This is a genomic window from Streptomyces sp. NBC_00986, assembly GCF_045162565.1.
Taxonomy (GTDB): Bacteria; Actinomycetota; Actinomycetes; order Streptomycetales; family Streptomycetaceae; genus Streptomyces.
In genome coordinates this window covers 6,541,014-6,655,710 of sequence record NZ_CP108733.1, presented here as the reverse complement: position 1 = coordinate 6,655,710, position 114,697 = coordinate 6,541,014, and the positions used below count along the sequence as shown (strand labels likewise).

General features: G+C 69.0%; 104 protein-coding genes, 2 tRNA genes, 5 pseudogenes and 1 riboswitch (2 of these 112 only partly in view). Of the genes and pseudogenes, 47 read left to right on the top strand and 64 right to left on the bottom strand.

Annotated features, from left to right (window positions below; genetic code table 11):
- From groL to thrC, 4 genes are all read right to left on the bottom strand, one after another.
- Positions 1-1,534: the 5' portion of a chaperonin GroEL gene (groL, locus tag OG504_RS29805; protein WP_033281228.1), read on the bottom strand. The gene continues 95 nt to the left of window position 1, outside the view; the window shows 1,534 of its 1,629 coding nt (coding positions 1-1,534); the start codon lies at positions 1,532-1,534; its stop codon lies off the left edge, out of view.
- A 340-nt stretch (positions 1,535-1,874) separates the two neighbouring features.
- Positions 1,875-2,081 carry a cold-shock protein gene (locus OG504_RS29800; RefSeq protein ID WP_007493268.1) on the bottom strand — a complete coding sequence of 69 codons (207 nt, stop codon included), beginning with the start codon at positions 2,079-2,081 and terminating at the stop codon, positions 1,875-1,877.
- A 431-nt stretch (positions 2,082-2,512) separates the two neighbouring features.
- Complete coding sequence (locus OG504_RS29795) at positions 2,513-2,788, bottom strand: MoaD/ThiS family protein (protein WP_328682262.1); 276 nt, start codon at positions 2,786-2,788, stop codon at positions 2,513-2,515.
- Between the two features lie 93 nt (positions 2,789-2,881).
- The gene (thrC, locus tag OG504_RS29790) at positions 2,882-4,186 is read right to left on the bottom strand and encodes a threonine synthase (protein WP_405992551.1); all 1,305 of its coding nucleotides are present in this window, start codon (positions 4,184-4,186) and stop codon (positions 2,882-2,884) included.
- Between the two features lie 15 nt (positions 4,187-4,201).
- Positions 4,202-4,348: riboswitch (SAM riboswitch) on the bottom strand.
- 190 nt (positions 4,349-4,538) lie between these two features.
- Here thrC and OG504_RS29785 point away from each other — a divergent pair.
- Both OG504_RS29785 and OG504_RS29780 read left to right on the top strand, forming a co-directional pair.
- On the top strand, positions 4,539-5,483 hold the full coding sequence (locus OG504_RS29785) for a glucosyl-3-phosphoglycerate synthase (RefSeq protein WP_033281231.1): 945 nt from the start codon (positions 4,539-4,541) through the stop codon (positions 5,481-5,483).
- A 105-nt stretch (positions 5,484-5,588) separates the two neighbouring features.
- Positions 5,589-6,995, top strand: coding sequence for a trehalose-6-phosphate synthase (locus tag OG504_RS29780; protein ID WP_405992550.1), 1,407 nt, complete (start codon positions 5,589-5,591; stop codon positions 6,993-6,995).
- Positions 6,996-7,074: 79 nt separating this feature from the next.
- Here OG504_RS29780 and otsB read toward each other — a convergent pair whose 3' ends face one another.
- From otsB to OG504_RS29765, 3 genes are read right to left on the bottom strand one after another with little or no spacing between them, the layout of a single operon-like run.
- Entirely contained in the window at positions 7,075-7,938 is an 864-nt protein-coding gene (gene otsB / locus OG504_RS29775) for a trehalose-phosphatase (protein WP_405992549.1), read from the bottom strand.
- Between the two features lie 43 nt (positions 7,939-7,981).
- Positions 7,982-8,233, bottom strand: a complete 252-nt coding sequence (locus OG504_RS29770; RefSeq protein ID WP_405992548.1) for a DUF3263 domain-containing protein — start codon at positions 8,231-8,233, stop codon at positions 7,982-7,984.
- Positions 8,234-8,286: 53 nt separating this feature from the next.
- Entirely contained in the window at positions 8,287-9,531 is a 1,245-nt protein-coding gene (locus OG504_RS29765; protein ID WP_405992547.1) for an ABC transporter substrate-binding protein, read from the bottom strand.
- Between the two features lie 131 nt (positions 9,532-9,662).
- Between OG504_RS29765 and OG504_RS29760 the strand changes: the two genes are divergently transcribed.
- From OG504_RS29760 to OG504_RS29750, 3 genes are all read left to right on the top strand, one after another.
- On the top strand, positions 9,663-10,607 hold the full coding sequence (locus OG504_RS29760; RefSeq protein WP_405992546.1) for an ROK family protein: 945 nt from the start codon (positions 9,663-9,665) through the stop codon (positions 10,605-10,607).
- A complete protein-coding gene (gene nagA / locus OG504_RS29755) occupies positions 10,607-11,818 on the top strand; it encodes an N-acetylglucosamine-6-phosphate deacetylase (protein ID WP_405992545.1) in 1,212 nt (403 codons plus the stop codon). Before OG504_RS29760 ends, nagA begins: the two co-directional genes overlap by 1 nt.
- 117 nt (positions 11,819-11,935) lie before the next feature.
- The gene (locus OG504_RS29750; protein ID WP_405992544.1) at positions 11,936-12,868 is read left to right on the top strand and encodes a 1-phosphofructokinase family hexose kinase; all 933 of its coding nucleotides are present in this window, start codon (positions 11,936-11,938) and stop codon (positions 12,866-12,868) included.
- Between the two features lies 1 nt (position 12,869).
- On the opposite strand, the gene OG504_RS29745 is transcribed toward OG504_RS29750, so the two are convergent.
- Positions 12,870-13,832 (bottom strand): carbohydrate-binding protein, encoded by a 963-nt coding sequence (locus OG504_RS29745; protein ID WP_405992543.1) that lies wholly within the window; start codon positions 13,830-13,832, stop codon positions 12,870-12,872.
- A 141-nt stretch (positions 13,833-13,973) separates the two neighbouring features.
- On the bottom strand, positions 13,974-15,632 hold the full coding sequence (gene cdgB / locus OG504_RS29740) for a diguanylate cyclase CdgB (protein ID WP_033281238.1): 1,659 nt from the start codon (positions 15,630-15,632) through the stop codon (positions 13,974-13,976).
- Between the two features lie 305 nt (positions 15,633-15,937).
- Between cdgB and OG504_RS29735 the strand changes: the two genes are divergently transcribed.
- Complete coding sequence (locus OG504_RS29735; RefSeq protein ID WP_366496747.1) at positions 15,938-16,510, top strand: flavin reductase family protein; 573 nt, start codon at positions 15,938-15,940, stop codon at positions 16,508-16,510.
- A gap of 683 nt (positions 16,511-17,193) precedes the next feature.
- Here the strand turns inward: OG504_RS29735 and arfB are convergent.
- Positions 17,194-17,622: an alternative ribosome rescue aminoacyl-tRNA hydrolase ArfB gene (gene arfB, locus OG504_RS29730; protein ID WP_405992542.1), complete on the bottom strand. Its 429-nt coding sequence runs from the start codon at positions 17,620-17,622 to the stop codon at positions 17,194-17,196.
- Between the two features lie 175 nt (positions 17,623-17,797).
- Between arfB and OG504_RS29725 the strand changes: the two genes are divergently transcribed.
- Both OG504_RS29725 and OG504_RS29720 read left to right on the top strand, forming a co-directional pair.
- Complete coding sequence (locus OG504_RS29725) at positions 17,798-18,373, top strand: TerD family protein (protein WP_019057183.1); 576 nt, start codon at positions 17,798-17,800, stop codon at positions 18,371-18,373.
- Positions 18,374-18,606: 233 nt separating this feature from the next.
- Positions 18,607-19,860: a DUF1266 domain-containing protein gene (locus tag OG504_RS29720; protein WP_405992541.1), complete on the top strand. Its 1,254-nt coding sequence runs from the start codon at positions 18,607-18,609 to the stop codon at positions 19,858-19,860.
- Between the two features lie 38 nt (positions 19,861-19,898).
- Here OG504_RS29720 and OG504_RS29715 read toward each other — a convergent pair whose 3' ends face one another.
- Positions 19,899-21,347 carry a sensor histidine kinase gene (locus tag OG504_RS29715; RefSeq protein WP_405992540.1) on the bottom strand — a complete coding sequence of 483 codons (1,449 nt, stop codon included), beginning with the start codon at positions 21,345-21,347 and terminating at the stop codon, positions 19,899-19,901.
- Positions 21,344-22,030, bottom strand: coding sequence for a response regulator transcription factor (locus OG504_RS29710; protein WP_405992539.1), 687 nt, complete (start codon positions 22,028-22,030; stop codon positions 21,344-21,346). Before OG504_RS29710 ends, OG504_RS29715 begins: the two co-directional genes overlap by 4 nt.
- A gap of 296 nt (positions 22,031-22,326) precedes the next feature.
- Between OG504_RS29710 and OG504_RS29705 the strand changes: the two genes are divergently transcribed.
- The 4 genes from OG504_RS29705 (at position 22,327) to OG504_RS29690 (ending at position 24,804) form a co-directional block, all read left to right on the top strand.
- Positions 22,327-23,280, top strand: coding sequence for a GNAT family N-acetyltransferase (locus OG504_RS29705; RefSeq protein WP_405992538.1), 954 nt, complete (start codon positions 22,327-22,329; stop codon positions 23,278-23,280).
- Positions 23,281-23,421: 141 nt separating this feature from the next.
- On the top strand, positions 23,422-23,709 hold the full coding sequence (locus tag OG504_RS29700) for a hypothetical protein (protein WP_405992537.1): 288 nt from the start codon (positions 23,422-23,424) through the stop codon (positions 23,707-23,709).
- Positions 23,706-23,930 (top strand): hypothetical protein, encoded by a 225-nt coding sequence (locus OG504_RS29695; RefSeq protein WP_405992536.1) that lies wholly within the window; start codon positions 23,706-23,708, stop codon positions 23,928-23,930. Before OG504_RS29700 ends, OG504_RS29695 begins: the two co-directional genes overlap by 4 nt.
- Positions 23,931-24,084: 154 nt before the next feature.
- On the top strand, positions 24,085-24,804 hold the full coding sequence (locus OG504_RS29690) for a hypothetical protein (protein ID WP_405992535.1): 720 nt from the start codon (positions 24,085-24,087) through the stop codon (positions 24,802-24,804).
- A gap of 37 nt (positions 24,805-24,841) precedes the next feature.
- On the opposite strand, the gene OG504_RS29685 is transcribed toward OG504_RS29690, so the two are convergent.
- Positions 24,842-26,236 (bottom strand): M1 family metallopeptidase, encoded by a 1,395-nt coding sequence (locus OG504_RS29685; RefSeq protein WP_405996460.1) that lies wholly within the window; start codon positions 26,234-26,236, stop codon positions 24,842-24,844.
- Between the two features lie 168 nt (positions 26,237-26,404).
- Here OG504_RS29685 and OG504_RS29680 point away from each other — a divergent pair, with 168 nt between their 5' ends.
- Both OG504_RS29680 and OG504_RS29675 read left to right on the top strand, forming a co-directional pair.
- Entirely contained in the window at positions 26,405-26,827 is a 423-nt protein-coding gene (locus tag OG504_RS29680) for a hypothetical protein (protein WP_405992534.1), read from the top strand.
- Between the two features lie 149 nt (positions 26,828-26,976).
- Entirely contained in the window at positions 26,977-27,477 is a 501-nt protein-coding gene (locus tag OG504_RS29675; RefSeq protein WP_405996459.1) for a hypothetical protein, read from the top strand.
- Positions 27,478-27,652: 175 nt separating this feature from the next.
- Here the strand turns inward: OG504_RS29675 and OG504_RS29670 are convergent, their stop codons facing one another.
- Entirely contained in the window at positions 27,653-28,324 is a 672-nt protein-coding gene (locus tag OG504_RS29670) for a pentapeptide repeat-containing protein (protein ID WP_405992533.1), read from the bottom strand.
- An 82-nt stretch (positions 28,325-28,406) separates the two neighbouring features.
- Here OG504_RS29670 and OG504_RS29665 point away from each other — a divergent pair, with 82 nt between their 5' ends.
- Together OG504_RS29665 and OG504_RS29660 are read left to right on the top strand one after the other, a co-directional pair.
- On the top strand, positions 28,407-29,372 hold the full coding sequence (locus OG504_RS29665) for a zinc-binding dehydrogenase (RefSeq protein ID WP_405992532.1): 966 nt from the start codon (positions 28,407-28,409) through the stop codon (positions 29,370-29,372).
- Between the two features lie 77 nt (positions 29,373-29,449).
- Complete coding sequence (locus OG504_RS29660; RefSeq protein ID WP_405992531.1) at positions 29,450-30,976, top strand: MFS transporter; 1,527 nt, start codon at positions 29,450-29,452, stop codon at positions 30,974-30,976.
- A gap of 288 nt (positions 30,977-31,264) precedes the next feature.
- Here OG504_RS29660 and OG504_RS29655 read toward each other — a convergent pair whose 3' ends face one another.
- Both OG504_RS29655 and OG504_RS29650 read right to left on the bottom strand, forming a co-directional pair.
- Complete coding sequence (locus OG504_RS29655; RefSeq protein WP_405992530.1) at positions 31,265-32,683, bottom strand: NAD(P)/FAD-dependent oxidoreductase; 1,419 nt, start codon at positions 32,681-32,683, stop codon at positions 31,265-31,267.
- Between the two features lie 9 nt (positions 32,684-32,692).
- Entirely contained in the window at positions 32,693-33,346 is a 654-nt protein-coding gene (locus OG504_RS29650) for a rhomboid-like protein (protein WP_405992529.1), read from the bottom strand.
- On the opposite strand from OG504_RS29650, the gene OG504_RS29645 reads away from it, so the two are divergent.
- Positions 33,345-34,271 carry an aminoglycoside phosphotransferase family protein gene (locus OG504_RS29645; RefSeq protein ID WP_405992528.1) on the top strand — a complete coding sequence of 309 codons (927 nt, stop codon included), beginning with the start codon at positions 33,345-33,347 and terminating at the stop codon, positions 34,269-34,271. The genes OG504_RS29650 and OG504_RS29645 overlap by 2 nt on opposite strands.
- 10 nt (positions 34,272-34,281) lie before the next feature.
- On the opposite strand, the gene OG504_RS29640 is transcribed toward OG504_RS29645, so the two are convergent.
- Positions 34,282-35,211 carry a LysR family transcriptional regulator gene (locus tag OG504_RS29640; protein ID WP_405992527.1) on the bottom strand — a complete coding sequence of 310 codons (930 nt, stop codon included), beginning with the start codon at positions 35,209-35,211 and terminating at the stop codon, positions 34,282-34,284.
- A 219-nt stretch (positions 35,212-35,430) separates the two neighbouring features.
- Between OG504_RS29640 and OG504_RS29635 the strand changes: the two genes are divergently transcribed.
- From OG504_RS29635 to OG504_RS29625, 3 genes are all read left to right on the top strand, one after another.
- Complete coding sequence (locus OG504_RS29635) at positions 35,431-36,690, top strand: MFS transporter (protein ID WP_405992526.1); 1,260 nt, start codon at positions 35,431-35,433, stop codon at positions 36,688-36,690.
- Positions 36,687-37,166 carry a GNAT family N-acetyltransferase gene (locus OG504_RS29630; RefSeq protein WP_405992525.1) on the top strand — a complete coding sequence of 160 codons (480 nt, stop codon included), beginning with the start codon at positions 36,687-36,689 and terminating at the stop codon, positions 37,164-37,166. Before OG504_RS29635 ends, OG504_RS29630 begins: the two co-directional genes overlap by 4 nt.
- Before the next feature lie 117 nt (positions 37,167-37,283).
- The gene (locus OG504_RS29625; RefSeq protein ID WP_405996458.1) at positions 37,284-38,303 is read left to right on the top strand and encodes a DUF4037 domain-containing protein; all 1,020 of its coding nucleotides are present in this window, start codon (positions 37,284-37,286) and stop codon (positions 38,301-38,303) included.
- Positions 38,304-38,316: 13 nt separating this feature from the next.
- Here OG504_RS29625 and OG504_RS29620 read toward each other — a convergent pair whose 3' ends face one another.
- The 7 genes from OG504_RS29620 to OG504_RS29590 form a co-directional block, all read right to left on the bottom strand.
- Positions 38,317-38,577 (bottom strand): helix-turn-helix domain-containing protein, encoded by a 261-nt coding sequence (locus tag OG504_RS29620; RefSeq protein ID WP_405992524.1) that lies wholly within the window; start codon positions 38,575-38,577, stop codon positions 38,317-38,319.
- A complete protein-coding gene (locus tag OG504_RS29615; protein WP_405992523.1) occupies positions 38,577-39,191 on the bottom strand; it encodes a hypothetical protein in 615 nt (204 codons plus the stop codon). The genes OG504_RS29620 and OG504_RS29615 overlap by 1 nt, the downstream gene beginning before the upstream one ends.
- Positions 39,192-39,357: 166 nt before the next feature.
- On the bottom strand, positions 39,358-39,504 hold the full coding sequence (locus OG504_RS29610; RefSeq protein WP_405992522.1) for a hypothetical protein: 147 nt from the start codon (positions 39,502-39,504) through the stop codon (positions 39,358-39,360).
- A gap of 244 nt (positions 39,505-39,748) precedes the next feature.
- A complete protein-coding gene (locus tag OG504_RS29605; RefSeq protein WP_405992521.1) occupies positions 39,749-41,425 on the bottom strand; it encodes a hypothetical protein in 1,677 nt (558 codons plus the stop codon).
- Positions 41,426-41,694: 269 nt separating this feature from the next.
- Positions 41,695-42,588: a class I adenylate-forming enzyme family protein gene (locus OG504_RS29600; RefSeq protein ID WP_405996457.1), complete on the bottom strand. Its 894-nt coding sequence runs from the start codon at positions 42,586-42,588 to the stop codon at positions 41,695-41,697.
- Between the two features lie 93 nt (positions 42,589-42,681).
- Positions 42,682-43,224: a hypothetical protein gene (locus tag OG504_RS29595; protein ID WP_405992520.1), complete on the bottom strand. Its 543-nt coding sequence runs from the start codon at positions 43,222-43,224 to the stop codon at positions 42,682-42,684.
- A gap of 77 nt (positions 43,225-43,301) precedes the next feature.
- Positions 43,302-44,123 carry an SDR family oxidoreductase gene (locus OG504_RS29590; protein WP_405992519.1) on the bottom strand — a complete coding sequence of 274 codons (822 nt, stop codon included), beginning with the start codon at positions 44,121-44,123 and terminating at the stop codon, positions 43,302-43,304.
- A gap of 78 nt (positions 44,124-44,201) precedes the next feature.
- On the opposite strand from OG504_RS29590, the gene OG504_RS29585 reads away from it, so the two are divergent.
- Positions 44,202-44,831, top strand: a complete 630-nt coding sequence (locus OG504_RS29585) for a TetR/AcrR family transcriptional regulator (RefSeq protein WP_405992518.1) — start codon at positions 44,202-44,204, stop codon at positions 44,829-44,831.
- Here the strand turns inward: OG504_RS29585 and OG504_RS29580 are convergent.
- Together OG504_RS29580 and OG504_RS29575 are read right to left on the bottom strand one after the other, a co-directional pair.
- Positions 44,815-45,831 carry a sugar phosphate isomerase/epimerase family protein gene (locus OG504_RS29580; protein WP_405992517.1) on the bottom strand — a complete coding sequence of 339 codons (1,017 nt, stop codon included), beginning with the start codon at positions 45,829-45,831 and terminating at the stop codon, positions 44,815-44,817. The genes OG504_RS29585 and OG504_RS29580 overlap by 17 nt on opposite strands.
- Positions 45,828-46,124, bottom strand: a complete 297-nt coding sequence (locus OG504_RS29575) for a hypothetical protein (protein WP_405996649.1) — start codon at positions 46,122-46,124, stop codon at positions 45,828-45,830. Before OG504_RS29575 ends, OG504_RS29580 begins: the two co-directional genes overlap by 4 nt.
- Here OG504_RS29575 and OG504_RS29570 point away from each other — a divergent pair.
- A pseudogene (locus tag OG504_RS29570) lies at positions 46,059-46,802 on the top strand (PP2C family protein-serine/threonine phosphatase); the annotation flags it as partial. The gene OG504_RS29575 and the pseudogene OG504_RS29570 overlap by 66 nt on opposite strands.
- Positions 46,803-46,879: 77 nt before the next feature.
- On the opposite strand, the gene OG504_RS29565 reads toward OG504_RS29570, so the two are convergent.
- The 3 genes from OG504_RS29565 to OG504_RS29555 all read right to left on the bottom strand — a co-directional run bounded on the left by OG504_RS29565 (position 46,880) and on the right by OG504_RS29555 (position 48,275).
- Complete coding sequence (locus OG504_RS29565; RefSeq protein ID WP_369189476.1) at positions 46,880-47,047, bottom strand: hypothetical protein; 168 nt, start codon at positions 47,045-47,047, stop codon at positions 46,880-46,882.
- 37 nt (positions 47,048-47,084) lie between these two features.
- Entirely contained in the window at positions 47,085-47,441 is a 357-nt protein-coding gene (locus tag OG504_RS29560; protein WP_405992516.1) for a PRC-barrel domain-containing protein, read from the bottom strand.
- A gap of 222 nt (positions 47,442-47,663) precedes the next feature.
- Positions 47,664-48,275: a hemolysin III family protein gene (locus OG504_RS29555; protein ID WP_405996456.1), complete on the bottom strand. Its 612-nt coding sequence runs from the start codon at positions 48,273-48,275 to the stop codon at positions 47,664-47,666.
- On the opposite strand from OG504_RS29555, the gene OG504_RS29550 reads away from it, so the two are divergent.
- Positions 48,258-48,407, top strand: a complete 150-nt coding sequence (locus OG504_RS29550; RefSeq protein ID WP_405996648.1) for a hypothetical protein — start codon at positions 48,258-48,260, stop codon at positions 48,405-48,407. The genes OG504_RS29555 and OG504_RS29550 overlap by 18 nt on opposite strands.
- 599 nt (positions 48,408-49,006) lie before the next feature.
- Here OG504_RS29550 and OG504_RS29545 read toward each other — a convergent pair.
- Both OG504_RS29545 and OG504_RS29540 read right to left on the bottom strand, forming a co-directional pair.
- A complete protein-coding gene (locus tag OG504_RS29545; protein ID WP_008734837.1) occupies positions 49,007-49,210 on the bottom strand; it encodes a cold-shock protein in 204 nt (67 codons plus the stop codon).
- Positions 49,211-49,456: 246 nt separating this feature from the next.
- Entirely contained in the window at positions 49,457-49,795 is a 339-nt protein-coding gene (locus OG504_RS29540; protein ID WP_365987840.1) for a MerR family transcriptional regulator, read from the bottom strand.
- Positions 49,796-50,710: 915 nt separating this feature from the next.
- Between OG504_RS29540 and OG504_RS29535 the strand changes: the two are divergent.
- Together OG504_RS29535 and OG504_RS29530 are read left to right on the top strand one after the other, a co-directional pair.
- Positions 50,711-51,136 (top strand): annotated as a pseudogene (locus OG504_RS29535) (ATP-binding protein).
- Positions 51,137-51,203: 67 nt separating this feature from the next.
- Positions 51,204-51,563 (top strand): hypothetical protein, encoded by a 360-nt coding sequence (locus OG504_RS29530; protein WP_200677240.1) that lies wholly within the window; start codon positions 51,204-51,206, stop codon positions 51,561-51,563.
- A 128-nt stretch (positions 51,564-51,691) separates the two neighbouring features.
- Here the strand turns inward: OG504_RS29530 and OG504_RS29525 are convergent, their stop codons facing one another.
- From OG504_RS29525 to OG504_RS29515, 3 genes are read right to left on the bottom strand one after another with little or no spacing between them, the layout of a single operon-like run.
- The gene (locus tag OG504_RS29525; RefSeq protein ID WP_405992515.1) at positions 51,692-52,000 is read right to left on the bottom strand and encodes an SCO5918 family protein; all 309 of its coding nucleotides are present in this window, start codon (positions 51,998-52,000) and stop codon (positions 51,692-51,694) included.
- Between the two features lie 49 nt (positions 52,001-52,049).
- Entirely contained in the window at positions 52,050-52,457 is a 408-nt protein-coding gene (locus tag OG504_RS29520) for a CBS domain-containing protein (protein ID WP_405992514.1), read from the bottom strand.
- A 46-nt stretch (positions 52,458-52,503) separates the two neighbouring features.
- Complete coding sequence (locus OG504_RS29515; protein WP_405992513.1) at positions 52,504-54,000, bottom strand: DEAD/DEAH box helicase; 1,497 nt, start codon at positions 53,998-54,000, stop codon at positions 52,504-52,506.
- A gap of 46 nt (positions 54,001-54,046) precedes the next feature.
- Between OG504_RS29515 and OG504_RS29510 the strand changes: the two genes are divergently transcribed.
- Positions 54,047-54,304 carry a hypothetical protein gene (locus OG504_RS29510; protein WP_405992512.1) on the top strand — a complete coding sequence of 86 codons (258 nt, stop codon included), beginning with the start codon at positions 54,047-54,049 and terminating at the stop codon, positions 54,302-54,304.
- A 54-nt stretch (positions 54,305-54,358) separates the two neighbouring features.
- Here the strand turns inward: OG504_RS29510 and OG504_RS29505 are convergent, their stop codons facing one another.
- The 9 genes and pseudogenes from OG504_RS29505 to OG504_RS29465 form a co-directional block, all read right to left on the bottom strand.
- Positions 54,359-54,562 carry a cold-shock protein gene (locus tag OG504_RS29505; RefSeq protein ID WP_004986771.1) on the bottom strand — a complete coding sequence of 68 codons (204 nt, stop codon included), beginning with the start codon at positions 54,560-54,562 and terminating at the stop codon, positions 54,359-54,361.
- Positions 54,563-55,664: 1,102 nt separating this feature from the next.
- Entirely contained in the window at positions 55,665-56,153 is a 489-nt protein-coding gene (locus OG504_RS29500) for a hypothetical protein (protein ID WP_405992511.1), read from the bottom strand.
- Between the two features lie 56 nt (positions 56,154-56,209).
- Positions 56,210-56,887, bottom strand: coding sequence for a hypothetical protein (locus tag OG504_RS29495; RefSeq protein ID WP_405992510.1), 678 nt, complete (start codon positions 56,885-56,887; stop codon positions 56,210-56,212).
- A gap of 4 nt (positions 56,888-56,891) precedes the next feature.
- On the bottom strand, positions 56,892-57,290 hold the full coding sequence (locus OG504_RS29490; RefSeq protein ID WP_405992509.1) for a toxin-antitoxin system YwqK family antitoxin: 399 nt from the start codon (positions 57,288-57,290) through the stop codon (positions 56,892-56,894).
- Positions 57,283-57,756: a YwqJ-related putative deaminase gene (locus tag OG504_RS29485; protein ID WP_405992508.1), complete on the bottom strand. Its 474-nt coding sequence runs from the start codon at positions 57,754-57,756 to the stop codon at positions 57,283-57,285. The genes OG504_RS29490 and OG504_RS29485 overlap by 8 nt, the downstream gene beginning before the upstream one ends.
- A pseudogene (locus OG504_RS29480) lies at positions 57,645-58,283 on the bottom strand (IS5 family transposase); the annotation flags it as partial. The gene OG504_RS29485 and the pseudogene OG504_RS29480, both read right to left, overlap by 112 nt.
- A gap of 175 nt (positions 58,284-58,458) precedes the next feature.
- Positions 58,459-58,851, bottom strand: a complete 393-nt coding sequence (locus OG504_RS29475; RefSeq protein WP_405992507.1) for a transposase — start codon at positions 58,849-58,851, stop codon at positions 58,459-58,461.
- Between the two features lie 250 nt (positions 58,852-59,101).
- Positions 59,102-59,596 carry a hypothetical protein gene (locus OG504_RS29470; protein ID WP_405992506.1) on the bottom strand — a complete coding sequence of 165 codons (495 nt, stop codon included), beginning with the start codon at positions 59,594-59,596 and terminating at the stop codon, positions 59,102-59,104.
- A 79-nt stretch (positions 59,597-59,675) separates the two neighbouring features.
- On the bottom strand, positions 59,676-67,517 hold the full coding sequence (locus OG504_RS29465) for a ricin-type beta-trefoil lectin domain protein (RefSeq protein WP_405992505.1): 7,842 nt from the start codon (positions 67,515-67,517) through the stop codon (positions 59,676-59,678).
- Positions 67,518-67,819: 302 nt separating this feature from the next.
- Here OG504_RS29465 and OG504_RS29460 point away from each other — a divergent pair, with 302 nt between their 5' ends.
- Positions 67,820-72,253 carry a ricin-type beta-trefoil lectin domain protein gene (locus tag OG504_RS29460; RefSeq protein ID WP_405992504.1) on the top strand — a complete coding sequence of 1,478 codons (4,434 nt, stop codon included), beginning with the start codon at positions 67,820-67,822 and terminating at the stop codon, positions 72,251-72,253.
- Between the two features lie 534 nt (positions 72,254-72,787).
- Here the strand turns inward: OG504_RS29460 and OG504_RS29455 are convergent.
- Positions 72,788-72,866 (bottom strand) — tRNA-OTHER (locus OG504_RS29455).
- A 1,291-nt stretch (positions 72,867-74,157) separates the two neighbouring features.
- Here OG504_RS29455 and OG504_RS29450 point away from each other — a divergent pair.
- The 8 genes from OG504_RS29450 to OG504_RS29415 all read left to right on the top strand — a co-directional run bounded on the left by OG504_RS29450 (position 74,158) and on the right by OG504_RS29415 (position 83,472).
- Complete coding sequence (locus tag OG504_RS29450) at positions 74,158-74,718, top strand: hypothetical protein (protein ID WP_405992503.1); 561 nt, start codon at positions 74,158-74,160, stop codon at positions 74,716-74,718.
- 60 nt (positions 74,719-74,778) lie between these two features.
- On the top strand, positions 74,779-76,461 hold the full coding sequence (locus tag OG504_RS29445; protein ID WP_405992502.1) for a hypothetical protein: 1,683 nt from the start codon (positions 74,779-74,781) through the stop codon (positions 76,459-76,461).
- A gap of 54 nt (positions 76,462-76,515) precedes the next feature.
- Positions 76,516-77,877 (top strand): type VII secretion-associated serine protease mycosin, encoded by a 1,362-nt coding sequence (mycP, locus tag OG504_RS29440; RefSeq protein WP_405992501.1) that lies wholly within the window; start codon positions 76,516-76,518, stop codon positions 77,875-77,877.
- A 225-nt stretch (positions 77,878-78,102) separates the two neighbouring features.
- Positions 78,103-78,570 carry a hypothetical protein gene (locus tag OG504_RS29435; protein WP_405992500.1) on the top strand — a complete coding sequence of 156 codons (468 nt, stop codon included), beginning with the start codon at positions 78,103-78,105 and terminating at the stop codon, positions 78,568-78,570.
- A gap of 9 nt (positions 78,571-78,579) precedes the next feature.
- Complete coding sequence (locus tag OG504_RS29430; RefSeq protein ID WP_405992499.1) at positions 78,580-80,403, top strand: alpha/beta hydrolase; 1,824 nt, start codon at positions 78,580-78,582, stop codon at positions 80,401-80,403.
- A gap of 95 nt (positions 80,404-80,498) precedes the next feature.
- Entirely contained in the window at positions 80,499-80,954 is a 456-nt protein-coding gene (locus OG504_RS29425) for a hypothetical protein (protein ID WP_366496714.1), read from the top strand.
- Positions 80,955-81,240: 286 nt separating this feature from the next.
- Positions 81,241-81,609, top strand: coding sequence for a class I SAM-dependent methyltransferase (locus OG504_RS29420; protein ID WP_405992498.1), 369 nt, complete (start codon positions 81,241-81,243; stop codon positions 81,607-81,609).
- 189 nt (positions 81,610-81,798) lie between these two features.
- On the top strand, positions 81,799-83,472 hold the full coding sequence (locus OG504_RS29415) for a DUF262 domain-containing protein (RefSeq protein ID WP_405992497.1): 1,674 nt from the start codon (positions 81,799-81,801) through the stop codon (positions 83,470-83,472).
- A 155-nt stretch (positions 83,473-83,627) separates the two neighbouring features.
- On the opposite strand, the pseudogene OG504_RS29410 reads toward OG504_RS29415, so the two are convergent.
- The 4 genes and pseudogenes from OG504_RS29410 to OG504_RS29395 all read right to left on the bottom strand — a co-directional run bounded on the left by OG504_RS29410 (position 83,628) and on the right by OG504_RS29395 (position 87,553).
- Positions 83,628-85,213 (bottom strand): annotated as a pseudogene (locus tag OG504_RS29410) (protein kinase domain-containing protein).
- A 242-nt stretch (positions 85,214-85,455) separates the two neighbouring features.
- Positions 85,456-86,763 (bottom strand): hypothetical protein, encoded by a 1,308-nt coding sequence (locus tag OG504_RS29405; protein ID WP_405992496.1) that lies wholly within the window; start codon positions 86,761-86,763, stop codon positions 85,456-85,458.
- A 210-nt stretch (positions 86,764-86,973) separates the two neighbouring features.
- Positions 86,974-87,282, bottom strand: a pseudogene (locus OG504_RS29400) (hypothetical protein); the annotation flags it as partial.
- A gap of 194 nt (positions 87,283-87,476) precedes the next feature.
- Positions 87,477-87,553, bottom strand: a tRNA-Thr gene (locus tag OG504_RS29395).
- 224 nt (positions 87,554-87,777) lie between these two features.
- On the opposite strand from OG504_RS29395, the gene OG504_RS29390 reads away from it, so the two are divergent.
- The 3 genes from OG504_RS29390 (at position 87,778) to OG504_RS29380 (ending at position 90,422) form a co-directional block, all read left to right on the top strand.
- Positions 87,778-88,914 carry an ABC transporter ATP-binding protein gene (locus tag OG504_RS29390; RefSeq protein ID WP_033281254.1) on the top strand — a complete coding sequence of 379 codons (1,137 nt, stop codon included), beginning with the start codon at positions 87,778-87,780 and terminating at the stop codon, positions 88,912-88,914.
- A gap of 224 nt (positions 88,915-89,138) precedes the next feature.
- Positions 89,139-89,594: a hypothetical protein gene (locus OG504_RS29385; protein WP_327403119.1), complete on the top strand. Its 456-nt coding sequence runs from the start codon at positions 89,139-89,141 to the stop codon at positions 89,592-89,594.
- Between the two features lie 96 nt (positions 89,595-89,690).
- A complete protein-coding gene (locus tag OG504_RS29380) occupies positions 89,691-90,422 on the top strand; it encodes an NDP-sugar synthase (RefSeq protein WP_405992495.1) in 732 nt (243 codons plus the stop codon).
- Positions 90,423-90,588: 166 nt separating this feature from the next.
- Here the strand turns inward: OG504_RS29380 and OG504_RS29375 are convergent, their stop codons facing one another.
- From OG504_RS29375 to OG504_RS29350, 6 genes are all read right to left on the bottom strand, one after another.
- Positions 90,589-92,196 carry a DoxX family membrane protein gene (locus tag OG504_RS29375; protein ID WP_405992494.1) on the bottom strand — a complete coding sequence of 536 codons (1,608 nt, stop codon included), beginning with the start codon at positions 92,194-92,196 and terminating at the stop codon, positions 90,589-90,591.
- A gap of 118 nt (positions 92,197-92,314) precedes the next feature.
- Complete coding sequence (gene rlmB / locus OG504_RS29370) at positions 92,315-93,256, bottom strand: 23S rRNA (guanosine(2251)-2'-O)-methyltransferase RlmB (protein ID WP_405992493.1); 942 nt, start codon at positions 93,254-93,256, stop codon at positions 92,315-92,317.
- 144 nt (positions 93,257-93,400) lie between these two features.
- Positions 93,401-94,804: a cysteine--tRNA ligase gene (gene cysS / locus OG504_RS29365; RefSeq protein ID WP_405992492.1), complete on the bottom strand. Its 1,404-nt coding sequence runs from the start codon at positions 94,802-94,804 to the stop codon at positions 93,401-93,403.
- Positions 94,805-94,918: 114 nt separating this feature from the next.
- Entirely contained in the window at positions 94,919-95,413 is a 495-nt protein-coding gene (ispF, locus tag OG504_RS29360; RefSeq protein ID WP_405992491.1) for a 2-C-methyl-D-erythritol 2,4-cyclodiphosphate synthase, read from the bottom strand.
- Positions 95,403-96,155: a 2-C-methyl-D-erythritol 4-phosphate cytidylyltransferase gene (gene ispD, locus OG504_RS29355; RefSeq protein WP_405992490.1), complete on the bottom strand. Its 753-nt coding sequence runs from the start codon at positions 96,153-96,155 to the stop codon at positions 95,403-95,405. Before ispD ends, ispF begins: the two co-directional genes overlap by 11 nt.
- A 312-nt stretch (positions 96,156-96,467) precedes the next feature.
- On the bottom strand, positions 96,468-96,950 hold the full coding sequence (locus OG504_RS29350) for a CarD family transcriptional regulator (protein ID WP_003953493.1): 483 nt from the start codon (positions 96,948-96,950) through the stop codon (positions 96,468-96,470).
- Positions 96,951-97,538: 588 nt separating this feature from the next.
- Here OG504_RS29350 and OG504_RS29345 point away from each other — a divergent pair.
- Positions 97,539-98,198 carry a copper chaperone PCu(A)C gene (locus OG504_RS29345; protein ID WP_405992489.1) on the top strand — a complete coding sequence of 220 codons (660 nt, stop codon included), beginning with the start codon at positions 97,539-97,541 and terminating at the stop codon, positions 98,196-98,198.
- Positions 98,199-98,291: 93 nt separating this feature from the next.
- Here the strand turns inward: OG504_RS29345 and OG504_RS29340 are convergent, their stop codons facing one another.
- Together OG504_RS29340 and OG504_RS29335 are read right to left on the bottom strand one after the other, a co-directional pair.
- Positions 98,292-98,972, bottom strand: coding sequence for a response regulator transcription factor (locus tag OG504_RS29340; protein ID WP_009340348.1), 681 nt, complete (start codon positions 98,970-98,972; stop codon positions 98,292-98,294).
- On the bottom strand, positions 98,969-100,222 hold the full coding sequence (locus OG504_RS29335) for a sensor histidine kinase (RefSeq protein ID WP_405992488.1): 1,254 nt from the start codon (positions 100,220-100,222) through the stop codon (positions 98,969-98,971). Before OG504_RS29335 ends, OG504_RS29340 begins: the two co-directional genes overlap by 4 nt.
- A 229-nt stretch (positions 100,223-100,451) precedes the next feature.
- Between OG504_RS29335 and phoU the strand changes: the two genes are divergently transcribed.
- From phoU to OG504_RS29315, 4 genes are all read left to right on the top strand, one after another.
- Positions 100,452-101,141: a phosphate signaling complex protein PhoU gene (gene phoU, locus OG504_RS29330; RefSeq protein ID WP_327403110.1), complete on the top strand. Its 690-nt coding sequence runs from the start codon at positions 100,452-100,454 to the stop codon at positions 101,139-101,141.
- A 196-nt stretch (positions 101,142-101,337) separates the two neighbouring features.
- On the top strand, positions 101,338-101,493 hold the full coding sequence (locus OG504_RS29325) for a hypothetical protein (protein WP_019062518.1): 156 nt from the start codon (positions 101,338-101,340) through the stop codon (positions 101,491-101,493).
- A 111-nt stretch (positions 101,494-101,604) separates the two neighbouring features.
- A complete protein-coding gene (locus OG504_RS29320; RefSeq protein WP_327403109.1) occupies positions 101,605-101,853 on the top strand; it encodes an SCO4226 family nickel-binding protein in 249 nt (82 codons plus the stop codon).
- 198 nt (positions 101,854-102,051) lie between these two features.
- Positions 102,052-103,428 (top strand): S8 family serine peptidase, encoded by a 1,377-nt coding sequence (locus OG504_RS29315; protein WP_405992487.1) that lies wholly within the window; start codon positions 102,052-102,054, stop codon positions 103,426-103,428.
- A 99-nt stretch (positions 103,429-103,527) separates the two neighbouring features.
- Here OG504_RS29315 and OG504_RS29310 read toward each other — a convergent pair whose 3' ends face one another.
- Together OG504_RS29310 and OG504_RS29305 are read right to left on the bottom strand one after the other, a co-directional pair.
- Entirely contained in the window at positions 103,528-104,073 is a 546-nt protein-coding gene (locus tag OG504_RS29310) for a hypothetical protein (protein ID WP_405992486.1), read from the bottom strand.
- Positions 104,074-104,378: 305 nt separating this feature from the next.
- Complete coding sequence (locus tag OG504_RS29305; protein ID WP_405992485.1) at positions 104,379-105,764, bottom strand: macro domain-containing protein; 1,386 nt, start codon at positions 105,762-105,764, stop codon at positions 104,379-104,381.
- A gap of 104 nt (positions 105,765-105,868) precedes the next feature.
- Between OG504_RS29305 and OG504_RS29300 the strand changes: the two genes are divergently transcribed.
- Positions 105,869-106,753, top strand: a complete 885-nt coding sequence (locus OG504_RS29300) for a macro domain-containing protein (RefSeq protein ID WP_405992484.1) — start codon at positions 105,869-105,871, stop codon at positions 106,751-106,753.
- Positions 106,754-106,834: 81 nt separating this feature from the next.
- Here the strand turns inward: OG504_RS29300 and OG504_RS29295 are convergent, their stop codons facing one another.
- From OG504_RS29295 to OG504_RS29280, 4 genes are all read right to left on the bottom strand, one after another.
- Positions 106,835-107,542 carry a TIR domain-containing protein gene (locus tag OG504_RS29295; protein ID WP_405992483.1) on the bottom strand — a complete coding sequence of 236 codons (708 nt, stop codon included), beginning with the start codon at positions 107,540-107,542 and terminating at the stop codon, positions 106,835-106,837.
- A gap of 5 nt (positions 107,543-107,547) precedes the next feature.
- Positions 107,548-109,149 (bottom strand): hypothetical protein, encoded by a 1,602-nt coding sequence (locus tag OG504_RS29290; protein ID WP_405992482.1) that lies wholly within the window; start codon positions 109,147-109,149, stop codon positions 107,548-107,550.
- 31 nt (positions 109,150-109,180) lie between these two features.
- Positions 109,181-109,885, bottom strand: a complete 705-nt coding sequence (locus OG504_RS29285) for a hypothetical protein (RefSeq protein ID WP_405992481.1) — start codon at positions 109,883-109,885, stop codon at positions 109,181-109,183.
- A gap of 270 nt (positions 109,886-110,155) precedes the next feature.
- Positions 110,156-110,917 (bottom strand): phosphoglyceromutase, encoded by a 762-nt coding sequence (locus tag OG504_RS29280; protein ID WP_033281273.1) that lies wholly within the window; start codon positions 110,915-110,917, stop codon positions 110,156-110,158.
- Positions 110,918-111,086: 169 nt separating this feature from the next.
- Here OG504_RS29280 and OG504_RS29275 point away from each other — a divergent pair, with 169 nt between their 5' ends.
- The gene (locus OG504_RS29275) at positions 111,087-112,445 is read left to right on the top strand and encodes an MDR family MFS transporter (protein WP_405992480.1); all 1,359 of its coding nucleotides are present in this window, start codon (positions 111,087-111,089) and stop codon (positions 112,443-112,445) included.
- 70 nt (positions 112,446-112,515) lie between these two features.
- Here OG504_RS29275 and OG504_RS29270 read toward each other — a convergent pair whose 3' ends face one another.
- Together OG504_RS29270 and OG504_RS29265 are read right to left on the bottom strand one after the other, a co-directional pair.
- Positions 112,516-113,085, bottom strand: coding sequence for a DinB family protein (locus OG504_RS29270; protein ID WP_405992479.1), 570 nt, complete (start codon positions 113,083-113,085; stop codon positions 112,516-112,518).
- Between the two features lie 66 nt (positions 113,086-113,151).
- On the bottom strand, positions 113,152-113,622 hold the full coding sequence (locus tag OG504_RS29265) for a DUF2000 family protein (protein ID WP_405992478.1): 471 nt from the start codon (positions 113,620-113,622) through the stop codon (positions 113,152-113,154).
- Between the two features lie 49 nt (positions 113,623-113,671).
- On the opposite strand from OG504_RS29265, the gene OG504_RS29260 reads away from it, so the two are divergent.
- Together OG504_RS29260 and OG504_RS29255 are read left to right on the top strand one after the other, a co-directional pair.
- Positions 113,672-114,499 (top strand): AraC family transcriptional regulator, encoded by an 828-nt coding sequence (locus OG504_RS29260; protein ID WP_405992477.1) that lies wholly within the window; start codon positions 113,672-113,674, stop codon positions 114,497-114,499.
- A gap of 21 nt (positions 114,500-114,520) precedes the next feature.
- Positions 114,521-114,697 carry the 5' portion of a methyltransferase domain-containing protein gene (locus tag OG504_RS29255; RefSeq protein ID WP_405992476.1) on the top strand. Its footprint extends 471 nt past the window's final position, so 177 of the gene's 648 nt are visible here — the first part of the coding sequence; the start codon lies at positions 114,521-114,523; the stop codon falls past the right edge of the window.

Sequence of the window (114,697 nt, the reverse complement as noted above, 5' to 3'; positions counted from 1 at the left end):
GGAACAGCGCGGCGATGGACGCGGCGTTCTGCAGGGCAGAGCGCGTGACCTTCGCCGGGTCGATGATGCCCTCGGCGATCATGTCCACGTACTCACCGGACGCGGCGTTGAGGCCGTGACCGATGGGCAGGTTGCGGACCTTCTCGACGACGACTCCGCCTTCGAGACCACCGTTGACGGCGATCTGCTTCAGCGGGGCCTCGAGCGCCAGCTTGACGATCGCGGCACCGGTGGCCTCGTCACCCTCGAGCTCGAGCTTCTCGAAGACGTGGCCCGCCTGGATGAGCGCGACGCCGCCACCGGCGACGATGCCCTCCTCGACGGCCGCCTTCGCGTTGCGAACGGCGTCCTCGATGCGGTGCTTGCGCTCCTTGAGCTCGACCTCGGTGGCCGCGCCCGCCTTGATGACGGCGACGCCGCCGGCGAGCTTGGCGAGGCGCTCCTGGAGCTTCTCGCGGTCGTAGTCCGAGTCGCTGTTCTCGATCTCGGCGCGGATCTGGTTGACGCGACCGGCAACCTGGTCCGCCGAGCCCGAGCCGTCGACGATCGTCGTCTCGTCCTTGGTGATGACGACCTTGCGGGCGCGGCCGAGGAGATCCACGGTCGCGTTCTCCAGCTTGAGGCCGACCTCCTCGGAGATGACCTCGCCGCCCGTGAGGATGGCGATGTCGCCGAGCATGGCCTTTCGACGGTCACCGAAGCCCGGAGCCTTGACGGCGACGGACTTGAAGGTGCCGCGGATCTTGTTGACGACCAGCGTGGACAGGGCCTCGCCCTCGACGTCCTCGGCGATGATCAGCAGCGGCTTGCCCGACTGCATGACCTTCTCCAGGAGCGGGAGCAGGTCCTTGACGTTGGCGATCTTCGAGTTGGCGATCAGGATGTACGGGTCGTCGAGGACGGCCTCCATACGCTCCATGTCGGTGGCGAAGTACGCCGAGATGTAGCCCTTGTCGAAGCGCATACCCTCGGTGAGCTCGAGCTCGAGCCCGAAGGTCTGGGACTCCTCGACGGTGATGACGCCTTCCTTGCCGACCTTGTCCATCGCCTCGGCGATGAGCTCGCCGATCTGGGTGTCGGCGGCGGAGATGGAGGCCGTGGAAGCGATCTGCTCCTTGGTCTCCACGTCCTTGGCCTGCTCCAGCAGGGCACCGGAGACGGCCTCGACGGCCTTCTCGATACCGCGCTTGAGGGCCATCGGGTTGGCGCCCGCGGCTACGTTGCGCAGACCCTCCTTGACGAGGGCCTGGGCGAGGACGGTCGCGGTGGTCGTACCGTCACCGGCGACGTCGTCCGTCTTCTTGGCGACTTCCTTGACCAGCTCTGCGCCGATCTTCTCGTACGGGTCCTCGAGCTCGATCTCCTTGGCGATGGAAACACCATCGTTGGTGATCGTGGGGGCGCCCCACTTCTTCTCGAGGACGACGTTGCGGCCCTTGGGGCCAAGGGTGACCTTGACGGCGTCGGCGAGCTGGTTCATCCCGCGCTCGAGACCGCGCCGTGCCTCCTCGTCGAACGCGATGATCTTGGCCATGTGAAGTGGTCCTCCCGGACTGGGGTGGATTGCTCCGGACCGCGCTGGCGCCCGCGACGGACGGCCTGCCTGCCCCGTGGTTCCTTGCACCACCTGGCCTGCGGGCCTCACCGACCCGGTCCTTCGTTATCACTCTCACCTTCAGAGTGCTAACGCCAATGATTAGCACTCGGCATGGTCGAGTGCAAGCGGCTCCCAGGTTCTGGGCCCCTCCTTCGCGGGGCGCGCGAGGTGCGCACGGGGCATGCCGAAGGGCCCGTACCCCAGGAGGTGACCCCCCAGGAGTACGAGCCCTTCGGTGAGGAACGAAGAACGTCGCTGCTGTTCGTCGGCGCGTGCTTCAGCCGGTCGCGAGCCGGACCATGTCCGCCTGCGGCCCCTTCTGACCCTGCGAGATCTCGAAATCGACCCGCTGACCCTCTTCCAGGGTGCGGTAGCCGTCCATCTGAATCGCGCTGTAGTGGACGAAAACATCCGCACCACCGTCGACCGCGATGAAGCCGTACCCCTTCTCCGCGTTGAACCATTTGACGGTGCCCTGAGCCATGCCTAACTCCCCTATTACTGGCCCTTGCACGGACCCGCACTTCGCGGATCCGGGTCAGACCTCACCCCCCACAGGATTGGGGGCGTGCGCCGGAACGCGTCGACCGCGGCCGAATGTATCCGTCCAACTGCCGTCTGCAACAGGTCAATCCGACGAGAATTCCGGGCAGGACCGGTCGGGAATATACGGAGAATTCGTCCGACTTCAGGGCAAGTCGGGCCCGATAAAGGGAACATAACGCGCAAAAGGAATGCACACTTTGGCTACTTCTCATCGCACGCGGAGCGGGTACTCATATGCGTCCGGCATGCGGAGTGGAGCGGGTTCCCCAACTGTACCCCGCTCAACCCTACAGAATTGCCCCCTCCGCTTCTCTCACGGAGGGGGCAATTCGATGAACTCTTGGTAATCGGCGTTACCGAGGGTAATTATCAGCCGCCGGCGACGGCCGGAATGATCGAGACGCCGGCCCCGTCCGGAGTGGCCGTCTCCAGCCCCTGCTCGAACCGCACATCGTCATCATTCACGTACACGTTGACGAACCGCCGCAACTTGCCCTGATCGTCCAGGACCCGGGCGGAGATCCCGGTGTGGTTCTTCTCCAGGTCGCTGATGACCTCGGCGAGGGTCGCACCCTCAGCGGTGACTTCGGCCTGCCCGCCGGTGTACGTGCGCAGGATGGTGGGGATACGGACGGAAACGCTCATGCTCAGGACCTCCGGTCAGGTACGGCTTTTGTCTTTTAGGGGCGCGGGGAACTGCGCGACCAGCCCCCACGGGCCCGCAGACGAAGAACGACGCTAGGACGCAAGCCCAGCTTCCCTGAACGACTCAAGACTCGGCCGGATCGTCGCGGTGAGCCCCGTACCGGCAACCGCATCCAACGTCTTGAGACCGTCGCCCGTGTTGAGGACCACCGTCGTCAGGGTCGGATCCAACAGCCCGTTCTCGATCAGCTTCTTCGCCACACCCACGGTCACCCCACCCGCGGTCTCCGCAAAGATCCCCTCGGTCCGCGCAAGCAACTTGATCGCGTCGACGACCTGCTCATCGTTGACGTCCTCGACAGCCCCACCGGTCCGCCGAGCGATGTCGAGCACGTAGGGCCCGTCCGCCGGGTTCCCGATCGCCAGCGACTTCGCGATCGTGTTCGGCTTCTGCGGCCGTACGACGTCGTGCCCGGCCTTGTAGGCGACGGAGACCGGCGAACACCCTTCCGCCTGCGCCCCGAAGATCTTGTACGGCTTGTCCTCGACGAGCCCGAGCTTGATCAGCTCCTGGAGCCCCTTGTCGATCTTCGTGAGCTGCGACCCGGAGGCGATCGGCACGACGAGCTGGTCCGGAAGCCTCCACCCCAGCTGCTCGCAGATCTCGTAGGCGAGGGTCTTGGAGCCCTCCGCGTAGTACGGCCGGAGGTTGACGTTGACGAACCCCCAGCCCTCGCCCGCCGGGTCACCGATCAGCTCGGAGCAGAAGCGGTTCACGTCGTCGTAGTTGCCCTCGATGCCGACGAGCTCGCCGCCGTAGATCGCGGCCATGACGACCTTGCCCTGCTCCAGGTCGTGCGGGATGAACACGCAGGAGCGGAAGCCGGCCCGCGCGGCGGCGGCACCGACCGCGCCCGCGAGGTTGCCGGTGGAGGAGCAGGAGAGGGTGGTGAAGTTGAACGCGCGGGCGGCCTCGATGGCCTGGGCCACGACGCGGTCCTTGAAGGAGTGCGTCGGGTTGCCGGAGTCGTCCTTGACGAACAACTTGCCCGCGTCGACGCCCAGTTCGCGGGCGAGGTTGTCGGCCTGGACGAGCTTGGTCCAGCCGGGGTTGATGTTCGGCTTGTCGGCCACGTCGGCGGGGACGGGCAGCAGGGGCGCGTACCGCCAGATGTTCGCGGGGCCCGCTTCGATCTGCTTGCGGAGCTCTTCGGTGTCGTAGGCCGAGAAGTCGTAGGCGATCTCCAGCGGGCCGAAACACTCCTCGCAGGCGAAGACCGGACCGAGCGGGACGCGGTGGCCGCACTCGCGGCAGGACAGCGCGGCGGCGGGGCCGAGATCGACGGAGTCGGCGGAGTTCGCGGAGTTCGTGGTGCTTGCAACAGTCTGCGCAGCCATGGAGGCGAGGCCCTTTCCTCATCTTCCTCACGACGCATTTCGCCATGAGACGGATTTGGCACCTTCCCGAGCCGGGAGCCTCGCCACATCAACGTGACAAGACCGGCTGGAGGGTTGCCGGGGCTTCAACGGGCCGTATCCCTCTGCCCCTCTGGATGAGCGGTGTTCAGTTGTGTATGCGGTTGTGTCACTTGCGTGAGCGTTGACGGCCCCCGACATGCGATGGTCATCAGCGTTGTTCAAGACTGTAACCGAAGGCCAGGACAGTTGAGTGAGCCGTCCGAACCGCGAGACGGATCACCTACACAGGGTGATCGCCTCTCGCCGAGAGAACGCAGAGGAGCCGCGCAACGTGCTGAAGGAAGTCGAGCACTGGCTGAGCACCCGCTCCTGGTCCATGACCGACCGGCCGCTCCACAAGATCCTGGCCGCGAAGCACCGCACGGGCCAGTCGGTCTCCGTCGTGCTGCCCGCGCTGAACGAGGAAGCGACGGTCGGCGAGATCGTCGCGATCATCCGTCACGACCTCATGCAGCAGGTCCCGCTCGTCGACGAGATCGTCGTCGTCGACTCCGGGTCCACCGACCGCACCTCCGAGGTGGCCGCCGCGGCGGGCGCCCGGGTCGTGCACCGTGACGACATCCTGCCCCGCATCCCCGCCGTGCCCGGCAAGGGCGAGGTGCTGTGGCGCTCGCTGCTGGTGACGAGCGGCGACATCGTCGCGTTCATCGACGCGGACCTGAAGGAGTTCTCCTCGGACTTCGTCACCGGGATCGTGGGCCCGCTGCTCACCGACCCCGGGGTCGACCTCGTCAAGGCGATGTACGACCGCCCGCTCGGCGGCGCGGCCGGACAGGGCGGACGCGTCACCGAGCTGATGGCCCGCCCGCTGCTGAACATGCACTGGCCGCAGCTGGCCGGTTTCGTGCAGCCGCTCGGCGGCGAGTACGCGGCCCGCCGCTCGCTGCTGGAGCAGTTGCCGTTCCCGGTCGGCTACGGCGTCGAACTGGGCATGCTGGTCGACGCGCTGCACCTGGTGGGCCTCGACGCCCTCGCCCAGGTCGACGTCGGGGTGCGCAAGCACCGCCACCAGGACGGGCAGGCCCTGGGCCGGATGGCCGCGCAGATCTACCGCACGGCTCAGCTGCGGCTGGCCCGAGGGCATCTGATCCGGCCGTCGCTCACCCAGTTCGAGCGAGGTCCGGACGGCTTCGAGCCGCGCACGTACTCCGTGGACACGGAGGAACGCCCGCCGATGGCGGACATCACCGAGTACCAGTCACGCAAGGTCGCATAACCGCACGGTTACAGACGCTCACGGACGGTCGTATACGGACTCGTACAGTCCGCCGACGGCCGTCCGTACGTTTGAGCGTTTCCGGGCCGGGCTAGGTTGTGCCGTATGGCTTCTACGTCGTCCCCCTCGCCCGCGTCCGGTGCCGCTCAGGTGCTCGTCGCGTCCAATCGCGGCCCGGTTTCGTACGAGGTGGGCGACGACGGTTCGCTGCGCGCCAAGCGAGGTGGCGGCGGGCTGGTGTCCGGACTGTCGGCGATCGGCCCGGACGCGGGTGCGCTGTGGGTGTGCTCGGCACTGTCCGACGGCGACCGCGAGGCCGTGCGGCGCGGGGTCGGCGAGGACGGCGTGCGGATGCTGGACATCCCGGCGGACGTGCACGCCGACGCGTACAACGGCATCGCCAACTCCGTGCTGTGGTTCGTCCACCACATGCTGTACCAGACCCCGCTGGAGCCGGTCTTCGACGCGGAGTTCCGGCGCCAGTGGGCGTCGTACGAGGCCTACAACCGGGCGTTCGCCCAGGCCCTGGCGGAGGAGGCGGCCGAGGGTGCCGTCGCGATCGTGCAGGACTACCACCTGTGCCTGGTGCCGGGGATGCTGCGGGAGTTGCGGCCGGACCTGCGGATCGGCCACTTCTCGCACACGCCGTGGGCGCCGGTGGACTACTTCCGGATGCTGCCGGACGACATCCGCGAGCAACTGCTCACCGGCATGCTCGGCGCGGACCGCCTCGGCTTCCTCACCCACCGCTGGGCGGACGCGTTCACGGCCTGCTGTACGGAGTTCACGGGCGGCCCGGGTGACACCCGGATCGGCGTCCACGGCCTGGGCGCCGACGCCGACTTCCTCCGCGCCCGCTCCCACGAGCCGGACGTGGAGGAGCGGATCGTGGCTCTCCGGGAGGAGATCGGCCAGGGCCGCAGGACCATCGTCCGCGTCGACCGCACCGAACTCTCCAAGAACATCGTGCGCGGGCTGCTGGCGTACCGCCAACTCCTCGACGACCACCCGGAGTTGCTGGAACAGGTCGTCCATGTGGCGTTCGCCTACCCGTCCCGGCAGGACCTGGCCGTCTACCGCGACTACACGGCCGAGGTGCAGCGGGTGGCCGACGAGATCAACTCCCAGTACGGGACGCCCGGTTGGACCCCGGTCGTGCTGCACGTCAAGGACGACTTCGCCCGCTCCCTGGCCGCATACCGCCTCGCCGACGTCGCCCTCGTGAACCCCATCCGCGACGGCATGAACCTCGTCGCCAAGGAGGTCCCGGTCGTCTCCGACGAGGGCTGCGTCCTGGTCCTGTCCCGGGAGGCGGGCGCCTACGAGGAGTTGGGCGAGGACACGATCCCGGTCAACCCGTACGACGTGATCGGCACGGCCGCGGCCCTGCACGAGGCGTTGACCATGCCGGCCGGGGAACGGGCCGAGCGCACGAAGCGACTCACCGCCGCGGCCACGGCTCTCCCGCCGGCCCAGTGGTTCCTGGAACAACTGAACGCGCTCCAGAGCTGAGCGCCGAGGGACCTTCTCTGAAAAAGTGTGACACTTTTCGAGAAAGTGTCACACTTTTTCAGAACAGCCCCGGTCCCCCTCAGCCCAGCTGAGCCGCGAGCGCCGACAGCAGTTCTACGACCCCTGCCGCGCCGTCCACCACCAGGTCCGCGCGTTCCCGCAGCTCCGTGACCTCGTCGCTGCCGCTGCACACGAGCAGCCCGGGGACGCCGTCCGAGCGGAGTTTCTCGACGGCGGCGAACGCGGGGAGGTCGCCGAGGTCGTCGCCGGCGTAGAGGACGGACTCGGCGCCGGTCTCGCGGAGGTACTCGGTGAGCGCGACGCCCTTGTCCATGCCGGGCGGCCTCAACTCCAGGACCATGCGGCCGGGTTCGACGATCAGGCCGTTGCGGGTGGCGAGGTCGGTGAGGGGGGCGCGGAGGGCTTCGAAGGCCGCCTGGGGGTCGGTCGCCCGGCGGGTGTGGACCGCGAGGGCTCGGCCCTTCTCCTCGATCCAGGTGCCCTGCCAGGCGCCGATCCGGTCGAGGAAGCCCGGGAGTTCGGCGCGGACCGCCGCGACCCCGGGGTGCGGGGCGGGGGCGCTGACCGTACTGCTCACCGCGTCCCAGCGTTCCGTGCCGTAGTGGCCGAGCACGACCAGGTGTTCCAGGCCGGGGACGCCCGCGAAGCCGCCGTTGCGGACCGCGACGCCGGCCGGGCGGCCGGTGATCACGGCGACGGACGCGACCTTCGGGGCGAGGGCGGCGAGCGCCGGTACCGCGCCGGGGTGGGCGCGGGCCTGCTCGGGGTCCGGGACGATCGGGGCGAGTGTGCCGTCGAAGTCGAGGCCGATCACCGCGGAGGCCGGTTTGGCGAGGATGGCCTCCAGAGCCTCGCGTCCGGCGCGGGTGACGGGGGTCGGCAGTGCGTGCAGGGGATCGGTGGAGTCCTGAGGGCTGCCCATGCCGACGACCCTATCCGGGCGGGGCCGGGACCCACACCTGCTGCTACCTCTCCGTACGCCTCGTTTCGCGGACCCGTCTCAGCCTGTTCACCGTCACCGGGTCGTGGGCCAGCGCCCGCTCGTCGTCCAGCAGGGCGTTGAGCAGCTGGTAGTAGCGCACGGGGGCCAGGCCCAGCTCCTCGCGGATCGCGCGCTCCTTCACGCCGGGGCCGGGGAAGCCGCGGCGCTCCAGCGCGAGGATGTCCTGTTCCCTCCGGTTCAGCGAAGGGAGCCGCGAGGGCCGGTCGTCGTCCATGCCCTGAACCGTAGACCCCGTCACTGACAACGCCCCCGGACGCTGCTCGGCCCCTACTTCCCGCTCTCCGCCAGCGACGCCGCCGCCTGCAGCTGCCCCAGCACCGACCCCGGGCTGCCGTTCGCGGCCACCGCCTGCCCTATCCGCTTCTTGATGTCCGCGCTGACCGTGGCCCAGGAGGTGTTGCCGACCGGGTAGAGCGTGGAGAGCGGGAGTTCCTCCAGGAAGGGGCGCAGGTCCTTGTCCTGCTGGGACTCCTGCATCGCCTCGGAGGCGGAGTTGGTCACCGGGAGGAGGTCGTACTCGCGGGAGAAGGCGAGGACGTTCTTCTCGCTGTAGACGAAGTCGAGGAAGTCGCCGATCTGCTCGCGGTGGCCGTTCTGCTTGAAGGCGGCCATCCAGTCGGCGACGCCCATCGTGGTCTTGGCCTTGCCGTTGCGGCCGGGCATCGCGACCGTGCCGAACTTGACGCCCTTCTTGGCGGCCTGCTGCATGAGGGTGGGGTGCCCGTTGAGCATGCCGACGTCACCGTTCGCGAAGGCGGCGAACGCGTCCGCGCGGTTGAGCTTGGCCGGTGCCACGGGCCCGGTCAGGCCCTTGGCGACCAGGTTGTCGCGCAGCCAGGTGAAGGTGGAGATGTTCGCCGTGGAGTCGAGGGTGTACGTGCCGATGTCGTCGGTGTAGCCACCGCCCCCGCCGAGCAGCCACTGCATAGTCTCGGCCTGCGCCTCCTCGGACCCGAGCGGCAGCGCGAACGGGTACTTCACGCCCTTCTCCTTCAGCGCCTCCGCGTCGGCGGCCAGCTCGCTCCAGTCCTTCGGCGGGGTGAGCCCGGCCTCGGTGAAGAGGGTCTTGTTGTAGAAGAGGACGCGCGTGGACGCGGCGAACGGCATGCCGTACTGGATGTGGTTCACCTGCCCCGCGTCCAGCAGCGGCTCCATGAAATCGGCCTCTACGGGGATGGAGAGCAGGTCGGCGGTGGAGTACAGCCTGCCCGCGTCGGCGTAGTCCGCGTACGCGCCGATCTGCGCCATGTCGGGCGCCCTGCCGGCCGCGACCATCTCCTTGACCTTGCGGTCGACGTCGTTCCAGGAGTAGACGCTGACCTCGACCTTGACGTTCGCGTGCTTCGCCTCGTACGCCTTGACGATTCCGTCCCAGTATTTCTGCGAACTGTTGGACGCGGAGTCGCCGTAGTCCGCCGCGACCAGTCTCAGGGTGACCTCACCCGAGTCATCGCCGAGGCCACAGCCACCGAGGACCGCCGTCATGCCCAGTGCGGACACCACCGCGATCATTCCTGTCCTACGCCGCTGCACCGCTGAATCCCCAACCTTTGCTGTCGTGACGTTCGCTCTGCGAACCCATAAGGTCTACACCACGTGAGTGGACTAGACCTCTCGCGGGTGTACGGGCCACACTGTCCCCCGTGAGACATGTCATCGCCCTCGACGTGGGCGGCACCGGGATGAAGGCCGCCCTGGTAGGGGCGGAGGGCGAGCTGCTGCACCGGGCCCGCCGGGCGACCGGCCGCGAGCGCGGTCCGGACGCGGTCGTCGAGCACATCCTCGGCTTCGCCGCCGAGCTGCGCGCGTACGGCGAGGAGCACTACGGCGAGCCCGCGGCGGCGGCCGGCGTCGCCGTCCCCGGCATCGTCGACGCCGAGCGCGGCATCGCCGCCTACTCGGCCAACCTCGGCTGGCGCGACGTACCCCTGCGCGACCTGCTGGCGGCCCGGCTCGGCGACGTCCCGGTAGCCCTGGGCCACGACGTCCGCACCGGCGGCCTCGCGGAAGGCCGCATCGGCGCGGGCAAGGGCGCCGACCGGTTTCTCTTCGTCCCCCTGGGCACCGGCATAGCGGGCGCGATCGGCATCGACGGCCGGGTGGAGGCGGGCGCGCACGGCTTCGCGGGCGAGATCGGCCACATCGTCGTACGGCCGGGCGGCACGCCGTGTCCCTGCGGCCAGGTCGGCTGCCTGGAGCGCTACGCCTCGGCGGCGGCGGTGACGGAGGCGTGGGCGACCGTCTCCGGCGCTCCGGACGCCGACGCGGCGGACTGCGCGAAGGCGGTCGCCTCCGGGGACCCCCGCGCGGAAAAGGTCTGGCAGGAAGCCGTGGACGCCCTCGCCGACGGCCTCGTCACCGCCCTCACCCTCCTGGACCCCCGCACGATCATCATCGGTGGCGGCCTGGCGGAGGCGGGGGAAGTCTTGTTCACACCCCTACGGGAGGCGGTCCGGACCCGGATCACCTTCCAGAAGCTGCCGTCGATCGTCCCCGCGGCCCTCGGAGACACCGCCGGATGTCTAGGTGCAGGCCTACTGGCCTGGGACCTCCTCAACCACACCGACCGTACGGAGGTAACCACCTGATGGCAGCCGACCCAGGGGCGCGGGGAACTGCGCGACAAGCCACGACGCACCCGCAGCCCGCAACCGGTACAAGGCCCCTCATCCTGTCCGGCGCCACAGTGGTCCTGCCCACCGGAACGGTCAAAGACGGCCGAGTGATCATCGACGGCACCCGCATCACCGGCGCCGCCCCCGAGAACGCCCAGGTACTCGACGTCACCGGCTACACACTGGTCCCGGGATTCGTAGACATCCACAACCACGGAGGCGGGGGCGCCTCGTTCACCTCCGGCACCCCCGAAGACGTCCTCAACGGCATCCACACCCACCGCCAACACGGCACCACCACCCTGGTCGCCTCCACCGTCACCGGCGACATGGACTTCCTCGCCCAACGCGCAGGCCTTCTCTCCGAGTTGGCCGAGCAGGGCGACCTCGCCGGCATCCACTTCGAGGGCCCGTTCATCTCCCCGTGCCGCAAGGGCGCCCACTCCGAGGCGCTGCTCCGCGACCCCGACCCCGCGGACGTCCGCAAGCTGGTCGACGCGGCCCGCGGCCAGGCGAAGATGGTCACCCTCGCGACCGAACTCCCCGGCGGCCTCGACTCCGTACGCCTCCTCACCGAACACGGCGTCATCGCGGCGATCGGCCACACCGACGCGTCGTACGAGCAGACGGTGGAGGCGATCGACGCGGGCGCGACCGTCGCCACGCACCTCTTCAACGCGATGCCGCCGCTCGGTCACCGCGACCCCGGTCCGATCGCGGCGCTGCTGGAAGACGAGCGCATCACGGTCGAGTTGATCAACGACGGTACGCATCTGCACCCGGCGGCACTGGAGTTGGCGTTCCACCATGCCGGTGCCGAGCGGGTGGCGTTCATCACGGACGCGATGGACGCGGCGGGCTTCGGTGACGGCCGTTACATGCTCGGCCCACTGGAGGTCGAGGTCAGCGAGGGCGTGGCACGGCTGGTGGAGGGCGGTTCGATCGCGGGCTCGACCCTCACCCTGGACCGGGCCTTCAAGCGCTCGGTGACGGTCGACCGGCTGCCGGTCGAGGACGTGGTCGCCGCGATCTCGGCCAACCCGGCGCGACTGCTGGGGAGTTACGACGAGATCGGCTCGCTGGAGCCGGGCAAGTACGCGGACCTGGTGCTGCTGGACTCCGCGTTCGACCTCAAGGGCGTGATGCGGCGCGGTACTTGGGTGGTCGATCCCCAACTGGACTGAAATGTACTGCTGTTGAGGCGGCGATCGTCCCGGGACACTGGGCCGGCAGCCGCCTCTTTGGCATGATCGAGCCCGAACCGGACGGCGGATACACACACTTCGGGGGAGGTCGGCCCGGTGATCCTCACGGTGACGCTGAACACCGCTCTCGACATCACCTACCGGGTACGGGAGTTGCGACCGCACGCTTCGCACCGGGTGTCCGAGGTGACGGAACGCCCCGGCGGCAAAGGCCTGAACGTGGCCCGGGTCCTGGCCGCCCTGGGCCACGAGGTGACGGTGACGGGCTTCACGGGCGGCGCGACCGGACGTATCGTCCAGGACCAACTCACGGGCATTCCAGGCGTGTTGGACGCACTCGTCCCGGTCTCCGGCGCGACCCGCCGCACGATAGCGGTGGTGGACGACCGCACCGGCGACACGACTCAACTCAACGAGCCCGGCCCGACGGTCACTTCGGCGGAGTGGACGGCCTTCCAGGAGGCGTACGAGTCCCTGTTGACCGGCGGAATCTCGGCAGTGGCCCTGTGCGGAAGCCTGCCGCCCGGGCTACGGGTGGGCGCATACGCCGGCCTGATCCGCACCGCGCGAACAGCGGGCGTCCCGGTCCTCCTCGACACCAGCGGCGAACCCCTCCGCCGAGGAGTCGCCGCCCGCCCCGACATCCTCAAGCCCAACACCGACGAACTCGCCGAACTCACCGGCTCCCACGACCCGTTGCGCGCGACCCAGGACGCACGCCGCCGGGGCGCCCGCACGGTGGTCGCCTCCCTGGGCGCGAAAGGCCTCCTGGCAGCAACCCCGGAAGGCACCTGGCACGCGACACCCCCGTCCCGCATCCACGGCAACCCGACCGGCGCGGGCGACTCCGCGGTCGCGGGCCTGCTGTCGGGACTCGTGGAGCGGCTGCCCTGGCCGGACCGCCTGGCCCGAGCCGTAGCACTGTCGGCGGCGACCGTACTGGCGCCGGTGGCAGGCGAGTTCGACCGGGCGGCGTACGAGGAGCTGCTGGGGCGGGTCGCGGTGACGGGGGAGGTCAGCGCGGCCTAGGTCAGGCCTTGACCAGGTACAGCTGGTCGAAGTTGACGTCGCACTGGTTGCCCTGCTCGCAGGAGATCTTGACGGTGTTGGAGCCCTTGTTCAGCTGGACGGATGCCCAGGTCTCCGTCCAGCCCTTCTCGTAGTCACCCGCGGAGGCCTTCGCGAAGTTGCCCAGGTTGAGAGGACGGGTCTGGGCCGTGCCGTTGATCGTGAGCGTGGCGGTGGCGTCCTTGCCGGGCACGCCGTAGTTGACGTACAGCCGGTAGTTGCCGCTCTTCGCGAGGCCGCTCATGTTCCATGTCACGGACGCGCCCACCGCGTTGAACCCCGACACATAGACACCGCCGGCGGCCTTGGCGCCGTCGACGTCGGACGCCGTGACGGCGCCGCCGCCCAGCAGAAGGGCCTTGGCGTCGATCTTCGGCAGTTCCGCCTCGTCCCCGGCGCTGCTGCTCGGCGACGGACTCGACGAGGCGCTCGACGAAGCCGACGGCGTGGAGCCCGCCTGGTCGCCGGTCTTGTTGTCGTCGTTGCCGTTCATCATCGCGACGCTGATGCCGATGACGACCGCGGCGACGACCGCGATCGCGCCGATCAGGAGGCCCTTGGTGTTGGGGCCGCGGCCCCGGCCGTTGCCGCCGCCGTTGTTGTAGGACGGGGGCTGCTGGCCGGCCGGGGGGCCGCCGGGGAAGGTCTCCGGGGCCTGGTAGTGGGCGTTGGGCTGGGCGCCGTAGGGCTGCTGTTGCGGGACCGTCTGGCCGTAGGGCTGCTGGTACTGGGCGGTGGGGGCCGCGGGGGCCTGCTGGCCGCCGTACTGGCGCTCGCCCACCGGGCGCACTCGGTTGACCGAACCCGGGTAGCCGTAGCCACCGCCGGACGGCGGCTGGGCTCCGGCTGCCTGGCCGTCCTCGTACAGGTAGCCGAACGGGTCGTCGTCCTCGGGCGTGCTCGCGCCGTTGTTGCCGGGCGTCATCCCTAGGTACTCCTCAACAGGTGCGGGTGCAGATACGTCAGCTTCAGATGCGTCTTCGATACGTCTGGAGAACTGCGAGCCTACCCGCTCCACGTCGTCCAAACGGGTGACTCGGACCGCATCAAACCGCTGACCTGGAGATCATCCCGCGCGTCTGTGCTGTTTGGGACGAGATCGTTTCTCGATGTACATCCGTTCGTCAGCGGACTTCAGGACCTCGTCCGCCGTCATGCCGCAGTGGGCCCACCCGATACCGAAACTGGCCCCGACCCGCATGCCCCGGCCGTCGACCCGGATGGGCTGGATGATCTCGTTCCGCAGGCGTACGGCGAGGTCGGCGGCGTCGGCCTTGCCGAGTCCGTCGGCCAGGACGACGAACTCGTCGCCGCCGAGCCGGGCCACGGTGTCGCCGTCGCGCACGGCCCGCCCGAGCCGCCGGGCGACCTCGATGAGGACCGCGTCGCCCGCGTTGTGCCCGAACCGGTCGTTGATCGACTTGAAGCCGTCGAGGTCGCAGAAGAGCACCGCGAGCCCCTTGGTGCCGTCGTCCCGCTCGCCCTCGGGGGCGATGGTGTGGACGTGGTGGTCGTAGGCGTCGAGGAGGTCGGCGCCGGGGCGGAAGTCGAAGCCGTGGCCGTTCGCGTCGTAGGCCGCGTGTCCGTACGCGGCGTCGATGGACTCGATCTCGCCGGGGTGGGTTGCCTGCGGGCGCTGGCAGAGGCGGGCGGAGAGGCGGGTGCGCAGCTCCGCCGAGTTCGGCAGGCCGGTCAGCGCGTCGTGCGCGGCGCGGTGGGCGAGCTGCAGCTCGCGGCGCTTGCGGTCCTCTATGTCCTCGACGTGGGAGAGGAGGAAGCGCGGCCCGTCGGCGGCGTCCGCGACGACGGAGTTGCGGAGCGAGACCCAGACGTACGTGCCGTCCCGGCGGCCCAGGCGGAGCTCCGCGCGTCCGCCCTCCGCCGAGGTTCTGAGGAGCGTGCCTATGTCCTCGGGGTGGACGAGGTCCGAGAAGGAGTAGCGGCGCATCGCGGACGCGGGGCGGCCCAGCAGGCGGCACAGGGCGTCGTTGCTGCGGAGTATTCGGCCGTGCTGGTCGCCGCCCATCTCGGCTATCGCCATGCCGGAGGGGGCGTACTCGAAGGCCTGCCGGAAGCTCTCCTCGCTGGCGCGCAGGGCCTGTTGCTCGCGCTCGAGGCGGACCAGGGCGCGCTGCATGTTGGCGCGCAGCCGGGCGTTGCTGATCGCTATGGCCGCCTGGAACGCGTACATCTGGAGCGCCTCGCGCCCCCACGCGCCCGGCCGCCGGCCGTTGCGCGGGCGGTCCACGGACAGGACGCCGATCAGCTCGCCGCACGAGCCGCCGGAGACGCCGGGGGTGTACATCGGCGCGAAGAGCCGGTCGGACGGGTGCCACTCGTCCTCGAAGCGGGGTGCGGGGCCGTCGGTGTACCACTGCGGTACGTCGTCCTCGTCGAGGACCCAGCCCTCGGTGTGCGGGATGAACCGCAGGTCGCCCCAGGACTCGCCCATGCCGAGGCGGCGCTCCCAGGAGGTGCGTGAGCCGACGCGGCCGGTGATGAGTGCCTCGGCGGCGGAGTTGCCCGCGAAGGCGGCGACCACGAGGTCGCCGTCGGGGCGTACGAGGTTGACGCATGCCAGCTCGTACCCGAGACCGTTGACGACGCCGTCGGCGACGGTCTGCAGTGTGTCCGCCAGGCTGCGGGCGGTGTTCATGTCCGCCATGACCGTGTGCAGTTGTCGCAGGGTCGCAAGACGGACGTAGGGTTCAGACTCGGTCTCCATACTCGCCCTCCCCCCGAGACCTCGCAGTGAATCAAGGGTCATCTTCCCCGCCACTGAATCACAGCGCGCTGCCCACTCGGTACACAGGGTCAACAATTACTACCCCTTGTGACTCAAGTCACAGCAGAAGATGAACAATTGAGTGGAGTTTCTGCATTTTCCCTGTGCGTTAACTGAACGCAAACTGTGCGGGTGTGTGGACATGATGCACGACGATGTTCCGTCGCGTGGTCCGTTGGTCCTAGGACCCGAGTGGGCCGCAGGTCCGATGTGGTGCGCGGACGTACGAGGCTAGCGTTTCGGGCGTGCTGAACACCGCGTCGATCACCGAGACCCTTCCCTCCGGGCATGCTGTGGGGGTGAGCAACGACGAGTTCCGCGCCGCCCTCGCGCGACTGGCCGCGGGCGTGGTCCTGGTGACCGCGCACGAGGAGCCCTACGACCCGGACGACCCCCAGGCCCCGGTCGGCGAGGACGTGGGCATGACGGCCACCGCCTTCATGTCCGTCTCCCTGGACCCGCCCCTGGTCCTGGTCAGCCTCCGCAACGGCTCCCGCATGGACGACCTCCTCGACGAACAGCCCCTGTGGGCCGTCTCCGTCCTCTCCGAGAGCCAACGCCACATCGCGGGCCGCTTCGCGATGAAGGGCCGCATCAGCGACCGGCTGCTCTTCGACGACATTCCCTACGTCCACGGAGAGGCGTCCGGGGCGCCGTTGGTACGGGGGGCTCTGGCCACGCTGGAGTGCCGGACGGAGCAGCGGGTTCCGGCGGGGGATCACACGCTGGTCATCGGGCGGGTGCTTACGGCGGAGGTGGGCAGTGCGGAGGGGGGTCCGCTGTCTTACTTCCGGGGGAGGTACCGGCAGTTGGGGTAGGCGGCGGGGGTCGGGGGACGCCTTTCCGGGGCCGGTGACGGCAGTTGGAGTAGGTGGCGGGGGTTGAGGTGCCGGCTCTGCGGGGCGGTGACGGCAACTGGGGTGAGATTGGTCATCCCGGCTGAAGGAGCCCGGCTAGTGGGGTGACGGCCCATCTCCGGGGCGGCTACCGGCAGTTGGCACGCCCGGGCCACGACCCGGCGAGGAGCCCGAAGGGCGGGCGGCAGGCCAACTGCGGGGCGGACACGGGCGGTCGGCGCCACGGCGGCCGCCCCCGGACGGGGAACACCACGGACGCCCCGGCGAATCCGGCGTGCGCCTGCCGTCTCCGACCAAGGAACACAACGGGCAGGCCGGCAGGCCGAGTTCCGGAACAGAGGCCGGCAATGGGCGTCGCGCAGACCCCACGGGAGCGGAGCACAAAGACGCGGGCCGCCCTTCCATTTCCGGGACGGTTACGGGCAGTCGACGCGCCCCGGCCACCACCCGGCGAGGAGCCCGAAAGGCGGCCCGGCAGGCCGACGCGGAGGCGGGCGCGGTGGGATTCGAAACGGGCGGCGCGGAATTCACCGTCTATTTGTCGGGGGAATTCGAAGTCGCCCATGGGTAAACGCTCCTCGTCGCGGTCCGTCGTCACTGGTTCGACGAAGCACGGGCCGAGGATGTGACAACCGGTGCCGGAACTACCCCCAGTCCCGCCCGTTCCGCCCCCGCTTCGTGTCGGACCGCTGCTTCTTCTCCCGCAGCCGGCGCTCATTGATACCGCGCGGAATACGGGTCGCCCGGCGCGGCTTCGGCGGCGGCGCGGTGGCCTCCGCGAGCAGCGCCGCGAGGCGTACGGCGGCGGTCTCGCGGTTGCGCCACTGGGACCGGTGCTCGGAGGACCGTACGGTGACGACGCCGTCGACGAGCCGCGAGGCGAGCCGTTCCAGCGCGCGCTGCTTCCACACCGGGGGCAGCGCCTCGGTCTTGGCCAGGTCGAACCGCAGCTCCACCTGGGAGTCGCTGGTGTTGACGTGCTGCCCACCCGGCCCTGACGACCGCGAGAAACGCCACATGAGCTCGGCCTCGGGCAGGGAGACGGAGCCGCGGATGGCATAGGGACCGGACATGTCCCCATGGTCGCGTGTCTGTCCGGTCCACGTCACGCCATTTACTCCGGAGGTTCCGGGTAAAGAAAGTAAAGTCACCTGGAACCTTCGGTACCCCTCTTGGCGTTCATACAGGTACCGGTAGCTTCGTCCTCAGTACGAAGCCCGCACCGCAACGAGGGAAGGACTCCCAACAATGGCTGTAAGCCTGTCCAAGGGTGGCAACGTCTCGCTCACCAAGGAGGCCCCGGGCCTGACCGCCGTCACCGTAGGCCTCGGCTGGGACGTCCGCACGACCACCGGCACGGACTTCGACCTCGACGCCTCGGCGATCGCGGTCAACCCCGAGGGCAAGGTCTACTCGGACGGTCACTTCATCTTCTTCAACAACAAGTCGACCCCGGACCAGACGATCGTCCACACCGGTGACAACCGCACGGGCGAGGGCGCGGGCGACGACGAGGCGATCAACGTCAACCTGGCCGGCCTCCCGGCCGACGTCGAGAAGATCGTCTTCCCGGTCTCGATCTACGACGCGGAGACCCGCTCGCAGAACTTCGGCCAGGTCCGCAACGCGTACATCCGCATCGTGAACCAGGCCGGCGGCGCCGAGATCGCCCGCTACGACCTCTCCGAGGACGCGGCGACGGAGACGGCGATGGTCTTCGGCGAGCTGTACCGCAACGGCGCGGAGTGGAAGTTCCGCGCGGTGGGCCAGGGTTACGCCTCGGGCCTGGTCGGCATCGCGCAGGACTTCGGCGTCAACGTCTGACCGTCTGACGTCCGCCGCACTTGTCTGCAGTGCCGTGTGTGAGGCCCCTGGCCGCGGTTGCGGCCGGGGGCTTCGGCATGTGCGGGAACACGGCGCGGCGGACCGGGAGTTGAGGGAACACGGCGCGGGGGCCGCACAGGGGTGTCTCAGCCGCGTATGAGAATGTGCCGGGATCCCCGGACGAGAATGGCCGGGATCAACAGCCGTTGGCCCCTGGAAGGACAGCGAGCCCTATGTCGTTCGGACCGTCCCCCGCCGGTTTCGGGCCTCCCCCACCTCCCGCCTGGACCCCGCCGACCGAGACGGAACGCGCACTGGCCGAGGCACGGGCGCGCGGCGACCGGCCCGCGTACTACGACGTACTGGCCCGGGTCCGCCTCTACTACGTGATGTCACGCGAGGCCTACGACGCCCAACCCGAGCGTATGCACCGCACGTTCACCCGCGACCCCCGCACCGGCGCGGAACGCTGGGAACTCTTCACCGACGGCATGCTGCCCGCGCCACGCCCCGACCTGGTGTACTCCCGCGCCTCACTGCGCGGAATAGCGGACGCCTGGAACCCGCAGTGCCCGCCCACCCTCCTCGTCAACCCCGGCAGCCCCTGCGAACTGCCTCTCCCCTACGGCCCGTCGGGCACGACGGACTGGTCCCGCGCGGCGGAACACATCGGCACCCCCGACACCTCCATGCGCCTGCGCGCACTCCACGTCGGCGGCGTACTCCACGGCCCCGTGGCCCACGGCCTGGCCTGCGGAGCCCTCCTCTGCGTCAGCAACGGCTCCCTGTGGAACGCGCCGGCCTGGCACGGCAACGGCTACGACGGCGAGCGCCGGCGGCTGCGCGAGTGGTGGGGCATCACCACCCGCGCCGAGTGGCAGCACCACCTGCGCAACCTGCTCGCCTGCGAAGCGTCCAGCTCCGTATGGGAGTTCGCGCTGAGCCTGCGCCGCACGATCGCCCGCGACTTCGGCGGCCACGTGGACACGGGCTACTGGCGCCAGGCGGTGGCCACCGTGATCCGAGCCAGCTCGGAGGGCGCCACGGTGATCACGGAGGACGGCGTGACCAAGACGGACCCGCGCCCGGCGTCGGAGACCGAGGCCCGCATCGAGGGCGTCCAACGCCTGATCGGCCGCATCACCCGCTACGAGGCCCGCATGCGGGCCGACGGCATCCTCGACGAGAACCGCTACGTCACCTCGGTGGAGGCCTGGGACCTCGGCCGAGCCTCGAAAATGGCCCGCTGGGGCCTGGGCGCCCGCTTCGCCACCCTCCCGGAGACAGAGTCGGCCGTCATCCGCACCGGCCGGGCCGCAGCCCTCGCCTACCGCTCCTGGCCCGACTTCTCCGCCGGCTACATCCTGGGCCGCTGCCTGCACTTCGACGAGGAGGAGTTCGGCGACTGGTACCAGGACATGGTCTCGGCGCACCGGATCCTGATGTCGGAGGCGGGGAGTCCTTGGCTGAACATTCCTTTTCGGTAGGGGGAGTCGGGCCGATTCGGGTCGCCTCGGAGCGGGCTTCACATCTCGGTGCCCGGTGGAGTCCACCTCGCCTCGGTGGGGTCGGAGGAAGTCGCCGTGTTCAGCGGGTCCCGCGGCGGAGGAGTTCCGGTAGGGAGGCGCAGGACGAAGTGGGCGCCCTGGAGGCTCGGGACGATGGCGAGTGTGCCGTGATGCGTGGTGGCGATGCGTTCGGCGATGGCGAGCCCCAGCCCGGCGCCCCCGCTGTCGCGGGTGCGGGCGTCGTCGAGGCGGCTGAAGCGTTCGAAGATCCTCTGGTGGTGTTCCGGGGGTATGCCCGGGCCGTCGTCGAGGATCTCGAGGACGGCTTGCCCGTGTTCGGCGTCGCAGGTGAGGCCGACCGTGACGGTGCCGGCGGCGTGGCGTTCGGCGTTGTCGAGAAGGTTGCCGAGCACCCGGGTCAGAAGTGCCTGATGACCGTGTACGGGGATCGGCGCGGGATGGATGAGGGCGGTCAGGGTGAGGTGGGACGGCAGCCTCCTGCGGCCGGTCTCACCACGGACGAGCTCGGTCAGGTCGAAGGGCGGGCCCGGAGGCGGGTCGGCGGCCCCGGCATCGAGCCGGGCGAGGAGCAGCAGGTCGCCGGCGAGGGCCTGCAGGCGCAGGGTGTCGTCGTGGGCGTCGTGGACGACGCGGGGCCAGTCGGCGGTGTCGGGGTGGTTCAGGGCGAGTTCGAGTTCGGTGCGCAGACAGGCCAGGGGTGTGCGCAGTTCGTGGGAGGCGTCCGCGGTGAACTGACGCTGCTGTTCGACAGCTGCTTGCAGGCGGTCGAGCGTGGAGTTCATGGTGACGGCCAGGCGGGCGATCTCGTTGCCGGAGCGCGGAACCGGGACACGTCGGTCGAGGTGGTGTGCGCTCAGGTCGGCGAAATCGGCGCGGATGGTCTCGACCGGGCGCAGTACCCGGCCGGCGGCGAACCATGTCGTGCCCGACACCACCAGCGTCATGCCCGCGATACCGCAGATGAGGAGCCGGACGATCGTGTTCAGCCGGGCCTGTTCGGCCTCGAGGGACTGTGTGACGGCGAGGTCGTCGACACCCGCGTGCACATAGGCGCGGTAGATGATCTGGCGGATGGGTACGGGCCCGCGAACCGGGTCGGTCCACGGAATCAGTGACAGCTTCCCCTGACTTGCACGCGTCTTCTTCGTGGGCCGGCACAGGCTGGTGTCCTTGTACTCGGACCCGGGTGCCGGCTGGAAGGACCGGGTGCAGTCGGGTGGGTTTCCGCCGTGGAGACTGTTGATCATCGTGTCGATGTCCGGGCTCGTCCCGGCCGCCTTGCGGTCGGCGTTCTGCATCTGGGCGGTGCGCTCCGTGCGCGCGATGGGTATCGCGGCCGCGGTGAGCGGGACGAGGGTGATGGCGGCGGCCAGGAGGGCCAGCCGCATCCGGATGGTGGCCGGTCGCAGACGGCGCAGCAGGAGTCGGATACCGGCCGGGGTCATGGTCGGCCCCCGTATGCCGGGTCGAGGCGGTAGCCGGCGCCGCGGACGGTGCGGATGGTCTGCCGGCCGAACGGTGCGTCGATCTTGCGGCGCAGGGAGCTGACGTAGACCTCGACGAGGTTGACGTCGCTGTCGAAGCGGTCGTCCCAGACGTGTTCGAGGATCTCGCCCTTGGAGACGGTCTCGCCGCTGCGCTGGGCCAGATATTCCAGTACGGCGAACTCGCGGGCCGTCAGTGCGATGGGGACCGTTCCACGGTGGCACCCGTGGGAGGCCGGGTCGACCTCGAGGTCGCCGATGTGCAGCACCACGGGCCGCTCGGGCCGACCGCGGCGGATGAGGGCCCGTAATCGGGCGGCCAGCGCGATGAAGGAGAACGGCTTGACGACGTAGTCGTCGGCGCCGGTGTCCAGGCCCTCCGCCTGGTCGTACTCGCCGTCCTTGGCCGTCAGCATCAGCACCGGCACCCACCGCCCCGCTTCCCGCAGCAGCGCACACAGCCGGTAGCCGTTCACGTACGGCAGCATCACGTCCAGCACCACCGCGTCGTAGGGGTTCTCCAGCGCGAGTTCCAGACCCCGGCGCCCGTCGTGCCCGACGTCGACCGCGTACCCCTCACCGACCAGGCCCCGGCGCAGCAGTTCCGCCATCCGCCGGTCGTCCTCCACCACCAGTATCCGCATCACCCCAGCATCGCCGCCGACGGCTGAGGAGAACCTGAAGAGCCTCAGGAACCTTCAGGGTTCCTTCAGCGCCGTCGTGCCATCGTTCTGTCCCACGGGCCCCCGGCGAGATCGGCTTCAGGGGGAAATCCCGCCGGGGGCCCGTGAGTTGCGGGCAGGTGCGGAGGAATCGACGCCTGCTGCCCCGGTCTCTCCGCGTGTGTGGAGCCGGTCGTCCCGGCGCCACCGCACACGGCACCCCCGCCGAACAGATCCGGTTCGAGCCCGGCGCACCCCTCGGCCGCTAGCGTGCCCCCATGTTCCTCGAACCGCTCACGCCGACCGAGGCCGGCGCGCTCCCCGGCGAGCTGCTCACCGAGCTGACCGCCCTCTACGCCTCGAACCACGCGTTCCACGCCCTGAGCGGTGACTTCCCGGACCCGGAGGACATCCGGCCCGAGCAGGTGGCGACCGCGTTGGCCGACGAACTGGCCGACCCGGACGTCGAAGTACTGCTCGCGCGCAGCGCCGGGCGGCTCGTCGGGATCGCGATCACCCTCGGTACGCATCCCGACCCGGACGACGAGGACCCCTGGATCGGACTGCTGATGATCGACGCCGCACAGCAACAGCAGGGACACGGGCGGCAGTTGGCGTCCCTCGTCGAGGACCGTTTCCGCGAGGCCGGCCGAACCGCCGTACGCCTGGCCGTCCTTGACAACAACCCCGACGGCCTCGCCTTCTGGACCACCCTCGGCTACCACGTCATCGACCACCGCGAGGACCGCCAACTCGGCCGCCCCTGCGCCGTGTTGCGCAAGCAGCTGTACAGACTCCGCCGTGCCGCGCGCGTCGCCGTACTCGACCCCGCCGGCTCCGTCCTCCTCTTCCAGCACGACGACTCCGCGAACGGCACCTTCTGGGAGCTGCCCGGCGGCGGCATCGAGGGGGACGAGACCCCGCGCGAGGGCGCCCTGCGGGAGTTGCGGGAGGAGACCGGCTGGACCGACCTGACCATGGGCCCCCTCCTCTGCACCCGGGAACGCGACTTCACCCGCGTGGGCATCCACATCCGGCAGCACGAGCACATCTACGTCACCCACGGCCCCCACCGCGAACCCACCGGCCCCGGCCTCGCCGCCGCCCATGCCGAGGACGGCATCCTCGCCTGGCGGTGGTGGACGCGGGAGGAGCTGCGCGGGGCGACCGAGGGCGTCCGACTGCCCGAACTCGCCGTACTCCTGGACGAGTTGGAGAAGAGGGAGGAATAGAGGGCCGGTCGGGTCCGCCGACGGCACCCCTCGGCGCCGCACCGGTCTTGCTCCACCTTTGCGTTCGGCGCAGTTGCGAATCGCACAGTCTGGACAAGGTCGTACGGCCGATGAGCCGACCACGGGGGAGAGCACGCGTCCATGGGCGACAAGGGCGAGATACTCGACATCAAGATCGCCGACCTCAAAGCGACAGCTCCGCACTTCCAGACCCACAGCACCGATCTCGCCAAGGCGCTCACCAAGCTCAGGACAGCGCTCGGAGCGGCGGGTTCGCCCTGGGGCGACGACGATCAGGGCACCGCCTTCCACAAGGCCTACGGCCCTCACGTCACGCAGTTGGAGAACGCGGCGCAGATCGAGCTGGTCCGTGCCGTGTTCGGCAGGATCAGCGTCGAGGGTGACAAGAGCGAAGGCGACGGCAGGTGAGCGTCGCCGACAAGGCCAAGAAGATCGTCCAGGACGTCACCGGCATGTGGTGGCCGGACGCCGACGAGGACGGGCTGCGGGCGGCGGCCAAGGCGTGGCGGGACTTCGCCGACGACATCGAGGACGTCACCGCCGCCGCGAACAAGTCGGCCCGCTCCATCATCGAGCACAACAAGGGCGAGGCGATCTCCGCCTTCGACGACCCGTTCTGGCGCCGCTAGGCACGGCTGGCCCCAGGACATGACAGACGGCGCCCGGGTCGTGGCCCTGCTCAACACCCGCCGCGACGGCGAGTGGCTGATCGGCGGGACCGTCCCCAAGGAGTACGTCACCGGACCGTTCCCCACCTCCGGATCGTAGGAAAGAGCAGACCCCATGGCCGACACCAAGGACCGCCGGCAGCCCAGCCCCGAGCTGCGGGCCCTGCTCTACACCGACTTCGACGGCAACCCCGCGGACCCCGACGACGTGATAGCCGACGCGCTGGACGACGACGGCTGTCTGGAACGCGCCCCCGGCCTGACCGCGATTCTCCAGGACCGGGCCGCCGACCCCGCCGCCCGTCTCCTCGCCTGCTGCGCCCTCACCAGCTGGGCCGATCCGCTCGGCTACGAGACCGTCCTCCAGGCCGCCGCCGCCCCTGACGACGTGGTGTGGCGCGGCCAGTCCGCCGACCGGTTCTTCAGCCAGGACGACACCTTCGGCCAGCTCGCCGACGCGGTCGGGGCCAGTCGGGACATGGTCGACGAACGGGGCACCGCCGAGCTGCGGATCGTGGCGGCTCGCGCCCTGCTCTCCCTCGCGGACCGGGTCCGGTTCGACCGGCACATCTCCTCGCTGCTGTTCCACGAGATCGTCGAAGCCGCTCGGGACGAGATCGACGCCACGGTCGAACGGGGCATCGACCGCCTCGCCTCCGGCGAACACGTCCCCTACGACCTCGGCCTCCAACTCGCCCTGCTCACCGTCGCGATGAAGACATACGACGCGCCGCGCGCGAACGACGCCATGATCCGCCTCGCCACCGCCCGCCCGGGCGAGCGAGCCCTGCGGGAACTCGCGGACGCCACCGGAAGCTCCCTCTGGCTGATGTAGGGGTCACCGGGTCCCCGCTCGGCCGGGAACAGGCCGGTCAAGGCCGGGCCGGCTTCCCGTCCCCGTACAACCACGCCTTCCAGATCTCGCTGAAGTCCTTCCCCGGTGCCATCTTCTCCACGTACGCCGTGAAGTCCGCGGTGTCCGCGTTGCCGTAGCGGTGTGCGGCTGCCCAGCCCTGGACGATGTCGTAGAAACGCGCGTCGCCGACCGCCTGGCGGATCTTGTGGAGGACCATCGCGCCGCGTTCGTAGACGGGGCTGTCGGAGATGTGGGCGGCGGAGGTGGGGCGGGCCGGCGGGAAGGCCCAGATCGCCTCGTTGTCGGTCGGGTCGTCGTAGTAGGTGCCGTCGTAGAGCGCGTCGAAGGTCTGCTGGGCGGTGTCGCCGTCGTGGTCCTCGCTCCAGAGCCATTCCGCGTAGGTCGCGAAGCCCTCGTTGAGCCACATGTCGCGCCAGGTCCTGGGTGTGACGGAGTCGCCGTACCACTGGTGGGCGAGTTCGTGGACGAGGGTGGCGGTGTCGGGGGCGCCGGGGAAGAACGGGCGGGTCTGGGCCTCCAGGGCGTAGCCCGCGTCGCCGCGGCGGTCGACGATCGCGCCGGTGGAGGAGAAGGGGTACGGGCCGAAGTTGTACTCCTCCCACTCCATGATCTCGGGGATCTTCGCCAGCACCTTGCGGCTCGCCGCGGCCTCCTGCGGGTCGACCGCGACGTACACGGGGAGGCCGTTCTTCGTGGTGGTGCGGGTGATGTCGTAGTGGCCGATCGCGACCGTGGCGAGGTACGTCGCCATGGGGTGTGTGGTGCGCCAGGTGTAGGTCGTACGGCCCGCTCGTGTCGTCGTCTCCGTCCTCAACTCGCCGTTGGAGACCGCCTGGAGGCCCTTCGGGACGGTGATGGTGATGTCGTACGTCGCCTTGTCGGAGGGGTGGTCGTTGCCGGGGAACCAGGCCATCGAGCCGGTCGGTTCGCCCAGCGCGAGCGCGCCGTCCGCCGTGGGCAGCCAGCCCTCCTCCGAGCCGTCGGGGTCGGTGATCGTCCCGGGGGTGCCGGAGTAGTGGACGGTCGTCCTGAATGCCTTGCCCTCGGGGAGAGTTGAGGGTGGGCGGACGGTCAGTTCCTGGCCGGTGCGGGTCCAGGGGGCGTTCCTGCCGTCCACCGTCAGCGCGTCGACCTTCATGCCCTTGAGGTCCAGGTCGTAGGCGGAGAGGTTCTGGGTGGCCCGGGCGGTGATCGTCGCCGTACCGGTCAAGGGAGTTGAGGTGCCCGGGGTGTACGCCAGGGTCAGCGCGTAGTGGGTCACGTCGTAGCCGTCGTTGCCCGCCTCGGGGAAGTACGGGTCGGCCACGCCCGCGCTGCCGGGGGTGCCGTGTGCGCCCGGCGTTCCACTGCACGCGGTCAGGGCGAGGGCCAGCGCGCACGCGGTGACCATGGGAACAAGCGGTACGGATCGGGACACGTGCGCGATCCTACGAGTCCGGGGTTCGTCGCCCCTGGGGCGTCTGCCCGGAGTCCGAAGCCGGAGTTCGAAGCCGGAGTTCGAAGCCGGACCTCAAAAGTCCCTCGCCCTTCGATCCTCGCCCGTCGTACGCTCGGCTCCGTGCCCCGCTCGTCCAAGAAGCCCCGCCGACTTGTCGCCGATGGGCGCGTGTACATGTGGTCGCTGCGTCACAGTCACCGTCCCAGCAGCAGCGACTCCGTGGGCTGTGTCCACACCCTCACCCTGAATCCCCAGCCGGCCGGCACCGGCGGGGCGCTGCGGATCGTCTTCGTCGCGGGGCCGGGGCGGTTCGTCCCGGGCGGGGCCCCTTTCGGTTCCGGGGATGTGGGCTACGTCCGTGGCGCCTCCCTCAACCTCCACGAACCCGGCGCCGTCCGCGCCCTCCTCGACGCGGCGTCGGACCGGGGGTGGGTGCCGGGGCCCGGAGAGACGCGGGCCGTGGAGGTCGACGGCTGGGCCCTGCTGGACGCTGCCGCCGCCGGGCGGGCGGGGGCCGGTGACGAGCACACCGGGGCCCCGTGAAGGGGTAGCTCCGGGCCCCGGTGAAAGGGGTGGCTCCGGCCCCGGTGAAGGGGTGGCTCCGGCCCCGGTGAAGGGGTGGCTCGGGCCCCGGTGAAGGGGTGGCTCCGGCCGCCGCCGGCTCTCTCGCCGGCCGTGACACCATCTCCTACGTGCTCGACATCGGCTACGCCCTCTCCAACCGCTTCCCCGACCCCCCGCAGACCGACTACCGGCGCGCGGACGTCCACGCGCTGCGGCACGACCTGTTCTGCGGTGACGTCTATCTCGCCGACACCAAGGCGGACCGGGAAGTGTCCACGGCCTGGGGATGGGTACCGGTGCTCGACTTCGCGTGGGCGTTGTGCGACATCGTGGAGCGGATCGATCAGGACCCGGCGGGGTCGCGGGCGGCGCGGCCACAGCGGGCCGAACTGGACTTCACGGAGTCGACCGACCGGATGCTGTTCGAGCGGCGGTTCGGGTGGGTGGATGTCGAGGCGGACTGGATGCGGCGGGACGAGGAGGCGTTGACCTTCTCCCACGCCGAACTCCGGCGCGAGGCACGGGACTTCCTGCACGACCTGATCGCCGACCTGGTTGATCTGCACGATGCACTCGGCGAGAACCCGGCGATCTGGACGTTGCAGGCGAGGTTTCCCCGGGTGCCCTGAGCTACCCCGGATGCCCTGAACTCCATCGGTTGCCCTGAGCTTCCCGGTTGCCCTGAACTCGTGGCGCCGCCCCTGGGGGCTGCGCCCCCAGACCCCCATCGGCCCTGAAGGGGCCTCGTCCTCAAACGCCGGACAGGCTGGGTGACGGCACCCCGGGCGAAGCAGTAACCCCCCCTCATCCCTCCACCCGAATCCCCATCTGCACAGCCAACACCGGCGCCAGATCCAGCAGTTGCCCCATGCTGATCACCGCCCCGGACAACCGCTCCACCCCCCGCGCGATCTCCAACTGCACGGCCCCCCGCAGATCCACGTCCGTGAACGTAACCCCCGTGAAGTCCGCCCCTTTCAGCGCGCAGTCCACGAACTCGACGCGCTCCAGCCGGGCATCGAGAAAGTCCGGCTCGACAAGGACGCAGCCCTCGAAGACGACATCCCGGAGCTTCGCCTTGCGCAGGTTCAGGTAGTCGATCTTGCCGCCCCGGACCACCACCCGCTCCAGCACGGCGCCATGCAACTGCACCCCACCCATCCGCGCGTCGATCACCTCGACGTCACGCAGGGTCGACTCGGCGAGATCCGTACCGACACCCCGTATGCCGGTGAGGACGGAGTCGAGCACACGGGCGTGGTGCAGCCGCGTCTCGTCCAGCGCGCAGTCCGTCAGCGCGCAGTCCATGAAACGGGCACCCCCGCCGTCCTGCCCGACGAAGTCCTCCTCCCGGAACTGGAGCCCGTCGTAGTCCCCGTCCGGCTCCAACTCCCCGCCCCCGTAAGCCTCCAGAGCGGGCAACCGCACCTCCGGCCGCCGCGCCCCCTTGACCCCGCCTGCCGCTCTTCTCGCCATACCCCCATCCTGCACCCCAGCACTGACATCGAGGGCGGCCGACCCTTGACCTCAAGCGCGCTCGAGGTCGAAGAGTGACCCCATGCACGCCATACGACTCCACACCTTCGGCCCCGCCGAGAACCTCACCTACGAACGCGTCGACGACCCCTCCCCCGCCCCCGGCCAGGTCCGTATCGCCGTCGCCGCGGCCGGAGTCCACCTCCTGGACACCGTTCTGCGCGCGGGGGAACAGGGCCCGCTCCCCGAACTCCCCGCCCTCCCCACCGTCCCCGGCCGCGAGGTCGCCGGTGTCGTCGAGTCGCTCGGGGACGGGGTTGCCGCGCTCTGGCTCGGGAAGCGGGTGGTCGCGCATCTCGGGTTCGCGCCGGGCGGGTACGCGGAACTGGCCGTGACCGATGTCGACCGGGTGCACGAGATCCCGACGAACCTGGACTTCGCACAGGCCGTCGCGATGATCGGGACGGGGCGTACGGCAATGGGGATCGTGCAGTTCAGCGAGCTGGACGGCGACTCCGTGGTCGTCGTTCCGGCTGCCGCCGGAGGTCTGGGCACCCTGCTCGTGCAGTACGCCAAGCACGCCGGTGCCACGGTCATCGGCCTCGCGGGCGGCCCGGAGAAGGTCGCCCTCACGCAGGCGAACGGCGCCGATCTCGCCGTCGACTACACGGACCCGGAGTGGCCGCGGAAGGTACGGGCCTGGCTGGGCGGGCGGCACGCGACGGTCGTGTTCGACGGGGTGGGCGGGGTCGTGGCTAGGGAGTCCGTCGACCTGCTCGGGCCGAACGGTCGGCACATCGTCTTCGGTTGGTCGAGCGGCGAGCCGTACACCGCGACGGCACTGTCCGAACAGGTGCTCGGCCCCGTGATGATGCGAAAGGCAGGCGGCCCCAGCCCCATCCGAACCCTGGAGTCACGCGCCCTCACCGAGGCCGCCGCAGGCCGGCTCGCACCGGCCGTACAACGCTTCCCCCTGGCCGAGGCGGCAGAAGCACACCGCGCGCTGGAGACGCGCGGGACAACCGGAAAGGTCGTACTGGAGCCATGAGCCCCATAAGCCCCACGAGCCCATCGAAGCGCACACCCGCAGATGCGATACATACCGATTCATGGTCTTCTGAGCAGATGAGCGTCACCCAATCAGGTGAATCAGGTGAACCCGGAACGACGGCCACCGGTCCCGATCCCCGCCGCTGGTGGGGTCTGGTGATCATCGCTCTCGCACAGCTCATGGTCGTCCTCGACGCGACGATCGTGAACATCGCGCTCCCCTCCGCACAGCGCGACCTGGGCATGTCCGACGGCAACCGGCAGTGGGTCATCACCGCGTACACCCTCGCCTTCGGCGGCCTGCTCCTGCTGGGCGGCCGGATCGCGGACCTGGTGGGCCGCAAACGGACGTTCATCATCGGCCTGATCGGCTTCGCGGGCGCCTCCGCACTCGGCGGCGCGGCCACAACCTCGGGCATGCTCTTCGGCGCCCGCGCCCTCCAGGGCGTCTTCGCCGCAGTACTGGCCCCCTCCGCGCTCAGCCTCCTCACCACCACCTTCACCGACCCGAAGGAACGCGGAAAAGCCTTCGGGATCTACGGCGCTCTCGCGGGCAGCGGTTCGGCGATCGGCTTCATCGCGGGCGGCCTGCTCACCGAGTACCTGAACTGGCGCTGGTGCCTGTACGTCAACATCCCCATCGCGATCATCGCGGTCTTCGGCGCCTTCGCCCTCCTCCACGACCGCCCGGGCCACAGCGGCGCCCGCCTCGACGTACCCGGCGTCCTGCTCGGCTGCGGCGGCCTGGTCGCGATCGTCTACGGCTTCAGCGAGGCGGAGCCGCGAGGCTGGACGGACTCTCTGGTCCTGGGCCTGTTCGCGGCAGGAGTCGTCCTCCTCACCACCTTCGTGTGGTGGCAGACGAGGGCCCCCAGCCCCCTCCTCCCCCTCCACATCGTCAAGGACCGCAACCGCGCCGGCTGCTTCCTGACCATGGGCCTCGCCGTCATCGGCATGTTCGGCATGTTCCTGTTCATGACCTACTACCTCCAGGTCATCCTCGACTACTCCCCCGTGAAGACCGGCATGGCCTTCCTGCCCCTCACGGTCGCGATCATCATCGGCTCGACCCAGATCTCGGCCCGCCTGATGCACCACGTCCCACCCCGCACCCTGATGGTCCCGGGCGCGATCCTCGCGGCAGCCGGCATGTCCTTCTTCACCCGCCTGACAGTCCACTCGGACTACACGACCGAACTGCTCCCCGGCCTGATCCTGATGGGCCTCGGCATGGGCCTGATCTTCATGCCGGTCTTCGCCACCGCCACGGCCGGAGTCGCCCCGCAGGACTCGGGCGTGACCTCAGCGACCGTCAACACCGCCCAGCAGGTGGGCGGTTCGATCGGCACGGCCCTCCTCAACACGATCGCCACCACCAGCAGCACGGCCTACATCGCCGCCCACCTCCACAACCCGGCCCAGAAGGCCCTCATCACCAGCAAGGGCATCGTCCACGGCTACACGGTCGCCATCTGGTGGGCCGTAGCCGTCATGCTGATGGCCGGGTTGGTCGCGGGCTTGATGGTGACGGCGCGAGCACCCAAGCACGGGGCGACGGCACAGTCACCGGCCCCGGAGTCGGCGACCGAGTCACTGACCTGAGCCGAACGGGCCCGCCACCCGCGTACGGCGGCAAGGCGACGTGTCGGGGGGTGTCCGCCCGCAGCGGTTGGCGCGTCAACACGGGTGAGTCGGTGATCGACGGTTCGCGCGCCGATCCGAGGACGGATATCCCCCGGCGCGGCGCCGACCCACAACGCACCACGGGCGAACCACCCACGCACGCGCACCTGGACACAAAGCCGCACCCCCAAACCACCTAGGGGCGCGGGGAACGGCGCGACCAGCCACACACAACGCGCACCCGAGGACGACAGACCGCCATGGGCCTCAGTGCCGCCCAGCCACCCGATCCGCCACCCGAGCCAACCGCGACGACTCCACACTGTGCCCGCTCAGTTCACGCCGATCCGCCGCCCGATACGTCGCGTACATCCCCTGCACCCCCAACCACCGAAACGGCTCCGGCTCCCACTTCCGCACCTTGTGCCCAACCCACGGCAGCCCGGTCAGATCAGTCGCCCCCGCCTGCCCCGAGTCCAGCTGAACCAGATCCCGCAACGTCCGCGCCGCGAGGTTCGTCGTAGCAACCCCCGACCCGACGTACCCCCCGGCCCACCCCAGCCCCGTAGAACGATCCAACGTCACCGTCGCACACCAGTCCCGCGGCACCCCCAGAACCCCCGACCACGCATGCGCGACCCGCACCCCCGCGAGCGAGGGAAAGAACCGCACAAGGATCTCCCGCAACGCCTCGACCGTGGCCGCCTGCGTCCGCCCGTCGTTGTCGGTCCTCGACCCGAACCGGTACGGCACCCCACGCCCGCCCAACGCGATCCGCCCGTCGGCGGTGCGCTGCGCGTACATGTACGCGTGCGCCATGTCCCCCAGCGTCTCCAGCCCACTCCACCCCACCGACTCCCACTGCGCATCACTCAGCGGCTCGGTGGCGATCATCGAGGAGTTCATCGGCAACCAGGTCCGCCGCTGCCCCTTGAGACTCGCGGTGAACCCTTCCGTGCACCGCAGAACATAAGGGGCACGAACGGTGCCGTACGGCGTCACCGCATGCTTGGGCCGGATCTCCGTCACCGGCGTCGACTCATGAATGACGACCCCCAGCGCCTCCACCACCGCCGCGAGCCCCTTCACCAGCTTCACCGGATGCAGCCGCGCCCCGTGCGGCGTCCACGTCGACCCGACCGCGTCCGCGACCCGGATCCGCTCACCGGTCTCCCGCGCGCCGTACAGCTCACGGTCGGTCTCGCCGTACGACAACTCATGCTCGTGAAAAGCCTTCAGCCGCGCCAACTGAGCGGGCGTACAAGCGACTTCGAGGACGCCCCCGCGACAGACATCGGCCTCGATCCCCTCCTCCTCCGCAACCCTGACGACCTCACCGACCGTGTCGTTCATCGCCTTCTGCAGACGTACGGCGGCCTCCCGCCCGTGGAGTTTCGCGTACCGGTCGCGCCCCGCGATCCCGTTGTACAGCCACCCGCCGTTGCGCCCCGAGGCGCCGTACCCGCAGAACTTCTGCTCCAGGACGGTGACCCGGAGGAAGGGGGCCGCCTTCTTCAGGTAGTACGCGGTCCACAGTCCCGTGTATCCGCCGCCGACGATCACGACGTCGGCGGAGGCGTCACCCGAGAGGGGCTCCCGTCGCACAGGGAGGCCGTCGTCCGCGTACCAGAAGGAGATGCCACCGTTCACGACACCACTCGCGACACCGCTCACCGAGCTGCTCATGACCGGACGCTAACCCCTGAGGGCGGCGACTGTCTCCTTCGGATTCCATGCTTTTCCACAGCCCCTGACCAGCGGATAACACGCGAGACCGATCACCACGGACGTGAAATGCCCGAGATCGGTGAAGGTCCGGCCGGTGGCCAACGGCACCCCGTACACCGCCACCACAACCACCAGATACGGGTACCGCCACGGCACCGCGATCCGGTACACCAGCACCCCGACCACCCCCGCCAGCGCGTAACTCACCCCGATGTCAAGGGTGTTGACCGCGGACTGCGGCGCCACGCCCCTCCTGATCGCCTCCAGCAGCGCGCCCTCGCTGATCAGTGAGGCCAGCACATGCGCGGCCACGCACACCATCAGCCACCGCGCCGTCCCGAGCCACCGTTCCGCCTGCGCGTGGAACACCGTGTACAGCGCCGCGTACGGCAGCCAGCGCCCCCCGTCCATCCACATCGCGCTCGCGAACAGCACCCGCACCGGGTTGTTCGACAGCTCGTGGATGTTGGTGGACCGCTGCCGCAGGAACTCCTGCTCGAACTCCGGCGACATGTGGTGCATGGCGACCGTGGTGACGAAGAGGATCCCCAGCCAGACGTAGGTGCCGGGGGCGCTGCGGACATACGCCCACACCCTGTGGAGGCCCCGGGTAATTCGCATGAGCCGATTCACGCACGCAAGTATCGTCGGAGGCGTGATCGACATTCCGGCCGGACTGGTCGCCTCCCAGGAGAGATTCAACGGAGCGGCCGGACGTGCCTTCGTGGCGGACCTTCCGCAGCGGGCGGCCGGCTTCCTCGATCAGTGGTCGCTACGGCTCAACGGCCCCTCGATGTACGGCAATTGCGCCCTGGTCCTGCCCGTCCTGCGCACCGACGGCACCCGGGCCGCGCTGAAACTCCAGTACCTCGACGAGGAGACCGCGGGCGAGCCGGTCGCGCTGCGCACCTGGGCGGGCGACGGCGCCGTAGAACTTCTGGAGTACGACGACGGGACCGGCACCCTGCTCCTGGAACACCTCGACGCGTCCCGCGCCCTCACCCACGAGCCGGACTCACGCGCCGCGGCCCTCGTCATCGCCCGCCTGCTCGCGCGTCTGACGGCGGTATCCGCACCGCCGGAGCTGCGCCAGGACCTCGGCACGCTGGCGGCGGCCATGGTGGAACGGGTCCCCGCGGCCCTCCCCCGACTCGCCGACCCGGCCGACCGACGCCTGATCGAGGACTGCGCGGCGGCGGTCCGCGAGGTCGCGGCCGAGCCCGGCGACCGGCTGCTGCACTGGGACCTGCACTACGACAACGTCCTCGGCGCCGACAGCGCGGATCGAGGGCCCTGGCTCGCCATCGACCCCAAGCCGCTGTCGGGCGACCCCGGGTTCGAACTCTTCCCGGCCCTGCACAACCGTTTCGACCCCGACGAAATCCGTTGGCGGTTCGACGCGATGACGGACGTGATGGCCCTCGACCGGGCACGGGCGCGGGCCTGGACGCTCGGCCGGGTGCTGCAGAACGCGCTGTGGGCGATCGAGGACGGGAGCCCGCCCGCGCCGCACCACCTGGAGATCGCACGGCACCTGCGCGACTGACCCGGCGCGCCTACGCCCACGCCGGCGTCCACGTCTCCCCGTCGGAGTGACCGGCCCCGCCGCCCTCGTGGAGGTGATCACGGAGCGCGGCCAACGCCGGATGTCGATTGTCCCGGTGCCGGACCAGCGAGTGCGGGTAGACCGGCGTCGGATCCCGTACGGCGATACGGCGCAGGTCGTGGCCGGCGGGCCAGACCAGGCGGGTCTGCTCTCCGACGAGGGTCGCCAGCGAACCCGAACCGGCGATGGTGTCCAGCAGCGGCTCCACCCCGAAGTCGGGCCCGGTGCTCTCGATGCTGAGCCCGAACGCGGCGGCGAGCGCGTCGTAGTACGCGGCCCACTCGGTACCGGGCACGAGGCCGGGCATCCAGATCCGGTGCCCGACCAGGTCGGCCGGGGTGACCGTGCGGGCGGCGGCGAGTGCGTGGGCCGGGCCGGTGAGGAGCTGGACGGGTTCGTCGAAGGCCCGGCTGACCTCGATGTCGTCGGGGAGCCGGCGCCCGGTCGTCGTGACGGCGCGGAAGGACGCGTCGACCGTGCCGGAGCGGATGGCGTCCATCGCCGCGTCGGCGTCGAAGAGGGTCACGACGTCCAGCTCGACCTCGGGGCGGGCGCGGTGGAAGTCCCGTAGCAGCGCGGCCGGGGCGAGCCCGCGCCCGATCACGTCGACGCGCAGCGCGCGATGGCCGGGCCGGACGGAGGCGAAGGCCCGTGCCTCGGCGCGCAGCAGTTCGCGGGCGTGCGGCAGGAACGCCCGCCCGTCGACGGTCAGTTCGGCCCCGCGCGGGGTCCGCGCGAAGAGCCGTACGCCTACGGCCCGCTCCAGCGCGGCGACCCGCTTGGAGACGGCCTGCTGGGTGATCGACAACTCCGTGGCCGCATGCTGGAAACGGCCCGCGTCCGCGATGGCCACGAAGGTGCGCACAGCGTCGAGATCCACGTCGGCGACGATACTGGCGACCACTGACAATCGCCGCCCATCAGCGGGTACAACCAGGGGTTGTGACTTCCCGGCGAGTCGGTTGTTTGATCTCGGCGTCCGGCATTCGCTTGGATGCCGGTGGCCGAAGTCGTGGCCGTGGTCGGCGGGTGGGTGTCCCGGAAAAGTGTGTCAGTTTCGCGGAAAGTGTCACACTTTTCCGGAGAGGGTGGGGCGGGGATGGCGGGGAGACGGGCGCTGGGGCGCCGTTTCGGGTGGCTGTGGGCGTCGTTCGCGGTCAGCTCGTACGGCACCGGGCTCGGGTTCGGCGCGTTCTCCTTCATGGCGATCCTCGTGCTGCACTCCGGGCCGACCCAGGTCGCGGTGCTGGCCGCGTCGGGGCGGGCGGTGGGCGCGCTGGTCGCCGTACCGCTGGGGCCGTGGGTGGAGTTCCGACGCAAGCGGCCGGTGATGATCGCGATGGACCTGACCCGGTTCGGGGCACTGCTGACGGTCCCCGTGGCGTTCGCGTTCGGCCTGCTCACGTTCGCCCAGCTCCTCGCGGTCTCCGTCATCGTCGCCGCGGCGAACATCGCGTTCAACGCGGCGAGCGGCTCGTACCTGAAGGCGCTGGTGCCACGGGAGGACCTGCTGGTCGCGAACGCCCGCTTCGAGTCGACGACTTGGACCTCGACGATGCTCGGACCGCCGCTCGGCGGGGCGGCGATCGGGCTGTTCGGCCCGGTGACGACGGTGGTGGCCGACGCGGTCAGCTATCTGCTCTCGGCGCTCGGCATCCGTGCCATCGGCGGGACGGAACCGCGCCCCGAGCGGAGCGGTGCGCCGAGGCTGCGCGCGGGCGACCTGTTCGACGGCTGGCGCTACATCCTCGCCCACCCCACCCTGCGCCCGCTGCTCCTCAACGCGATGGTGGTCAACGGCCTGATCATGGCCGCCGAACCGCTGCTCGCCGTACTCCTGCTGGGTCACCTCGGCTTCTCGCCCTGGCAGTACGCACTCGTGCTCGCGGCCTCCTCCGGCGCCGGGGGCTTCGTCGGCTCACGCCTCGCGCGCCCGCTCGCGGCCCGGTTCGGAGCGCACAGGGTGATGCTGGTCTCCGGGGTGCTGCGCGCGTGCTGGCCGATCGGCCTGGCGTTCGTCCGCCCCGGAGTGCCCGGGATGCTCCTCGTCACCGCAGTCCAACTCGGCCTGGTGACCTGCATCGGTGTCTTCAACCCCCTGCTGGCCACCAGCCGGCTCGACCACACGGCCCCCGACCGGGTCGCCCGCACCCTGACCGCCTGGTCCATCAGCACCAGCGCGGCGATCGCGGCGATGACGGCGGCGTGGGGGGTGCTGGCGGCGGCCACGACCCCACGCACGGCGATCGCAATGGCCGGGGCCCTCCTCCTGGCCAGCCCGCTCCTCCTCCCGCGCCGCGAGCACACCGCGCCCGCCGAGCAGGACAGGAACCCGAGCCCCACTAGCCTCACCCCATGATCCGCACCGCGACCCCCACCGACATCCCCGTCATCCACGCCCTGATCCGCGAACTCGCCGCCTACGAAAAGGAACCCCAGGAGGCGAGGGCGACCCCGGAACAGCTCCACGAGGCCCTCTTCGGCCAACACCCGGGCGCCTACGCCCACATCGCCACCGACGACACCACCGGCGAACCGGTCGGCTTCGCCCTCTGGTTCCTCAACTTCTCCACCTGGCGCGGCGTCCACGGCATCTACCTGGAGGACCTGTACGTCCGCCCCACCGCCCGCGGCACCGGCCACGGCAAGGCCCTCCTCACGGAACTCGCCCGCATCTGCGTCGACCGCGGCTACGAACGCCTGGAGTGGTCCGTCCTCGACTGGAACCGCCCCGCGATCGACTTCTACGAGGCGCTGGGCGCCCGGCCGCAGGACGAGTGGACGGTGTACCGGCTGACGGACGGGGCGTTGAGGGAGTTGGGGCAGCACCGGTAATCGGTGGCCCACCGGCCCGACTGGGCGTCCGTGGCCGGGAGTTGAGGGCGGACGGCGAGAATTCGCGCGCACGATCATGTGGAGACTGGGCAGGGTCGGGGCATGAGCTTCACGGATATGCCAACTTTTTTACCGGGCCTCGAACTCTCCCGCCGTTTCTACACAGAAGCCGTCCGCCCCCTCCTCGAGGAAGCGGCCCCCGACATCCCGCACTCCGCCGCCCGCATCGGCGGCGGCTCCGAGGTCCTCGGCTACGACACCCCCCGCTCGACGGACCACGAATGGGGCCCGCGTCTCCAGCTCTTCCTCCGCCCCCGGGACGTCCCCCGCCACGCGGGCCGCATCAGACACCACCTCGCCGAGCACCTCCCGAAAACCTTCCACGGCTACCCGACGAACTTCGCCGCGACGTCGGACGGCGACGTCCGCGTCATGAAGAGCACAACCGGCCCGGTCCACCACAGGGTCGAAGTCACCCACACCACGGCCTGGTTCAAGGCAACCTTGGGCTTCGACCCGACGCACGACATCACCACGGCGGACTGGCTGGCGACCCCCACCCAACTCCTCGCCGAGGTCACGGCGGGCGCGGTCTTCCACGACGGCCTGCACGAACTCGGCCCGGCCCGCCACACGCTCCGCTGGTACCCCCGGGACGTCTGGCTCCACGTCCTGGCCCACCAGTGGAACCACATCTCCCAGGAGGAGGCCTTCGTGGGCCGCTGCGGCGAGGTGGGCGACGAACTCGGCTCGGCGACGGTCGCCGCCCACCTCACCCGCCACCTGATGCGCCTGTGCCTGCTGATGGACCGCCGCTATCCCCCGTACAACAAATGGCTGGGCACAGCCTTCGCCCGCACGACGGCCGGCCACCGTCTGGTCCCGGTCCTGACGGCCGCCCTGTCGGCGACGGACTGGCACACGAGGGAGAAACACCTCGCCTACGCCTACGAAGCGGTGGCCGGCATCCACAACCAACTCGACCTGACCGACCGCGTGGACCCCACCACCCGGCCGTACCACTCCAGACCCTTCCGAGTCCTGCACGCCGAACGCTTCACCAAGGCCCTGACGGCCCGCATCACGGACCCGAGCCTGAGGGAACTCCCGGACGCCGTACGAAAGCCTCCTTCTTGAGCGGTGCGGTGGGTCAGGGTTTCCGAGGGTTCGCGGAGGGGGGTCCGGGGCGGTAGCCGAGCAGGTCACCCGGCTGGCACTGGAGGACTTCGCAGATCCGGGTGAGGGTGGTGAACCGGATCGCCTTGGCGCGTCCGTTCTTGAGGACGGACAGGTTGACGTTCGTCACGCCGACGCGGTGGGCGAGCTCGGTGAGGGTCATGCCGCGCTCGCTGAGGAGTCTGTCGAGGTGCACCTCGATCTCGTGGCCCTCTTGGTCGTCGCCCGCGGCCATCAGACGACCCCTTCGAGGTCCTCGCGCATGGACGCGCCCGCGAGGGTGATCCGGGCGAAGGTGAGCAGGCCGAGGCCGGTCAGTACGGCCAGGTAAGGGGTTGACCACAAGCCCAGCCAGGCGCCGGCCGTGAAGTCCGCGGACTTGGCGAGTTCGGCGAGCAGGGCCGCTCTGGCGTTGGACTCGACGAGCTCGACGACCAGGCTCCCGAGCAGCAGCCACCAACCGAGCAGACGGAACCGGGACGCGGTCCGTACGGTGTGGATGCCGTCCCGCGCCGCTCCCTGCAGCAGCGTGTGCAGCAGGAAAAGGCCGCTGATCAGCAGCAGCGTCGAGGGCAGCGTGCCGAGGGCGTCGAAGAGGCGTAGCTGTGCGTCGGGGTTGTCGGCGCAGTAGCGGGGGACGGAGAGGACCTGCGCACCCTTCTCGGGGAGGAAACCGCCGGGGGCGGTCGAGCTGCTGCCCGAATCGTCGGTGACGCAGACGAAGGAGCCTCCCCAACTGCCTCGGACGACGCTGAAGACCAGCCCTACCGTCAGAAGGGCCAGCACGGCACGCAGGACGAGGGACACGACCGTGGCCATGGGTTCGAGCATCTTCCGGTCTTCGGGCATGTGACGCCACCTCGCTTATCGTTTCTCGATGTTATCGATTTTCGATGTTATCGAGAAACGATAAGCGAGGCGGGTAGGTGACGCAAGCACCACCGGACGTGAGCGCCCCGGGCGCCGGGGCAGACGCGGGGGCGCGCACGTCCGGCGTCGTCGGGGGCTTCGGGGTTCAGAACCTCACGACGAGGTTGTTGGCCGTGCCCGTGTCGCCGGGCTCCTCGGTGTTGGCCTTGAGGGCGTGTGCGGGTAAGGCCGGTGACAGGGCCGGCGGCGGCCGGCGTGCGGACGGTGCCGGCGGGGGCGTAGAACGCGTCACGACCAGATGGTGCCGCCGGCCGCAGGGTGTTGCAGCTGTCGCGGTGGCCGTGGATCGCGGGCAGGGTCATCCGCTCGCCGGGGCCCCGGCTCTTGCCGGCGAGGTTCTGGCCGCTCACGGCGGTGGGGAGGGCGACCTCCGCCAAGCCGACCCTCGCCGCCGGCACCCACCAGGCGACTGTCGCAAGCAGTGCCGCCTTCGCGTGCCCGCCGCGCCGGTTGTGGCAAGCGGCACCGACGGGCGTTCACCGGACGTCGACGTAGTCGGTGACCCGGGCGCTCTTCAGGTACCGGCTTCCGGTCTGGCGGTCGAAGGCGACGGCCCAGGTGCCGTCCTGTTCGGCGGTCACCATGCCGACGATGTGGCCGTGCTTGTCGGTGCCCAGGTCGGCGACGAAGCGGTACGTGGAGGAGCCGCGGGGACGGAAGTAGAGGGCGGGCGATTCGCCGCTGAGCGGCTTCCAGGTGGTGCCGTTCTTGTACTGGAGCGTGCCGTCGAACCGGATCGGCTGATGCTTGCGGACCGGGTCGGGTGAGGCGTGGAAGCCGGTGACGCGGGTGGCGTAGCGGACCAGGTGAACGGGCTTGGTGGTGCTGGTCGCCAGGTCGGGGTTGCCGTTGAACTGGGCACGCCAGTAGGCATTGGTGTTCGTCGTGGTGAGGGTGCGGGCGAAGTCCTCCTCGAACAGGGGCTTGTTGTAGCGGAGTTTGATGGGGATCGTGGTGGCGTTCTTCCAGCCGCTCCTGCCGTCCTTGGAGTACTGCAGGGTGACCGTGGGCTTGGCGGGCCAGTGCGCGCGGGCGTCCTCGTAGTAGACGTAGCCGGAGACGTGCAGGGACGAGTCGTCGTTGAGCTGCGCGCTCGTGTCGATGTGGGTGGTGTACGCGACGTGGAGGCTGAAGGGTTCGGTCGCGAACTGCTGGAAGGGCATGCCGGTGGTGCCGAGCATGAGTTGGGCTGTCGGCGCGGCATTCTCGGAGGAGACGTGCAGCGTGTAGGCGCCCTGGCTGTCGGTGGTGGTCTGACCGGCGACGACATCCGAACCGGTGGGCGTGGTGCCGAGGAGCTCGATGCCGGTGTGCGGCAGTGGTTGCCAGCCCGAGGCGGTCTGGATCTCGGCGCGGCCGGTGACGGTGCCGGTGGTGCCCTGCTTCAGGTTCAGGGCGTGGGTGCTCGCCGTGAAGCGGACCGGTGCCTGGGTGGTGTGCAGGTTCTGCTTGGGCGTCAGCACGTCGATCGCGCCCGGGTAGGCGCTGGAGGCCTCGGGCGCGGCGGTCAGGTCGACGGACGTCCGGGTGGGGACGAAGGCGGCGGTGAAACGGCCGTCGGCCGTGGTGGTCGCGGGCACCCGACCGCGCCCGGTCTCGATGTCGACGGGTACGTCGGCAGCGAGGGCGGGGGCGTCGGGGTGGCGGGGGTCCTCGGCGAGCACGGTGCCGCTGACGGAGACCTGCTGGTGGAGGTAGTCCGGCGTGGTGGGGGTGGCCGTCAGGTCGGGGATCGTGACGATGGTCCGGTACTGCAGGGTGTACGGGGAGAGGGCACCGGTGACCGTGGCGCCGGAGGAGTCCTGGAGGTCGACGGTCACCCGGTAGTCGCCGAGATCGGGCAGGTGGACCGGCGCCCGCCAGGTTCCTGACGTCGCGTCCGGCCCGGAGTACTGGGTGAAGTCCTCGGTCGATCCGACCTCCGGCTCCCCCACCGGTGCGTCCAGCGGATAGAAGTGGGCCGTGATGTGGGTGAGGGGGCTGTCGGAGTGCGCGGTCACAAAGAGCATCCCCGGCTGGCTGTACCAGCCGTCCGCGCCGGACAGGACGGGGCCGGTGGTGGCGTCGTCCGCCCGGGCCGGGGAAAGGCCCGTGAACAGGGTGGCGGACAGGGCGGTCGCCGTGGCCGCCGCCAAGAAGGTGGTGCGTCTCAAGATGGTCCCCCCAGGGAATCAGCCGACTTCGAGCGTGAGTGCGAGTCCGAGGATCGAGCGGAAGCGCTGTGCCAGGTCAAGCAGGTGCGGGATGCGCCGCCCGTTCACGGGTTCGCCGGTCGGGTGATCGAGAACTTTAGTGACATGCTCCGACAACACGGCACTTGGGACCGCCGTACGGACGGCTTGCGACCTGACGACTCCTCAACACCGAGCGCCCGAACGCCCTTTGCGGATCGGTCGAGTCGGCGGACCACAGGGTTGTCGCCTCACGCGGCGGCGGCGTCGGCCGATCCGAACGGGGCCGGTGGCGTTCCAGAAGGCAGTTCCGTCATTCCCCACAGCTCCAACAGGGGTGCGCCGGTCGCCTTCTCCCACGCCTCGACGACCGCGTCGGAGATGGTCTGGCCGCCAACCGTGCAGCGGGTCACCGTCGTGAAGTCGGCGACCGTTGTGGCGAGGGCGTCCAGCGGCATCGCGTACATGGCCGGCACGCCCTCGATCATGGTGACGCCGTGCTCGGTCACGAGTCCCGGCATGCGCGTGGCGTCGAAGCGCGGCTCAAGGACCACCGTCGCTCCGGCCAACAGGGCGGAGTTGACCGCGCAGTTGCCGTAGACGTGTGGCAGGGGCAGCGCGGTCAGTACGACGTCCGCGGTGGAGCGGCCGTGCATCGCGGCGGTGTAGGCCCAGTTCAGCAGGAGCGCCTCGCGGGCCTGCTTGGCGCCCTTCGGGCGGCCGGTCGTGCCGGAGGTGTAGGAGATGCCGCACAGGTCCCGGGGTCGGGCGGAGGCGGAGTCCCAGCCTGCCGGGCCGTCGCCGAGCAGTTCGGCGAACCGTACGACCGCTGCCGGGGAGTCGTCGAACGAGACCCGGAGCCGGACGCCGTCCGGCAGCGTGGAGCCGATCCGCTCGGTGCAGGGCCCCGAGGCGAGGAGCGCCGCCGAGCCGCAGTCCCCGACGATGGCCGCCGGCTCAGGTGCGGTGAGCATCGCGTTGACGGGGTCGACCACGCAGCCGGCCCGCAGGATGCCGTGGTAGGCCGCGACCCACTCCCAACGGTTCTCCGAGAACAGGGTCACCCGCTCGCCGGGCCGGATCCCGTGCCGGGTCAGACCTGCCGCGACCTGGCCCGCGGCGGCGTCGAGTGCGGCGTAGCTCAGGGTCCGGCCCTGGCAGACGAGCGCGCTGCGGTCGCCGTGCCGTGCCGTGCCGCGGCGACTCCGAGCATGTCCGCGGGATCCACGGCGCGCATGTCAGCCCACCGGTCCGGCGGGATAGTCCGCGGGGATCTCCTCGTCGGCGAGCGGGCGGGCGCCGGTGACCACGGAGTAGCTCTCCTCGCCGACGATCAGACCGGCCTCGTCGAACGGCCAGGAGATGATCGTCCGGATCGTCACCTCGTGGACAGCCTCGGGGCGCGGGGTCCGCAGGCCCATGCCCACCACCGTCGTGCCGGGAAAGAGCGACGTCATCACCCCGTCGGTGACGATGATGTCGTCGGCGACCGTGAGCCGGTCGATGTCGAACTGGAAGTACAGCTGCCCCAGCGCCTGTCGCTCGATGCAGAACGCCCGGATCTCCTCGCGCGAGGCCGGCTGCATGTCCTCCGGGGAACCCCCGCTGCGGTACTGCTGGCGCACCGGGGAGATCGTCGCGAGGAGCGCGTCCACGTCCTCGTCGACCTCGCCCATCATGTGCGCGCGCAGCATCTCCAGCAGTGCGAGGTGCCTCGGGTCGTCCGTCTTCGCGATACGGGCATCGACGTGGTCGATCATCGCGGTGCGGTTGATGGGCATGTCGGTCTCCCGTGTCGGGGATGCGGGTCTCCGGTCGGCCGTCTTCCGCGGAAGAACGACCCGCCGCCGAAGTCCGGTCAGCGGGCGAGCGTGCGGGTCGCGGCGACGACACCGCCGTCGACGATCAGGTCGGTACCGGTGATGAAGGTCGCCTCCGGCCCCAGCAGGAAGGCCGTGGCGCCGGCGATGTCGCCGGGGGTGCCGAGTCGCCCGGTCCCGGACATGCCGATCAGCTGACGCATGAACTCGCCGTTCGGACCGGCGAGTTCGGCCTGGCCCATGGCCGTGGAGATGACGCCGGGGCTGACGCTGTTGACCCTCGCTCCGCGCTGCCCCCACGCCGTACTGGCCGCCATGACCCGCAGATGGTTCGCGCGCTTGGCCATGCCGTACGCCACGCCCGCGCCGGAGATCAAGTCCGGCGCGAGGAAGGGCAGTTGGAGGAGTTCCGCGGTGGGTGTGGTGGCCAGCGCGCGCTCCTGCTCCGGGGTGAGGGGGGCGGTCATGTGGCCGGCCATGCTGGCGATGACGACCCCCGCGCCGCCGGGTGCGATCACGGGCGCGAACGCGTCGAGCACGAGCGCGACGCCGAGCAGGTCGACGGCGAGGATCGCCTCGACGGAAGCCTGCACCGGTGACAGGCCAGCCGTGTGCACGACCTGTGTGACCTCTCCCAATTCGCGGGCTGCGGTGGCCAGTTCGCCCACCGAGTCGGCCGAGGTCACATCCACGACGTGCGTCACGACGGTCAGACCCTCACCGCTCAGCACCTGCTCGGCGCGCTTGAGGGTCTGTTCTCCGATGTCGGCGAGCAGGACGGTCCGGCCCTGGCCCAGACGGCGGGCCACGGCCTCGCCCATGCCGCCGGCCCCGACGATGACCAGCACGTGTCCGTCCACGGCACTCACCCGATCCCTAATTCGAGACTTTCTGTCTCGCTTAATATTCACCATACGCGGCCCGCTACGCTCGTCAACATGTCCGACACGCGACGCGGCCGTACCCGCAGCGAAGCCGTACGCCGGGCCATCCTCGAAGCGACCCGCGACGAGCTCGCGGCCCACGGCTACGACAAGTTGTCGATCGACCGCGTGGCGGCCGCCGCCGGCGCGGGCAAGCAGACCGTCTACCGCTGGTATCCGTCGAAGAGCGCCCTGGTCGCCGAATGCGTTCTCGACGGCTACGGCTTCCCCACGACGACCCCCGTCCCGAACACGGGCGCTGTCCGACGCGATCTGCGTGACTGGCTGGGAGCCTTCGCCGACCACCTCGCCGATCCGCCGAGCGCGGCGCTGATCCGTGCCTCCACCGCCGCGGCGGCCGAGAGCGACGACGTGGCCCGCAGGTTCTACGACCATGTCACCGCCGCGTCCGAAGACGCCCTCACCGCACGACTGCGGGACGCCGCACCCGCGGCACGACCGGCGTCCGCCACCGCCGCCGCCGAGGCCCTCGTCGGAGCGATGCTCTACCGCCTGCTCGTACGGCAGCCCGCCACAGCGGAGTTCCTCGACAGCCTCGTCGACACCGTCCTGAGCGGGATACAGGGCACGGGCGAAACGGATTCGGCGGTCACTCAGCCCCGTAATCTCACCGCTGATTACTGAAGGCCGCGTCGAAAGCCGCCGCGGGGACCTTCCACAGCAACGAGCGCACGAACGTCACCGCTTCCGCGGCGCCCCGGAGCCGGTCCGTGCCGGCGTCCTCCCACTCGACGGAGACGGGGCCGTCGTAGCCGATGGCGCGGAGCGCGCGGAAGCAGTCCTCCCACGGCACGTCGCCGTGTCCGGTCGAGACGAAGTCCCAGCCACGGCGCGCATGTCCCCACGGCAGGTGGGAGCCGAGCACGCCCTGGCGGCCGTCGGCCGGACGGATCCGGGTGTCCTTGCAGTCGACGTGGTGGATGCGATCGGCGAAGTCGGCGATGAAGCCGACCGGGTCGACGCGCTGCCACATCATGTGGCTCGGGTGCCAGTTGAAGCCGAACGCCGTGCGGTGACCGATCGCTTCGAGCGCCCGCACGCTCGTGTAGTGGTCGTAGGCGATCTCACCGGGGTGAACCTCGTGCGCGAACTTCACGCCCTCCCCGTCGAACACGTCCAGGACGGGATTCCAGCGGTCGGCGAAGTCCTCGTAGCCGGCCTCGACGACGGCGGCGGGTACGGGCGGGAACATGGCGACGTACTGCCGGATCTTCGATCCGGTGAAGCCGACGACGGTGTCCACGCCCATCCTGCGGGCGACCCGCGCCGTGAGCTCGAGCTCCTCGGCCGCGCGCCCGCGTAGTCCCTCGGCGTCCCCGTCGCCCCACACCCGGCTGCCGACGATCGCCCGGTGCCGGAAGTCGATCGCGTCGTCGCAGACGGCCTGGCCCTTCAGGTGGTTGGAGATCGCCCAGACCTTGAGCCCGTATCTGTCGAGGATGTCGAGCCGGCCACGCAGGCAGGTCTCGTCCTCGGCGGCGCGCCATACGTCCAAGTGCTCGCCGGAGCAGGCGACTTCGAGTCCGTCGTAGCCCCACTCGGAGGCGAGCCGGGCCACCTCCTCCAGCGGGAGATCGGCCCATTGACCGGTGAAGAGCGTCACCGGGTGCGTGCCGGTGGTCATGGCCGTGTCCTTTGGATCGGGGTCCAGGCCCCCGACGCCGCCGAGTCGAGTACGGCGTCGACGATCCGGGCGGAGCGCAGCCCGTCCTCCAGGGTCGGCAGTCCGGTCGGCTTGTCCCCGGCGATCGCGGCGTAGGTGTCGGCCACGAAGGCGTTGAAGCAGTCCTGGTAGCCCTGGCATGGCTGCCGGGGAGGTACGACAGCCGCCGCTGGTCGGCGGAGAGCGGGCCGGTCCCGCGGGCGGGCGAGGCCGCGCAGTTCGCCGTGGCCGGGGCGCTGGAGCCGGCCGACCACGTGGGGGGGGTGACACCTTCGACTACGTCATCGAGGGGACATCGTCCAGCTCTCCGTCACCTACGCCATGGGCCACGATGTCGACGCCGCGCTGCTGGCCACCCTCCTGGTGGGCGCCCTGCGCCGGGCCCGGCGGTCCGGTGCCGACCTCGCCGAACAGGCCCGCAAGGCCGACCAGGCCATGCGTGAGCACGGCCTCAGAGCTACGTCACCGGCCGGCTTCTCCGCATCAGCCTGATCGACGGCACAACCGAGTTCGTCAACGCCGGCCACCCCTGGCCGCTGCGCATGCGGAACGGCGAAGTGCAGGAGATCACTCCGAAGATCGATATGCCGTTCGGCTTCCACGCCCCTCACACCTACCGGGTCCAGTCGCTGGACCTGCAGCCGGGCGACCGGCTGATGATGCTGACCGACGGCATGCTGGAGCGCAACGCCAACAGCCGCGATCTGTCGGACCTGATCGTGCGCGCCAACGCGCTGCACCCCCGTGAGGCCGCCCGCACTCTCATCGGGGCGATCGTCGACGCCAACCACGGCCACCTGCAGGACGACGCGACCGTCATGTTCCTGGACTGGCACGGCGTCGACCACTCGGAGCGGGACGCCAACACCGGCGCCGACCTCACCGATGCCTCCGCACCGTCACGGACAGGGCGGCCACCTTCTGCGCGATGACCGGATGCCTGCTCCGGCATCCCGCCGCGTCCGGTCCCCGGGCGGGGCGGCCCGGGGCAGCTGCCCGGCTGACCGCGTCACCGGGGGAGATGCCTGCGGCGGCGGCCCAGGCGCAGGCCAAGGAGGACGAAGTCGGCGACCAGAACCACCACACCGATGACCAACAGGTAGAAGAGACCCTTCGCCACCACACCGATGATGCCGAGCACGACGGCCACAAGGACCAGTAGGAGAAAGAGAGCCATCGTTGTCACCTCATGGTGGGGCGCGTTGGTGGGGGCATCAGCGGCGGGCGAGGCGACGTTCGCCGCCCTCACCGGTTCGGTAGGCGAGCTCGTAGTGCGCGAAAACCGTCTTCTCGTCCTCCGCGAGCAGTTCGCCGTCCGTGCCGATCGAGGGTGCTTCCTTGACCTGCTTCTTGTCGTGGGCGACCTTCAGATAGCCGGGACCGACCGTCGCGTCGCCCAGAGGGACGAACACCAGCCGGTGCCGGGTCGGCAGGCCGACCCTGACCGTCGCGAACGCGGGCTGGTCTGTGGCCGTGTCCACGTAGACCGCCTCCAGGACGCCGATCTTGTGCTGCTCGTGGTCGACCACGTCGTGGCCCCGCCATTCCCTGATGTCTTGCGCCTCGAACACGGCAGCCCCTCTGTCGCAGGTCAGCTGAAGACCGCTGGCGTCACGTTCTCCTCCCTCCTTACCTGTCCACGGAGCGTCACACCCTTCAGAGCAGCCGACTTGTAGGCCGGACGGCGGACGACTTTCACGCGCGGCGCGATGCCTCGGCGACAGCCCGGCCCGTTCGCGGTCCAGCGCGCGGCAGCGCGGGCGATGAGCGGCGCGGTCGGAACACTGTCGCGGTCAGTAGGCGGCCAGGGAGATGGCGATGTAGTGCGCGGTGAAGGCCGCCACGGTCAGGGCGTGGAACACCTCGTGGAAGCCGAACCAGCGGGGTGAGGGGTCGGGGCGCTGGAGGGCGTAGACCACCGCGCCGGCGCTGTAGAGGAGCCCGCCGGCCACGATCAGGATGAGTACGGCCGCTCCCCCGGTGTGCAGGAAGTCGGGCAGGTAACGCACCGGCGCCCATCCCAGGGCCACGTAACACGGGGTGTACAGCCAGCGCGGAGCTCCGACCCAGAAGACCCGGAACGCGATACCGGCCAGTGCGCCCGCCCACACGATCCACAGCAGCAGGGACCGCCGGCCCGGCGGGAGGAGAAGCACCGCCAGGGGGGTGCAGGTGCCGGCGATGATGAGGAAGATGTTGGCGTGGTCGAGCCGTCGCAGCAGCGCCTCGCCGAGCCGCCCCCACGTGCCACGGTGGTAGATCGCGCTCGTTGCGAACAGCATCCAGGCGGTGACCGAATACACGGCGCAGGCCAGGGCCGCCTGCGGGGTGCGGGCCAGGCAGACGAGAACGATGCCTGCGATCAGTGAGGCGGGGACCATCGCGGCATGGAGCCAGCCACGCAGCCTCGGCTTGATCGGTTCGGCCAGGTCGGCCGCCCGCTTGACCAGAGCGGCAACCGGATGAACTTCTTTCTCTGCTTCATCGCCGTCTGGTCCGACCGGCGGCCGGTCTTCCCGACTCTCCGCGCTCCGTGAGGCGCCGTGAATGTGTTCGGCTTCAGCGGCGTCGCGGGACACGGCTCCTCGTCCCCTCTCGGACTCCTGGGCGTCACCGGCGATCATGGGGTCATGCTAGAAGACGGCACCTGAACGCCATTCCGGGAGGTCGGTCGCGAACCCGACGTCCACGTCGTCGGCGTGGTGATCCGCAGCCGTTTCAACTCCGGCCCTCGTCGACACTGCCGTCAATCGGGCCTGCCGAGGCCGAGCAGACCGGCCGGGCATGGGAACGATCAGGACTTCCGAACGGGCATTCCGCCCGGCTACGTCCAAGGATCGCCTCGTGGCCAGGCCCATCGGCAAAGCGAACGGCGAGGTGTGCGAGCACGGGACGACGCTCGAAGCGGCCGGGTCCCGTGCCGGGCGTCGACAGGATCTGTGGTGCACAGGATCAGGGCCGCGCAGCAACGGCTGGGCGGCCCTGATCTGTTGAGTGAATCCGGGGCCGGCGTGACCTCGGCCGCAGAGTTCCTGAGGTCCGGTCGCCGTTCCCTGTGTCCGGGTGAGCAGCACGACGCGCAGTCGGTGGCAGTCACGGATGCGGCGTGCGGGACCCGTCGGGCAGGGCTGTGCGGTCAGGCCGGGTTGATGTTTTCGGCCTGGGGGCCCTTCTGGCCCTGGGTGACGTCGAACGTCACGATCTGGCCCTCCTGGAGCTCACGGAAGCCCGAGGAGTTGATCGCGGAGTAGTGCGCGAAGACGTCCGGGCCGCCGCCGTCCTGGGCGATGAAGCCGAAGCCCTTCTCCGCGTTGAACCACTTCACAGTTCCCGTAGCCATGTCTCATGCCTTCCAGTCGATGAACACCTCCCACTCCGTGTGGAAGGCGGAGGTGATCGCCCTGGTCCCTGCGGCACAGCACAGCAAAACGCCCACGCCAAGAGCGTGGGCCATAGGGAACTCCGAACCACGACAGCTGACGCAGACGCTACACGCCCACACTCCGCGTCACCAGGGAAAGCGATCACTCCGAACATCAGGACCGGGGGGATACGGGGGTGCCCGCCGGTGCCGACGGGCCCCGTCTCAGGCCGTGGTCGTCGGGTTCGACGATTCTGCGGCGCGGCGGTGTTGTTCGTTGATGCGCTTGGCCTCTTCGAGCTGGTCTTCGAGGATGATGATGCGGCAGGCGGCCTCGATGGGGGTCCCGTGGTCGACGAGTTCCCGGGCGCGGGCGGCGATGCGCAGCTGGTAGCGGGAGTAGCGGCGGTGGCCGCCGGCGGAGCGGAGCGGCGTGATCAGGCGGGCTTCGCCGAGGGCGCGGAGGAAGCCCTGCGTGGTGCCGAGCAGCTCGGCGGCTCCGCCCATGGTGTAGGCGGGGTAGTCGTCGTCGTCGATACGGCCGAAGGAGTCGTCTGCTGTCATTTGCACCTCTCTGTGGAACGCGTCGAGGGGCCTTGGTGCCATTTGGCACCAAGGCCCCGAAGGAACTGCTACACCATCTGCCGGCCCTCGTACTGCGCCGGCCCTCTGTTTCCGCAGACCCGACCGGCATGCTGCCGGGGCTGCTGGGATCGCGGTTGCTTGACCGGAGACCACCTCACTATCGATGTCCTGCGGTACCCGGGTTCAAGATGTCGGCCCGGGCGATCCTGATGGCGCTCGGCTCCTCCGTTCTTCCCTCTGGGATCAACTGCTTACAAGTGGGGTACTGCGCACTGCTGGTGATACGTACTGCTGATGATGCGAACTGCTCAGCGGCCTGTGACAGCACCGCTCTCCGGCAGCCAGCCCCGTCGCCCGTCCTGCGTCTGCCCTGGCTTGGAACCCCACTGCCGAACCTCCCGGTGCGCGCGTCCGCAGCCGACGCCTTCACCGAGGTGCTGCTCACTTACTTCACTGCTGGGTACCGCGAACTGCACTTTCGGTACTGCCACTTCGGTCCTGCCGACGGCGGCCCCTGATCACTGCGGGCCACCCGGTCCGGTCGTCAGTCGCGTCGCCGTCCTGCAACCGCTCTGGCTTCGCGACTCCACCACCGCACCGTCCTGCGAACTGCACTTGCATGTACTGCTCTGCCCGGCAGTTCGTGTCTGCCAGGCCCTGCTGTCTCTCTGGGCTACGAGAGAACCATAACCACGCACCAGGGCCAATGTCTACTCCGACAAACACAGATTTCCGCGCGTTCGACAGGGAGGCAATCGGCCTCGAACAGGGGCCGGCGCGGGAGGAGGGGCTGTCAGCGCCTGGTTGACGGGCCACAGGCGGGGGAACGCGACACGGCAGCGCGACACGGCAGGCAGAACCGGACATCGACGATCCGGAGACCGGGGAGACCTGATGAACACGACGAGGGTCGACGTCGCGACCGTCCGCTCCATGACCTCCGTGACCTCCGTGACCTCCGTCGCCGACGCACGTGAAAGCGCCCGGGACTTCCTCGGAGGTCTCCTACGTCCGATCGCAGCCGAGGATGCCGACACCGTGGTCCTGGTCGTCTCGGAGCTCCCTGGTCGTCTCGGAGCTCGTCACCAACGCCCTGCGTCACGGCGGCGGCACCTGCACCCTGGACCTGACCGCGCACCCCGACAGCACCGAGGTGGCCGTGCACGACCACAGCCCCCAGATGCCGCGCATGCGTACCCCAGCCCTGAAGGACGGCACCGGAGGCTCGGCCGGCCCATGGTCAACCGTCTCGCACGTACCACCGCTGTCACCCGCCGGGCGGCCGGCGGCAAGACCGTGAGCGCCCTCCTCGCCCGGTAACACCACCGCTGAAGCAGCCGGAAGACCGGCAAATACAACCGGACGGCCGGCAAATACAATCTCACCCATGTCGAAGCATGACGAGCTGCTCGTTGACGTCGCCACCGTGGTGGAGTCCGGGCAGAGCAACCAGATGTCCCTGACCGTGGTCACCGGCGGCGCTGTCATCACCGGCCGGCTGGCTCCCGAAGCCGTGTGGAGGCGGAGGGTGTCGGAGGTGCTGACGGATTCCGCCCGCCTGGGAGAGTTCTCCGCCGTGTTCGACACCCCCGCGAAGGAGGACGGGCCACCCACTCACCTGCACTTCCACGTCGCCCGAATTCTTCAGGGCACGGTGGGGATCCCGGAGACGGGCGGGATGTACCGGGTCGCGATCGACGACGTCAGCGCCTGGACCGTGGGCGACTTCAGCTATTCCGACCACTGATACTCCGGCCGCTGAGGAACCACGGCGACGGGAACCCGTCGCACGCAGTGGGCCCGGCCGACTCGCGTCGGCCGGGCCCACTGCTGTTCAGGTGTCGGCGCGTGCCTGTCGCGTCGGTCAGACGGACATCAGACGGACAGGGGAGTGCCGAGCATCGCGGAAGCCTGCCGGAGCGAGCCGAGGACGCCTACGGGTGCGGCCTCGGGGAAGGCGCGGCAGGTGAAGCCGAGCTTGGTCATCGCCCGGCGGACTTCGTCGGCGCTGAAGTCGCGGCGGTCCTGGCGGGTGATGACCTGGCCGACCTGCTTGACGGGGTAGTGACGGCGGCCGATGATCACGGACTCACCCATGACCTGCTCGGGCTTGATGCCCTTCATCGATTCCAGCACACCGCTCTTGGTGAGCTCGAAGGGGAAACGGGCGATGACGCAGCGCATGGGGCCTCACAGGGAGAAGGGGAGAACGGTCCGGCCAGGGTGAGGCGGATCAGCGGGAGAGGGCGAGGACGCCCAGGGCGGCGCCCTGCCCGTCGGCCCCCGGCAGGGCACCGAGCCGTCGACGGGAGCGCATCGCGTGCTCGGCTTCGGCCATCGTCATCACGGGTGCCGTGAACGACCGATGGTCGCCGAGGATGTCGCGCAGGCGGACGCGGTCCGTGTAGGCGGAGTTGTCGCGCACGGCGGTGAGTTCGGTCCGGGTGACCAGGCCGGTGCACTGGCCGTCCTGGTCGCAGACGACCAGTCGGCCCGTGCGGGCGGCGGTCATGACGGACAGCGCCACCTCGACGCTCATGTCGTCCCAGACCTGCGGTCCGGCCGCCTCCATGACCTCAGCCGGCGTCCTGCGCACAGGGCCGGCGTTCGCCGGGCGGGGCTGCGTCTCAACCAACGTCAAAAGATGCCTCCTGCAGAGATGGGTCAGCTTCCTGATCAGGAAGGTTCTAGGCCGCCGCACCGGCGACGGACTGGCGTACGGGCCCGCGCCGGGCGCCCGAGGAGGGGCGGCGCCGGCCCCGGGAGGAGGAGGCGCTGCGCTTGGGGCGTTCGGCCACCGGTGCGGTGATGACGACCGGGATGCCGGAGGGAGCCTGGGCACCGGTGATGCGGTTCAGTTCGGCCTCGCCGGAGCGGACCTCGGTGATCTGCGGCCGGATCCCGGCGTCCGACATGAGGCGGGCCATGCCGCGTCGCTGGCCGGGTGTCACGAGGGTGACGACGCTGCCGGACTCGCCGGCGCGGGCGGTACGGCCACCGCGGTGGAGGTAGTCCTTGTGGTCGGTCGGCGGGTCGACGTTGACGACCAGGTCGAGGTGGTCGACGTGAATGCCCCGCGCCGCCACATTGGTCGCCACCAGCACGCTGACGTGCCCCGTCTTGAACTGGGCGAGTGTGCGGGTGCGCTGCGGCTGCGACTTGCCGCCGTGCAGCGCGGCGGCCCGGACCCCGCTGTTGAGGAGGTCCTGGGTCAGCCGGTCGACGGCGTGCTTGGTGTCCAGGAACATGATCACCCGGCCCTCGCGGGCGGCGATCTCGGTCGTGGCGGCGTGCTTGTCGGCGCCGTGGACGTGCAGGACGTGGTGCTCCATCGTCGTGACCGCACCGGCCGACGGGTCGACCGAGTGCACGACGGGGTCGGTGAGATAGCGGCGCACCAGCAGGTCGACGTTACGGTCCAAGGTGGCGGAGAACAGCATCCGCTGCCCCTCCGGACGCACCTGGTCGAGCAGTGCGGTGACCTGCGGCATGAAGCCCATGTCGGCCATCTGGTCGGCCTCGTCCAGCACCGTGATGCCCACCTGGTTCAGACGGCAGTCGCCACGGTCGATGAGGTCCTTGAGCCGGCCCGGGGTCGCGACGACGACCTCGGCACCGCCTCGCAGCGCGCCGGCCTGCCTGCCGATCGACATCCCGCCCACCACCGTGGCCAGCCGCAGCCTGACGGAACGGGCGTACGGAGTGAGCGCGTCGGTCACCTGCTGCGCCAGCTCACGCGTCGGTACGAGGATCAGCCCCAGCGGCTGCCGGGGCTCGGCCCGCTGTCCGGCCGTGCGGGCGAGCAGGGCAAGACCGAAGGCGAGGGTCTTGCCGGAACCGGTGCGCCCGCGACCCAGGACGTCACGGCCCGCCAGCGTGTTCGGCAACGTCGCACCCTGGATCGGGAACGGTGCGCTCACACCCTGCCTGCCCAGTTCGGCCAGCAGTTGCTCGGGCATGTCGAGATCGGCGAAGCCCTCAACAGCAGGCAGCGCGGGGGTGATCGTCTCAGGGAGCGCGAACTCACCCTGCACCGCGGCGGGCCGGCGGCCGTAACCGCCGGAACGGACAGGCCCACCGGAACGGCGCGGTGCCGACGAGCCGTAGCGGCTGCCGCCCTTCCCGGCGTCGGCGCTGCCATTACGAGTGCGGGCAAAGCGGTCGTTCGTACGTGTGCGGTTCATGCGGAACCTTCCTCGATGTGGCACATATCAAGGAATTCCCGCAGCGTTGAGCAGCATGGAGAACCACAAATATGGACCGACGGAAAAAGCGAAATGCAAAAGAAAGCAGGTCTGGCCGACGGAAATCCACGCGGGCGCAGGTGCTGAAATGGGTGACACGGCAGGGACGCACAATCCGGGCGTCGGCCGCGGTGCGGCTCTTCAGGTTGCGTCTGCATCTCTGAAGGACGAGCCGCACGTGGTGAGGCCGGGAATTTCTCCGAGCCGTCCCGCAGGTGAAACCGTTGCGGGAAAACGGGTGTAGCTGGGGCCCGCACCCCGAGGGATGCGGGCCCCAGCTACAAAGCGCTCGTCAGCGTCAGGCCGGAACGATGTTCTCGGCCGTCGGGCCCTTCTGGCCCTGCGCGATGTCGAAGCTCACCTTCTGGCCTTCCAGCAGCTCACGGAATCCCTGGGCGGCGATGTTCGAGTAGTGGGCGAACACGTCAGCGCCGCCACCGTCCTGCTCGATGAAGCCGAAGCCCTTTTCCGCGTTGAACCACTTCACGGTGCCAGTAGCCATGTCATATCTCCTTCGGGGCAGTACATCGGAATCCACACTGTGCGGACACCGTGTCGCCGCAATGATTACCCCGCCCGGAAAACGACCGGAAATACAAAAGCGCTCTCCCCGGCCGAAGCCGAGAGGGAGCACTTGAAGTTTCGGGAACCAAAACTGCAACTGAGATCAACAGTAGCACGCCGCCACGGCCCGCGCCGGTTAACCAATTCCACTCCACCCATTGCGACAAAAACTCTCGCTGCATGGTCCGGCAAACTCTCACCTCACAAACACAGTTATTGACTCACTCACAGTGCAACGTTCCGGCAAAGCGGAGTCGCCGGGCCGCAACCAGGGCCGCGCGGGCGAGGGACACGGCCACCCCGGAACCTGCCCCCGCACCCGCAGCTGAGACCGGAACTGGGCACGGGGACCGCCGCGCGGCCCGCCCCCGTGCCCGCCGCCACATCCGCTGAACGAAAAAGACCAGCTCAGACGGGGTCTGAGCTGGTCTTCAGGACGAGCCCCCTGTCGGATTCGAACCGACGACCTACGCATTACAAGACCACGAGCGATCATGCCCTCTGGTGCCGCGCCGTGCTGCTGAGTGACGTTCAGCCTGATCAGAGCCTGTACGGCCGGTTGTCCTGTGCCGCCTCGTCTCACGTCGTCCAAGGGCGTCCGGCCACCGGGCGGCCACCGTGAGCGCGACTGTCACGAGCAGTGCCGCCTTCGCGTGCCCGCCACACGGGTTGTGGCAGCCCTACAAGTCTCGGAGGGGACGCACTCCGGTGCCCGGCCTACGAAACTTGCAGGGGAGCGACATCGACGGTGACAGCAGCAGCTCCAAGTCTCGTTCTCCCGCGTGGGAGTACTGTCGTGATCCTGCGACGGCGTAGCGGGCGGGGCTCTTCTGAAGATGTCGGCCCCTCGGCGGGGATTGCCTATTCGGCTGCCGACGGGGTCGGTCGGCCTTGTGTCTGAGGTTTCCCATGGCCTCGCAGCGTTGCCGGGGCAAGGCCTCTTCAGATATTTCGCGCCATCCCACGCGATTCACAAGCCACCGCGTCCATCCCTCCTACCGCGGCCATGCCGTCCCCGAGCCTTGGGCTCGTCTGGGTCTTCAGTCGGCGAGGTAGTCGGGCAGATCGACCTGCCCTGAATCCCGATAGGCGCGGAGGCGGTCATCGTCATCCTCGATCACCCTCAGAACCTCATAGGCGCCAGCGGTGATCCCGGGCAAAGTGCCGGACCAAAGATCCCGGTACAGCAACCAGAGCCCTTGTCGCGCGATCTGCTGGCACTGCTCCGACGAGTCGTCGTCGTCGTTGAACACCAGTCCGCTGAGTAGATCCAGGCAGACGAATCTCGCGCCGGGAGAAAGGTCGCCCGCAAGTGCCGCCATGAGTACCGAGGCGACGGGCACCGCCGGCTCCTGCGGGATCGACTGAATCATGGCGTGGTTCTCGATATGAAGCGCCCGAGCCTCCTTGCTGGACTGCGCCGCCGCCAACCGACACAGGTCGTCGGCCAGATGCGCAGCCGTTCTCGTGCAACCACAGGCATACGCCGACCAGGCGTACCGGCCTATCTCAATATCGATCAATCGCACTCTCGCGCGTACCTTCTTCTCCGGCCTGCCGGTCCAGTGAATTCGAGATCAACTGGTCATGGGCGCTTCGCTCGCTTTCGGACCCGGTCGATCAGCTTGGCGTCGAAATACTCGAACCGGTCGCGGTCGGCGTCAACCTCGTCGAGAATCATCCGGGCCATCGATGCGCGACCGGTCGCGTACTCCTGATAAAGGGCCCAGATCCCCTCGCGTGCCGCGATTTGGCAGTCGATCTCAAGTTCTGGAGCGCCTGCCTCGATTTCGGTCCAGTGAGACTCTCCGCCGATACAGGAAATGAGTTCGTCGAGGAGGCGGACATGGATGGCTTCAGAGGTCTCCTCAACAAGCGCTGCCATAATCATGGAGGTCACAGGAACCGCCACTTCAAACAGGAGGGACTGGATATGGACATGTCCCTCCAGGCTTGCCTTCGCCATCTCCTCCGGGGTACTCGCGTCAAGCAAATTCGTAAAAGTCTCGGGAATGTGGGCGCCTGTCTCACCGCATCCGCAGCGCAGGGAAGCCCAATCCACGCGCTCGGCCTGGATCAGCGACGGCCTGATAGTCATTTCCCTCCCCCGATGTGATCGCTTCTCGGACGACGGCATGTTCGAGCCTGCTACACACTCCGGGTCCGACGGCGCCACACTGGAGATCGTGCCGGTTTCGGACACAATGCCCGTGATGCGGGGCCGGTTCAGCGGCAGGACGTTGTTGGTGAGGGAGTTCGCCAAGGTCTCACCATTCGAAACGTTCCCGGAAGTCGCTCAGAGTCTTCCAGAGCGGATCCGCGCGCTTGAGCTCGTAGTTGCTCGTCACGTCCCCTTCGGCATCTCTCTCGACCTTGGACAGCAGGATTCCGTACTCGTACTTCTCCTCCAGCCGCACGCGCCCCTCAGTGTCATAGCGGACACGTTTCCCGTGCAGGACGTTCTGGCGGTAGGAGGTCTCTTCGCACAGGCTCCCGTCCGCGTACCAACCGCGGGCGGCTCCCTCCTGCCTGCCGTTCACGTAGTGGATCTCGGAGATCCGCAGGCCTTCCGACTCTTCGTATCCGATCCCCGTGAACAGCTCGCCCCGGTATGTATAGATGAGATCCTCGTCGAAATCGAGGTCGTCGTCGGAAACCTCATTCAATTTCCCGCACCCCGTCCGTTATTTGCTGACAGTTGTCGCACCGAATGATGCGCTGTCCCTTCAAAGTTCCCTTGAGTCGAACATTGTAGACAGTGAACTCTTCGAGGGTGGACCCCGGACGAGCCAGCATCCCTTCGTTCAGGGCGTTGATCTCAGAGTGGCTTCCAGGCACTCCCTTGAAATCTGCGCCTTCGCCCTCGAAGTTGTCGATGCGATCCTGGAACGTGGGGTGAAGGGGGTTGGGAATGCCCGTGTTGTGACCGTACGTGATGTCACCCGTCGCATTGTCCAGGGCGCCGGTGAGCACGGGCCCCCGCTCTCTGTTGGTCTGGTAGAGGGCGTCTGAAAAGCCTGTCAGTTGGCTGGTCTTGCGAGGCGGCGCACGAGGAGCACGGCCATGGTGAGGTAGATGGCGTTCTCCGAGCAGACGCGCAGGTACTCGTAGTCCTTCGACAGGCGGCGGCACCGTCCCAGCCAGGCGAACGTCCGCTCCACCACCCAACGGCGAGGGACCACTGCGAAGAGGGGTACTGCCGGAGGCGGTGCTCCCACCCGAGCCCAGGTTGAGCGGAATCCTCCGTCGCGGCGCTGCACGACCTCCACGGTGATGCCGGTGGCTTCCCGGGCCCAGGCGTGGAAGTCGGCACCGCGGTAGCCCTGGTCCGCCCATACGTGCCGAAGGCGTGGGAAGGCATCGGCGGCCAGGGAGAACAGCACCGCGGCACCGTCGCGGTCGCCGACGTTGGCCGGGCTCATGCAGGTGACCAGGACGGTGCCGCGGGTGTCGACGAGCAGGTGACGCTTGACGCCGCTGACCTTCTTGCCACCGTCGTACCCGTGCAGGCCACCGCGTTCACTGGCCCGAACGCTCTGACTGTCCACGATGGCAGCGCTGGGAGTGGGTTCGCGGCCGAGCTGCACCCGCTCGCGTTCGCGCAACGCCGTCAACATCTGCTCCCACACGCGTTCTTGCTGCCATCGCCGCCAGTAGTGAGAGGTCGTTTTCCTCTATTTTGTGCAACTTCACGCGCCACAGGCAGGCGCTTGCGTCTCTCACGTATCGGGTTCCTGCGCAGAGCGGCGGGAGTAATCGCTGATATCAACTCCCCTTGGAATGAGACGGGCTTCCTCGGATGAGACGGGCAATGTGGGCCTCCCTCGCGCCCCGTCAATCGCTCCAACCCCTGAGGTATCTCAAGGCCCACTCCGCCGCGGGGACTTGTTGGGATGAAACGTAATCTATAGAGGAAAACGACCTCTGATAGACCGTCTGCCACGGCGGCAGGTCATGCGGAAGCAGTCTCCAGGCACATCCGGCCCGCAGCCAGTACGCCAGCGCGTTGAGGATCTCCCGCCGCATGTGTTTCGCCGGCCGACCACCGGACTTGACCGCCGGAACCAACGGACGGAGGATCTCCCACTCCGCATCAGACAGATCCGTCGAGTAACGGGTACGCAGCCCGCACACCCCAGCCCCCGAAAGTGCGCACCACCCCGCTACCAGGCAACTTGCCCACTGGGCAGGCTTTTCAGACGACCTCTGAGTACTCCTCGGAGTCATAGTCCCTGAGGGCGAAACCAGGTTTCCGACACGTCACATCTCGGCCATTCTGCGGAGTCGGCAGTGAGGCAACATCCGTCGCCGCCGATTTGTGCGGCCTCGCGCGGGTAAGAATCGCGTACGCGCGGGAGTGATTTGACGCTGTCGCCAGCAGGACGGCCGCGAAAGTATTCGGGTCGATTCCGTCGAACAGCTCTTCCGGCCCGAAGGGATCTTGCTCCAGGAGTTGTCGGGTGGCGCTCTCGGCCGATCAGCGACGCTTCGCCTTCTTCCTAACCCGGTCGATCAACTTGGCGTCGAAGTAGGCAAATCGCTCCTGGTCGTTGTCCACTCCTTCGAGAATGTAGCGAGCCAGCATCGCATGACCGGTCGCGTACTCCTGGTAGAGCGTCCAAATGCCCTCGCGGGCCGCGATCTGACAGTCGATGTCGATTTCAGGCGCACCGGCCTCCGCCTCGGTCCAGTGGGACTCCCCCGCAACACATGCGAGAAGGTGTTCGAGCAGTTCCAGACGCACCGGCTCGGAAAGGTCCTCCTGCAAGGCAGCAATGATCATCGAGGTTACGGGGACCGCCACTTCGAACAGGAGCGATTGGATGTTGATATGCCCCTCAAGCGTGGCTTCCGCGATCTCGCTCGGTGTACCAGCCTCCAGTAGCCTGGCGAACGTCTCGGGTATGTGGGCACCCGTCTTGCTGCACCCGCACCGCAGGGACGACCAGTCAACGCGCTCGGCCTGGATCAAAGACGGCCTGTTACTCACGCGTGCCCCCCGGGGACTACTTTCCTCACCGCGACGCTGTGGAGTATACGAGCCACGACGATCACCTCTTGTCCCATGGGCCTGGGCTGTCGTACCAGGCACCGGGCTCAACGTCTTCGGGCGTGAGGAAGGTCTGACAGTTCGGGCAAATCGGCTTCTCGTCCCAGCCTCCCACCTTCGGATTCCAGTACAACGCCCGTGTCAGCATCACCAGGTTCGCGTCGCCACCGAGCGCATTGATCACATTTCCCTCCGCACAGTAGCCGCAGCCTGAGGAAGCTACAGCGATTTCACCTGTTTCCGCGTTGTAGCCTGCGGTCCATGTCTTCAGCAGGGTGCTCCGGTTGACGGGTATCCCATCGCGATCGGGGAATAGCGTCCGGTCCGCCACCCGGTCCCGCATGTTCCGGGCCCCTGCGAGACCATCCTCAAGGGGCGTACCCCGTGGCAGACGGCTCTTGTTGACAGTCGCTGCCGACGACGCCTTGGAACCGATTGGGCCGTTCCGGACGGGCGCCCGTGAGTCCCGTGCCGACGGCTTGGTCCCCGAAGCCCCGGTGCTCGGTGAACTCGGCTTGGCGGCTGCCGCCTCGGCCTCCTCAGAGTGCGCCTGAGCGTTCGCCCGCTTGATCGCCGCCAGGTCCGCGATGTCGGCCGCCGCGTTTTCCGTCGCCTCGGCGCCCGCCCCCGCCGCAGCGGCCGCGTCGCCGCCGACAGCGCCCCTGAGGTCTCCCGCACCGCCCTCCGCTCCCCTCTCCGCGAGGCCGGCGGCACCGCCCCCGGCCTCGCCGCCCGAATACACGCCGCCTGCCACAGCGCAGGACGCCTCGTGCGACGGGCCACCTCCGCTGATCCAGAACTCGCAGTTGGCGAAGTCGAAGGGCACCACCAGGACAGAGTCCAGCAGGTTCGGGGTGGCCTTGTCGTCGAGGTTCGCTTGGGGCAGTTGCTGTGCCGCCGCGACGGTCGAGGAGGAATCCGTGTCACCACTGGAGGTGGTGGTGGGCGGAGACCCCGGTGAAGGCGAAGGGGTCGTGGAATGGGTCTTGGTCTTGGACTTGCAGGTGAACCCCGCGGCGCAGGTGTTCGACGGCGAGTTCGCCCAGTTGTCGTACCCCGTCGGATCCGAACCGCTCGCCGGATTGTCCGCCGCGTAGGTGTACCCGCCCATCTGGTTCGGATCGCCCGCCTGGAAGAGCGGGTCGGCGGTGAGGAACCGCCCCAGCGTCGGGTCGTAGTTCCGCGCCCCCAGCAGATCCAGCCCGGTCACCGAGTCGCTCGGTTTCCCCAGGAAGCCGTGGTTCTCGTCCCCCGCCACCCACGTCGACGGAGCCGTGCCGCGCGGATTGCCGTAGGGGTCGTAGTACCGGCGGGTCACCGCGAGGGTGGTCGCGTCGACGGCCGTGGTCGCCGTGCCCTGTGAGGTGGCTACCTGGTAGGTGACGCTGCCGCTGCTGGATCGGGTGATCTGGGTGCCGTCCGGCCCGGCGTAGTAGCGCAGGGCCGTGCATGTCTTCGCCGCCACGTCGAGCGTCAACTGCTCGGCGCCGCCGAAGAGATAGAGGACGCGGGTCTTGTCGGTGCCACCGATGGTCGCCGTCTGTTCCAGCAGGTTGCCGTCGGCGTCGTAGAGGTACTTACTCGTACGGGTTGTCGTCCCGGACGGGGTCGAGACCGTCGCCGTGCGGCCCTCGGCGTCGTATGTGAAGGTCTGCGTCTGGCCGGCCGGCAGTGCGCCGGACGTGGGCGTCGACCAGGTCTGGCCCTTGCCGCCGCAGGTCGTGAGCGTCAGCTGGGTGCCCTTGGTGGCGCTGGCGCTCGGGTCGGTCAGGCACAGGGTGCTCTTGGCCGCGTTGACCAGCGTGCCGGTCGACGTCGTGCGCCACTTCTGGGTCGCGTCGGTCGAGCAGGTGTCCATCACCACGCCCGTGCCGGAGGCCGTCGCGTTGCCCGCGGTGTCCAGGCACAGATTCGCCGCGGTCACCGTGCCGTCGGTGTTGACCGTCCACTTCTGTGCCGCGGCCGTCGAACTGCACGTGTTCACCTCGACCTTGACGCCCGAGCCCGTCTCCTCCACGCACAGCTTTCCGCCGCCGGTGAGGGTGAAGCCGGTCGTCAGCGGGCCCGTGGTCTTCGTGGCCCGGCTGACCGTGTTGCCCGCGTTCTTCCCGGCCGTGTCCGTGTACGACGGGGTCTGCGTGGCCGTACCCGTGCCCGGGTTGCTGATCGTGGTCGCGCCCGCCTGGTCGGGGTGGGCGGCGGAGGCGGTTCCGTCCGCACCCGCGTACGAGGTCGACTGGGTCGTGTCCGCGAGTGCGTTGCCGGTGGTGTCGTGGTTCACCGTGCCGGTGCGGTCGCCGAGCAGGTCGTAGGTGTACGTCTGCCAGTACGGCGCGGGCCCACCCACCGTCTTCGTCTTCACCGGGGCCGCGCTGGTCTGCACGGAGCCCGAATTGCATCCGCCCACGGCGCCCACCGGTGCGGTGCCGGAGTCGGTGATGCCGGCGGTGTCCGTCCAGGCTGCGGTCAGCCGCTGGAAGGAGTCGTAGGCGAAGCACTGGGTGTCGTGGGTGGTGTTGTCCTGGAGGTCGTCCGTCGCGGTGAGCTCGCCGGCCTGGTTGTAGCGGTAGTTGACGACGTCCAGGGCCGTGGTCGACGTCTGCACCATGCTGCTGGTCTGCGTGGTGGCGCCGGTCGTCGCGTCGTACTGGGCGAAGGTCGCGAGCTCCTTGCCCGTGGGGCCGTAGTTGGTCTGCAGGACCCGGCCGAAGGGGTCGTGGACCGTGCCGTCCAGGTACGAGGGCGTGTTGGCCGCGTTGATGTAGCCGCCGAACCCGTCCAACGCGCCCTGCAGGGTGTAGCCGTAGCCGACGCGCTCGGCCGGGAGGCCGCCGTCCGCCTGGTACTGGGTGGTGGCCAGCAGACCGGTGTTCGGCGTGTACGTCGACGTCAGGGAGTACGTGGTCGTGCCGCCGACGCTGCCCGCCGTGCCCGGGAAGCCGTCTGCGGAGGGGACTGTGAGGGTCGAACCGAGCGGCTGGTAGGACGTGTTGTAGCCGGTGACCGCCTCGGTGTACGCGCTGCCGGTCGCGCCGCCGACGTAGCGGGTCGAGGAGGTCGGGTAGCCCTTGGCGAGCGTGTCGTAGACCCGGGAGGTCTGCTGCTTGGCCGGGTCGGGCGTGGCCGACCAGGGGGCCGCGTACTCCGCCGTGGCCCGGTTGTCCCAGTCGTAGGCGTACGACAGCACCTGGCCGCGCGGGTCGGTGGTCTGGAGCAGGTTGCCGACCGCGTCGTACTTGTCGAAGGTCGTCGTGCCGGTGTCGGGATCGGTCTGGGAGGTCCGCTCGCCCATCAGGTCGTACTTGTACGACCAGGTGTTGCCCGCGCTGTCCTTGACCGAGTCGAGTTGGCCGGCGGGTGTGTAGGTGTAGCGGGTGGTGGCGTCGGCGGCCGGGACCGCGCCTGCCGTGCCCTGCTTCCACAGGACCGTGCTGCCGTCGCCACCGACGACGGCGAGCGTCGAGTCGGCGCGGACCTGGAGTGTGGCGCCCGTGGTCGCGGTCAGGCCGCTGTTCCACTTGGAGGCGCCGGCGGCCGTGAGGACGGCGAGATTGCCGTCGGTACCGAACTGGGCGTACGCGCCCGGGTTTCCGCTCGTGTTGCTGGACCAGAGGGTCTTGCCGCTGTTGAGCGCGGTGAGGACCAGGTTGCCGTCGGCCTGCATGGTCAGGCGCACGCTGTTGGAGGCCAGCGAGGTGCCCGACGGGATGATGCTGCCGCCCTTGAGCGTGACCGTGGCGCCGGTGTTCTTCACCACCGACTTCACGGTCTGGCCGAGTGCATTGGTGTAGGAGGCGGTCGAGGAGCCGCCGGCCGGCGGGGTCGTGTCCGTCTCGTCGGCGCCGGGGTAGGCCGTGCTCGTGCCCCACTGCTTGACGGCCTGGTGCCACAGGGTGCTCCCGGTGGCGCGGCCCTGGCCGTCGTACGTCGTCGTGGTCTCGGCGGGGATCTCGTTCTCGTTGGCCGCGTACAGGGTGGCGGACGGGGAGTGGTCCGGCTCCGAGTAGGGGGCGTACGAGGCGCTCGGCCAGCCGTGGGAGTCGTAGAACGTGTCGGAGATGATCCGGCCGGAGTCGGAGTCGCCGTCCGCGGTCGCCTGGACCTGACGGGGCTGGAGCATCCCGTCGTAGATGCTGGTCGACGTCGAGTAGGTGCCGTCCTCGCGCAGGGTGCGGGTGGTGACGGACGACGGGTCGCCGGGCTGGGTGATCGTGCCGCCGGGGGCGGGGACCGCACCGGGGTTCACGGAGTACGCGAACGTCATGTCCGCGCTCTGTGTCGCCTTGTCGCGTCCGGGCAGCCAGACGGCGGTGCGGCGGCCGAGGGCGTCGTAAGTGATGTCCGTGACGCGATTGTTGGCGTCGACGTTCTCGACGGGCACCCCACGCAGCAGGTCGAGGGTGGACGTGACTTTCCACTGCTGCTGGTTGGTGGAGACGATGCTCGTCGGGTTGGTGTTGCCGCCCGCACTGTTCCACTTGGGCAGGTAGTCGGTGTGGGTGCCCTGGCCCGTCGTGTCGAGGGAGTCGGTGACGCGGCCCGCGGCGTCGTAGGAAATGCCGCTGGTGGTGCGCCAGTTCTCGGTTCCGTCGGTGGCGAAGCCGGTGCCGACCTGGGTGCCGGTGACGCGCGGGTGGGTGACCGTGCCGTAGGCGCCGAGGGCGCTGACGGAGCCGTCGCCGTCGTAGTAGATCTTCTTGTCGGAGAGCAGCGTGTCGGTGCCGGCCTTGGTGCCGCAGGGGCCGGAGACCGCGGTGATGCGGTCCGGGTAGGCGAGCAGCATGGTGTTGTCGGCCGACGAGGAAGGCGCCGCGTAATCCGTGGTGGCGCATTTCTCCTGCGCCGCCACGGAGACGTCGCCGTGCGCGTCGACGGACTGGACCCGGCCCTGGTCGTCGTAGCCGGTGTCGGTGCGGGTGTGCTGCCAGGTGCCGTCGGCGAGCAGAGCGTAGCCGTGCGACTGGGTGGACTTGATCCGGCGTGCGGTGAGGTCGGGCAGGGTTGCCTTGTCGGGCCCGGTCTCCCCCGGATGGTCCTCCTGGGTCCAGGCCGTCCACGAGGTTCGGTCGGTGTGTGCCGTGGTGGTGAAGGAGAACGGTCCGTTGACGGTGGAGGCATTCACCGTGCCACCGGAGGCGGTGTACGTGTCCGACTGCAGTGCGGTGCCCGCCAGTTGGTCGGCGTCGGTGACGCTCAGCGCGGTGTTGCCGCCGACCTTGGCGTCGACGGTGACCGAGCGGCGGCTGCCGTCGGCCTTGTAGTCGCCGTCCATGCCCTGCAGGTAGGTGGTGGTCTGCTGGGTGACCGGCTCGGGCGCCTTGCCGGTGCGCACGGTGACCGTGCGGAAGCCCCGGAACTGGTCCCAGGTCCGGTACTGGTCGTCGGTCAGGTCGGAGTCGTCGCGGTGCCAAGCGGCGCCTGAGTACGCGTATGTGGAGACGTGTGCCTCGGAGCCGGCCGGGATCTTGGAGGCGTCGGGGGTGTACTGGCCGGCGACGGTGAGGTCGGCGACGGTGACGCTGTGGACGGTCGTCTTGTTGAACCAGTCGGCGATCGGTTTTGAGGCGCCGGGCACCGTCCAGTAGGCGGGATAGCAGGAGTTGGTGTTGGAGTCGGCCGACCTGATGTCGAGCGACTTGCCCGCGCACGGGTTCTGGTTGTACTCGACGGTGATCGACTCGCCGGTCTCCGTCTGTACGTTGGAGATGCGCGGTCGGTACAGCGGCGGGGCGGACGGGGAGTCGTCGTCGACCCGGTTGTCGATCTCGGTGCCGGTGAAGGAGACCTGGTTGAGCGCGAGGTCGCCGTTGCCGTTGCCGTAGGTGTCCTTGCCGGTGTGCCGGATGGACTGCAGCCACATCACGGCCTGGAGCGAGCCGGCGTCCTTGGGGTCGACAGTGGTGCCGCTGACCGGGTCGACGGCGCCGCCCGCGTCGGAGTACACCTGCCCCAGGTCGTAGCTGTCGACCGGGATCAGCTTGTCGGTGTCGCCGTCCTTGACGTGGACCTTGGTGGTGATGTTGTCCAGTCGCGTGGTCGACCAGAACGAGGGCGAGGAGACGACGCAGACATCCGTCGGCACCTTGGTGGCGTCGTCGGGCAGTTTGGTCTTGTCGGTCGCGTCGCAGTGCAGGTCCCAGGGGACGTCCGGCCAGTGCGGTGCCGTGTTGTCGTCCAGGTTCCCCGCCGAGCAGTCGGTGAAGGTGGACGTCGTCTGGCAGCGCTGCTTGGAGGCGAAGGTGACCTGCGCGGACGGGGTGCGGCCCGCCTGCTCGTCGGCGAGGCTGTAGCCGTAGGAGATCGAGGTGAGCGTGCCGCCGCGGGTGTACGAGGTGAGGGTGCCGGTGTCGTCCGTGTCGTCGGTCGCGGCCGCCTGGCCACCGCCGAGGTCGTAGTAGCCGGTCTCGGTGGAGTAGTCGTAGCGCTGCACGAAGCCGCTCGGCGAGACGACGAAGTCCAGGTTCCAGCGCCAGCCCTCGGGCTTGTCGCAGCGGGACTTCTTGCCGTCGGCGTCGGTGTGGCAGGGGTCGGAGGACCGCGGGTGCAGGACGGGGACGCCCCAGGCCGCGTGCGTGGAGTCGTCGCCGGAGTCCGCGGAGACGAGCCCCTTGGTGCCGGGGCCGGTCGGTGAGTGGTCGGCACCGAAGTAGGCGGCGGTGCCGTCAGTGGTCAGCACGCGGAAGTAGGTGCCGTCGTACAGGCCGTTGGCGGCCCCGGACAGTTCCTGTACGACGGTGCCGTCGTCGCCCTGGAGCTTGAACTCCCTTATTTCACCGGGCAGTCCGGAGGAGGCGGTCGGGACCAGGACACCGGAGTGCGAGCCGAAGGAGACGCTCGCGTTGGCGCCACCCCAGCACTCGTCGCCGGAGCCCTTGACGATCTCCTTGCCGTCGGAATCGAGGAGCGAGCCGCAGGAGCGGTACGACCGCTCCACGAAACCCGGCTGGTAGCTCCAGCCGTCACCGATCCACGACGCCTGCGAGTTGCGGGCCGAGGTCTCACCGTCCACGGACTGCGAGTCGTACGACAGCTCCACCGAGGGGCCGGTGTCCCCGACCCCGGCCGGCAGGTCGATGGGGTAGGAGTACGAGTAGGCGCCCGTGCCGGAGGCCTGCCAACTACCCGCCGGGGTCAGCGAGGTCGCCGAGTAGTCGCCCTGCGAACCCCGGCTGCCGGAGGTGACGGCGATCGCCGAGTCCGCGGTGGTGGTCGCCGTGAGCTGGTTCGCGGTGGCGCGGTTGACGGACTTCAGGGGTGTGCGGGTGCGGCATTCGGCGCGCTGCGGAGTCGTCAGGGCACAGGCGGGGAGGCGGGTGAGGGTGAGGCGGGCGCCGTAGCCGCCGCCGTAGGCCTTGGCTATCGACGAGTAGTCGACGACCACGCTGACCTTGGCGCTACGGGACGTGGCCCGGTCCAGTCCGACCAGGAGACCGGTGTCGGCTCCGGCCCGCAACGCCTGGGTGCGGGAGGCGAGTCGGACGCGGACCTGCTCGGACTTCGCCTGCGGAGACTTCGCCTTTCCGGACGACGCCACCCACACGGGCAGCGAACCTGCCCTGGCCGGCTTGGCCTTGAGGGCGACGGTGTGTGAACCGGCCTGTGGTGAGGCGGCCTTGACCGCCTGGTAGCGAGTCAACGCACGGTAGCCACGGGGGTGGACGGCAGTCGGGCGGGTCAGCTCGTGGTCGCCCACGGCGGGTGTCGCCGGCAGCGGCTTCGGCTTCCAGATGTCGCCGTCGAAGACGTACGGCCCGACGCCGTTCTGCGCGACGGCGCCCGTCACCAAGAGCGCCATCGCGGCCAGCAGAGCGGAGACGAGCGTCAGCGTTCTTCGCACACCCACGTGTGACCTACCCCCGTATGAAACAGACTTGGTGGTCCGTTGACTGAAAGATCACGTGGTCGGCGTGATCCAGGTTGGGAGGTTAAGAACGGCCTTGACCGAACCTCAATACTTTTTGCCAATGCCATGACAATGTTGTGATCTTCCTTGACATTTCCTGTGTACTTTTTGTGCCGGGGGAGCGAACATCACCGCCGCACGCCGTCGCCGGCGTCCTGACCCGTCGTCCGGCGAGCCGCTCACTGGCGCGGATGGTCGCAGATCTCGTGTCTGCCCTGTCCGTCGTGCGAAGGAGTTGTTCCGTGCTGCCGTCATCCGCCCGAAGACTGGCGCTGTTCCCGGCGCTCGGCGCACTGCTGCTGACGGCGCTGGCCGTTCCGACCGGTGCGCTCGCCGACGGCGAACCCGCCGACACCGCCGACCCGTTGCTCGCCGCACAGGCCCAGGCGGTCGCCGACGGCACCTCCGTACCGGTCGACGCGCTGACCAGCCAGACGGACACCGTGGCCGCCAATCCGGACGGTTCGTTCACGACGACCTCGGCAGTTCTGCCGGTGCGCGTGCGTCAGGACGGCGCCTGGGTTCCGGTGGACGCCACGCTCGCCGTCGGCGCCGACGGCACGTACTCGCCCAGGGCCACGCCCAACGGCGTGCACCTGTCCGGCGGAGGCAGCGGCCCCCTGGCCACGCTCACCGACCCCACCGGGCACAGCATGAGCCTGACCATGCCCTTCGCCCTCCCCGCCCCGCAGGTCAGCGGTGACACAGCGCTGTACGCGTCCGTGCTGCCTGGCGTCGACCTGTCGGTGACGGTGACGGACCAGGGCGGCTTCAGCGACGTGCTGATCGTCCATGACGCGCAGGCGGCGGCCGACGCGCGGGTCCGACAGCTCTCAGTGTCCACGGACACCGACGGCCTGGACCTGTCGGCCACCACAGCGGGTGGCATGACGGCGACCGCCCCCGACGGCTCGGTGTCGTACACGAGTCCACCGCCCCTGATGTGGGATTCCAGTACGACGGCCACCACGTCGACGGCGCACGCGGCCGGCGTCGTCAAACCCGCCTCCTTCTCGGGGCTCTCCGCCGCCGGTGACGAACCGACGGCTCCCGCAATCTCCTCCTCAGCGGCAGGCCCCGGCTCCGGCGCCCAGGTCGGCCAGGTCCCGATGACCACCACTTCCGACGCCATCACGCTGGCGCCCGACACCTCGGTGCTCGACGGTCCGGACACGCACTACCCGGTCTACATCGACCCCTTCGAGAACCCGGTGACCAGCAAGTCCGGCGCCTTCGACGAGGTGTACTCCAACTCGGCCTGCTCCGACGCCCCGCAGTACAACAAGCCGCAGACCAACGGCGAGGGTGTCGGCTACCAGCAGTGGGGCGGCGCCTGCGGGGACGGCCTCGAACGGTCGTACTACGCGATCGACACCTCCGGCCTCGACCCGTCCATGAAGGTCATCAAGGCCGAGGTGAACGTCAGCACCAGGTACGCGGCCAGCGTCGACTGCTCCCACAACCAGCCGATCACCCTGCACACCACGGGCACGATCAACGAGAACACCGACTGGGGCAATCAGCCCGGAACTCTCGACGACAACGGCTATCCGGCCGCGAAGACGACCGTGCCCAGCGGGGCGAACGGCAACAGCAGTTGCAGCAACAGCACCGCCTCCTTCCGCGTCGACGACCAGGTCCAGAAGATCGCCGACGGCAACAAGGGCACCTGGACGATCGGCCTGTTCGGCAACGAGTCCAGGACCAGTTCCAATCTCGACTACCTGCGCATGTCCCAGACGCTCGCCCTGACCACCAACTTCGACATCCCCCCGGACGTCCCCACCAAGGTGCGCACCGCGCCCAAGCCGGTGGGCACGGACGGCGACTGCGTCACCGGCAGCGCGGCCGGCTGGATCGGCGCGACGACGTACAGCGGCGCGGGCAGCAACATCCAGTTGCACTCCACCGTCACGACCCACATCTCCGGCGAGCACGCCGAAGCGCACTACCACGTCTGGGACCGCTCCGACCTCGACGCCGACGGAAACGCCGCGGACAAGGGCACGCCGGACAGCGGCATGGTCGCCTCGGGTGCGGACGCGGACGCACCGATCGGCTTCACCCTCAAGGACGGTCACGGGTACGGCTGGGACGTCTACGCCCAGGACAACTCCTCGATCAAGATGACATCCCCGATCAGCGACCACTGCTGGTTCAACACCGACTTCACGCCGCCACAGACACCGACGGTCGCCGACAACCCGCACTTCCCACCGGTCGGCAGCGGAACCGGCGACACCTACGCGGGCAGCGACGTCCACGCGGACTTCGCGGTCTCCGCGGCCGACAACACCCCGGCCGACACCTGCGCCCCGGCCGCCTGCCAGGCCAGCGGCATCGACCACTTCCTGTGGCAGCTCGACAGCCAGCCCACCATCGCCACCGGCCAACCCGCCAAGGTGACGTCCACCAGCGGCGCCACCGCCTCCGGGACCGTCACGATCAATGTCACCGACTGGGGCGTGCACACCCTGTACGTCGGCGCGGTCGACCGGGCCGGCAACCTCTCCCAGAATCCGGTGAGTTACACCTTCACCGCGCCCTGGGACCCGAAGACCAAGATCGCTCCCGGGGACATCACCGGCGACGGCAGCCCCGACCTGCTCGCCACCACAAGCAGCGGCGACCTGGAGCTGGTCCCCGGCGACAGCGACCCCGCCCAGGCGCCCGCGGCGGCGCAGGACGGCCCCGTCGGCAGCAACCCGCCCGCGATCACCGGCCCGGTGATCGTCTCGACGCCGAAGGGCGCGCCCACCGGTACGTGGAGCGACTACCTGATCGCCCACCGCGGCAATCTGCACGGTGACACCCACGACGACCTGTTCGCGTACAACACCAAGACCCAGCAGCTGTACGTGGTGAAGAACGACCTCGATCCGAAGGAGGACGGCGCCTTCCCGCGCACGCCCTACTCCACCTTCCCCGGCTTCGTCGGACGCCGCTACGACGTCGTCACCAAGGACGACTGCGAGGCCACCGACACCGTCCCCGCCGACCGCTGCACGAACGCGGGCTACGATCCCGCGAAGCCCTGGGACATCTCCCAACTGGTCGTCGACGGAGACGTGTACGGCAACGCCGACCACCCCGCCGTGCTCACGGTGGAGAACAACAAGCTGTGGCTGTACCAGACATACGGCGTCAACCACCTCGGCCACCCGCTGCTGCTCGGCGACGGCGACTGGTCCGGCCTGACGCTGATCGCCCCCGGCCGGGTCGGCGGCACCTTCTCGGTGGACGGTGACGGCAACGGCAAGGTCACCGGCGGCACGCCCGCGCTGTGGGCCCGCGACGACGTCTCCGGCACCGTCTACACGCTCCCGATCGACGTGGACAGCGGCACTCTCCTGCCGAGGCTGCTGCACGCCCCGGTGCGCACCCCGCTCGTCTCCGCCGTCAAGACGTCCTCCGGCGGCACGGTCTGCCTGGACGACGCGAGCGGACACACCGCCGACCACACCAAGATCCAGATCTACACCTGCAACGGCAGCGCCACCCAGCAGTGGGTCCTGCACGACGACGGCTCGCTGCGTGTCCTGGGCAAGTGCCTCGACGCCACCGACGGCGGCACGGACAACGGCACCCTGCTCCAGCTCTACACGTGCAACGGCGCGGGCTCCCAGAAGTGGACCGCGGGCGCCTCCGGCAGCCTGGTCAACCCGCAGTCCGGCAAATGCCTGGACGACCCGGGCGCAAGCGTGACCAACGGCACGCAGGTCCGCCTCTACACGTGCAACGCCTCCGCCGCCCAGAACTGGACGAGCAGCGCCGCCACGGGCTGGAACACCCACCCCGCCACGGCCCTCTCCGTGGTCCTGCGCAAGCGCGACTACCCGACGGTCGCCTCTCCCGGTGACGTCAACAGCGCGACCGGCGGCCCCGACGGCAAGCCCGACCTCTACGCCACGGACACCGCGGGCCAGCTGACCGAATACCCGGGCGCCACCCCGTCCGGCACGACCGCCACCTTCGCCGACTCCGCATCACTCGGCACCGTCACCGACACGGCCACCCACCGCTGGAACCTCGCCGACGGTACGGGCACGACCGCGGCCGACCCGACGGGCAACGCCCCCGCCACGCTGACCGGCGGTGCCGCCTGGACCTCCGACACCGACCGGGGCACAGTCCTGAACCTCAACGGCAGCACCTCGTACGCCGCGACCACCGCTACCGGCGTGAACACCGCCAACGGCTTCACGGTCTCGGCCTGGGTGAAGCTGAACTCCCTGTCAGGCACCAATTCGACGTTCGTGTCGCAGTCCGACGACCCGTCCGTCGGCGCGGCCAACGGCTTCCAGCTCTACTACTCCTCGGCCAGCCAGGTCTGGGCCTTCGGCCGCCACGACGACGACAGCACCAGCACCGCCTTCACCGCGGTCTACGGCGCGAAGGCCACGGCCTCGAAATGGACCCACCTCGTCGGTGTCTACGACGCCGTCGCCGGCCAACTGCTCCTCTACGTGAACGGCCACCTGTCCGCCACCAAGTCCTACACCGGCACCGACTGGAACGCCGTCGGCCCCGTCCAGTTCGGCCGCCGCCTCTTCCAGGGCACCTACGCCGAGTACGCGAACGGCCGCCTCAGCGACGTCCGCCTCTACCCGACGGCGCTGCCCCCGGCGGACGCGACGACGCCCGGCAACAGCATGGTCGTCGTACAAATGGGGTGAGGCATGACGCACCGACGAACTGCAGTCGTACCTCGTGATGGGTAGAAGACGGCACTCTGCCCGGACCAGGCAACTACCCATCACGGGACAGCCACTGCTGACGCTTGTCGGAGTGGCGGCAGAGTGGGTGTGGTGATTGGCAGGCGGTGGTCGCATCAAGCGATGCGACCATGGGCCTCGCCGGCGCGGCCCCCCACTAGGGAAGCGAGCAGCAGACTGACCGCGAATCGTCAGCGTGCCACAACAATCGCCCTCACGTGCACGTCCGCCTACACGGTGGACCAGGAGTCGATCTGCACGGTGGCCGCACGCTCGGCCACCAAATGGCCACCGCTCCGCTCCGAACAGATCGAAGCGGACCAACAGCAGGGGACAAAAGACCGGTTCACGGGCTGGCAAAACGAAATCACGACTGGCTGTCGATCTCGGACCTACGCATGGCGATGCGTAGCCCACAAGTGCCCGAAAAACCCGGATTCCAAGGCCACTCGAAACAAGAAACCCCAGGTCAGAGCCCTGACCCGGGGTTTTCCATGGAGCCCCCTGTCGGATTCGAACCGACGACCTACGCATTACAAGATCGCCAGAGCGTTGCCCTATGCTTCACTGAACGTCGCTGTTTCCACTGTCTGTGCAGCTCAGGCCGCATGTGCATACCCAGGGCTCATTGATCGTTCACGGGGTTTCCCCGTCCTTCCGGCCCGATCCTGGACCCAGGTTTGGGCTGGCCTCCCGCTGGCCCGGCACCAGTCGGGCTGATATCAAGCTCAGCGGCGGGCGGCAAATCCCCCCTTTCTCGAACGAGCCTTGCGACGCGAAGAGGCTCCGCCTCGGCAGGAGCGGCGTCCTTGACGTTGCAGATGCAGGGACTTGGATCTACGTGTGCTTCTTCGTGTCGCTGGCCGCCGGAGTCGTGGCAGTCGTCTGGCCCCGGGCCTGGCTGCCCTTTCGTACTGCGGCCAGCCCAGCCAGGAAGGCCAGTGCGACTGTACTGACACGGCATTCGTGACCAGGCCCACGAACATCGTGGTCACCGCGCCGCCACCAACGACGAGAGCGATCGCCGCGCCATGTCTGCCTGTCATGCCTGCGGCTCCATCCCAAAGACGGACGAACTGCGCGTGGCCAATTGAACACCGATAAGGGATAAGGCAGTTGATTCGCTGCGTAGCGCAGCCCCAAGTGAACGTCGGCTTCGCGACAGGCTGGTCTGACGTATGTCCACAGCCCGGCCTCCGCCTCCGCCTCCGCCTCCGCCTCCGCCTCCGGGCAGACGAGGTGACGCAGCGCATGCAGGTCCACCCGAAACACGCAGACACCCCCCGAGCCCGACATCCCAACCCCAGTAGGCAGACCAGCCGCCACGGACGCTGGTCAACGTCGGCTCTGTGTCACGTAGCGCCGCGCACCAGCCACTCCCGCCTGCCCCCTCTTCACAGGTCTTACCGCCTGCCAGAGTTGATCTTGAGACTGGCCTGATTTCGATCACCCTCAACCCGCTACATCCATCCGATCGATCCACCACCCCAGCTGAGTACTCGTACTCATGGCCCCGCAGGTGCCCTGCTGGCACATTGGTCACAGCGGGGTCCTTCAGCACGGCTCGTTGAGCGGACAGTCGGCTGCCGTCTCGCATCGGCCATTCACAACCCACTCTCTTCGTCCGGTCGACAGCCGACTCTCGCTCAACCGGCGCAGTGCAGGAGGTCGCACGTGGCAGCGGCAAATCGACTCCGAGCCTCAACAGGATCGGCTTTCAGCCAGCCTCACGCCTTGGTGGGAGCCAGATTCCACAGAGACGCAAGATCACAGCTATCTTGCTGAGTTGCATCTGTTACGGATGAGGCACTGCCAGTGAGCGGCCGAGGTACTCACTGAGCAACGTGCCGTACGGGGAGGAAGCGGTGGCAGGCGGCAGCACGGGGGATCCGCAGGTAACTGCTGCTGGGCTGGAAGCGGCTGCTGGTGCGATCGCCGCGTCGGGTATCGGGCCCTTCGCCGGTGTCGGTGCCGCTGTGGCGCAGGCGCTGCGTGTCGGGGGCGAGACGCTGACGACTTTCAAGAAGCGGGTCGATGACCTCTTGACCCAGTTGGAGGAGTCAAAGGCCGCCCCACGAAGGATCGCCGGTGGTGGCCTGCCGACGGGACGGCTGGGGAGTTTCGACGAGGCCGACGCGCTTCACGCCTCCTATGCCCGTGTGCACTCCCGCCTGGAGCAGCTGTCCAAAATGTTGGCGCTGCAGATCGAGGGGTTGGTCGTCACGGTCGACGCGTCGAAGAGCGGCTATCACAACCTCGACGACGACATCCGCGACCGCTTGAGCCGGATCCGCGTCGAGGCGGACAAGTTGATCGCCGACGAGGCGGGCCCGGGGGCGAAGGCACACACCAGCGGCGCGTCGAACGGATCGGCCCGCGACCAACAGGGCTCCCAGCCTGCGGATGAGCAAGCCGGTGGCTTGTGATGTCCGTGTCGGCGAAGAGCGGCAGCACGATGCCCGCAGCGGGAAAGGCGGGGCAACTCCATGTCTGACTGGGGCAGTCGGGCCTGGCAGATGGTCAAGGAGACCCGGTTCGTGGCCCACGACCCGGAAGAGCTGTGGGCCATGGTCGAGCCCGCGGACGGTACGACAGCCACGGAGCTGGGCGAACTGCTGACCCAGGCCGCCAAGACGATCAAGGAGATCGGCGGCGACCTGCGCACACACAGCATGACGGTCGAGTGGGACGGCGAGGGCGGCGAGGCGTTCCGTACGTGGTGCAACCAGGCCGCGCTGGCCACCCTGGGCCTGGGCGACTACAGCGAGTCCGCCGGCAAGTGGCTCGGGCACGCCGCGGACACGCTCCACGAGGTCAAGCCCCAATTGGAGATCCTACGAAAGCAGAGCGCCACCGCACGGTCGGTGCTCAACGCGCATGCGGCGAAGACGACGGACGTCGGCAACCACGACGGCGGCCCCTCGGACACCGAGGTGAAGATGGCCAAGACCCGGTACACCAACGACAGTGCTGACGCCGCCGGCCTGATGATCAAGCTCGCCCAGTCGTACACGGCTTCGACGGAGCAGATCGACGCGCTGGAGGCGCCCGAGTTCCCGAAGCTGCCGGAGCGGTTCGTCCCCGAGGCCCGTGGTGAAACCGCGGTCTCCGTTCCGACTGGCCATGGGTTCGTCACGCCAGTGCAGACCTCTGGGCGAAGGACAGCCGTCGACTCCGGTATGAGCGGGACGAGTTCAGCGCCTCAGGTGTCCGCGCCGCACCACCCCGCGAGCGTGGCGCACGTGCCCGATACGGTCCCGGGCGGCCATACGCACCCGGCGAACACCACGTTCCCGACGAACACGGCGATCGACAGCGTGGGAACGCTTCCTTCCACCCCGTCAGTACCTGCTGCTGGCGCGCCTCCGCTCCCGGGTGTGAGCGACCCGGACGGCAGGACATCGTCGCCAACCGGTGTGCTCCCACCCGCATTCGGGGGTACCGCGACGTTGCCGCCCGGTACTGGGGCAGGCGGAGGTCGTCCCGCGTACGGCGCACGGAGTTCACTGCGCACGCCCTCCGAGCCAGGTGCCTCCGGCAGCTCGCGCGTACCCGGCCGCGGGCTGCCCACATCGCCTGTCCCCGGTATGTCCGGTGCTGGTACCGGTACCCCGCGCACATCAGGGAGGGGACTGCCCGGTCCCACGTCGGCCAGGAGCACCAACCGCATCACCAGCGGCCGCCCCGTCTCTCCCGCCGGACGATCCACCGGTGCGATTCCCCGGGGCACGGTCGTCGGCGGCACCCCGAACGAGCAGCAGACCCTGATGGGCCGTGGCGGCGTCGCAGGGGGTACGAGCAAGGGCGCAACACCGGCCGCGCGCAGCGGCGAACGCGTACCAGGTCGGGAAGGTACGGCGAGGGGCGGCCCGAGGTCGTCCGCCCAGTCCGGTGGGATCATCGGCGGGCAGCCGAAGCAGGCCCCGCAGCGCAGAAGGGCGCTGTTCACCTCGGGAGGTGAGGGACTCGTACGCGGAGCGAACGCGAATGCCGACGGCACAGTGCCGCAGGGTGGCGGAACGACCCGCGGCGGTTCTGCCGCTCCCCCGGGCCGCGCTGACCGCTCCACTCGCGGTGAACGCACCCGCGACCGTTCGGAGGACCAGGCAGGCGACGGGAGCAACCGGCACCAAGGCGACCAGCGCGTCATCCCGTCGGCAACCGACTGAGCATCGCCCGCACCACGAGCAGCCTCGACGAACACGCCGACGAGAAGGACGAACATGCGCACCCGCAGCAAGCAGCCCAGACGACGCGGACCGGTCGTGTCGGCCGTGGCAGGCGTCCTGCTGGCGAGCGTCGCCGTCACGCCCGCGCACGCTGACACCATCCGCAGCCGGCAGTGGTACCTCGACGCCATGCAGGCCCAGCAGATGTGGAAGACCAGCACGGGCAGAGGCGTCACCGTCGCATTGATCGACAGCGGCGTCCAAGCCGACATCCCCGACCTACAGGGCCAGATCGTGGCGGGGAAGGACTTCTCCAAACGCGCCGGAGACGAACGCAGGGACTATGACGGCCACGGCACGAGCATGGCGGTCATCATCGCCGGTACCGGTGGCAGAGGCGCCACCAACGGCTCGTACGGCCTGGCCCCGGGCGCGAAGATCATGCCGATCCGCGTACCTGACTTCGTCGAGCGCAACCGTACCGACGGCAACCAGGACAACTTCGCCACCAGCACGGCCAAGGCCATCCGGTTCGCGGCGGATTCGGACGCCAAGGTCATCAACATCTCGCTGGGAAGCACGGCCCACTCACAGCAGCTGACCGACTCCGTCGACTACGCCCTGTCCAAGGGCAAGCTGATCTTCGCGGCCGTGGGCAACACCGGAGATGCCCTCAACGAAGTCGAGTACCCGGCGGCGATTCCCGGTGTCGTGGGCGTCGGGGCGATCGACAGAAACGTCAAGGCGACGAAGGAGTCCCAGCACGGGCCCCAGGTCGACCTGGTCGCGCCAGGAGCCGACATCGTCGCCGCCTGCCTCGAGTCCAGCACCAAGGTGTGCGAGACGCGCGGCACCAGCGACGCCACCGCCCTCGCCTCCGCCTCCGCCGCCCTGATCTGGTCCAAGCACCCCGGCTGGACCAACAACCAGGTCCTGCGGGTCATGCTCAACACCGCGAGCAAACCCAAGAGCGGCAAGGACCGCACCGACTACCTCGGCTACGGCGCCGTACGCCCCCGCATCGCACTGACGGATCCCGGCGACCCTGGGCCCGCGGACAGGTACCCCCTCCCGGACCTCGCAGCCGCGGGCGCCAACTCCCCCTCTCCGGGCACCTCCGACGCACAGGGCACGGGTGCGCCAGCAAAGGATGACAGCTCTACCGCGGCAGCCTCCGCGTCCAAGGACGATGACGGCAACAGCACCCTCTGGATCGGGCTGGGCATCGGTGTCGCCGTACTCCTCGGAGGAGCGATCGTGGCCTTCGTCGTCGCCCGCAGGCGTCAGAGCCGCTTCGCTTCGCCGTCGGTGTCCACGGCCCCTGCGAATCAACTGCCCCACCCCCACTCGACGTTCATGCCGCCCACCAGCGCATCGAGTACCGGTGGCCCGCCCAACCAGGGAGAGCGAACCTGACCCACCGACTCACTGAAGGAGGCACGCCACAGCAGACTCGCCACGCATGAGTACGGGCACTCAGCCGTCCTGGTTGCGATAGCGGATGGGACGCACGGTGAAGGGGCGCTACCGTACGTCTCGGTCATTGCGATGTGACTGCTGCGAATATCTGCAACGTTCCGGTCGTACGGTCACGGTCACGTTCATTCCGGACGTACGACGAAACACGGGGAGGGGCCACGCATGGCGTGGGAGGAGTGGGAGGAGCTCAAGGCCACTGCGGTCGATCGGCACTCCGCGCGGATGCAGCTCAACCAGCTGCCGGCCGATCAGGGAGGCGGCGGCACGAGTAGTGTCGGCACTCCTTCCGGCAAGCTGAGGTCCGACAAGGCGGCGTGGTCCAGGGCGGGGGAAGGCGTCGGCGATCTGCGGGACAACACCGGCAAGGCGCTGGCGAAGTTGGAGGAAGGCCAGACAGGGCTCGATAAGGGTTCCGGATGCCTTACCGCAGCTGCCCAGAAGGGTGCGTACGACTCCTGGGAGCGCCGATTGAAGGACATCGGTGAACTCTGCGACGGGCTCGCCGGCGTGCTGGAGAAGACGGGTAACGACCAGCTGAGGACCGACGAGGCCATCAAGACCGAGATCGCCAAGCTGAAGGTCCGCTCCGAGGAGACGCCCACTTCCGGCGACTCGGGCAAGGGCCGGTGATCTGGAGGCATGGACCTCGGTACGCTCAAAGCCATCAACCCGTCTGAATACGCGGAAGCGGCGGACGGCTATCGCGCGGTGAGTGACATGGCTGACGCGGCCAAGGATCGCATCGACAAACAGATCACCACAGACATGCGCAAGGCCAATGAGGGCGAGGCCGCGGACGCGGCACTCAAGCAGCTGGAGAAGCTGTCGGAGAACTTCCACTACTCCCAGGTGGAGTGCGGTCTGATCACCGGAGCCCTCGACGGCTTCTCGTCCGAAATCGCCGCCCCCAAGCGGCGCCTGACTGACGCGCTGGACGACGCGGCCGTGCTGGCGTACACCGTCAGCGAGGACGGCGCAATCACGTATCCCGCAGGCGGTAAGAACGAGCTCACCGGTGAGCCGATCCCCGGCGGCACGGTCCTGGCCAACAATGGCCTGATCACGGGCAACAACACCGGATTCCAATCACCGGGGCTGGCGCCGAACGATCCTCAGCTCAAGAGTGCGAACCCGCATCACGCCAAAGCCGTGGACATCGCCGACCGCATCACCCACGCCGTACGGGAAGCCCAGGAGATCGACGTTCGGTACAGCAAGGCGCTGCGCAAGCTCAACGCGGCGCCGGGCCTGAACGTCAGCACCAAGACATGGGCGGACGTGGCGTCCGACGTCGATGCTGTGAGCTCCGCCGCGACTGACTACATCGCGGACCACATCCCGTTGGACAAGTCGCCCGCCGACCGCAAGAAGTGGTGGGACAACCTCAGCAACGAGGAACGCGAGGAGTACAAGGCCGCCTTCCCGGAGATCATCGGAAACCTGGACGGAATCCCGGCCGTGGTCCGCGACGAAGCAAACCGCGAGAACATTCAGCTTCTCATCGCGCAGTTGGACGGCCGACACGACGAGGCGTCCAAAGACAAGCTTGACGGGCTGAAGGGTATCCAGACCAAGCTCAACTCAGGTAGTCAGCCACCGATGTTCCTTCTGGGGGTCGGTCTCGAAGGAAACGGGAGAGCGATCGTCGCCTTCGGAAATCCCGACACCTCAAAGAACGTCTCAGCTTATGTGCCTGGCTTGGGCACTAAACTAAATTCCGGTTTTGCCGACGGCACGGTGAAACGCGCCTTCGATACGGCTAAGGACGCCCAGGGCATCGATCCCTCCTCATCCGCGATCGTATGGCTCGGCTACGACGCTCCTCAATCGATCGACGTGATGACTACGGACGACGCCGAGCACGGCGCCCCTGCGTACAACAGTTTCATGAGCGGAATTTCGGCAACCAACGAGCATGCCGATCCTCATATCACCGCCATTGGACATTCCTATGGTTCCCGACTGGTGGGGGCCGCCACACAGGAGGCGGGAGGGATTCCGGGGGCTGATGACATCATCCTCGTCGGCAGTCCCGGCGTCGGCGTTGACAAGGCGGCGGACCTGGGGGTGGGCAAGGACCACGTCTGGGTGGGAGCGGCGGAGAACGACGTCGTCACCAAGCTCCCTTCGTCAAAGGAAGCTGTGGCAGGAACCATGGGATTCTTCGGAGGAGGGCCGCTTGGCGCGTACGTCGGAGGGGAAATCGCAGACCAGGGTGACGATGACATCTGGTTCGGCAAGGATCCGGCAAGCAAAGCGTTCGGCGCCAACAGATTCGAGACGTTGCCCGGACCGGAGCTGGCCCAGCCTGCCTTCCCTGACGTATTGGACTCGAAGTTGGACATCGAAGCCCACAGTAATTACTTCTCTCCAGAGGAAGGGAAGGACAAGGTTTCTGCGCGAAACATCGCCGCCATTGTCGCAGGGCAGCCGGGATACGTAACGAGGGAGACGCCGCGATGAGGAAAAGAGTTGCAGCGGCCACAGTGCTGGTTCTGCTTCTGGCCGGGTGCGGCTCGACAGGTACCACGTCCTCAGGCAAGGAAAGCCAATCGAAGATGAACATGCAAGAGGCGGCCGACAAGGCGGACGCGATTCTGGACGAGACGTTTGCGGCCATCCAGCCTCCCGTTCAGTGGACTCACACGTACTCAATGCCGGGTGACTGCTATGTGGACCGTGATCGTTCCGTCATGACGATCATCTCGACCGAACGGCGTGGCAGCTTCCTTGGGGTGTTGGAACGCCACTGGAAGAGCAAGGGCTACAAGCTTGTCGCCACGAGTCAGAACGGGCTGGCAGCCAACTTCGAGACCCAGGACGGCTTCCAGCTCGAAGTCCTGATCGGGATCACCGGCCAGGCCCACGTGAGCGTCACCACCCCGTGTGTGGAAAAGTCCGAGGTCGCACCGCCGACCAGCACGCCGAACGGCCCGGACTACTCGAAGCAGAAGCTGCCGGCGCCCAACGTGAAGTCGACATTCTGGTCGAGCGACGCGCCCGTCTCTAGCTGACGCACGCGTCTGGTAACCAAGGTGCTCCGCGCCCACTACGACGGCCGGGATCATGGCGTCCAATTTCAAGCCACGATCTTGGCCGCTGCCGCCCCAGATCTTGTCCAGATCGAGGAACGGGCCGCGGCGGTCGCTCGGTCTGCTGGCCAGCCCATGAGAAGGCGCCCCCGGCAGGGACGTTGAACAGCGGCTAGCCAACGTCTTGTTGCAGCCTGTTGCCGATCAAGTACCCGCGATAGCCCGCCTGGTGCCTGTACGGCACAACCGGCGGCACGCGAGGAGGATCGTGGAGGGGCGCGACGCGCGAGGGCACTATGAGGAGTTGGCGGCCGAGTACAACGAGCATTGGGTCTACGGCCCAGACTACGTCCCCTGGATGTCAGGCCGGATCACTGAGGCACTGCGCCTCGGCCCCACGGACCGGATCGCCGACATCGGCTCCGGTACGGGCCTGTTCGCCAGGAAAGTCGCCAAGCAGCTCCAGCCCCGCCACCCCATTCTGTGCGTCGATCCTTCCGAAGCGATGCTCGGTCAGCTCGGGACGCCGCCTCCGGTCGGCCTGACACCCGTGGTTGCGTCCGCCGAGGACATTGCCGAAGGGCGTACGCGCCTGCCGTACGAGCAGCTCGACGTGGCTGAAGAAGTCGGTGCTTGATCAAACCTGTTACGTGCTGCCGGTGGACAGCGCTGGAGTGAGGGCCTGCATTTTGCACTCAGCGAAGCCGCCCAGCGCCGGGTCTTTGCGGCGTCCGTGACGTCGCTGTACCCGGCCAGGACTCCACGCACGGAATCAGCTCGTAGGACTCCTGGGACACAGCGTCAACGGCTCCGACATCATTGAGGCATGCAGCAACTCGAGGCGCAGGAAGTGTCCCTGCACAAGGTTTTCAGCAGTGACTACGACTTCAGGATCCCGGACTACCAGCGGCCGTACGCCTGGGACGTCGAGCAGGCCGTTCAGTTGCTCACCGACTTGGAGGAGTCGCTGGACCGGGGGGCGGACGAGCCGTACTTCCTCGGCTCCATCGTCCTCGTCAAGGCCAAGGGCAACGCGCCCGCCGAGGTCATCGACGGTCAGCAGCGCCTCACTACCCTGACCATCCTGCTCGCCCTACTTCGCGACCTGACGGAGGACCCGGACCTGCGCAGCGATCTTGACAAGCTGGTCACGGAGCCCGGCAACAAGGTCCGCCGGCTCGACCCCAGGCCCAGGCTCACCCTGCGCATCCGCGATGCGGGCTTCTTCCAGCAGTACGTCCAGAGGACGGGAACCACTGAGGCGCTGCGGACCCTGAAGGAGGAGACGCTGCCGACGGATGCGCAGAAGGCCGTTCTGCGTAACGCGGAGGCACTGCACGCGATCCTCGCCATCTGGTCGGAGGAGCGACGGCTGGACCTCGTACAGATGCTTGGTGAACGCACTTTCCTGGTGGTCGTCAGCACCCCCGATCTGGACAGCGCACACCGCATTTTCAGCGTGATGAACTCCCGGGGGATGGACCTCTCGCCCACGGACATCTTCAAGTCGCACATCATCGGTGCACTGGATGAGAAGACCTCGGAGGAGTGCGCCCGCAAGTGGGAAGACGCGGAGGAGGCCCTGGGGCGGGACGACTTCGCCGACCTCTTCCTTCACCTGCGCATGGTGTTCGCCATGAAGCGGGCAGAGCGGGAACTACTCAAAGAGTTTCCCGAGCAGGTGCTCAACCACTACCTGCCCGGCCAAGCCCAGTCGTTCGTCAACGACGTCGTCGTACCGTACGCGGACGCCTACGTGCAAATCCGCGACGCCAGATATACGGCGGCCTCTGGAGCCGAGCGGGTCAACGCATGGTTCAAACGCCTCCAGCAGATCGACAACAACGACTGGCGGCCTGCGACCCTGTGGGCGCTGCGTAACCACGGCGACGACCCTGCCTGGCTCGACAGTTTCTTCGGCGCACTTGAGCGGCTGGCAGCCAGCATGTTCATCCGCCGCGTTTACACCACTCCCCGCGTCACGCGTTACGCGGACCTCCTGCGCGAACTCAACGCCGGCAAGGGCCTGGACGCGACGTCCTTCGCCCTGACGGACACGGAGAAGGCCGAGACTCTCGCACGTCTGGACGGCGATATATACCTCGTCACCAAGACCCGTAAGTACGTCCTGCTGCGCCTGGACGAGATGCTGGCGGGAAAGCCCGGAGTCTCGTACGACCACACCGTGATTACCGTCGAGCACGTGCTGCCGCAGAATCCGAAGCAGGGGTCGCAGTGGCTGCGGCAATTCGCCGACGAGCAGCGCAAGGAGTGGACGCACCGGCTGGGTAACCTCGTCCTGCTCAATCGGACGAAGAACGCCTACGCCCAGAACTACGACTTCACAGAGAAGAAGTCCAAGTACTTCACCGGCAGGCACGGCGTTTCCACATTCGCCCTGACCAGCCAGGTGTTGCAGCATCAGGAGTGGGCGCTGGAACTGCTGCAGAAGCGGCAGCGGCGGCTCGTGGGGTTGCTGGCCGACGAGTGGGATCTGTGAGGAGTCAGGGACAGTTGCCCGCAGGGCTCATGCGCAGGCAGGCCGTCACTCATCCGGGAAGCCCGGCTCAAGAATCGTGGCCACCGATGCGGCGCGGATCCGAACTCGGTGCGAGCAGCATGGTTTCGGCCGATGCTGCTTCTGGAGGACGCGGATCAGGAAGCCGAACCGTCGAGGCCGAGGCGGATCACCGCGAGTGCCTCGGCGATCTCGACGGTCATCTCGTCGTCGGGGCCGAACACCATGCACATGTCCTGGTGGAGCGGTTCGAGGACCTGCCGGGCTTCGACGGCTCGGCCCTGGGCGAGCAGCAGCATCCCGATGTTGTGCCGCAGCTCCACGGCTTCCTCGCTCACGTCGCTGTCGACGGCCCGAACGACGTTCAGCACGCCCTGGAGCGCGGCGAGCGCGTCGGTGACATGGCCGAGTTCGGCGCGGCACCGGGCCGCCTGGGCGCGGCAGGCGCGGGTCTGCTCGCTGGTGGGTCCGGCGATGCGGGCGTACGCGTCGGCGAGGGCGTCGAACTCGGGCAGGGCGGCCCGGTAGTCGCCGCCGAGGAGGCGGATCGCCGCTCGCTGGCGGCGCAGCGCCAGAACCTGCTTGCTCTCGGAGCCGAGGGTTTGGGCCGCGGGTTCGATGACCTCGCCGAGTACCTCGGCGGCCTGCGCGAACCGCTCCTCCTCCAGCAGGGCGTCGGAGTGGGCGTACGCCTCTTTGATGTCCTCGCGCAGCTGGGCGGGGACGGGCACCGGCTGGGCCCCCGGGAGGACGGCTGTCGGCGTCGAACCGCCGGGTGCGGGGGCCTGGGCGCGGGCGCGGGGCGCGAAAGGATGACGGAATACGCCTGTCGGGTCGGGTGTGCCGGCCGGCCCGGCATCGGATGTGCCGGTTTCTTCGCCTGGTGGCGGGAGGAACGGCAGCAGCCGCGCGTACACCTCCTGCGTGTCGGCGGGCCGCGCCTCGGGCGCCTTGCGCAGCAGGTGCAGGACCAGCTCCTCCAGCGCCTGGGGGACGTCGGGCCGCAGCTGTCGAAGCGGGGTGGGGGCGGCGTTGACGTGCTGGTACATCAGCAGGTACTCGTTCTCCGCCTCGAACGCGAGGCGCCCGCTGAGGAGTTCGTGCAGCACACAGCCGAGCGCGTACAGGTCGGTCTGCGGGGTGATGCGTCCGCCGCGGACCTGCTCGGGCGACATGTACTGGTGGGTGCCGATGGGGCTGCCGGTGGCGGTCAGTTTGGTGACGTCGGTGCGCAGAATCGCCGCGATGCCGAAGTCGAGGACCTTCACGGTGCCGTCGCGTGCGACGAGGATATTGCCCGGCTTGAGGTCCCGGTGGATGACCGGCACGTCGTGCGCGTACGACAGCACGGTCGCCATCTGCGCGACGACGGCGCCGCCCAGCTGACCGGCAGCGGCCGGCCGGGGTCGAGGTAGGCGGACAGCGGTACGCCGTCGACGAGCTCCATCACCAGGAACAGACGCTCGTACGACGCGTCGAGCACCGCGTCGTACACCTGCGGCACGCCGGGGTGCTGGATGCGCGCCGTGATGCGGGCCTCGCGGCGGAAGCGCTTGGCGAACTCCTCGGCCAGCTGCGGGGAGGTGACCGACGCCTGCCGGATGAGCTTCACCGCGACGGGCCGGTCGAGCACGGCGTCGTAGCCACGCCACACGTCCCCCATGGCGCCGTGGCTGAGCTCCTCAAGGAGTTCGTAACGGTCGGAGATCGCCTCCTGCGGCACCTTGCCCCCGGTGTGCGTGATGAACAGTCACGGTCAGGGGTCAAGTGTGACCGCCGTGTCGATCTGCCGTCCAGCGGTCGCGGCGCGACAGGGCTTGGGCGCGGCGGTGGACGACGGGTGGGAGGGTGCGGCGGCCGGTTCGGCAGCAACCGGCGGGCAGGTGTGGACACCGAAGGTGATGACGTCCGCACTGAGGTTTTGGGCCACCCCACGCCACGAAGTGAGTGCGAGCGCGCCCACACCTACACGGGCAGCGCAGGGAACACGACGACCGAGCCGTCCTTGCTGCGGGCGATCTCAATCGCCACGTCTGTCGTGCGGCTGTTGACCGTGACGCCGTTGCCCAGCTTGTGAATCCGGCTTGCCGCGCGCATCAGGCGATCGACTTCACCGGTCGTGAAGACGGGCCGCAAACGTTGCGGGCTTGCCAGCTCCAGCGCCGACAGGCGTTGCAGGACACCGGCGATGCTCGACTCCAGTTCGCCGAGGCGCTGGTGGTCGCGCTTGAGTGCGCGGGTGAAGTTCTCGAACGGATTGCCGGGGTCGCTCTGGGCGTGCTCGACGGCTTGGAGGACGACTACCCGCCGCATCAGCGCGATGGCCAGGGAAGCGAGTTCGAGGTGGGTGCGGAACATGCCGCCGTCGTCGTCAATGCCGGGGAACGCCTTGGTCAGCGTGCCGAGTTCGACGGCCTCGCCCTCGGGGAGTCTGTCGAGCGCGCTCTGCCATCGGGCCAGGCGGATGTCGGCTTTGCTCAGCGCCGTGTCGATGGTGTGCACCGCCGAGTCGAGTCCCAGCGAGGCACCGAGCTTGCCTTGATCGAGCAGGATGGCCGTGGCCTTGTCGATGGCGGCACGGCAGCCGTTGAGTCCGCTGTGCTCGTCGTCGAGCTTGTCCTCCTGAAGTTGCTCCAGCAGTTCCGTGATGTGCGCGATGGCCTGCTGGCGCTGGTGGTCTGCATGCGCGCTCACCCCCACCGCCACGGCCATGAGCACGAGTGGAGCGGCCACGGTGAGCGCCGCGCCGCCAGCGACCGCGACGCCTGCTGTTGCACCGGCTCCACCGAGTGCGCCCGCCGCTGCCGCTCCTCCGACCGGCACGAACGTCGCATTGGCAGCGATGCCCGTTGAGTTCATGAGTGCACCGTGGATGCCACCGGCCGCCGCCTTCGACGGCATCGAGCAAACGATGCCCTGCCCAAACTGGGCGGCGACCTTCGCCGGGACCACCATGCGATACAGACTCTCGCCGGAAGCGGTCGCTCTGGCCGCCGTAAGGGAACTTCGCGTCGATTGCGTGATGAACTGTGACAGGTGCTGCGCCAGGGGACTCGCGGCGTCGAGCGGGATGCCACGGCCGCGGTCGATCTTGTCGGGCAGCGGATGCACCTCAAGTGTGACGATCGGCTCGTCGGCCAGGACGGCCAGCACTCCGCGTAGTTCAGCCAGGCGCTCAGCCGTCATCGACTCGCCCGTAGTCAACCCTGGCACTCGGACATCAGCGGTCGCCAGCGTCCACACGGGCACGGTCGTCTTGCGGTCGTCAGTCATCGTCTCCCTTTGTTTTCCAACAACAGCCTGTGGTTGGTGTTCGACAAGAATGGTACGAAGCTCGCGTATTCGGTTACGGCCGCTGTCAGCCGGTGAACTGACAATCACCAGGGGCATCCACCAGATCACCCACGGCCGTCAGGCCGGAGACGAATCGAGAGCGAAGGCCGAAGGGTGCCCCGGCCGGCACGTCCAGCCGGGGCGTACGCATCAGACGTCGTCGTCCAGGCCCTCCTCGCGGCGGATCATCCGCCACGCGGCCTTGCGGGCGCTACGGTCCAGGCTGGACTTGAAGCCCTTGTCGGGGCCGAAGTACTGGCGGCCCATGCCCGCGATGGTGTCGATGTGGTCGGCCATCTTGTCCGCGAAGACGTTGTCGAAGACGAGACCGAAGTTGTCCTCGTCGTTGACGACGGCCGCCGCCCGCACCTTCGGGTCGGCCTTGGCCTCCTCGAACGGGCGGATGACGTCCTGCTCGGTGAACTCGGTGCCGGAGCGTTCGTTGAACTTGTCGATCAGCCCGGGGAATCACTTTGGCGCTGCGTCCAGGGGTTCGAACTTGAGACCTACGCATTACCAATGCGCAAGGCGATCTCGGCCCCATCTGGGCCCCATCCGGCCCTCGAACACCCCTCAGAAGCAGTGACTTAAACCACTAAAAGTCCAACGGCAAGTAAAAAACCCAGGTCAGAGGCCTGACCCGGGGTTTCCCATGGAGCCCCCTGTCGGATTCGAACCGACGACCTACGCATTACAAGTGCGTTGCTCTGGCCAACTGAGCTAAGGAGGCCTGCGTGTGCGCGGCGACGCGCGCGATCACGTGCCCGTGCAGTGTACCCAGGTCCCCGCCGCCCCCTGTCGAAAATTTCCGCGAAGTTCACATGCCCGGAGGTACTGACAGCCGGGCAAACGCCAGGTACCGTCCTGACCCAGTTCACTCGCGTGGACTACACCACCACCTTCCTACAACGGATCGTCCGGCACGTTCCTGCCGGTAGAAGGGGGCCCTTCACCATGGCCACTGTTTCGTTCGACAAGGCGACCCGGATCTACCCGGGTTCCGAGAAGCCCGCCGTAGACGGACTCGAGATCGAGATCGAGGACGGGGAGTTCCTCGTTCTGGTCGGTCCCTCCGGCTGTGGCAAGTCCACCTCGCTCCGGATGCTCGCGGGGCTCGAGGACGTCAACGCCGGCGCCATCCGCATCGGTGACCGCGACGTCACGCACCTGCCGCCGAAGGACCGGGACATCGCCATGGTGTTCCAGAACTACGCGCTGTACCCGCACATGACGGTCGCCGACAACATGGGCTTCGCGCTCAAGATCGCCGGCGTCAACAAGGCCGAGATCCGCCAGAAGGTGGAGGACGCGGCGAAGATCCTCGACCTCACGGACTACCTCGGCCGCAAGCCGAAGGCCCTCTCCGGTGGTCAGCGCCAGCGCGTCGCGATGGGCCGCGCCATCGTGCGTGAGCCCCAGGTCTTCCTCATGGACGAGCCGCTGTCGAACCTCGACGCCAAGCTCCGTGTCTCGACCCGTACGCAGATCGCCTCGCTGCAGCGCCGCCTCGGCATCACCACCGTCTACGTCACCCACGACCAGGTCGAGGCCATGACGATGGGCGACCGCGTGGCCGTACTGAAGGACGGTCTGCTCCAGCAGGTCGACTCGCCGCGCAACATGTACGACCGCCCCAAGAACCTCTTCGTCGCCGGCTTCATCGGCTCCCCCGCCATGAACCTGATCGAGGTCCCGATCACCGACGGCGGCGTGAAGTTCGGCAACTCGGTCGTCCCGGTCAACCGCGAGGCCCTCAAGGCCGCCACCGACAAGGGTGACCGCACCGTCACCGTCGGCGTGCGCCCCGAGCACTTCGACATCGACGAGCACAACGGCGAGGCCGCGAAGACCCTCACCAAGGACACCGAGGACGCCCCGGCCGGTCTCGCCGTCTCCGTGAACGTCGTCGAGGAGCTGGGTGCCGACGGTTACGTCTACGGCAGCGCCAAGGTCGACGACAACCTCACGGACCTGGTCGTCCGCGTCAGCGGCCGCTCGGTGCCGGAGAAGGGCGCCACGCTCCACGTGGTCCCGCGTCCGGGTGAGATCCACGTGTTCTCGACCTCCACGGGCGAGCGCCTCACCGACTGATCGGTTCTCACCGACTGATCAAACGTTCCCAGAAAGGGCCCCGCGGTTCGCCGCGGGGCCCTTTCCGTTGCCCGCAGGCGCCCGACGGTGTCGACAAATACCCCGGCACAGCGGTCATTTCGAGCAGTGTTCGTCAACGCCCTACCCAATCCGAGGCACCAATCCATCCCCCGAATTGGTGACTAAATGTCGCCAAATCATTACCGGACGCTACCCTCACACGCGTGAAGCACTCCAATAACCAACAGCCGCGACGCGGCCGGGGCCCCGCCCGCCGGGTCGGCCGCACGCTCGCCCTCGTCCTGCCCGTCGTCATGGTGCTCTCCGGGACCCTCGCGGTCACCCGGGTCAACTGGTCGGGGAGCCCCTCCAGCTCGATGCTCACCGCGACGGACGTCACGGCGGCCGGAGCCTCCTCGCGGGCCGCCGCACGCGCCCCGCAGGACATCCTGCGCGACCAGCTCATGACCGAGCTCCAGGACAAGAACCCCGGCGTCGTCCTGACGCACCTCCAGGAGGCGGTGAACGGCCACCCGTCGCTCGCCACGCACTGCACCTCCATCGCCCGCGCACTGGGCCGCGCCGCGGTCCGTATCTACGGCGCCGCACGCGCCCAGTCCTACGCCCGCCCCGTGTGCGACACCGCGTTCGCCTCCGGGGTCATGGCCGCGCACAGCTGACCGGAGCCGGTGCCCGGAGTAGGAGGTCGGTAACGGCTGATTAAGGAACGGTTGCAGCCGAAAGATGCGGTGGGGCCGCCACGTACAGTTCGGGTCATGACCGATCCGAACGCCGCGTCGCGCCCCACCCAAGCCGTGATCCTGGCCGGTGGCCAGGGATCCCGGCTGCGCCCGTACACCGACGACCGGCCCAAGCCGATGGTCGAGATCCCCGGCACGGGGACGCCGATCATCGGCCACCAGCTCGTCTGGCTCGCCGAGGAGGGCGTGACCGACGTGGTGGTCAGCTGCGGGCATCTCGCGGAGGTGCTGCAGGACTGGCTGAAGTCGGCCGATCTGCCGGTCGAGGTGACCACGGTCGTCGAGACGGAGCCGCTGGGCCGTGGTGGTGGGCTCAAGTACGCCGCCGCGCACCTGCCGCGGCCGGACAGCGCCTGGTACGCCACCAACGGCGACATCTGGACCCGTTTCTCGCTGCGCGACATGGCGGACTTCCACGCCGAGCGCGACGCCGTCGCCACGATCGCGCTGGCTCGGCCGCGGATTCCTTGGGGGGCCGTGCAGACCGACGGCTTCGGGCGGGTCACGGACTTCATCGAGTCGCCGCCGACGCAGTACGCGATCAATGCGGGGGTGTACGTCTTCTCGCCCGAGTTCGCTGGGCTGTTGCCGGAGCGGGGGGATCACGAGCGGACGACTTTCCCTCACCTCGCGCGTGAGCGGCGGTTGGCCGGGTTCCCTATTCCGCAGGGGGCTTACTGGCGGGCCATCGATACCGCGAAGGATCTACGGGAAGCCGCCAAGGAGCTTGCTGCGCTGGGGCGTTGACGGTCGGTCAGGTTGTGTTTCGGGTGCCGGTCCGCTGTGGCTGGTCGCGCAGTTTCCCGCGCCCCTAAAAAAAACCGCGGGCCCGCACTAGAAAGTGCGGGCCCGCTTGGTGTTCCCGGAGGTCAGCCGGTGGGCGACTGCTTCAACAAGCCCCCCACCGGCCCAGTTACCCCAACAGGCCGCCCACCAGGCCCGGCTGGCCGGAGGAGGATGAACCCCCGGTGCTGGAGCCGCCGTTGGAGCCGGTGCCGCCGCTCGTACCGCCGCTGGACGTGGGTCCGGAGGTGGTACTGGGGGCCTGGCCGGCCGGGGAGGACTGCTGGGGCTGGGTGCGGCCCGCGGTGCCCTGGGTCTGGCTGGGGGCACCGCTGGTGGCCGTACCGGAGGAGGAGCGGGTCGCGCCCGGGGTCGTCGCGGCGCCCGACGGCTTGGCCGAAGTGGCGTGCTGGGACGGGGACTTGGACGCCCTGGGGCTGCTGCTGTGGCTCTTGGTCGGTTCGCCGGGGAGCGGGGCGCCCGGCAGTTCGTTGCGCGGGGCCTCGCCGGGGCCGGGGACGACCACGCGGCTGGAGTCGCGGACCGCGCCGCCGAGCAGGGAGCCGACGAGCAGGGTGAGGCCGATGGAGACGGCCGTGACGAGGGCGCCGCGGCGCAGCACGTAGCGACGCAGCTCCCAGATGTCGGCGCGGGGTCCGAGGCGCCGCCAGGCGCTGCCCGCGAGGCGGCCGTCGACGGAGTAGACGGGGGCGCCCGCGATGATCAGCGGGGACCACGCGGCGAGATAGATGATGTCGGGGGCGTCGTAGGCCGGGACGGTCTTCCAGCTGACCGTGACGATCAGTGCCGCCGAGAGCAGCGCGCCGAAGACCGCGGCGACCCGCTGCCACAGGCCCAGGATCGTGAGGACGCCCACGATGACCTGTGCGAAGGCGATGACGAGCCCGGAGCCGACGGGGTGCTGGAGCGCGAACTGCCGTAGTGGCTCGGCGACTTCCCACGGGTGGAGGGTGTTGAGCCACTTCACCATGGAGCCGCGCTTGCCGCCGTCGAAGTAGACGGGGTCGCACAGCTTGCCCATGCCGGCGTAGATGGAGATGAAGCCGAGGAAGATGCGGAGCGGGAGGAGGACGACCCCGAGGTTCATCCGGCGGCCCGGGTAATAGGCGTGCCGTACGGGCTCGTTGGAGTTGCGCCGGGTGCGGCGCTCCTGTTCCGCGCTCTCGAAGTCCTCGAACTCCGGGTCCCCGTAGGCGGGTTCGTCGTAGGCGCTGCCCACCGTCCGCATGGGCGGCAGGAGTCGGGTCTCGCCGGTGTCGTGATCGCCGCCGCGCTGGGCGCCGACGACCGGGGTCTCGATGGTCTGCGCGGTCAGCTCGTCGTCGTAACCGCCGCTGTCGATACGGGGGATGACCTGCGTGGCTCCGGCGTCGCCGGCCGGCTCGTCGCCGTGGCGGACGCCCGTGCCGCGCACGGCCTGGAGCAGCCGGTGGGCGCCGGTGTCGTCCGGTGCGGACTTGCCGCTCCAGACGACGGGCCGGCGACGCGCGCCGGCGGCGGGGATCCGGCCGGGGGCCTCGGTGGCGCTCAGGTGCCGTGCGATCCGCGGCGACGGGGGACGCGACGAGGCGCCCAACTGCACGCGGAAGCTCGCATGATTGACGATGATCTGCGCCGGATCGCTCGGCACCTTCACCATGCTCAGCGCGGGAGCGTCGTCGAAGCCCGACGGGCCGTCCCCCGTGGGTGTGCGGGGTGTTCTGGTGTCCACACTCATCTAACCGAGTGACGTGTGTTTAGGACACTGCTTTGACTCGCCGGAAGTGTCCGGACCGCGTCAAGCGTGTGCCCGGCGCCCAGATTGCCCCAAGTGGGGGACGGTGCCGAACGTCCGTTCAGGAGCGCTTGCGTGCCGCCTCGTAGAGCACAATTCCCGCCGCCACACCGGCGTTGAGGGATTCCCCGCCGCCGGGCATCGGGATCCGGACCCTGAAGTCGCAGGTCTCGCCCACGAGTCGGGACAGGCCCTTGCCCTCGCTGCCGACCACGATGACCACCGGGCCTTCCAGCGCGGCGAGTTCACCGACCTCGGTGTCACCGTCGGCCGCGAGACCGACGATCGCGAGGCCCGCCTTCTTGTACGCCTCCAGGGCGCGCGTCAGGTTGGTGGCGCGGGCGACGGGCGTACGCGCGGCGGCACCGGCCGACGTCTTCCAGGCACCGGCCGTCATGCCGGCCGCGCGCCGCTCGGGCACGAGGACGCCGTGCCCGCCGAAGGCGGAGGCCGAGCGGACGATCGCGCCGAGGTTGCGCGGGTCGGTCACCCCGTCGAGAGCGACGATCAGCGGGTCCTCGCCCTTGTCGTAGGCCGCGTTGGCGAGGTCCTCGGCGTGCGCGTACTCGTACGCCGGGACCTGGAGGACCATGCCCTGGTGGTTGAGGCCGTTCGTCATGCGGTCCAGCTCGGGGCGCGGGGCCTCCATGAGGTGGACGCCGCCGCGCTCGGCGACGAGCTGGAGCGCCTCGCGGACCCGCTCGTCGTTGTCGATGAACTGCTGGACGTAGAGCGTGACCGCCGGGACGCCCTCGCGCAGCGCCTCCACGACCGGGTTGCGGCCGACGACCATCTCGGACGTGCCCTTGCCGCCACGGCCGCGCGGCGCGGGACGGCGCTGGACCTGCTTGGCCTTGGAGTTGGCGATGCGGTTCTTCTTGTGGCCCTTGCGCGCCTCGGCGGGCGGGGTGGGGCCCTTGCCTTCGAGGCCCCTGCGCCGCTGGCCGCCACTGCCGACCTGCGCGCCCTTCTTGCCGGACATGCGGCGGTTGTTGGCTGCCATGACCTACCTGTCTGTGTGATCCGTCTTGGAGTGCGGTGAATACGTACGTCTATGCAGTGTGCCGCCCGGGAGGCCGGGCGGCACAGTCGATCTTCGTTGACCGGGTGCGATCAAGGTGCGATCGGGGTTGTGATCGGGGTGGGTTCAGCGGGGGCCGAGGGTCCAGCGCGGGCCCTGCGGGCCGTCCTCGATGTTGAGTCCGGACTGGTTGAGCTGGTCGCGGATGCCGTCGGCGGTGGCCCAGTCCTTACGGCCCCGGGCGGCCTCGCGCTGGTCGAGGACCATGCGGACCAGGGTGTCGACGACCCCGTGCAGGTCTTCACCCCGGTCGCCGCCCTCGCCGATCCAGTGCGGGTCGAGCGGGTCGAGTCCGAGGACCCCGAGCATGGCGCGCACCTCGGCGAGCCGCGCCACGGCGGCTTCCTTGTCGTCGGCGGCGAGGGCGGAATTCCCCTGCCGGACGGTGGTGTGTACGACGGCGAGCGCCTGCGGAACGCCCAGGTCGTCGTCCATCGCCTCGGCGAAGGCCGGCGGCACCTCGGCGGCGGGCTCGACGACTCCCCCGGCCTTCTCGACGACCCGCTGCACGAAGCCCTCGATCCGCGCGAACGCGGACTCCGCCTCGCGCAGGGCCTCCTCGCTGTACTCGATCATCGAGCGGTAGTGCGGGGTGCCCAGGTAGTAGCGCAGGACGATCGGGCGCCAGCGCTTGACCATCTCGGAGACGAGGACGCTGTTGCCGAGCGACTTCGACATCTTCTCGCCGCTCATGGTGACCCAGGCGTTGTGCACCCAGTACTGCGCGAAGTCGTCTCCGTAGCCCTTGGCCTGGGCGATCTCGTTCTCGTGGTGCGGGAAGATCAGGTCGAGGCCGCCGCCGTGGATGTCGAAGGCGGGGCCCAGGTACTTGTGCGCCATCGCCGAGCACTCCAGGTGCCAGCCGGGGCGCCCGCGGCCCCACGGGGTCTCCCAGTCGGGCTCGCCCGGCTTGGTCGCCTTCCACATCGCGAAGTCGCGCGGGTCGCGTTTGCCGGTGATGCCGTCCTCGGGGGGCTGGCGGAGGTCGTCGATGTCCTGGTTCGACAGCTCCAGGTAGTCCGGGTACGAGCGCACGTCGAAGTAGACGCTGCCGTCGGCCTCGTACGCGTGACCGCGCTCGATCAGCCCGCGCATCATCTCGATCATCTCGGGGACGTGGCCGGTCGCTCGCGGTTCGTACGTCGGCGGGAGGCAGCCGAGTGCGGTGTAACCGTCGTTGAACGCGCGCTCGTTCTCGTACCCGATCGACCACCAAGGGCGGCCCTGTTCGCGGGACTTGGTGATGATCTTGTCGTCGATGTCCGTGACGTTGCGGATGAACGTGACGTCGTAGCCGCGGTGTTCGAACCAGCGGCGGAGGATGTCGAAGTTCAGGCCCGAGCGGATGTGGCCGATGTGGGGGGCGGCCTGCACGGTGGCGCCACAGAGGTAGATCGAGACACAGCCCGCTGCGAGCGGGGTGAAGTCGCGAATCTGCCGGGCGCTGGTGTCGTACAGGCGAATGGTCACGGTACAAGGGTAGTGGGCGTTGCCCTGTGCCTCAGACGGTTGGGTTGTTTGTTGTCTGCGGGCCCGGTGGGGGCTGGTCGCGCAGTTCCCCGCGCCCCTGAAACGCCGACCCAGTCAAGCGTGTTTCACCACCAGGGCGGTCGCCACTGCCATGAGGCCCTCGTCCCTCCCCGGGAAGCCGAGACCGTCCGTTGTTGCTCCCGATACCGAGACGGGAGCCCCTGCCGCCTCCGACAACAACTTCTGGGCCTCATCTCGCCTCTTGCCGATCTTTGGCCTCGGGCCGATCACCTGAACCGCCACGTTGCCGATCGTGAAGCCTGCCTCGCGGACGATCCTCGCGGCCTCTGTCAGGAGGGTGACCCCGGATGCGCCCGACCACTCGGGGCGGCCGGTGCCGAAGTGTTGGCCCAGGTCGCCGAGGCCGGCGGCGGAGAAGAGGGCGTTGCAGGCCGCGTGGGCCACGACGTCCGCGTCGGAGTGGCCGGCCAGGCCCGGGCCCTCTCCCTCCCACTTCAGGCCGGCGCACCACAGGTCGCGGCCCTCCTCGAAGGCGTGGATGTCGGTGCCGATGCCTACCTGGGGCAAGGGGTACGTCTCAGAAGCCATCGTTCAGCCTCCTGCGGGTCAGGACCGCCTCCGCCAGGACCAGGTCCAGGGGGCGGGTCACCTTGAAGGCCTCCTCGTGACCCGGGACGACCACGACGGTCAGGCCCAACTGTTCGACCATGCTCGCGTCGTCGGTGACGTTGTCGGTGACCGTTTCGTGGGCGTGGACCAGGGTCGCGCGGTCGAAGCCCTGGGGGGTCTGTACGGCGCGGAGGCGGGCGCGTTCCGGGGTGGCCACGACCGGTTCCGGCGCGCCCGGGGTCTCGGCCGGCTCGACTTCCTTGACCGTGTCGGCGAGGGGCAGGGCCGGGACCACGGCGGGGGCTCCGTCGCGTACGGCCTCGATGACCGCGTCGACCGTGTCGACCGGGACGAGCGGGCGGGCCGCGTCGTGGACGAGGACGATGTCGTAGCCGGGCGGCAGGGCGTCCAGGCCGAGCTTCACGGATTCCTGGCGGGAGTCGCCGCCGGGGACGACCAGGAAGTCGGTGCGGTCCGGGAGGGCGTGCGCGGCCAGGAGGGTCTTGACCTCGGCCGCGCCGTCGGGCGGGGCCACTACGACGACCAGGGAGACCGCGCGGGACGCGGCCAGGGCGCGGATCGCGTGGATCAGCATGGGGGTGCCGTTCAGCGCGCGGAGCGCTTTGGGGGCGCCCGGGCCGAGGCGTACACCCCGGCCGGCGGCCGGAATCACGGCGGCGACGGAGGACTGCGCCTGCGAAGAGCGCGAATCGTCAGACATCGGTTCCTGTCAGGTTTGTGTGCTCGACCTACGTGGGTATGGCCTCAGGAGTGCCGGGCGCGACGCCTTGACCGGACCCTTCCGTGACACCGGTCGAGCCAGCTGCCCGGGCCCGGCACACCATTATCGGGGGATGTCTCTCCGGCGTTCGACAGAGTCACAGAGTCGGAGTTCTCGACCTCGGCGAAGTCACAGTCGGTGTCGGCGCCGGAAAAATTTCCCCGAACATGCCGAAGCGCCCGGCGACAAGGGAGCTGTCATCGGGCACCACGGCATTTCAGTGTGCTGAGCAGGGCGTACCAGTCGCCTGCGTCAGGACGCGAGAACCTCGTCGAGCAGGGCCTCGGCCTTGTCCTCGTTCGTGTTCTCCGCGAGCGCGAGCTCACTCACCAGGATCTGGCGAGCCTTGGCGAGCATGCGCTTCTCACCTGCGGAGAGTCCGCGCTCGCGCTCACGACGCCACAGGTCACGGACGACTTCCGCGACCTTGATGACATCGCCGGAGGCGAGCTTCTCCAGATTTGCCTTGTAACGACGCGACCAGTTCGTGGGCTCCTCGGCATACGGAGCGCGCAGCACCTCGAAGACCCGGTCCAGCCCGTCCTGACCGACCACATCACGTACGCCGACGAACTCCGCATTGTCCGCTGGCACACGCACCGTCAGGTCACCCTGAGCGACCTTCAGCACCAAATAGGTCTTGTCCACGCCTTTGATCTGGCGAGTTTCGATAGCCTCGATCAGCGCGGCCCCGTGATGGGGATAGACCACGGTGTCGCCAACCTTGAACGTCATGTGACAGGTACCCCTTCCGTGGCTATCCAGGGTAACACGGAAACTGCGGGTTCTGAATGGCGTTTTCGCAGGTCAGAGCGCATCTCGGGGCTTGACAACAGCAACAGGAACGTGCTGCGGAGGCCGAGCGGAAGAGGGTATTCGCAGGTCGGAGCGGCTCTCCGGGCGAGGTGAAACGCGTACGTTACACACATCCGAAGGCGCCTCCAAGCGGACGAACGTCCCCAAATGTCTGGTTCCAAGTGCTCGACTTCCGCTACTCCGTTCGGTGGCCGGAGCCCGGTGCGAGACGAATCCGGAATTGATCACCGAAGCCCGTCGAGATGCCGGTGATCAATTATCCGGGGCGCCGTGCATTCTTCACCGAAAATCCGCCGACGGACGTCTGAGCTGCTTATGTGAATGCCGGACGAGTGCCGGTCGCAAGTGACCCACGAGTCACTTGAGGCACATGGGTACCCGGTTGAGGGAGGGTCGGGTGCGGTGGTGCGGGAACGGCTCGGTAACCTAAGGCCGCTGACAGACACTTAGGGCGGCTTTATTCGGGAGTCGCCCTGCTCCGCCCACGTTCAAGGAGTAGCCGCCGCCGTGAGCAGCAGCCTTCGACGCGGCGCCCTCGCCGCCGCCACCATCGCGTTCTCGATCGCCTCCCTCGCCGCGTGCGGTGCCGGCAACGACGCACAGACGCTGGAGGTCAAGCCGGACAACGCGGCCGTCTCCGTCGGCACCATCAAGGTGCAGAACGCGCTCGTCATCACCCAGCCCCTCGCCGAGACCGGCGCCGCGGCCTCGGGCCCCGCGGTGATCTCCGCGACCCTGTTCAACACCGGCGCCAAGGCCCAGACCCTGGACTCCGTCAGCGTCGACGGCGCCGGCACGGCCGCGCTCACCCCCGCCAAGGGCAAGGGCAAGCTGGTCGTCCCGGCCGGCGGCTCGCTCGTCCTGGGCGGCAAGGGCAACGCCTCCGCGGCGCTGGCCACCCCCGGCGACAGCCTCCAGGACGGCAACGCCCAGAAGGTCACCTTCACCTTCAGCACGACCGGTGCCGTGAGCCTGAGCGCGTTCGTCGTCCCGGCCGACAGCTACTTCACCAAGTGGGGCCCGACCTCGATCCCCTCGACCCCGGCCGCGGGCGCCACCGCGACCACCTCCGGCTCGCCGAAGCCGGGCAAGAGCACGTCGGCCACCCCGACCGACGCGGCCTCCGCGAGCGCGACGGCCACGGAGTCGGCCACGACCACCGGCTGAGCAGCCGTAGTACGACACGACGAAGGGCGGGACCTCGCGGAGAGGTCCCGCCCTTCGTCGTACGCAGGCAGTGCTTAAGGCCTGGTGGTCGGTTTACGGCTCGAACTTGTAGCCCAGGCCACGCACCGTCACCAGGTAGCGCGGCGCGCCCGGGTCGGGCTCGATCTTGGCGCGGAGGCGCTTGACGTGGACGTCGAGGGTCTTGGTGTCGCCCACGTAGTCCGCGCCCCAGACCCGGTCGATGAGCTGCATGCGGGTCAGTACGCGGCCCGCGTTGCGCAGGAGCATCTCCAGCAGGTCGAACTCCTTGAGGGGCAGGTCGACCTTGGAGCCGGAGACCGTGACCACGTGGCGATCCACGTCCATGCGGACCGGACCTGCCTCGAGGGCGGCCGGGGTGACCTCCTCGGGCTCGCCGCGGCGGCGCAGGACGGCCCGGATACGGGCGACGAGCTCGCGGGACGAGAAGGGCTTGGTGACGTAGTCATCGGCTCCTATTTCCAGGCCTACGACCTTGTCGATCTCACTGTCCTTGGCCGTCACCATGATGACCGGGACGTTGGAGCGGCCGCGCAGCTGGCGGCAGACCTCCGTGCCGGGGAGCCCCGGCAGCATCAGGTCGAGCAGGACGAGGTCGGCGCCGTTGCGCTCGAACTCGTCGAGTCCGTCGGGCCCGGTGGTCGCGATGGCGACCTCGAAGCCCTCCTTGCGGAGCATGTACGACAGGGCGTCGGAGAAGGACTCCTCGTCCTCGACGACGAGCACTCGGGTCACGGAAGGACCTCCGGGGCGGGAAGCGGTTCGTACGGGGATGGTTCAGGGGACGCCTCGACCTCGTCGTCGAGGTCGGGGTGCTGGTGGGCACGGTCGCGGGCCGCACCCGCCTCCGGCAGCCTCAGGGTGAACGTGGAGCCCTGTCCCTCGGAGCTCCACACCGTGACCTCCCCGCCGTGCGAGGCGGCCACGTGCTTGACGATCGCCAGTCCGAGACCCGTACCGCCGGTGGCCCGTGAGCGGGCCGGGTCGACACGGTAGAAGCGCTCGAACACGCGCTCCTTGTCCTTCTCGGAGATGCCGATGCCCTGGTCGGTGACGGCGACCTCGATGTGGTCGCCGCCGCCCGCGGTGACCCGGCGTGCGGCTATGCCGACGCGGGTGCGGGCGGGCGAGTAGTTGACGGCGTTCTCGACCAGGTTTCCGAGGGCGGCGGCCAGTTGGCCCCGGTTCCCGTAGACATGCAGGTCGGCGGTGCCGCCGGCGGCCATGGTGATCTGCTTGGTGCCGGCCTGGTGCCGGCAGCGGTCGATGGCCTCGGCGACGAGTTCGTCGACGCGGACGGGTTCGGCGTCTTCGAGGGGGTCGTCGTTCTGGACCCGCGACAGGTCGATGAGCTCCTGCACGAGGTTGGTCAGGCGCGTGGCCTCGATCTGCATCCGTCCGGCGAAACGCTCCACCGCCTCAGGATCGTCGGAGGCGTCCATGACCGCCTCCGAGAGGAGGGAGAGCGCGCCGACCGGGGTCTTCAGTTCGTGGCTGACATTCGCCACGAAGTCACGTCGTACGGCCTCGATACGGCGGGCCTCGGTGAGGTCCTCGACGAGGAGCAGGACGAGCCGGGAGCCGAGCGGCGCCACCCGGGCGGAGACCGCGAGGGCCTCCCCGCGGCCGGTGCCGCGCCGGGGCAGATCCAGCTCCACCTGGCGTATCTCGCCGTCGCGCCGGGTGTCCCGGGCCATCTGGAGCATCGGGTCGACGGAGAGTTTCCCGCCGCGGACCAGTCCGAGGGCGTACGCCGCCGAGCTGGCCTTGACCACGGCGTCCGCCTCGTCGAGGACGACGGCCGAGGAGCGGAGCACCGAGAGCACGGTGTCCACACCCGGCGGAAGCACCGGGTCCGTATGCAGGGAGGTCCTGGTCGGTCGCTTCTGGTCGCGTTCGCTCCAGCGGAACGCCAGCATGGCGATGACACCGGTGAGTACCCCGGCGATCGCTGCCGCTGCGGCGACCGCCGCGTTCACGTCCATGCCCCCAGGTTAGGCATGGGATACCTCCTGGCCACAGCCATCGGAGTGCGACCTCGAACACTCGTCGCCCAGAGTTCACCTTGGAGCCAGTATTGATTCATTTGGGGTGGCGTAAACCGTCGCGTAGGAGCGGGAACGTGGGAGCGTGGGGTGGAAGGGCCGGTTTTTAGTCACACCGACAGGCCCAGGGCCCCGGAGCCCCCGAAGCAACGTAGGAGAGGGAACCCTGATGCGGGACGCGTACCACGAGGAACTTGACTCGATCGGCGACGGTCTGGTGGAGATGGCCCGGCTGGCCGGGTCGGCGATCGGACGCGCCACGACGGCCATCCTGGACTCCGATCTGAAGCTGGCCGAGAGCGTCATCGAGGCCGACAAGAAGGTCGACGACCTCCAGCACGACCTCGAAGCCCGGGCCATAGCCCTGCTGGCCCGGCAGCAGCCGGTGGCGACGGACCTGCGCATCGTCGTCACGTCGCTGCGCATGTCGGCCGACCTGGAGCGCTCCGGCGACCTCGCCCAGCACGTGGCGAAGCTCGCCCGGCTCCGCTTCCCCGAGCGGGCCGTACCGCACGACCTGCACGCGACCATCCTGGAGATGGGCCAGCTCGCCCAGCGGCTGATGGCCAAGGCGGCCGAGGTCATCATCACGAAGGACGTCGACCTCGCGCTCCAGCTGGAGCAGGACGACGACGCGATGGACCTCCTCCACCGCACGCTCTTCCAGCACCTGCTGGACGACAAGTGGAAGCACGGCATCGAGACCGCGGTCGACGTGACGCTGCTCGGCCGCTACTACGAGCGCTTCGCCGACCACGCGGTCTCGGTCGCGAAGCGTGTGGTGTTCCTGGTGACGGGCGAGCACGCGGACGAGCTGCAGCCGGACATCCAGCCGGTGACGGGTGCGGAGGGCGCGTAGCTCTCCGTCTCCGCTCGGTCGGGGGGTCGCTGGAAGCCGGGGTCTTTTCTAACCACTGTCACGACCTGTGACCAGTTAGAAAAGACCCCGGCCTGCGGAAGGTACCGGGGGCTTGCGGGGAAGCCTCAATGCGCCGTTGATGCGCCCGGCGAAGCGGGCATCCAATGGGCACAGGCACCAGCCTCTAGGAGGACCCATGGCCGAATCCCCCGCCACGACGCCGGACCCGACGCAGGAGCGCGAGACGCAGCAGCCCGCCGAGATCAAGAGCCTCCCGCTCTTCGGCGCCTGCGGTTGCGGCTCGGGCTGCGGCTGCGGGTGCCAGTCCGGCAATCCGTGCCAGTGCGGCTGACCGCCGCCTGACTCCCGGAGGGGCCTCGGTGCTACGGCGCCGGGGCCCCTTCGTCGTGCCGCGAGCGGCGTACGGGCGCAGCATGGAAGGAACGGAAGGAGGTGCGCGGTCATGGCTCAGTACATGGACGTACATCACGGAATGAAGGGCATCACGGCCGACCAGTTGATGGAGGCCCACAAGGCGGATCTCGCCGTGGAGAAGGACGAGGGTGTCCACTTCGAGCGGGCCTGGGCGGATCCGGAGACCGGGACCGTCTACTGCCTGTCGGAGGCGCCGTCGCCCGAGGCGGTCCAGCGCGTCCACGAACGCGCGGGGCACCGGGCGGACGAGGTGCACGCGGTGCCGTACTCGATCTGAGGGCCGACAGCCGGCCGCGGCCTGAGTCAACAGGTCGGATCGGCAGGGGTGTTCGAGTCTTTGGTGCTGTTTGGGCAAAGGGTTCGGCATCGACAGTTCAACAGTCTTGTCCTGTGCATGTCTCACTCGATGAGATGCGCGGAGACTACTTCGCCCGGCTGACGGCCGGGCGGACTCCGCAGCACTCTGGGGGGATTCATGCGCATAGCCCGCACGAGACTGAACATCGCCGCTGCCACGGCCGCCACCGCAGGCCTCGCCGTCGCCGCGCTGGCGACCGCCCCGCTGGGCGGTGTCGCCGGCGCCGCGCCCGCCGCCGTACCGCGGACGAAGGCGATACCGGCGATCACCGGGCACACCCTCGCGCGCGACGTGCCGACCCCGCTCTCCAGCGCGGAGTGCGAGGCCAAGTGGCAGATCGCGTGCTACAACCCGCTGCAGTACCGCACCGCGTACAACCTCAACTCGCTTTACAAGAAGGGCATCACGGGCAAGGGGCGGACGATCGTCATCGTGGACTCGTTCGGTTCGCCGACGATCCAGCACGATCTCGACACGTACAGCAAGCAGTTCGGCATGCACAGCGCCAAGGTGAACGTCGTGAAGTGGGGCAAGGTCCCGGTCTTCGACCCGACGAACGCGGACATGACCGGCTGGGCGGGCGAGACCACCCTGGACGTCGAGATGGCGCACGCGGTCGCGCCCGACGCGAAGATCGTGCTGGTGGAGACGGCGGTCGCCGAGACCGAGGGCGTCACCGGGCTGCCGGAGATGATGGACGCCGAGAAGTACCTGATCGACCACGGCGTCGGCGACGTCATCACGCAGAGCTTCGGCGCCACCGAGAACACCTTCCCCGGCTTCGACCAGGGCGACTTCTCCAGCATCAAGAAGCTGCGCTACGCCTTCGAGGCCGCCAACCGCAAGCACGTGACCGTCCTCGCCTCCTCCGGCGACGGCGGCGCCACCGACTACAACGCGGACGGCTCGGCCTTCTACGACAAGCCCGTCAACTCCTGGCCCTCATCCGACCCGCTGGTCACGTCGATCGGCGGCACGCAGCTGCACCTGAACGACAAGGGCGACCGCGTCACGCCGGACAGCGTCTACAACGACTACGGCGCGGGCGGCGGTGGCCAGTCCCACGTGTTCGCCCGCCCGTCCTTCCAGAACGGCGTGAAGAGCATCGTCGGCACCCAGCGCGCCACCCCCGACGTCTCGATGGCCGCGGCGGTCAACGGCGGCGCGTGGACGTACTCCAGCTTCGACCCGACGGCCGTCGGCTGGGACGTCTACGGCGGCACGAGCGAGGCCAGCCCGCTCTTCTCGGGCATCATCGCCCTCGCGGACCAGGCGGCGGGACACCGGGTCGGCAACATCAACTCGGCGCTGTACGCGCTCGCGAAGCACGGCGCCAAGGGCAACGGCATCGTCGACGTGAACGACGGCACGAACAACACGTACGCGGGCGTGACCGGTTACACCGCGGTCAACGGCTACGACATGGCGACCGGCGTGGGCACGGTGGACGCGCTGCGGTTCGTCCCGGCGCTGGCGCGGGCCAGCCGACGCTGACCCGTCCCATCCCATCCCGTCTTGAGACGGCCCAGGCGCAACTCGCCTGGGCCGTCCGCCTGTTCACACGTTTCAGACGCCTCAGACGCCTCAGACGCCTCAGACGCTGATGGACTGGGCGTAGCCGACCTGGTTGAGGACGTACACGACCTGGTTGCGGGACTGCACCGGGATCATCGTGGCGTGGTGCCGACCGCCGCTGTTGACGCTGACCTGCACGAAGCCGGTGGTGACGCGTTCCTTCATCAGGAGGAACAGCAGCCCGACGAAACAGAGCAGGAAGAACAGGATCGCCAGCACGATCGCGTGCGGCGGAATCCGCTCCTCCGTACGGGACATGTCCGTGGCCGTCCACACCGCGCCCCTGAGCGGCATCGTCCCGGCGGGGCTCACGATGGTGTCACCGTTGACCGCGATGTCGCCGAGGGTCAACACCGGCGCCCCGATGGGTGGTTGGGGCTGGGGCTGTTGCTGTGCGTACGGCTGCGGCACGGCTTGCGGGTAGCCGTAGACGGGAGCCGGGGCGGTCGCGGGATAGCCGTAGGCGCCCTCGGCGTAGGGACCGCCGGGCGGGGTGGAGTAGGGGTTCTGGCCGGGCTGTCCGGGCGGCTGTTCCGGAGGTGGTCCGGGGTACTGGTTCGCCATGGGTGCTCTTCCCCCCGAGAGTGCGTATGGACGTTCATCCTCCCGCTCGGTCACGTCCCGTATCTACGTAATGACAAGAAATAACCACGTGAGCAGCCGCTCCGCCTCGTCGGAATCGGATCGGAAGCGGATGGTGGCTACCCGCGGAAGCGGTGGGAGCGGTGCACTGAGGTCCGGTGAGGCCGGGTGGCGGTGGCGGGCCAGGAACCGGTGGGCGAGGCCGCATGGGGGAGCCGGAGATGCGGAGGAACCTGTCGGGACGGGGGCTGGACGCCCACAACTGCCCGGCCTCACCTTGGAGTTGGTCACTCCGGCCGGTCGTCCAGGTCCGGGACCAGTTCGTGGAAGCGCCGTTCGACCGGGGAGAGATCGGTGCTGGCCAGGTCCTCCGGGCGGATCACTATGCGGAGTTCGGGTGTGAGCGCGGGGTGCAGACGGCACGCGGCGATGAACGAGTCGACGATCAGGCCCACGAGCTGGCCCCTGTCGAGGTCCGTCACCCGGGCCAGCCCGGAACCGACGAGCGGGACGGCGACCGGTCTGAACAGACCGTGCACGGCCACCGAGGCCCAGAGGTGGTCCAGGCTCGCGCGCAGATCCTCGTTCCCGGACCTGGCCACGAGGTCGTTGCCGAGCCGCGAATAGGCGACCGCGAAGATCCGGCGGCCGTCGACGGGTACGGCGACGGTCGTCCCCACCGGGTAACGGACCCGCCGGCCGCGGGGCTTGGCCCGCGCGCTCTCCGTGCCGACGGCCCGCACGGTACGCAGCCCGGTCTTCAACTTGTCGTCCAGCAGGCGGCGTCGGCCGCCGAAGAGCCGGTCGACCAGCTGGCTCTGGACGCTGTCGCGGCTGATGACGATGTCCTGGTCGGTCTCCGTGTCGAAGGTGTCGGTGAAGCCGACCACCAGATTGCAGTCCGTCTGCTCGAACAAGTCGCCCCGGACCAGGACGACATCGGCCCGCTGACCGGGCAACGGGACTCTGTGGCGCAGCAGTTCGGCACCGTGGCGGGCGCGGAGCGCGGCGCGCAGGGTGTCCAGGACGCGGGCGGCGTCGAGATCGTCGGGATGGTCGCGGACGATCAGCTCGGCGACCGGCAGCGCGAGGTCGGGGCGGCCCAAGTCGGCCTGGACCCGGACCAGTTCGCGGCGGGCGGAGTCCAGCAGGGCGGTGAGACGGCGGATGAAGGGGTCCGCGAAGTTCTCGCCGTTGACCTCGGCCAGCGGCCGCCCCCGGACCAGGGCCAGCGCCTCGGCCAGCTCATGGGCGGCGGTCGCGGGCGGGGCGAGGAGGGCGCTGCCGACGACCGCCGTGAACCGCGCGCTGTCCAGCTCCTCGGGCCGCAGCACCAGGCGGTAGGCGGTCTCCGGGCCGTGCACGGTGACCTGCTGCTCGGTGCGCAGGACACGGGCCGCGGTGCCGTCCTGGACGGGGTCGAGAGCGCGCCGCAGTTCCAGCACGCGCTTCTGCACCTCGTTGCGATTGCGCTGGTCCAGATGGCGCGGGCCGTCCGCCAACCCCCATACGTCCCGGCGCAGTTGACGCACCGGCACGGCCTCGCCCTCGGCGGCCACCAGGCGGACCAGCAGCCGGGTGGTCAACGGTGTCAGCCGGACCGGGATCCCGTCGACGTCGAGCCGGACCGGCCCCAGCACTCTGACCTGAATGCGCGCTTGTCCATCGGCCACCCGCGTCGCCCCCGCCGCGTTCCTGTATCGCTGTGTCGCTCTGCTTCATCACTCTGCGTCACCGATAAGTGACCAGCAGATTATCATGATGTCCTGGAGGAACCGTGTTTTCTCGATTTCTACGGTTCTACGGCACCGGACGTGCACGCAGGATTTTCGCGCGCAGCACGATGGTGGCATTCGGCGGAATATCCGCGGTCCTTCAGTTCGTCGGGCAGTTCTTCCCCCGCAGCTTTCCCGATCCCGGCACGGTCACGGTGGTGTCCGTGGCGGCCTGCCTGCTGTGGGGGCTGGGCCAGGCGCGTCCGGTGCCGCGGGTGGAGCAGGTGTTCCGGCGCCCCGACCTCACGGTGGTCGTCGAGGCGGGCGACGTGTTCGACCAGCCGGCACATCTCGTCGTCGGGTTCTGCGACACCTTCGACACCGCGTCGGCCGACGGCGAGGTCATCAACGCGGCCAGTGTGCAAGGGCAGTTGCTGCTCCGCCGGTACGAGGGTGACGTACGGCGCCTGGACGCGGAACTGGCCGCGGCGCTCGCCGGTGTCGCGCCGGTCGGGCGGGAGGAGCGGGCCCGCAAGCCGCTGGGCAAACTGGACCGGTATCCGCTCGGCACGGTGGCGGTCCTGGGTGCCCGGCCGAGGTTGGTGTTCGGCGTCGCGTACAGCCGTATCGGCAACGACTGTGTGGCCGCGTCCAGTGTGGAGGACCTCTGGCTCGGGCTCGGCCGGCTGTGGGACGCGCTGCACCGGCATGCCCAACTGGAGGCGGTGGCCATGCCGTTGGTCGGATCGGGGCTGTCCCGGCTGGACCATCTCGACCAGGACAGTCTGCTGCGGCTGATCCTGATGTCGTTCGTCGCGCGGTCCCGGGAGGGCGCGGTCTGCCGGGAGTTGCGGGTGGTGGTGCGGCCCGCCGATCTGGAGCGGATCGACCTGCGGGAGGTGGGGGCGTTCCTGAGGGTTCTGGCGTCGGGACTGGACCGCGTATAAAAAAGGGGGACGGTCGGCATGTGAAAAAAGAGGGGACGGCTCCCGAGGGCCGTCCCCTTTTCTCTTCGGTTTCCTTCCGGTTTAGGCGAGCCTGCGATACGCGGAGAGATTCCGGAAGTGCCGGGTGTCGCGCCATTCCGGTCCGCTGTCGTCGAGTTGGCAGCCGGCCAGCCTCAGCCGGGCGGAGATCTTCGCGAGGGAGGCCTCCGTGCCGTCGAACCGGATGACGTTGATGCCCGCGGTGTCGGCGACGTGCCGCAGCCGGCCGACCTCGACGATGACGGTCCGCTCGGGGTAGGCCATCAGCACCATGCCCAGCTCGATCAGGACGTTCTGCCGGGGCTGGCCGGTGAGTTGGGTCTCGTCGTCCCGCTCGCGGTTGCCGAGCAGATGCGGGTGGAGCTTGGCGACGTCGTCGGGGGTGAGCAGAACCAGGGCCGCCTGTGCCTGCGCCGGTGCGTTCATGACGACCTCGCCGAGGAAGGGCGAGGCTTTGCCGGTGGCCCGCACCAACTCCTCCCATTCCAGGGGCCGTAGGTCGAGCCGGCGCAGCAGTCCGAACATCGCCGCGCGCACCTCTTCGTCCCGGCCGTGCACGACGAAGACGCTACGGCTGCGGTCGTGACCGGCGGGCGGCGGTACGAACGGCTGCCCGGAGGTCCCCGGCTCGGCGGTCTGCGGCTCGGCGGCCGAAGTCTCGGGCGCCGCGTGGTAGTTGTAGCCGAAGCCCCTGTTCTTCCCGCCGGTGATGATCTGGTTGTTGTCCCCGAACGTATGGCCCTCGCTCATGACTACTAACCTCCTTGGTTGTCGGGCGAACTCGGGCCCGGCGGCTGGTAGTTGTACCCGAAGTTCTCGTTGTGACCGCCGAGGATCGCCTGGGAGTTGTCCCCGACGAGGATGTTGGTCTGCGCGCGGTCGTGGTCGGCGAGATCCACGTGGTGCTCGCTCAGGAACTGCCGGATGGTGTGCAGCAGCCGGCGCTCGACGATCTGGGAGTACTTCAGGGCGTCGGTCTTCTGGAAGAAGTGGTGGTAGGTGTCGCTGGTGGCCATCTCCCGGACACTGGTGAGCGCGCCGCAGTCCACCGACTGCTTGGCGTACCGCCCGAGTCGGAACTCGCTGGTGTCGACCTCCGCGCTCCCGCCGGTGAGCGTGACGGTGCTCCACCCGCCCCGCCCGGGCCGCACGAACCGCCGTACCTGCTTCGGCAGGAAGCGCCGGGGAACCAGCCGCAGCGGCCACAGCGCCAGCGCCAGGCACCAGCGCGGTACGGCCTTGACCATGTCCCACGCGACCCGTACCGCCAGCCGTCCGTCGAACGCGTCGGGCAGCCGGTCGACCAGGTGGAACTCCCTTACCAGCGGCCCGAGTACGTAGGTGTAGAACTCGGTGTGCAGGGTGTCGCCCTTGAGGTCGAAGCCGACGAAGATCGAGGTCACCAGCTCCTCGTTCCAGGAGCCGACGCGGATGCACAGGTACTCGCGGGCCGAGTCGTAGTCCTCCCGCCAGTGGACGGGCGGGAGATCGTCCATGCCGGGCAGCTGGGACCAACCGGCGCCCACCGTACGGTCGTTGGTGCGGATCGCCGTCGTGTAGCGGCGCTGCTCGACGGTCAGCCCCTCGATCCGTTCGTCCCAGCGGGCCTCGTCGCGCAGTTCCGCGCCCATCCTCCGGGCGACGTACGTGGTGATGTCGTGGACGGTGAACGGCAGGACGGGCTTGCGCTCCACCTCGTCGAGGTCGCCCCCGGACGCCTCGAACTCCTTGCGGGCGGCGAGGCGGTTCTTCGGTGCGCCGAGCAGGAGTTGGGCGTTCGCCCAGTCACGCAGGGGCTCACCGGCACCGACGAAGGGCCGGAAACCGCCGTAGAAGACCAGGCCGGTCTGGCCGGCCTGTTCGCGGTCGATCTTGCCGATCAGGGCGTCGGTGAGTCTGCCGGCGACGGGGTAGGAGCCGTCGAAGCCGCCGGCGGGGCCGGCCTCCTTCAGGCGGGTCATCAGGATGTGCAGGGTGACGACCCGGCGCAGATAGGCGGCGCCCCACAGCACCCAGAACATCAACTGGGCGGCGACGAAGGCACTCAGCGGCCCCTTGCTCATCAGCAGCAGGAGCGCGACCGCCGAGCCGGCCACAACTCCCCATTGGATACGGCGCAGTCGGCGGGCCGCGAGCGCGTGGGCGAGGACCGAGACGGCGTCGTAGCCGTACGACGGCGCGACCACTCTGAAGCGGTTCTTGAACAACTCCCGGATGACGGCCCGGCGGTAGACGGGATCGAGGTACGTGCCCGCGGACAGCAGGCGGGTGGCCTTCGTCCGCGCGTACACGCGGGGGATCTGTGGCGCTCCGGGCGGAGTGCCGGGCGGATAGCGGTGCGGTGCCTGTGTGCTCACGACGGTTCAGCGCTCCACTCGTACGGGGATGTCAGCCGATCGGGGTTGCCGTGCCATGGGTGATCACACCGTCCTCGACGGTGTAGGTGACGTTGTACGAGCGCGAAGTACCGTCCGTCTGACGGGCGTTGAGAACCAGCTGCACGAAGGTCCCCTGCACGGACACCTGACTGATGCTGTCCCGCTGGGTGTTGGCGTAGCCCTTGACGAACGCGTCGTAGTCCGCGTCGCCCAGGTTCTTGCCGCCGAGGGCCCAAGCGGTCGAGTAGTCACGGTTGTTGACCGCGGCGAAGTAGGCGTTGACGACCGCTTCCGGCTCCGCCGCCGCGCTGGTCGCCTCCTCCGTCGGGTCGCCGAGCGCGCTCCCGGGCGCGGAGGTGACCGGGTCGGAGGCGCTGTACGGGTCCGGCGCGGTGGACTGGGTGTACGGATCCGGCGCGGTGGACTGGGTGTACGGATCCGGCGCGGTGGACTGGGTGTACGCGTACGACGCGGTGGGCGGGCTGTACGGCTGAGCCTGCGCCCCGCCGCCGCTCGAGAAGGACCCGTCGACCAGCCCCAGGAGCAGAACGGCCAGCAGGGGAACCCCGATGACCGTGAGCCCCCAGGTTCGGGCGGCTCCGGCGGGCGGTATCAGCCCGCCGGCCCGGTAGGACGCCGGGGGGCTGGGCACGGCGGCGGTGGACGGCGGGTTCGGTGCGGCAGGGGTGGACGGTGGTGGTCCGAGGTCGTTCATGGGACGCTCCGACGGCATGGACGGGATGGGCTGCGCATGGAGAGGTCGGCGGGAAAACCCCGCGAAAGGCTGATTGACCCCTTGCATGCCACCAGCGGCTCCGCTTCCGCCACCAGAACCGATCCGCTTCCGATGCGCTTCCGGGGGGTTCCAGGGGCTTCACCGGGGCTCCTCCCGCCAACCTCCCCCGCGCAGCACAAAGCCCCCCACCGGAGGGAATCCGCGGGTGGGGGGCTTTGCCGGGAAGGGGGGCGCTGCGGAGAAGAGGGGCTACTTCTTCTTGCCCTGATTCTTGACCGCCTCGATCGCCGCCGCAGCCGCGTCAGGGTCCAGGTAGGTCCCGCCGGGCTTGACCGGCTTGAAGGACGCGTCGAGTTCGTAGGCCAGGGGGATGCCCGTGGGGATGTTCAGGCCCGCGATGTCGGCGTCGGAGATGCCGTCGAGGTGCTTGACCAGGGCGCGGAGGGAGTTGCCGTGGGCGGCGACCAGGACCGTGCGGCCCGCGAGGAGGTCGGGGACGATGCCGTCGTACCAGTACGGGAGCATGCGGACGACGACGTCCTTCAGGCACTCCGTGCGGGGGCGCAGCTCCGGCGGGATCGTCGCGTAGCGCGGGTCGTCCGACTGGGAGAACTCCGTGCCGTCCTCGAGGGGCGGGGGCGGGGTGTCGTAGGAGCGGCGCCAGAGCATGAACTGCTCCTCGCCGAACTCCGCGAGGGTCTGCGCCTTGTCCTTGCCCTGGAGGGCGCCGTAGTGGCGCTCGTTCAGGCGCCAGCTGCGGTGGACGGGGATCCAGTGGCGGTCCGCGGCCTCCAGCGACAGCTGCGCCGTGCGGATCGCGCGCTTCTGGAGGGACGTGTGGACCACGTCGGGGAGCAGGCCGGCGTCCTTGAGCAGCTCACCGCCGCGGACCGCCTCCTTCTCGCCCTTCTCGTTCAGGTTCACGTCCACCCAGCCGGTGAACAGGTTCTTCGCGTTCCACTCGCTCTCGCCGTGGCGGAGGAGGATCAGCTTGTACGGTGCGTCGGCCATGCCTCAGAGCGTAATCCACGCATTCGGGCCACCGCCTGGCGCCTGCCTCCCAGCCCCACAGTTGACGGCTTCTGTTAATTGAGTGGTCCACCGAGTCGCCCCGTTCGTAAGTTGTGCTCGCGGCCGTAGCCGCTTACAGGCCAGCTGCCCGACCGTGGGGGAACCATCCATGTCACTCGCCGCCCTGAGACGCGCCGCCCGGGAAACCGTCTCCGGCCTCCCCCGCGAGTTCTGGTGGCTGTGGACCAGCACCCTCGTCAACCGGCTCGGCGCGTTCGTCTCGACGTTCATGGCCCTGTACCTGACCCTCGACCGCGGCTACTCCGCCACCTACGCCGGTCTCGTCGCCTCCCTCTACGGCCTCGGCGGCGTCGTCTCCTCCATCGGCTCGGGCGTGCTCACCGACCGCATCGGCCGCCGCCCCACCCTCCTCATCGCGCAGTCGTCGACCGCCGCGTCCGTGGCCCTGCTCGGCTTCATGCACGACCCCGTCGCCATCGCCGCCGTAGCGTGCCTCGTCGGAGCGGCCAGCAACGCGTCCCGCCCGGCCGTGCAGGCGATGATGGCCGACATCGTGCGCCCCGAGGACCGTATCCGCGCGTTCTCGCTCAACTACTGGGCCATCAACCTCGGCTTCGCCATCTCCTCGATGGCCGCCGGGTTCATCGCCGAGGTCAGCTACCGCGCCGGGTTCCTGCTGGAGGCCGGGATGACGGCGGTCTGCGCGGTCGTCGTGTTCCTACGGCTGCCCGAGTCCCGGCCCAGCGTCGCGGCGGACGGCAGCAAGGGGGCGGCCGACGCGGTCGGGCTCGGGACCGTTCTGCGCGACGGGCGGTTCATGAGCGTCGTAGGACTGTCCTTCCTCGTCGCCCTCGTCTTCCAGCAGGGCTCGGTCGGACTGCCGGTCGCGATGGGCGAGGCCGGTTTCACGCCCGCCGACTACGGCACCGCGATCGCCGTCAACGGCTTCCTCATCGTCGCCCTCCAGATCCCGGTCACCCGCCTCATCGAACACCGCGACGCCAAGCGGCTGTTGGTGGTCTCGTCGATCCTCGCGGGCTACGGCTTCGGGCTCACCGCGTTCGCCGGCTCGGTCGGTGTCTTCGCCCTCACAGTGTGCGTGTGGACCCTCGGCGAGATGATCAACGCCCCGACCCAGACGGGCCTGGTCGTCCGCCTCTCCCCGGTCCAGGGGCGCGGCCGGTACCAGGGCATGTACACCCTGTCCTGGGCGGTCGCCGCGCTGGTCGCTCCGCTGATGTCCGGGTTCGTCATCGACCGGTTCGGGGCGGAGTGGCTGTGGGGGTTGTGCGCGGTCGTGGGGACGGGGGCCGCGGTGGGGTACGGGGCGCTGATGCGGCGGGTTCCGGCGGCGGAGCCGGGCGGGGAGGCCGTGGAGGGGTTCACCGAGGTGAACGTAGAGGTGGAGGGGTTCACCGAAGTGAACGTAGAGGTGGAGGGGTTCGCCGAGGAGGCCGTCGTGCCGTCCGTCCTTCGGCCCGCTACGGAAACCACCGCCAGCTCCTGACCGGACCGGGACCGCCGATCCCGGCTTCCTCGGCCCGCACGACAACCAGGATGACCCAGTCACCGGAAAGTCATGCCCGCCGCGGTACCGCTCCGTCCTGCCAGCGGTAGAGGTCGCGCAGCAGGGAGATCTCGGCGCCGTGGTGGATCAGCTCCCTGTTGACGTGCAGGACCCTGTTCTCCATGGGAAACCGCTCGGGACCCACCGCGGGCGGATGCTCCAGGTCGGCGTCCGAGAGCTCGCGGACCCCCGCGTTCCATCTCCCGTACATCTCATCGAGCTGTTTCAGCGCCTCGTCAGCGGTCCCCGCGTAGGCGAATGTCCCGGAGTCGACGTCCTGGCCGCCGAAGTACCAACCGACCCGATAGCCCAGGCAGTCGACGATGATGTGCGCCAGCCGCCAGGCGATCGTGGTCACCGGCGCCGGCACCGGGCCAGGGGACGCGAGGTCCATCGTCCACTCCCCCGAACCTTCCGACATCGGTGCGGCCGACGTGCCACTGCCACGCGGGCGGATGCTCCAGCAGTCGCGCACCGGCTCCCAGAAGTACTCGTCATCGGTAAGACCGTCGAGCCGCGGCCGCAGGTTCTGCTGCCAGTACCAGTCCAGCTGGTCCGCGAGCCGCTCGCTTCTTGTCATGTCCGCACACTACAAACACCGGAGACCCGGCTACGACCCTCACGGACACCGTCGCCCCTCCGCTCCTCAGGGATGCATCCGCGCCCCCTTCACCACCTTGTCCACCCCGTTCCGCGGCCCGTACACAGCCAGCCCCACCACGTCCAGCCCAGCCGTGGCAACGGCCCGCACCGCCGCCCGGTTGTCGCGATCGTTGCCGGTGCCGAACAGGTCCGACGTGAAGACGGACCGGGGCAGCGCACGGCCGAGTGCCCGCCCGTGGGCCGCCACGAGGACCTCCTTCGTGGCCTCGAAGATCATCACCGGCTGCCGGAACATCGGCAGATACCGCACCCCGTCGGCGTCCTCGTACGGCTCCCCGATCACCTCGGGAACCTGTGATCCCAGGCCGCTGACCAGGAACGACGTGACGTTCAGCCGCTGCCAGGGCTCAAGGTCGTCCCGCAGGAGGACGGCGATCTTGGTGTCGAAGCGGACCGGTTCGGTGAAGGCGTCAGTGGTGCCGGGGGTCGTGTCGGCGGTCGTGTCAGTGCTCATGCATCGAGACTGCCGACCGCCCCGCGCCCCCGTCTTGTACGTTCTTTGCATGGCCCCGCAACAGGGCCCGGGCCAGCCCGGCCCAGGTCACCCCCGGCAGGAAGTCTCCGCCTGGCGGCCCCGCATCCCCGGTGTCGTCGAGGTCTTCCACGCCCACTTCACCGAGTACGCGTACCCGATGCACGTGCACGACGCGTGGACGCTGCTGATCGTGGACGACGGAGCCGTACGGTACGACCTCGACCGGCACGAGCACGGCACCCCGCACGACACCGTGTCCCTGCTGCCGCCGCACGTCCCGCACAACGGCTCCCCCGCCACCCCGCACGGCTTCCGCAAGCGCGTCCTCTACCTCGACGGCACACACCTCGCGGACACCCTGATCGGTTCCGCCGTCGACCAGCCGGACCTCCGTGACCCCGAACTCCGGCTGCGCGTGGGCCAGTTGCACACCGCGCTCGACCACCCCGGCGACGAACTGGAGGCGGAGAGCCGGCTCACGCTCATCGCCGAACGGCTGCACGCCCATCTACGGCCGCCCAACACCCCCACCACCTTGGCCCCCACGCTCGCCCGCGACCTCCGCGAACTCCTCGACGAGCGCGTCACCGAAGGCATCACCCTCGACGAGGCCGCGCGGCTCGTGCACGCCCATCCCGCCCATCTGGTACGGGCGTTCAGCGGTGCGTACGGCATCGCACCGCACCAGTACCTGATGTCCCGCCGCGTCGACCGCGCCCGCCGGCTCCTCCTCGACGGGCGTCCGCCGGGCGAGGTGGCGACGGTGACCGGGTTCTACGACCAGTCCCATCTCACCCGCCATTTCCGGAAGTTGGTGGGCGTCACGCCGGGGCGTTATTCACGCGACAGGCACTGACGCCCCGGCTAGATTCCGCGCATGGACTGGCACGAGTGGCACGACGCCTACGACTCCCCCGATTCCTACCTGAGTCGGCGCCTGGCCCTCATCCAGGAACGCCTCCGTATCGCCCTCGACACCGCCCCGCCGGGCCCGCTCACCGCGATCAGCCTCTGTGCCGGGCAGGGCCGCGACCTGATCGGCGTCCTGGCCGAC

Coding starts and splice junctions, on each gene's coding strand:
- OG504_RS29800 (WP_007493268.1), bottom strand. CDS start 2,081: ATGGCTCAGGGCACCGTCAAATGGTTCAACGCGGAGAAGGGGTACGGC.
- OG504_RS29795 (WP_328682262.1), bottom strand. CDS start 2,788: ATGAGCGTTTCCGTCCGTATCCCCACCATCCTGCGCACGTACACCGGC.
- thrC (WP_405992551.1), bottom strand. CDS start 4,186: ATGGCTGCGCAGACTGTTGCAAGCACCACGAACTCCGCGAACTCCGCC.
- OG504_RS29780 (WP_405992550.1), top strand. CDS start 5,589: ATGGCTTCTACGTCGTCCCCCTCGCCCGCGTCCGGTGCCGCTCAGGTG.
- otsB (WP_405992549.1), bottom strand. CDS start 7,938: ATGGGCAGCCCTCAGGACTCCACCGATCCCCTGCACGCACTGCCGACC.
- OG504_RS29770 (WP_405992548.1), bottom strand. CDS start 8,233: ATGGACGACGACCGGCCCTCGCGGCTCCCTTCGCTGAACCGGAGGGAA.
- OG504_RS29765 (WP_405992547.1), bottom strand. CDS start 9,531: ATGATCGCGGTGGTGTCCGCACTGGGCATGACGGCGGTCCTCGGTGGC.
- nagA (WP_405992545.1), top strand. CDS start 10,607: ATGGCAGCCGACCCAGGGGCGCGGGGAACTGCGCGACAAGCCACGACG.
- OG504_RS29745 (WP_405992543.1), bottom strand. CDS start 13,832: ATGACGCCCGGCAACAACGGCGCGAGCACGCCCGAGGACGACGACCCG.
- cdgB (WP_033281238.1), bottom strand. CDS start 15,632: ATGGAGACCGAGTCTGAACCCTACGTCCGTCTTGCGACCCTGCGACAA.
- arfB (WP_405992542.1), bottom strand. CDS start 17,622: ATGTCCGGTCCCTATGCCATCCGCGGCTCCGTCTCCCTGCCCGAGGCC.
- OG504_RS29725 (WP_019057183.1), top strand. CDS start 17,798: ATGGCTGTAAGCCTGTCCAAGGGTGGCAACGTCTCGCTCACCAAGGAG.
- OG504_RS29720 (WP_405992541.1), top strand. CDS start 18,607: ATGTCGTTCGGACCGTCCCCCGCCGGTTTCGGGCCTCCCCCACCTCCC.
- OG504_RS29715 (WP_405992540.1), bottom strand. CDS start 21,347: ATGACCCCGGCCGGTATCCGACTCCTGCTGCGCCGTCTGCGACCGGCC.
- OG504_RS29710 (WP_405992539.1), bottom strand. CDS start 22,030: ATGCGGATACTGGTGGTGGAGGACGACCGGCGGATGGCGGAACTGCTG.
- OG504_RS29705 (WP_405992538.1), top strand. CDS start 22,327: ATGTTCCTCGAACCGCTCACGCCGACCGAGGCCGGCGCGCTCCCCGGC.
- OG504_RS29700 (WP_405992537.1), top strand. CDS start 23,422: ATGGGCGACAAGGGCGAGATACTCGACATCAAGATCGCCGACCTCAAA.
- OG504_RS29690 (WP_405992535.1), top strand. CDS start 24,085: ATGGCCGACACCAAGGACCGCCGGCAGCCCAGCCCCGAGCTGCGGGCC.
- OG504_RS29685 (WP_405996460.1), bottom strand. CDS start 26,236: ATGGTCACCGCGTGCGCGCTGGCCCTCGCCCTGACCGCGTGCAGTGGA.
- OG504_RS29670 (WP_405992533.1), bottom strand. CDS start 28,324: ATGGCGAGAAGAGCGGCAGGCGGGGTCAAGGGGGCGCGGCGGCCGGAG.
- OG504_RS29665 (WP_405992532.1), top strand. CDS start 28,407: ATGCACGCCATACGACTCCACACCTTCGGCCCCGCCGAGAACCTCACC.
- OG504_RS29660 (WP_405992531.1), top strand. CDS start 29,450: ATGAGCGTCACCCAATCAGGTGAATCAGGTGAACCCGGAACGACGGCC.
- OG504_RS29655 (WP_405992530.1), bottom strand. CDS start 32,683: ATGAGCAGCTCGGTGAGCGGTGTCGCGAGTGGTGTCGTGAACGGTGGC.
- OG504_RS29645 (WP_405992528.1), top strand. CDS start 33,345: ATGAGCCGATTCACGCACGCAAGTATCGTCGGAGGCGTGATCGACATT.
- OG504_RS29650 (WP_405992529.1), bottom strand. CDS start 33,346: ATGCGAATTACCCGGGGCCTCCACAGGGTGTGGGCGTATGTCCGCAGC.
- OG504_RS29635 (WP_405992526.1), top strand. CDS start 35,431: ATGGCGGGGAGACGGGCGCTGGGGCGCCGTTTCGGGTGGCTGTGGGCG.
- OG504_RS29630 (WP_405992525.1), top strand. CDS start 36,687: ATGATCCGCACCGCGACCCCCACCGACATCCCCGTCATCCACGCCCTG.
- OG504_RS29625 (WP_405996458.1), top strand. CDS start 37,284: ATGCCAACTTTTTTACCGGGCCTCGAACTCTCCCGCCGTTTCTACACA.
- OG504_RS29620 (WP_405992524.1), bottom strand. CDS start 38,577: ATGGCCGCGGGCGACGACCAAGAGGGCCACGAGATCGAGGTGCACCTC.
- OG504_RS29615 (WP_405992523.1), bottom strand. CDS start 39,191: ATGCCCGAAGACCGGAAGATGCTCGAACCCATGGCCACGGTCGTGTCC.
- OG504_RS29595 (WP_405992520.1), bottom strand. CDS start 43,224: ATGCCCATCAACCGCACCGCGATGATCGACCACGTCGATGCCCGTATC.
- OG504_RS29585 (WP_405992518.1), top strand. CDS start 44,202: ATGTCCGACACGCGACGCGGCCGTACCCGCAGCGAAGCCGTACGCCGG.
- OG504_RS29580 (WP_405992517.1), bottom strand. CDS start 45,831: ATGACCACCGGCACGCACCCGGTGACGCTCTTCACCGGTCAATGGGCC.
- OG504_RS29565 (WP_369189476.1), bottom strand. CDS start 47,047: ATGGCTCTCTTTCTCCTACTGGTCCTTGTGGCCGTCGTGCTCGGCATC.
- OG504_RS29550 (WP_405996648.1), top strand. CDS start 48,258: ATGGAGCCAGCCACGCAGCCTCGGCTTGATCGGTTCGGCCAGGTCGGC.
- OG504_RS29545 (WP_008734837.1), bottom strand. CDS start 49,210: ATGGCTACGGGAACTGTGAAGTGGTTCAACGCGGAGAAGGGCTTCGGC.
- OG504_RS29540 (WP_365987840.1), bottom strand. CDS start 49,795: ATGACAGCAGACGACTCCTTCGGCCGTATCGACGACGACGACTACCCC.
- OG504_RS29530 (WP_200677240.1), top strand. CDS start 51,204: ATGTCGAAGCATGACGAGCTGCTCGTTGACGTCGCCACCGTGGTGGAG.
- OG504_RS29525 (WP_405992515.1), bottom strand. CDS start 52,000: ATGCGCTGCGTCATCGCCCGTTTCCCCTTCGAGCTCACCAAGAGCGGT.
- OG504_RS29515 (WP_405992513.1), bottom strand. CDS start 54,000: ATGAACCGCACACGTACGAACGACCGCTTTGCCCGCACTCGTAATGGC.
- OG504_RS29505 (WP_004986771.1), bottom strand. CDS start 54,562: ATGGCTACTGGCACCGTGAAGTGGTTCAACGCGGAAAAGGGCTTCGGC.
- OG504_RS29475 (WP_405992507.1), bottom strand. CDS start 58,851: ATGACTCCGAGGAGTACTCAGAGGTCGTCTGAAAAGCCTGCCCAGTGG.
- OG504_RS29445 (WP_405992502.1), top strand. CDS start 74,779: ATGTCTGACTGGGGCAGTCGGGCCTGGCAGATGGTCAAGGAGACCCGG.
- mycP (WP_405992501.1), top strand. CDS start 76,516: ATGCGCACCCGCAGCAAGCAGCCCAGACGACGCGGACCGGTCGTGTCG.
- OG504_RS29435 (WP_405992500.1), top strand. CDS start 78,103: ATGGCGTGGGAGGAGTGGGAGGAGCTCAAGGCCACTGCGGTCGATCGG.
- OG504_RS29430 (WP_405992499.1), top strand. CDS start 78,580: ATGGACCTCGGTACGCTCAAAGCCATCAACCCGTCTGAATACGCGGAA.
- OG504_RS29425 (WP_366496714.1), top strand. CDS start 80,499: ATGAACATGCAAGAGGCGGCCGACAAGGCGGACGCGATTCTGGACGAG.
- OG504_RS29415 (WP_405992497.1), top strand. CDS start 81,799: ATGCAGCAACTCGAGGCGCAGGAAGTGTCCCTGCACAAGGTTTTCAGC.
- OG504_RS29405 (WP_405992496.1), bottom strand. CDS start 86,763: ATGACTGACGACCGCAAGACGACCGTGCCCGTGTGGACGCTGGCGACC.
- OG504_RS29390 (WP_033281254.1), top strand. CDS start 87,778: ATGGCCACTGTTTCGTTCGACAAGGCGACCCGGATCTACCCGGGTTCC.
- OG504_RS29380 (WP_405992495.1), top strand. CDS start 89,691: ATGACCGATCCGAACGCCGCGTCGCGCCCCACCCAAGCCGTGATCCTG.
- OG504_RS29375 (WP_405992494.1), bottom strand. CDS start 92,196: ATGAGTGTGGACACCAGAACACCCCGCACACCCACGGGGGACGGCCCG.
- rlmB (WP_405992493.1), bottom strand. CDS start 93,256: ATGGCAGCCAACAACCGCCGCATGTCCGGCAAGAAGGGCGCGCAGGTC.
- ispF (WP_405992491.1), bottom strand. CDS start 95,413: ATGGCTTCTGAGACGTACCCCTTGCCCCAGGTAGGCATCGGCACCGAC.
- ispD (WP_405992490.1), bottom strand. CDS start 96,155: ATGTCTGACGATTCGCGCTCTTCGCAGGCGCAGTCCTCCGTCGCCGCC.
- OG504_RS29350 (WP_003953493.1), bottom strand. CDS start 96,950: ATGACGTTCAAGGTTGGCGACACCGTGGTCTATCCCCATCACGGGGCC.
- OG504_RS29335 (WP_405992488.1), bottom strand. CDS start 100,222: ATGGACGTGAACGCGGCGGTCGCCGCAGCGGCAGCGATCGCCGGGGTA.
- phoU (WP_327403110.1), top strand. CDS start 100,452: ATGCGGGACGCGTACCACGAGGAACTTGACTCGATCGGCGACGGTCTG.
- OG504_RS29325 (WP_019062518.1), top strand. CDS start 101,338: ATGGCCGAATCCCCCGCCACGACGCCGGACCCGACGCAGGAGCGCGAG.
- OG504_RS29320 (WP_327403109.1), top strand. CDS start 101,605: ATGGCTCAGTACATGGACGTACATCACGGAATGAAGGGCATCACGGCC.
- OG504_RS29315 (WP_405992487.1), top strand. CDS start 102,052: ATGCGCATAGCCCGCACGAGACTGAACATCGCCGCTGCCACGGCCGCC.
- OG504_RS29310 (WP_405992486.1), bottom strand. CDS start 104,073: ATGGCGAACCAGTACCCCGGACCACCTCCGGAACAGCCGCCCGGACAG.
- OG504_RS29295 (WP_405992483.1), bottom strand. CDS start 107,542: ATGAGCGAGGGCCATACGTTCGGGGACAACAACCAGATCATCACCGGC.
- OG504_RS29285 (WP_405992481.1), bottom strand. CDS start 109,885: ATGAACGACCTCGGACCACCACCGTCCACCCCTGCCGCACCGAACCCG.
- OG504_RS29280 (WP_033281273.1), bottom strand. CDS start 110,917: ATGGCCGACGCACCGTACAAGCTGATCCTCCTCCGCCACGGCGAGAGC.
- OG504_RS29275 (WP_405992480.1), top strand. CDS start 111,087: ATGTCACTCGCCGCCCTGAGACGCGCCGCCCGGGAAACCGTCTCCGGC.
- OG504_RS29270 (WP_405992479.1), bottom strand. CDS start 113,085: ATGACAAGAAGCGAGCGGCTCGCGGACCAGCTGGACTGGTACTGGCAG.
- OG504_RS29265 (WP_405992478.1), bottom strand. CDS start 113,622: ATGAGCACTGACACGACCGCCGACACGACCCCCGGCACCACTGACGCC.
- OG504_RS29260 (WP_405992477.1), top strand. CDS start 113,672: ATGGCCCCGCAACAGGGCCCGGGCCAGCCCGGCCCAGGTCACCCCCGG.